This is a genomic window from Amycolatopsis sp. NPDC003731 (assembly GCF_053586895.1).
In genome coordinates this window covers 1-114,092 of the sequence record NZ_JBSFNC010000007.1, presented here as the reverse complement: position 1 = coordinate 114,092, position 114,092 = coordinate 1, and the positions used below count along the sequence as shown (strand labels likewise).

Annotated in this window: 105 protein-coding genes and 1 pseudogene (1 of these 106 running past the window's edge); 64 read left to right on the top strand and 42 right to left on the bottom strand. The window is 72.6% G+C overall.

What is annotated here, in order from left to right; all coding sequences use genetic code 11:
* Positions 1-405, top strand: the final stretch of a protein-coding gene (locus ACWDN5_RS05180) for an ABC transporter ATP-binding protein (RefSeq protein WP_449674624.1). It extends 1,605 nt beyond the left edge of the window; 405 of the gene's 2,010 nt are visible here — the last part of the coding sequence; its start codon lies beyond the left edge, outside the window; the stop codon is at positions 403-405.
* Between the two features lie 239 nt (positions 406-644).
* Positions 645-1,715, top strand: a complete 1,071-nt coding sequence (locus ACWDN5_RS05175) for a DNA polymerase ligase N-terminal domain-containing protein (protein ID WP_449674622.1) — start codon at positions 645-647, stop codon at positions 1,713-1,715.
* Positions 1,716-1,761: 46 nt separating this feature from the next.
* On the opposite strand, the gene ACWDN5_RS05170 is transcribed toward ACWDN5_RS05175, so the two are convergent.
* From ACWDN5_RS05170 to ACWDN5_RS05150, 5 genes are all read right to left on the bottom strand, one after another.
* The gene (locus ACWDN5_RS05170; protein ID WP_310970469.1) at positions 1,762-3,216 is read right to left on the bottom strand and encodes an MFS transporter; all 1,455 of its coding nucleotides are present in this window, start codon (positions 3,214-3,216) and stop codon (positions 1,762-1,764) included.
* Between the two features lie 152 nt (positions 3,217-3,368).
* Positions 3,369-3,746 (bottom strand): SPW repeat protein, encoded by a 378-nt coding sequence (locus ACWDN5_RS05165; protein WP_310970468.1) that lies wholly within the window; start codon positions 3,744-3,746, stop codon positions 3,369-3,371.
* Between the two features lie 79 nt (positions 3,747-3,825).
* Positions 3,826-4,335: a hypothetical protein gene (locus ACWDN5_RS05160; RefSeq protein ID WP_310970466.1), complete on the bottom strand. Its 510-nt coding sequence runs from the start codon at positions 4,333-4,335 to the stop codon at positions 3,826-3,828.
* A gap of 103 nt (positions 4,336-4,438) precedes the next feature.
* Positions 4,439-7,387 (bottom strand): BTAD domain-containing putative transcriptional regulator, encoded by a 2,949-nt coding sequence (locus ACWDN5_RS05155; protein WP_449674619.1) that lies wholly within the window; start codon positions 7,385-7,387, stop codon positions 4,439-4,441.
* Positions 7,388-7,493: 106 nt separating this feature from the next.
* The gene (locus ACWDN5_RS05150; RefSeq protein WP_449674617.1) at positions 7,494-8,198 is read right to left on the bottom strand and encodes a DJ-1/PfpI family protein; all 705 of its coding nucleotides are present in this window, start codon (positions 8,196-8,198) and stop codon (positions 7,494-7,496) included.
* Positions 8,199-8,296: 98 nt separating this feature from the next.
* Here ACWDN5_RS05150 and ACWDN5_RS05145 point away from each other — a divergent pair, with 98 nt between their 5' ends.
* Both ACWDN5_RS05145 and ACWDN5_RS05140 read left to right on the top strand, forming a co-directional pair.
* Positions 8,297-9,274: a GlxA family transcriptional regulator gene (locus ACWDN5_RS05145; protein WP_449674615.1), complete on the top strand. Its 978-nt coding sequence runs from the start codon at positions 8,297-8,299 to the stop codon at positions 9,272-9,274.
* Positions 9,275-9,421: 147 nt separating this feature from the next.
* Entirely contained in the window at positions 9,422-11,032 is a 1,611-nt protein-coding gene (locus tag ACWDN5_RS05140; protein ID WP_449674613.1) for a YibE/F family protein, read from the top strand.
* Here ACWDN5_RS05140 and ACWDN5_RS05135 read toward each other — a convergent pair.
* Both ACWDN5_RS05135 and ACWDN5_RS05130 read right to left on the bottom strand, forming a co-directional pair.
* Positions 11,004-11,633, bottom strand: a complete 630-nt coding sequence (locus ACWDN5_RS05135; RefSeq protein ID WP_310970459.1) for a hypothetical protein — start codon at positions 11,631-11,633, stop codon at positions 11,004-11,006. The two genes, ACWDN5_RS05140 and ACWDN5_RS05135, sit on opposite strands and share 29 nt — an antisense overlap.
* Entirely contained in the window at positions 11,630-12,202 is a 573-nt protein-coding gene (locus tag ACWDN5_RS05130; RefSeq protein WP_310970457.1) for an MBL fold metallo-hydrolase, read from the bottom strand. Before ACWDN5_RS05130 ends, ACWDN5_RS05135 begins: the two co-directional genes overlap by 4 nt.
* Positions 12,203-12,350: 148 nt before the next feature.
* Between ACWDN5_RS05130 and ACWDN5_RS05125 the strand changes: the two genes are divergently transcribed.
* The 4 genes from ACWDN5_RS05125 (at position 12,351) to ACWDN5_RS05110 (ending at position 15,560) form a co-directional block, all read left to right on the top strand.
* The gene (locus ACWDN5_RS05125; protein ID WP_310970455.1) at positions 12,351-13,223 is read left to right on the top strand and encodes a peptidylprolyl isomerase; all 873 of its coding nucleotides are present in this window, start codon (positions 12,351-12,353) and stop codon (positions 13,221-13,223) included.
* Positions 13,223-14,002 (top strand): aminotransferase class IV, encoded by a 780-nt coding sequence (locus ACWDN5_RS05120; RefSeq protein WP_449674610.1) that lies wholly within the window; start codon positions 13,223-13,225, stop codon positions 14,000-14,002. The genes ACWDN5_RS05125 and ACWDN5_RS05120 overlap by 1 nt, the downstream gene beginning before the upstream one ends.
* Positions 14,003-14,076: 74 nt before the next feature.
* Positions 14,077-14,886 carry a LysM peptidoglycan-binding domain-containing protein gene (locus ACWDN5_RS05115; RefSeq protein ID WP_310970452.1) on the top strand — a complete coding sequence of 270 codons (810 nt, stop codon included), beginning with the start codon at positions 14,077-14,079 and terminating at the stop codon, positions 14,884-14,886.
* A 95-nt stretch (positions 14,887-14,981) separates the two neighbouring features.
* Positions 14,982-15,560, top strand: a complete 579-nt coding sequence (locus tag ACWDN5_RS05110; RefSeq protein ID WP_310970451.1) for a DEAD/DEAH box helicase family protein — start codon at positions 14,982-14,984, stop codon at positions 15,558-15,560.
* On the opposite strand, the gene ACWDN5_RS05105 is transcribed toward ACWDN5_RS05110, so the two are convergent.
* A complete protein-coding gene (locus ACWDN5_RS05105; RefSeq protein WP_449674607.1) occupies positions 15,547-16,326 on the bottom strand; it encodes an enoyl-CoA hydratase/isomerase family protein in 780 nt (259 codons plus the stop codon). The genes ACWDN5_RS05110 and ACWDN5_RS05105 overlap by 14 nt on opposite strands.
* A 73-nt stretch (positions 16,327-16,399) precedes the next feature.
* On the opposite strand from ACWDN5_RS05105, the gene ACWDN5_RS05100 reads away from it, so the two are divergent.
* Both ACWDN5_RS05100 and ACWDN5_RS05095 read left to right on the top strand, forming a co-directional pair.
* On the top strand, positions 16,400-17,233 hold the full coding sequence (locus ACWDN5_RS05100; RefSeq protein WP_449674605.1) for an alpha/beta fold hydrolase: 834 nt from the start codon (positions 16,400-16,402) through the stop codon (positions 17,231-17,233).
* 99 nt (positions 17,234-17,332) lie between these two features.
* The gene (locus tag ACWDN5_RS05095) at positions 17,333-18,106 is read left to right on the top strand and encodes a class I SAM-dependent methyltransferase (protein WP_449674603.1); all 774 of its coding nucleotides are present in this window, start codon (positions 17,333-17,335) and stop codon (positions 18,104-18,106) included.
* Between the two features lie 34 nt (positions 18,107-18,140).
* On the opposite strand, the gene ACWDN5_RS05090 is transcribed toward ACWDN5_RS05095, so the two are convergent.
* From ACWDN5_RS05090 to ACWDN5_RS05080, 3 genes are all read right to left on the bottom strand, one after another.
* Positions 18,141-18,482 (bottom strand): hypothetical protein, encoded by a 342-nt coding sequence (locus tag ACWDN5_RS05090; RefSeq protein WP_449674601.1) that lies wholly within the window; start codon positions 18,480-18,482, stop codon positions 18,141-18,143.
* A complete protein-coding gene (locus ACWDN5_RS05085) occupies positions 18,482-20,137 on the bottom strand; it encodes a hypothetical protein (RefSeq protein ID WP_449674599.1) in 1,656 nt (551 codons plus the stop codon). Before ACWDN5_RS05085 ends, ACWDN5_RS05090 begins: the two co-directional genes overlap by 1 nt.
* 121 nt (positions 20,138-20,258) lie before the next feature.
* Entirely contained in the window at positions 20,259-21,017 is a 759-nt protein-coding gene (locus ACWDN5_RS05080) for a helix-turn-helix transcriptional regulator (RefSeq protein ID WP_449674597.1), read from the bottom strand.
* A 413-nt stretch (positions 21,018-21,430) separates the two neighbouring features.
* Here ACWDN5_RS05080 and ACWDN5_RS05075 point away from each other — a divergent pair, with 413 nt between their 5' ends.
* Positions 21,431-21,844, top strand: coding sequence for a cupin domain-containing protein (locus tag ACWDN5_RS05075; protein WP_449674595.1), 414 nt, complete (start codon positions 21,431-21,433; stop codon positions 21,842-21,844).
* 138 nt (positions 21,845-21,982) lie between these two features.
* Positions 21,983-22,171 (top strand): DUF1304 family protein, encoded by a 189-nt coding sequence (locus ACWDN5_RS05070; RefSeq protein ID WP_310970439.1) that lies wholly within the window; start codon positions 21,983-21,985, stop codon positions 22,169-22,171.
* Here ACWDN5_RS05070 and ACWDN5_RS05065 read toward each other — a convergent pair.
* Positions 22,168-22,605, bottom strand: a complete 438-nt coding sequence (locus ACWDN5_RS05065; protein ID WP_449674593.1) for a MarR family winged helix-turn-helix transcriptional regulator — start codon at positions 22,603-22,605, stop codon at positions 22,168-22,170. The two genes, ACWDN5_RS05070 and ACWDN5_RS05065, sit on opposite strands and share 4 nt — an antisense overlap.
* A 49-nt stretch (positions 22,606-22,654) precedes the next feature.
* On the opposite strand from ACWDN5_RS05065, the gene ACWDN5_RS05060 reads away from it, so the two are divergent.
* Positions 22,655-23,941, top strand: coding sequence for an amidohydrolase family protein (locus ACWDN5_RS05060; protein ID WP_449674591.1), 1,287 nt, complete (start codon positions 22,655-22,657; stop codon positions 23,939-23,941).
* Here ACWDN5_RS05060 and ACWDN5_RS05055 read toward each other — a convergent pair.
* Positions 23,917-26,271 (bottom strand): RelA/SpoT family protein, encoded by a 2,355-nt coding sequence (locus tag ACWDN5_RS05055; protein ID WP_176177440.1) that lies wholly within the window; start codon positions 26,269-26,271, stop codon positions 23,917-23,919. The genes ACWDN5_RS05060 and ACWDN5_RS05055 overlap by 25 nt on opposite strands.
* A gap of 330 nt (positions 26,272-26,601) precedes the next feature.
* Between ACWDN5_RS05055 and ACWDN5_RS05050 the strand changes: the two genes are divergently transcribed.
* A complete protein-coding gene (locus ACWDN5_RS05050; protein ID WP_255410490.1) occupies positions 26,602-26,724 on the top strand; it encodes a hypothetical protein in 123 nt (40 codons plus the stop codon).
* Between the two features lie 42 nt (positions 26,725-26,766).
* On the opposite strand, the gene ACWDN5_RS05045 is transcribed toward ACWDN5_RS05050, so the two are convergent.
* Positions 26,767-26,907 (bottom strand): hypothetical protein, encoded by a 141-nt coding sequence (locus tag ACWDN5_RS05045; RefSeq protein ID WP_191306731.1) that lies wholly within the window; start codon positions 26,905-26,907, stop codon positions 26,767-26,769.
* 35 nt (positions 26,908-26,942) lie between these two features.
* Positions 26,943-27,785: a phytanoyl-CoA dioxygenase family protein gene (locus ACWDN5_RS05040; RefSeq protein WP_449674589.1), complete on the bottom strand. Its 843-nt coding sequence runs from the start codon at positions 27,783-27,785 to the stop codon at positions 26,943-26,945.
* A gap of 82 nt (positions 27,786-27,867) precedes the next feature.
* Between ACWDN5_RS05040 and ACWDN5_RS05035 the strand changes: the two genes are divergently transcribed.
* From ACWDN5_RS05035 to ACWDN5_RS05025, 3 genes are read left to right on the top strand one after another with little or no spacing between them, the layout of a single operon-like run.
* Positions 27,868-28,890 carry a LacI family DNA-binding transcriptional regulator gene (locus tag ACWDN5_RS05035; RefSeq protein ID WP_449674587.1) on the top strand — a complete coding sequence of 341 codons (1,023 nt, stop codon included), beginning with the start codon at positions 27,868-27,870 and terminating at the stop codon, positions 28,888-28,890.
* A gap of 28 nt (positions 28,891-28,918) precedes the next feature.
* Positions 28,919-29,185, top strand: coding sequence for a hypothetical protein (locus ACWDN5_RS05030; protein ID WP_310975370.1), 267 nt, complete (start codon positions 28,919-28,921; stop codon positions 29,183-29,185).
* Positions 29,182-29,304 (top strand): hypothetical protein, encoded by a 123-nt coding sequence (locus ACWDN5_RS05025; protein WP_449674585.1) that lies wholly within the window; start codon positions 29,182-29,184, stop codon positions 29,302-29,304. The genes ACWDN5_RS05030 and ACWDN5_RS05025 overlap by 4 nt, the downstream gene beginning before the upstream one ends.
* A gap of 5 nt (positions 29,305-29,309) precedes the next feature.
* Here ACWDN5_RS05025 and ACWDN5_RS05020 read toward each other — a convergent pair whose 3' ends face one another.
* The 5 genes from ACWDN5_RS05020 to ACWDN5_RS05000 form a co-directional block, all read right to left on the bottom strand.
* Complete coding sequence (locus ACWDN5_RS05020; RefSeq protein ID WP_449674583.1) at positions 29,310-30,560, bottom strand: diguanylate cyclase domain-containing protein; 1,251 nt, start codon at positions 30,558-30,560, stop codon at positions 29,310-29,312.
* A 103-nt stretch (positions 30,561-30,663) separates the two neighbouring features.
* Complete coding sequence (locus ACWDN5_RS05015) at positions 30,664-31,611, bottom strand: catechol 2,3-dioxygenase (RefSeq protein WP_449674581.1); 948 nt, start codon at positions 31,609-31,611, stop codon at positions 30,664-30,666.
* A gap of 10 nt (positions 31,612-31,621) precedes the next feature.
* Positions 31,622-32,641: a 4-oxalomesaconate tautomerase gene (locus tag ACWDN5_RS05010; protein WP_449674579.1), complete on the bottom strand. Its 1,020-nt coding sequence runs from the start codon at positions 32,639-32,641 to the stop codon at positions 31,622-31,624.
* On the bottom strand, positions 32,638-33,342 hold the full coding sequence (locus ACWDN5_RS05005) for a 4-carboxy-4-hydroxy-2-oxoadipate aldolase/oxaloacetate decarboxylase (protein ID WP_449674578.1): 705 nt from the start codon (positions 33,340-33,342) through the stop codon (positions 32,638-32,640). The genes ACWDN5_RS05010 and ACWDN5_RS05005 overlap by 4 nt, the downstream gene beginning before the upstream one ends.
* A gap of 51 nt (positions 33,343-33,393) precedes the next feature.
* Entirely contained in the window at positions 33,394-34,068 is a 675-nt protein-coding gene (locus tag ACWDN5_RS05000; RefSeq protein ID WP_449674576.1) for a GntR family transcriptional regulator, read from the bottom strand.
* Between the two features lie 76 nt (positions 34,069-34,144).
* Here ACWDN5_RS05000 and ACWDN5_RS04995 point away from each other — a divergent pair, with 76 nt between their 5' ends.
* From ACWDN5_RS04995 to ACWDN5_RS04985, 3 genes are all read left to right on the top strand, one after another.
* Positions 34,145-34,918: a DUF1932 domain-containing protein gene (locus ACWDN5_RS04995; protein ID WP_449674574.1), complete on the top strand. Its 774-nt coding sequence runs from the start codon at positions 34,145-34,147 to the stop codon at positions 34,916-34,918.
* Positions 34,919-35,531: 613 nt separating this feature from the next.
* A complete protein-coding gene (locus tag ACWDN5_RS04990; protein ID WP_449674572.1) occupies positions 35,532-35,711 on the top strand; it encodes a hypothetical protein in 180 nt (59 codons plus the stop codon).
* Complete coding sequence (locus ACWDN5_RS04985; RefSeq protein WP_449674570.1) at positions 35,708-36,787, top strand: spore photoproduct lyase family protein; 1,080 nt, start codon at positions 35,708-35,710, stop codon at positions 36,785-36,787. The genes ACWDN5_RS04990 and ACWDN5_RS04985 overlap by 4 nt, the downstream gene beginning before the upstream one ends.
* On the opposite strand, the gene ACWDN5_RS04980 is transcribed toward ACWDN5_RS04985, so the two are convergent.
* From ACWDN5_RS04980 to ACWDN5_RS04970, 3 genes are read right to left on the bottom strand one after another with little or no spacing between them, the layout of a single operon-like run.
* The gene (locus tag ACWDN5_RS04980) at positions 36,784-38,133 is read right to left on the bottom strand and encodes an MFS transporter (protein ID WP_449674568.1); all 1,350 of its coding nucleotides are present in this window, start codon (positions 38,131-38,133) and stop codon (positions 36,784-36,786) included. The genes ACWDN5_RS04985 and ACWDN5_RS04980 overlap by 4 nt on opposite strands.
* A gap of 18 nt (positions 38,134-38,151) precedes the next feature.
* Positions 38,152-39,045: an amidohydrolase family protein gene (locus tag ACWDN5_RS04975; protein WP_449674566.1), complete on the bottom strand. Its 894-nt coding sequence runs from the start codon at positions 39,043-39,045 to the stop codon at positions 38,152-38,154.
* Complete coding sequence (locus tag ACWDN5_RS04970; RefSeq protein ID WP_449674564.1) at positions 39,042-40,067, bottom strand: amidohydrolase family protein; 1,026 nt, start codon at positions 40,065-40,067, stop codon at positions 39,042-39,044. The genes ACWDN5_RS04975 and ACWDN5_RS04970 overlap by 4 nt, the downstream gene beginning before the upstream one ends.
* Before the next feature lie 172 nt (positions 40,068-40,239).
* On the opposite strand from ACWDN5_RS04970, the gene ACWDN5_RS04965 reads away from it, so the two are divergent.
* From ACWDN5_RS04965 to ACWDN5_RS04915, 11 genes are all read left to right on the top strand, one after another.
* Positions 40,240-42,534, top strand: coding sequence for an ATP-binding protein (locus tag ACWDN5_RS04965; protein WP_449674562.1), 2,295 nt, complete (start codon positions 40,240-40,242; stop codon positions 42,532-42,534).
* Between the two features lie 86 nt (positions 42,535-42,620).
* A complete protein-coding gene (locus ACWDN5_RS04960) occupies positions 42,621-42,782 on the top strand; it encodes a hypothetical protein (RefSeq protein WP_310975347.1) in 162 nt (53 codons plus the stop codon).
* A gap of 327 nt (positions 42,783-43,109) precedes the next feature.
* A complete protein-coding gene (locus ACWDN5_RS04955; RefSeq protein WP_449674560.1) occupies positions 43,110-43,829 on the top strand; it encodes an arsenate reductase/protein-tyrosine-phosphatase family protein in 720 nt (239 codons plus the stop codon).
* Positions 43,826-44,197: a VOC family protein gene (locus ACWDN5_RS04950; RefSeq protein ID WP_310975343.1), complete on the top strand. Its 372-nt coding sequence runs from the start codon at positions 43,826-43,828 to the stop codon at positions 44,195-44,197. Before ACWDN5_RS04955 ends, ACWDN5_RS04950 begins: the two co-directional genes overlap by 4 nt.
* A 9-nt stretch (positions 44,198-44,206) precedes the next feature.
* Entirely contained in the window at positions 44,207-45,154 is a 948-nt protein-coding gene (locus ACWDN5_RS04945; RefSeq protein ID WP_449674557.1) for a threonine ammonia-lyase, read from the top strand.
* Positions 45,155-45,688: 534 nt separating this feature from the next.
* Positions 45,689-46,900: a carbohydrate-binding protein gene (locus ACWDN5_RS04940; RefSeq protein ID WP_449674555.1), complete on the top strand. Its 1,212-nt coding sequence runs from the start codon at positions 45,689-45,691 to the stop codon at positions 46,898-46,900.
* A gap of 16 nt (positions 46,901-46,916) precedes the next feature.
* Complete coding sequence (locus ACWDN5_RS04935) at positions 46,917-48,191, top strand: extracellular solute-binding protein (RefSeq protein WP_449674553.1); 1,275 nt, start codon at positions 46,917-46,919, stop codon at positions 48,189-48,191.
* 70 nt (positions 48,192-48,261) lie between these two features.
* The gene (locus ACWDN5_RS04930) at positions 48,262-49,185 is read left to right on the top strand and encodes a carbohydrate ABC transporter permease (protein WP_449674551.1); all 924 of its coding nucleotides are present in this window, start codon (positions 48,262-48,264) and stop codon (positions 49,183-49,185) included.
* Positions 49,182-50,000: a carbohydrate ABC transporter permease gene (locus tag ACWDN5_RS04925; protein ID WP_310975335.1), complete on the top strand. Its 819-nt coding sequence runs from the start codon at positions 49,182-49,184 to the stop codon at positions 49,998-50,000. The genes ACWDN5_RS04930 and ACWDN5_RS04925 overlap by 4 nt, the downstream gene beginning before the upstream one ends.
* Positions 50,000-51,490 (top strand): beta-N-acetylhexosaminidase, encoded by a 1,491-nt coding sequence (locus ACWDN5_RS04920; RefSeq protein ID WP_449674549.1) that lies wholly within the window; start codon positions 50,000-50,002, stop codon positions 51,488-51,490. The genes ACWDN5_RS04925 and ACWDN5_RS04920 overlap by 1 nt, the downstream gene beginning before the upstream one ends.
* 35 nt (positions 51,491-51,525) lie before the next feature.
* Positions 51,526-52,224, top strand: a complete 699-nt coding sequence (locus ACWDN5_RS04915) for a GntR family transcriptional regulator (protein ID WP_449674548.1) — start codon at positions 51,526-51,528, stop codon at positions 52,222-52,224.
* On the opposite strand, the gene ACWDN5_RS04910 is transcribed toward ACWDN5_RS04915, so the two are convergent.
* Positions 52,221-53,210 carry an epimerase gene (locus ACWDN5_RS04910; protein ID WP_449674546.1) on the bottom strand — a complete coding sequence of 330 codons (990 nt, stop codon included), beginning with the start codon at positions 53,208-53,210 and terminating at the stop codon, positions 52,221-52,223. The two genes, ACWDN5_RS04915 and ACWDN5_RS04910, sit on opposite strands and share 4 nt — an antisense overlap.
* Before the next feature lie 354 nt (positions 53,211-53,564).
* Between ACWDN5_RS04910 and ACWDN5_RS04905 the strand changes: the two genes are divergently transcribed.
* On the top strand, positions 53,565-55,952 hold the full coding sequence (locus ACWDN5_RS04905) for a DUF7617 domain-containing protein (RefSeq protein WP_449674544.1): 2,388 nt from the start codon (positions 53,565-53,567) through the stop codon (positions 55,950-55,952).
* Here ACWDN5_RS04905 and ACWDN5_RS04900 read toward each other — a convergent pair.
* Genes ACWDN5_RS04900 through ACWDN5_RS04885 form a run of 4 tightly spaced genes read right to left on the bottom strand, consistent with a single transcriptional unit; the run spans position 55,862 to position 60,495 of the window.
* Positions 55,862-56,704: an MHYT domain-containing protein gene (locus ACWDN5_RS04900; protein ID WP_449674542.1), complete on the bottom strand. Its 843-nt coding sequence runs from the start codon at positions 56,702-56,704 to the stop codon at positions 55,862-55,864. The two genes, ACWDN5_RS04905 and ACWDN5_RS04900, sit on opposite strands and share 91 nt — an antisense overlap.
* A 13-nt stretch (positions 56,705-56,717) precedes the next feature.
* On the bottom strand, positions 56,718-57,098 hold the full coding sequence (locus ACWDN5_RS04895; protein WP_310975326.1) for a DUF742 domain-containing protein: 381 nt from the start codon (positions 57,096-57,098) through the stop codon (positions 56,718-56,720).
* Positions 57,095-57,580: a roadblock/LC7 domain-containing protein gene (locus tag ACWDN5_RS04890; protein WP_449674540.1), complete on the bottom strand. Its 486-nt coding sequence runs from the start codon at positions 57,578-57,580 to the stop codon at positions 57,095-57,097. Before ACWDN5_RS04890 ends, ACWDN5_RS04895 begins: the two co-directional genes overlap by 4 nt.
* A complete protein-coding gene (locus ACWDN5_RS04885; protein ID WP_449674538.1) occupies positions 57,577-60,495 on the bottom strand; it encodes an ATP-binding protein in 2,919 nt (972 codons plus the stop codon). Before ACWDN5_RS04885 ends, ACWDN5_RS04890 begins: the two co-directional genes overlap by 4 nt.
* Before the next feature lie 399 nt (positions 60,496-60,894).
* Between ACWDN5_RS04885 and ACWDN5_RS04880 the strand changes: the two genes are divergently transcribed.
* A complete protein-coding gene (locus tag ACWDN5_RS04880; protein WP_310975321.1) occupies positions 60,895-62,136 on the top strand; it encodes a low temperature requirement protein A in 1,242 nt (413 codons plus the stop codon).
* Between the two features lie 154 nt (positions 62,137-62,290).
* Here ACWDN5_RS04880 and ACWDN5_RS04875 read toward each other — a convergent pair whose 3' ends face one another.
* The 3 genes from ACWDN5_RS04875 to ACWDN5_RS04865 all read right to left on the bottom strand — a co-directional run bounded on the left by ACWDN5_RS04875 (position 62,291) and on the right by ACWDN5_RS04865 (position 65,708).
* Complete coding sequence (locus tag ACWDN5_RS04875) at positions 62,291-62,770, bottom strand: hypothetical protein (RefSeq protein WP_449674536.1); 480 nt, start codon at positions 62,768-62,770, stop codon at positions 62,291-62,293.
* A complete protein-coding gene (locus tag ACWDN5_RS04870) occupies positions 62,767-65,154 on the bottom strand; it encodes a molybdopterin oxidoreductase family protein (protein ID WP_449674534.1) in 2,388 nt (795 codons plus the stop codon). The genes ACWDN5_RS04875 and ACWDN5_RS04870 overlap by 4 nt, the downstream gene beginning before the upstream one ends.
* 77 nt (positions 65,155-65,231) lie before the next feature.
* Positions 65,232-65,708: a MarR family winged helix-turn-helix transcriptional regulator gene (locus ACWDN5_RS04865; RefSeq protein ID WP_449674532.1), complete on the bottom strand. Its 477-nt coding sequence runs from the start codon at positions 65,706-65,708 to the stop codon at positions 65,232-65,234.
* A gap of 161 nt (positions 65,709-65,869) precedes the next feature.
* Between ACWDN5_RS04865 and ACWDN5_RS04860 the strand changes: the two genes are divergently transcribed.
* The 5 genes from ACWDN5_RS04860 (at position 65,870) to ACWDN5_RS04840 (ending at position 69,944) form a co-directional block, all read left to right on the top strand.
* Positions 65,870-67,663 carry a thiamine pyrophosphate-requiring protein gene (locus tag ACWDN5_RS04860; protein WP_310975305.1) on the top strand — a complete coding sequence of 598 codons (1,794 nt, stop codon included), beginning with the start codon at positions 65,870-65,872 and terminating at the stop codon, positions 67,661-67,663.
* Entirely contained in the window at positions 67,660-67,884 is a 225-nt protein-coding gene (locus ACWDN5_RS04855; RefSeq protein ID WP_310975303.1) for a hypothetical protein, read from the top strand. The genes ACWDN5_RS04860 and ACWDN5_RS04855 overlap by 4 nt, the downstream gene beginning before the upstream one ends.
* Positions 67,885-67,975: 91 nt before the next feature.
* On the top strand, positions 67,976-68,278 hold the full coding sequence (locus ACWDN5_RS04850; protein ID WP_310975302.1) for a hypothetical protein: 303 nt from the start codon (positions 67,976-67,978) through the stop codon (positions 68,276-68,278).
* A complete protein-coding gene (locus ACWDN5_RS04845; RefSeq protein ID WP_449674529.1) occupies positions 68,275-69,273 on the top strand; it encodes an SDR family oxidoreductase in 999 nt (332 codons plus the stop codon). Before ACWDN5_RS04850 ends, ACWDN5_RS04845 begins: the two co-directional genes overlap by 4 nt.
* Before the next feature lie 239 nt (positions 69,274-69,512).
* Positions 69,513-69,944, top strand: a complete 432-nt coding sequence (locus ACWDN5_RS04840) for a hypothetical protein (RefSeq protein ID WP_449674527.1) — start codon at positions 69,513-69,515, stop codon at positions 69,942-69,944.
* A gap of 4 nt (positions 69,945-69,948) precedes the next feature.
* Here ACWDN5_RS04840 and ACWDN5_RS04835 read toward each other — a convergent pair whose 3' ends face one another.
* The gene (locus ACWDN5_RS04835) at positions 69,949-71,106 is read right to left on the bottom strand and encodes a TetR/AcrR family transcriptional regulator (protein ID WP_449674526.1); all 1,158 of its coding nucleotides are present in this window, start codon (positions 71,104-71,106) and stop codon (positions 69,949-69,951) included.
* Between the two features lie 145 nt (positions 71,107-71,251).
* Here ACWDN5_RS04835 and ACWDN5_RS04830 point away from each other — a divergent pair, with 145 nt between their 5' ends.
* A complete protein-coding gene (locus ACWDN5_RS04830) occupies positions 71,252-72,436 on the top strand; it encodes an oxygenase MpaB family protein (RefSeq protein WP_449674524.1) in 1,185 nt (394 codons plus the stop codon).
* 4 nt (positions 72,437-72,440) lie between these two features.
* On the opposite strand, the gene ACWDN5_RS04825 is transcribed toward ACWDN5_RS04830, so the two are convergent.
* The 5 genes from ACWDN5_RS04825 to ACWDN5_RS04805 all read right to left on the bottom strand — a co-directional run bounded on the left by ACWDN5_RS04825 (position 72,441) and on the right by ACWDN5_RS04805 (position 79,619).
* Positions 72,441-74,285 carry an RICIN domain-containing protein gene (locus ACWDN5_RS04825; RefSeq protein WP_449674522.1) on the bottom strand — a complete coding sequence of 615 codons (1,845 nt, stop codon included), beginning with the start codon at positions 74,283-74,285 and terminating at the stop codon, positions 72,441-72,443.
* Positions 74,286-74,909: 624 nt separating this feature from the next.
* On the bottom strand, positions 74,910-76,352 hold the full coding sequence (locus ACWDN5_RS04820) for an arabinofuranosidase catalytic domain-containing protein (RefSeq protein WP_449674520.1): 1,443 nt from the start codon (positions 76,350-76,352) through the stop codon (positions 74,910-74,912).
* Positions 76,353-76,383: 31 nt separating this feature from the next.
* Positions 76,384-77,415: a LacI family DNA-binding transcriptional regulator gene (locus ACWDN5_RS04815; protein WP_310975753.1), complete on the bottom strand. Its 1,032-nt coding sequence runs from the start codon at positions 77,413-77,415 to the stop codon at positions 76,384-76,386.
* A 4-nt stretch (positions 77,416-77,419) separates the two neighbouring features.
* Positions 77,420-78,778 carry an RICIN domain-containing protein gene (locus ACWDN5_RS04810; RefSeq protein ID WP_396136974.1) on the bottom strand — a complete coding sequence of 453 codons (1,359 nt, stop codon included), beginning with the start codon at positions 78,776-78,778 and terminating at the stop codon, positions 77,420-77,422.
* Between the two features lie 97 nt (positions 78,779-78,875).
* Positions 78,876-79,619, bottom strand: coding sequence for a FadR/GntR family transcriptional regulator (locus ACWDN5_RS04805; protein ID WP_310975289.1), 744 nt, complete (start codon positions 79,617-79,619; stop codon positions 78,876-78,878).
* A gap of 366 nt (positions 79,620-79,985) precedes the next feature.
* Here ACWDN5_RS04805 and ACWDN5_RS04800 point away from each other — a divergent pair, with 366 nt between their 5' ends.
* The 10 genes from ACWDN5_RS04800 to ACWDN5_RS04755 all read left to right on the top strand — a co-directional run bounded on the left by ACWDN5_RS04800 (position 79,986) and on the right by ACWDN5_RS04755 (position 94,926).
* The gene (locus ACWDN5_RS04800) at positions 79,986-82,340 is read left to right on the top strand and encodes a ricin-type beta-trefoil lectin domain protein (protein WP_449674518.1); all 2,355 of its coding nucleotides are present in this window, start codon (positions 79,986-79,988) and stop codon (positions 82,338-82,340) included.
* Between the two features lie 19 nt (positions 82,341-82,359).
* Entirely contained in the window at positions 82,360-83,826 is a 1,467-nt protein-coding gene (locus tag ACWDN5_RS04795; protein WP_449674516.1) for an arabinofuranosidase catalytic domain-containing protein, read from the top strand.
* An 11-nt stretch (positions 83,827-83,837) separates the two neighbouring features.
* Positions 83,838-85,811, top strand: a complete 1,974-nt coding sequence (locus tag ACWDN5_RS04790) for an alpha-L-fucosidase (protein WP_310975286.1) — start codon at positions 83,838-83,840, stop codon at positions 85,809-85,811.
* Between the two features lie 23 nt (positions 85,812-85,834).
* Positions 85,835-86,920 (top strand): ricin-type beta-trefoil lectin domain protein, encoded by a 1,086-nt coding sequence (locus ACWDN5_RS04785; protein WP_449674514.1) that lies wholly within the window; start codon positions 85,835-85,837, stop codon positions 86,918-86,920.
* A gap of 153 nt (positions 86,921-87,073) precedes the next feature.
* The gene (locus ACWDN5_RS04780) at positions 87,074-87,820 is read left to right on the top strand and encodes a GH12 family glycosyl hydrolase domain-containing protein (protein WP_310975283.1); all 747 of its coding nucleotides are present in this window, start codon (positions 87,074-87,076) and stop codon (positions 87,818-87,820) included.
* 167 nt (positions 87,821-87,987) lie between these two features.
* Positions 87,988-88,989 (top strand): cellulose binding domain-containing protein, encoded by a 1,002-nt coding sequence (locus tag ACWDN5_RS04775; RefSeq protein ID WP_449674511.1) that lies wholly within the window; start codon positions 87,988-87,990, stop codon positions 88,987-88,989.
* A 37-nt stretch (positions 88,990-89,026) separates the two neighbouring features.
* Positions 89,027-90,415 carry an endo-1,4-beta-xylanase gene (locus ACWDN5_RS04770; protein ID WP_310975281.1) on the top strand — a complete coding sequence of 463 codons (1,389 nt, stop codon included), beginning with the start codon at positions 89,027-89,029 and terminating at the stop codon, positions 90,413-90,415.
* Positions 90,416-90,470: 55 nt separating this feature from the next.
* Complete coding sequence (locus tag ACWDN5_RS04765) at positions 90,471-91,802, top strand: glycoside hydrolase family 43 protein (RefSeq protein ID WP_310975752.1); 1,332 nt, start codon at positions 90,471-90,473, stop codon at positions 91,800-91,802.
* Between the two features lie 129 nt (positions 91,803-91,931).
* Complete coding sequence (locus ACWDN5_RS04760) at positions 91,932-93,917, top strand: family 43 glycosylhydrolase (RefSeq protein ID WP_449674509.1); 1,986 nt, start codon at positions 91,932-91,934, stop codon at positions 93,915-93,917.
* A gap of 133 nt (positions 93,918-94,050) precedes the next feature.
* Positions 94,051-94,926: a S1 family peptidase gene (locus ACWDN5_RS04755; protein ID WP_449674507.1), complete on the top strand. Its 876-nt coding sequence runs from the start codon at positions 94,051-94,053 to the stop codon at positions 94,924-94,926.
* Between the two features lie 267 nt (positions 94,927-95,193).
* On the opposite strand, the gene ACWDN5_RS04750 is transcribed toward ACWDN5_RS04755, so the two are convergent.
* Positions 95,194-95,799 (bottom strand): DUF998 domain-containing protein, encoded by a 606-nt coding sequence (locus ACWDN5_RS04750; protein ID WP_449674505.1) that lies wholly within the window; start codon positions 95,797-95,799, stop codon positions 95,194-95,196.
* A gap of 20 nt (positions 95,800-95,819) precedes the next feature.
* A complete protein-coding gene (locus tag ACWDN5_RS04745) occupies positions 95,820-96,191 on the bottom strand; it encodes a cupin domain-containing protein (protein WP_310975275.1) in 372 nt (123 codons plus the stop codon).
* A gap of 138 nt (positions 96,192-96,329) precedes the next feature.
* On the opposite strand from ACWDN5_RS04745, the gene ACWDN5_RS04740 reads away from it, so the two are divergent.
* Both ACWDN5_RS04740 and ACWDN5_RS04735 read left to right on the top strand, forming a co-directional pair.
* Positions 96,330-99,134 (top strand): ATP-binding protein, encoded by a 2,805-nt coding sequence (locus ACWDN5_RS04740; protein ID WP_449674503.1) that lies wholly within the window; start codon positions 96,330-96,332, stop codon positions 99,132-99,134.
* A gap of 109 nt (positions 99,135-99,243) precedes the next feature.
* Positions 99,244-100,176, top strand: coding sequence for an anti-sigma factor RsbA family regulatory protein (locus ACWDN5_RS04735; RefSeq protein ID WP_449674501.1), 933 nt, complete (start codon positions 99,244-99,246; stop codon positions 100,174-100,176).
* On the opposite strand, the gene ACWDN5_RS04730 is transcribed toward ACWDN5_RS04735, so the two are convergent.
* Positions 100,100-100,606, bottom strand: coding sequence for a phosphatase PAP2 family protein (locus ACWDN5_RS04730; RefSeq protein WP_449674499.1), 507 nt, complete (start codon positions 100,604-100,606; stop codon positions 100,100-100,102). The two genes, ACWDN5_RS04735 and ACWDN5_RS04730, sit on opposite strands and share 77 nt — an antisense overlap.
* Before the next feature lie 168 nt (positions 100,607-100,774).
* Here ACWDN5_RS04730 and ACWDN5_RS04725 point away from each other — a divergent pair, with 168 nt between their 5' ends.
* The 4 genes and pseudogenes from ACWDN5_RS04725 to ACWDN5_RS04710 all read left to right on the top strand — a co-directional run bounded on the left by ACWDN5_RS04725 (position 100,775) and on the right by ACWDN5_RS04710 (position 103,173).
* On the top strand, positions 100,775-101,197 hold the full coding sequence (locus ACWDN5_RS04725; protein WP_310975268.1) for a hypothetical protein: 423 nt from the start codon (positions 100,775-100,777) through the stop codon (positions 101,195-101,197).
* A pseudogene (locus ACWDN5_RS04720) lies at positions 101,194-102,480 on the top strand (NRAMP family divalent metal transporter). Before ACWDN5_RS04725 ends, ACWDN5_RS04720 begins: the two are co-directional and overlap by 4 nt.
* Positions 102,477-102,860, top strand: coding sequence for a PRC-barrel domain-containing protein (locus tag ACWDN5_RS04715; RefSeq protein WP_310975265.1), 384 nt, complete (start codon positions 102,477-102,479; stop codon positions 102,858-102,860). The pseudogene ACWDN5_RS04720 and the gene ACWDN5_RS04715 overlap by 4 nt, the downstream one beginning before the upstream one ends.
* Positions 102,847-103,173: a hypothetical protein gene (locus tag ACWDN5_RS04710; protein WP_449674496.1), complete on the top strand. Its 327-nt coding sequence runs from the start codon at positions 102,847-102,849 to the stop codon at positions 103,171-103,173. Before ACWDN5_RS04715 ends, ACWDN5_RS04710 begins: the two co-directional genes overlap by 14 nt.
* 116 nt (positions 103,174-103,289) lie before the next feature.
* Here the strand turns inward: ACWDN5_RS04710 and ACWDN5_RS04705 are convergent, their stop codons facing one another.
* The gene (locus ACWDN5_RS04705; RefSeq protein ID WP_310975262.1) at positions 103,290-103,706 is read right to left on the bottom strand and encodes an STAS domain-containing protein; all 417 of its coding nucleotides are present in this window, start codon (positions 103,704-103,706) and stop codon (positions 103,290-103,292) included.
* Positions 103,707-104,097: 391 nt separating this feature from the next.
* Between ACWDN5_RS04705 and ACWDN5_RS04700 the strand changes: the two genes are divergently transcribed.
* The 8 genes from ACWDN5_RS04700 (at position 104,098) to ACWDN5_RS04665 (ending at position 113,090) form a co-directional block, all read left to right on the top strand.
* A complete protein-coding gene (locus ACWDN5_RS04700; RefSeq protein ID WP_449674494.1) occupies positions 104,098-105,978 on the top strand; it encodes an aldehyde dehydrogenase family protein in 1,881 nt (626 codons plus the stop codon).
* A gap of 11 nt (positions 105,979-105,989) precedes the next feature.
* Positions 105,990-107,516 (top strand): acyl-CoA synthetase, encoded by a 1,527-nt coding sequence (locus ACWDN5_RS04695; protein ID WP_449674492.1) that lies wholly within the window; start codon positions 105,990-105,992, stop codon positions 107,514-107,516.
* Positions 107,513-108,289, top strand: coding sequence for a crotonase/enoyl-CoA hydratase family protein (locus tag ACWDN5_RS04690; protein ID WP_449674490.1), 777 nt, complete (start codon positions 107,513-107,515; stop codon positions 108,287-108,289). Before ACWDN5_RS04695 ends, ACWDN5_RS04690 begins: the two co-directional genes overlap by 4 nt.
* The gene (locus tag ACWDN5_RS04685) at positions 108,286-110,205 is read left to right on the top strand and encodes an acetoacetate--CoA ligase (protein ID WP_449674488.1); all 1,920 of its coding nucleotides are present in this window, start codon (positions 108,286-108,288) and stop codon (positions 110,203-110,205) included. Before ACWDN5_RS04690 ends, ACWDN5_RS04685 begins: the two co-directional genes overlap by 4 nt.
* The gene (locus tag ACWDN5_RS04680) at positions 110,202-111,095 is read left to right on the top strand and encodes a 3-hydroxyacyl-CoA dehydrogenase NAD-binding domain-containing protein (protein ID WP_449674486.1); all 894 of its coding nucleotides are present in this window, start codon (positions 110,202-110,204) and stop codon (positions 111,093-111,095) included. Before ACWDN5_RS04685 ends, ACWDN5_RS04680 begins: the two co-directional genes overlap by 4 nt.
* 13 nt (positions 111,096-111,108) lie before the next feature.
* A complete protein-coding gene (couO, locus tag ACWDN5_RS04675; protein WP_449674485.1) occupies positions 111,109-111,975 on the top strand; it encodes a 4-hydroxyphenyl-beta-ketoacyl-CoA hydrolase in 867 nt (288 codons plus the stop codon).
* A gap of 74 nt (positions 111,976-112,049) precedes the next feature.
* Positions 112,050-112,268, top strand: a complete 219-nt coding sequence (locus tag ACWDN5_RS04670) for a DUF2188 domain-containing protein (RefSeq protein WP_310975751.1) — start codon at positions 112,050-112,052, stop codon at positions 112,266-112,268.
* Positions 112,269-112,358: 90 nt separating this feature from the next.
* Positions 112,359-113,090 carry a hypothetical protein gene (locus ACWDN5_RS04665; protein ID WP_449674483.1) on the top strand — a complete coding sequence of 244 codons (732 nt, stop codon included), beginning with the start codon at positions 112,359-112,361 and terminating at the stop codon, positions 113,088-113,090.
* A 60-nt stretch (positions 113,091-113,150) separates the two neighbouring features.
* Here the strand turns inward: ACWDN5_RS04665 and ACWDN5_RS04660 are convergent, their stop codons facing one another.
* Complete coding sequence (locus ACWDN5_RS04660; protein ID WP_310975248.1) at positions 113,151-113,873, bottom strand: ATP-binding protein; 723 nt, start codon at positions 113,871-113,873, stop codon at positions 113,151-113,153.
* Between the two features lie 124 nt (positions 113,874-113,997).
* Between ACWDN5_RS04660 and ACWDN5_RS04655 the strand changes: the two genes are divergently transcribed.
* On the top strand, positions 113,998-114,092 hold a 95-nt coding region (locus ACWDN5_RS04655; protein WP_364528568.1), incomplete at its 3' end, for a manganese catalase family protein.

The following is a 114,092-nucleotide window of genomic DNA, read 5'->3' as shown; positions in this document are numbered from 1 at the left end:
CAGGCGACGTACGTCGACCGCTTCGTGCGGACGTTGCCGGACGGCTACGACACGGTGCTCGACGACGAGGGCGGCACGGTCAGCGCGGGCGAGAAGCAGCTGATCACGGTGGCGCGGGCGTTCCTGGCCAAGCCGGTGATCCTCATCCTCGACGAGGCGACCAGCTCCGTCGACACCCGCACCGAGGTGCTGATCCAGCGGGCGATGAACTCGCTGCGCAGCGGCCGCACCAGCTTCGTCATCGCCCACCGCCTCTCCACGATCCGCGACGCGGACGTGATCCTGGTGATGGAGCACGGGCAGATCGTCGAGCAGGGCGACCACGAAACACTGCTGCACAGCGGCGGCGCGTACGCGCGGCTGTACGCGGCCCAGTTCGCCGAAGCCATGGCGGAGACGGACTGAGTGCGGTGGATGGCTCATTCCCGGCGTTCCGGCGCCGGGGATGAGCCATCCGCGACTGGTCACCGCTGCCGCCAGGCGGTGACGTCGGGGCTGCGCCGGTGCGGTTCGAATGCTCCCTGCGCCGACCGGGATCGGTAGGCGCGGCTCGACGGGTGGCCCAGCCCAACCGGCGGCCGCGCATCACACCCGGACAGCCCGGTACCCTGGAAGCTTCGAGCGGAAGGGGTACTGGGGCGGCCATGGCCGACAAACTCGAGGAATACCGCCGCAAGCGCGCCCGCGAGCGCACGCCCGAACCGTGGCCCGAAGGCCCGCCCGTCGCCGGTGGGAACGACTTGTTCGTCATCCAGGAGCACCACGCCTCGCGGCTGCACTGGGACTTCCGGCTGGAGCGCGACGGCGTGCTCGTGTCGTGGGCGGTGCCGAAGGGCCTTCCCCGCTCCCCCGGCGTCACGCGCCTGGCCGTGCACACCGAAGACCACCCCATGGAGTACCTCGACTTCGAAGGCGAGATCCCGGCCGGCGAGTACGGGGGCGGGTGGATGGCCATCTGGGACACCGGCCGCTACGAAACCCTGCACTGGAACGACCACAAGGTCGAGGTCGTCTTCCACGGCGGGAAGGCGAACGGCAAGTACCTGTTCCTCAACCGGCACAACCCCGAAGACGAAGGCGACTGGACCCTGCGCCGCCTCGATCCGGCCGAGGACGGGCACGAGGACTCCCCCGAATTCCTCGAACCCATGGCCGCGGTGCCGGGCGAGCTGCCGGCCGAGGACGACGATTGGGCCTACGAGTTCGACTGGGGTGGCGCCCGGACGATGCTGTGCGTGTCCGGCGGCCGCATCGCCGCGCACGACGAGACCGGCGCCGACGTCATCGGGCGCTGGCCCGAGCTGCACAAGCTCGGCGAAACCCTCGGTTCGACCGAAGTGCTGCTCGACGGCGAGATGGTCGTGGTCTGCGACGGCCGGCCGGATCCCGCGGGACTCGCCCGCCGCAGCCGGGCCGACGGCAGTGACGCCAAGCGGATGGCCAAGCACTGCCCCGCCTTCTTCTTCGCCTACGACCTGCTGCACTACGACGGCCGGGCGACGCTGGACCTGCCCTACCTCGAACGGCGGGACATGCTCGCCGATCTCGGGCTGTCCGGCGGTGCCTGGCAGGTGCCGCGGTACTTCCGCGGCGGCGGCGAAGCCGTGCTGGCGGCCGCGCGCGAACACGGCCTCGGCGGGGTCTACGCGAAACGCGCCGACGGCGATTACCGGCCCGGCAAGGCCGACGGCGACTGGCTCCGGATCTCCACGTGAAAACGGCCTCCCCGGCGGAACCGGGGAGGCCGTCCGTGTCCGGAACTCAGTGCGTCCGCTGCTCCGGCACCACCTGGACCGGGCTGCCCTGCTTGCGCAGCAGCGCCACGGCCAGCACGAGGCCCACGGCCGCGAAGATCACGCACGCCACGAAGCCCTGCGTGAAGCCCTCCAGGATCGCCGCCGGGTTCGTGGCCGCCTGCGCCATGTGCGCGGCGATCACCGTGGAGACGATCGCGACGCCGATCGCGCCGCCGATCTGGAAGGCCGCGGTGTTGAAGCCGGACGCGATACCCGCGTCGCGCTTGGCGATGCCGTTCAGGGCCGCCGCCGCGAGGGCGACCGGGCCGCCGCCGAGGCCCAGGCCGAACAGGAGCAGGGCCGGGAAGACGTCGGCCCAGTAGCTGCCGGTCGGCGAGATCCCGGTCAGCAGGAAGGAACCGATGCCGAGCAGCACCACGGCGGCGACCGAGACGATGCGGATGCCGAGGCGGTTGAGCAGGGCCTGCGCGAGGTAGGCACCGGCCACCGCCGCGATCGGCATCGCCGACTGGCTGAGGCCGAACTCGAGCGCGGTGTAGTGCAGCACGCCGAGCGAGAACTGGGAAATCGCCATCGACATGCCGAACGCCAGCGCCGCGACGATCGCCGTCACGACGTTGCCGCCGACCAGCGCGGGCGACCGGAACAGCCGCAGCGGCACCAGTGGCGCCGCCGACCGCTTCTCGATCACCAGCGTCAGCGCGACCAGCACCAGGAAGACCACGCCCAGGCCGAGCGTGTGGAAGCTGACCCAGCCCTTCGCGGGCGCCTCGACCAGGATGTAGACCAGGAGGCCCAGCGCGGCCGTGCTGACGACCGCGCCGGCGAGGTCGAACGTCCGCTGCTTGCCCGCGTCCTTGCTCTCCCGCAGCAGCACCGGGCTCAGCACCAGCATCAGCAGCGCGACCGGGACGTTGACGAAGAAGATGGACTGCCAGCCCAGCCAGTCGATGAGCGTGCCGCCGAGCAGCAAGCCGACGGTCGCGCCGATGGAGGCGATCCCGGACCACGCGGCGAACGCCTTGTTGCGTTCGCGGCCTTCGGGGAAGGTGTTGGTCAGGATGGACAACGCGGTCGGCGCCATCAGCGCGGCCGAAACGCCGTGCAGGGCCCGGGCCACCAGCAGGACCTCGGCGTTCCAGGCGAACCCGGACAGCAGCGACACCAGCAGGAACAACGCGGTGCCGGCGATGAACACCTTGCGCCGGCCGAGCAGGTCGGCCGCGCGGCCGCCCAGCAGCAGCAACCCGCCGAAGGTGAGCAGGTTGGCCGAGAGGGCCCACTGCGCCGCGACGGGCGAGAGCTTGAGGTCCGCCGAGATCGACGGCAGGCCCATGATGACGATCTGCGCGTCGAGGATCACCATGAAGTTGGCCGTGCAGAGCAGGATGAGGGCTTTCCAGCGGCGCGGGTCGAGACCCGACGCCATCGATGCGGGTGCTGCCTGGGCGACGTTCACTGCACTCTCCTTCGAGCGGAGAGGGCATTTCCTCCGCGGTCCGTAGGTGTGCGTCGACCGTACGGATCCGGCGGTCCGTGCCCTTCCTCTCGATTGCACAGCGGTTTCTCCCCGCGTGCGGATCCGCGCGGGCGCGTCGCTTCGAAGGGGGCTCAGTTCTTCCGGGCGAGCACCGCGATCCCGGCCACCACGACCACCAGACCGGCCACGACGTTGCCGGCCAGAGCGCCCGCCGACGGCGGGGTCTCCCCGCTGTGCCGGAGCAGCCACGGCGAAACGGCGGCCCACGCGCCGAGGACCGGGATCACCCAGCCGATCAGCGCGAGCCGGCGGGTGGCCGTGCGGGCGATCGCCAGCGCGATCAGGACCAGGCCGACCAGGGTGTCGCTCAGCGCCAGCACGCCCGCGCCGCCGAAGCCGGTCAGCCACGGGGCCAGGACCAGGTAGAGCCCGGCGAGCAGGACCACTCCGGCGGCCGCGCCGAGCACCGCCGTGCGGTGCCGGGGCGCCCGGGTTCGGGGGGATGTCATCTCCCTCACCTCCTCCCGGAGAGGTACCCGCTCGTCGCACCCGGTAACCGGGGCCTGCCCGCGGCAGGCCCCGGCCCGGTCAGCAGCCGCAGGTGTAGTACGTGATGTCCCAGTGGTTGCCCTCGTCGCAGTAGAGGTTGCCGGAGGCCGCCTTCCATTGCGGGTAGCCGTCGCCGCGCAGGCCGGCGTAGCCGAAGCTGTTCTTGATGTAGGCGTCGATGCAGCTGTTGTGCGAGATGTCCACCTTGTAGCCGTTCCAGTGGCTGTAGGTGCCGGACGCGTGCCCGGTCTCGGTGCCCCCGGTGATGTTGATGGCGCAGCCGCTGGCCCGCTTCAGCGTGATGACCCCGCTGACCGTGCTCTGGTTGATCTGCTCGTACGACGTGCACGTCGAGTTGTTGCGGTTGGTGCAGCCGCCGCTCGACGAGTGCGTGACACCGGCGGCGGACAGCTGCGACGCGGCCTGCGCCTGGGTGAGCTTGGTGACCTGCTCGGTCGCCTGCGCGGTGCCGATGGTGGCGAACACCGCCGTCGCGGCGGACGCGGCCAGCCCCAGTGCCACCCGCGCCAGCATCCGTTGTCCCGGCATGACCTGTCTCCCTACCCTGCGATGATCCGGACGGGGGTGAGCCAAATCGGGCCGGCCATAACTTCGCCAAACTGCCGGTGCCGCGCGGCGGGCCGGGACGCCGTCAGGTCCTGATCTTCGCCAAGACTTCACGAGTCCGGTCGCGATCCGGGGAAGTGCTGGTGACGGCGGTGATTTCGTGCAGCGCCCGCAGCTCCCACAGCGGGAACCCGAGCTCGCGGAACAACCCCGCCGAGGAGCGCAGCAGCCGTTCCGCTTCGCCCCGGTCGCCGGCTTCGGCGTGCGTCCGCCCGAGGCTGAGCAGCGCGTACCCGGCGCCGCGGCGGTCGCGCAGTTCCCGGAAGACGTCCAGCGCGAGCAGCAGGTGCCGTCGCGCGCCCGCCGGATCGCCCGCGCGGCGGCGGGCCTCGGCCAGGCTGCGGTGGGTGTAGGCGGCGGCGTGCCGGTGCCCGATCTGCTCGAACAGCGCCAGCGAGCGCGTCAGGAACCGCTGTCCGTCGGCGACTTCCCCGGCGTCGGTGTGCAGGTCGCCGAGGCTGCGCAGGACGTGGGCCTCCCAGTGCCGCTCGCGGGTGCGGACGGCGCCGCCGAGCGCACCGGTGAGCAGGTCTGCTGCCTGGTCCCGGCCGCCGTGGCGGCGCAGGACGTCGGCGTAGCGCTTGGCAGCGTGGTCGTGCCCGCGGCCGTCGTCGCACTCCCGGGCGAGCAGCATGCTCACCTCGAAGCTCTCGACCGCGCGCCGCACGTCCCCGACGTCCTCGGCCAGCGAACCCAGCTGTGCGGCCGCGGCCGCCTGCCCGCGGCGGTCCCCGCACTCGCGCAGCAGCCCCAGCGCCTCCCGCAGCTCGGCCTCGGCCGCCCGCGGGTCACCGCCGTCGAGGTGGACGTCGGCGAGCGCGGCCAGCACCGCGCCGGTGCCCTGCGGGTCGTCCAGGGCGCGGTAGCGCTGCTCGGCCATGACGAAATAGGCCTGCGCCCGGTGCCAGTGGCCGTGCTGCCAGTGCACCGCACCGAGGTTGTGGAGCTTCTCGGCCTCCGCGCGCGGGTCACGACGGCGGCGGGCCGCGGCCAGCCCGAGCACCGAGACCGCGCGGGCGGCGTGGCCCAGCCACGGCGTGCCGGCCAGCGCGGTGCAGGCGTCGGCGAGCTGTTCGGTCAGCTCGGGCGGGCCGTGCACGCCCGCCAGCCGGACGGCGGCGGCGAGCAGGCCGGTCTCCTCGGCCGCCCAGGCCGCCGGGTCGGCGGCGATCCGCCGGGCGATCACCGGGTCCGGCTTCGGCAGCCCGGGTGCTCGACGGCCGCGCGCGTGTTCGGCGTGCGCCAGCGCGGCTTCGCAGGCCCGGCGCAGCGCGGTTTCGTCGGCCGGGGTCTCGCCCAGCACCAGCCGTACGAACGGGGGCACCACCCACCGCGGCCCGGCCGGTTCCAGCAGGTGCGTGGCGGCCAGGTCGTCGAGGCGGTCGCGGGTTCCGCCGAGCGGCCGGTCGAGCAGCGCCGCGGCGCACCAGTCCGGGACGGCGACGCCGAAGGCGGCGAGCAGCCGCAGCAGCGACACCTCGGCGGCGGGCCGTTCGCGCAGCGCCGACGTCACCGCGGCGCGGACGCCGAGGTCGCCGGCGGTCAGCTCGTCGAGGCGGCGGCGGTCGTCGGAGAGCCGTGCGGCGAGGTCGCCGACGCACTGGTTCGGCCGTGTCGCGAGTTTGACGCCGGCGATCCGGACGGCGAGGGCGAGCCCGGCGCAGTGGCCGAGAACCCGTTGGGCTGCTTCGGGTTCCGCCCGGAGGCGGTCCTCCCCCGCGATCGCCGTCAACAGCGCCCAGGCGTCCTCTGTGGACAGTGCCGGGACCGGGATCGCCCGTGCCCCGCACAGTCCCGGCAGTTCGCGGCGGGTGGTGACCAGCGTGGCGCAGCCGGGCCCGCTCGGCAGCAGGGCGCGCACCTGGGCCTCCGACACGGCGTCCTCGAACAGCACGAGCAGCCGGCGGTCGGCGGTGTAGCCGCGCCACAGCCCGGCCAGCCCGGTGCGGTCGGCGAGTTCGGCCGGGGTCGCGCCGAGCCGGCGCAGGAAGCCCGTCAGCACGGCCGCCGGTTCGGCCGGGGTCCCGTCCGGGGCGCGCAGCGACGCGGTCAGCTGGCCGTCGGGGAACCGGCGGCGGGCCCGCCAGGCGGCTTGGACCGCCAGCGCGGACTTGCCCGCCCCGGCGGCACCGTGCAGCACGACCGGGGCCGGTCCGCGCAGTGCGCGGCCGACGTCGGCCAGCTCGGCCGCGCGGCCGGTGAAGTCGGGGACCGCGGGCGGGAGCTGGGCGGGCGGCCCCGGCGTCGTCCACTCGGTGCCGGCGATCCGGCGGTACACCTCGACGAGGTCGGCGCCCGGCCACACGCCCGCCTCGTCCCACAGCGCCCGGCGGGTCCGGCGGAGCACCTCCAGGGCCGATTCGCGGCGGCCGACGGCACCGAGGGCGGCGGCGAGCCGGGCGGCGAACCGCTCGTCGGCGGGCCGGGCCGCGACCACCGGGTCGAGCCGCTCGACGACCGCCCCGCCGTCACCGTCGGCGAGTTCCAGCTCGACCAGCTGCAGCAGCGCGGCCGAGCGCCGGTCGTCCAGCCACAGCTTGTGCGCCTCCAGCAGCGGGCCGCCCGCGACGTCGGCGAACGCGTCGCCCCGCCAGCACGCCAGCGCCCGTTCGAGCGCGCGACGGCGTTGCGCGCGGTCGTCGGCGCCGGAGGCGAGCAGCGCCAGGAACTCGTCCGCGTCCAGCTCCCCCGGCTCGACGGCGAGGGCGTACCCACGCGGCCCCGACCGCAGGCGCTGCCCGGCCTCGGCGGCCCCGAGACCGGGCGAGAGCGTCTTGCGCAGCTTCGACACGGTGACCTGCACGATGGCGGCGGCGCTCGACGGCGCGCCGTCCGGCCACAGCTCGTCGACCAGCGTGTCGCGGCCGACGAACTGGCCGGCGCGGGCGAGCAGGACGGCGAGCAGCCGCCGCGGCTGGGCCGCCGACGGCAGCGGGACGGAGGCCGTCAACGGGCCGAGGACCTGGAACCGCACGGCTACAACACCCCACCCGCGAGATCACCTGATCGAGCGAGCTGAATCTAACCTCCCGGCGCGTCGGGGGAACCCCGCTCACCCGGATGGCCGACGACGTTCGGCCTCAGGCGCGGGCGAGCAGCTTCTCCAGCAGACCCGGGTGCTCCGCCAGGCCTTCGCGCAGCGTGTGCTCCCGCAGCGGCTTGAGGTCGCCGTAGGGCTGGTTCGCCCAATCCAGGGCGCCCTGCGGCGGCTCGGGGTCGTACTCGATGGCGAACTGGATGTTCGTCGCGACCTGCCGTCCGGCCAGCCGTTCCGCCAGGTGCAGCGCCAGGTCGATGCCCGCCGAGACGCCGGCCGCGGTGATCACCGGGCCGTCCTCGACCCACCGCCGGGCGACCGGGGTGGCGCCGAGCGCGGTCAGCAGGTCGCGGAACATCCAGTGCGTCGTCGCCTGCCGGCCGTCCAGGAGCCCGGCCGCGCCGAGGACGAGCGAGCCGGTGCAGACCGACGTCACCAGCTCGGCCGTCTCGGCGGCGCTGCGGAGCCAGGCGAGGAGGCGCTCGTCGGCCATCGCGCGCAGGGTCGGGACGGTGCCGCCGGGCACCAGCACGGCGAAGGGCGACGGCACTTCGTCGAAGGTGTGGCTGGGAGCGATCCGGAGCGGGGTGTCGGTGCCGACGGCGTCCTTGGTGGCGCCGGCCACGACGGTCCGGAAGCGCGGATCGAGCCGGCCGAGCGCGCTGAGCACCTGGAGCGGGCCGACGAGGTCGAGCGGCGTCAGGCCGGGGTACACGACGAAGGCGATGGTCTTCCGGTCATCGGTCATGCCGTTCACCGTGGCTTTCGGGCGATCGGCGGGCGGCGCGGATGTCCGAATTCCTGCGAACCACGTCCGAGCGCCGGTCCGGCTGCTAGCGTTCGGTCATGCCAGGCTCACCCAGACGGGTCGCGATCGTCGGTTACGCCGACGCCGAGCTGCTGGACATCGCCTGCCCCGCCGATGTGTTCGACGCGGCGAACCGGCTCGGCGCGCGGCCGCCGTACGAGCTGCAGCTGGCTTCGGTCGACGGCCACGGCATCACCACCGGCTCCGGGCTGACGCTGCAGCCGCACCTGCGGCTCGACCAGGTCGCCGGCGACCTCGACACGCTGGTCGTCGCGGGCGGTTGGGGCAGCACGGCCGCGGCGGCCGACGAGCGCGTCCTGGCCCACGTCCGGCGGCTCGCCCGCACCAGCCGCCGGGTGGCCTCGGTGTGCACGGGCGCGGAGGTGCTCGCGGCGGCGGGCCTGCTCAACGGCCGCCGCGCGACGACGCACTGGCGCTACGCGGCGCGCCTGGCCAGGGACTACCCGTCGGTGACGGTGGACCCGGTGCCGCTGTACGTCCGCCACGGCAACGTCTACACGGCGGCGGGCGTGACGAGCGGGCTGGACCTGACGCTGTCGCTGGTGGAGGCCGACCACGGCCCGTCGCTGGCCCGCGAGGCGGCCCGCGCGCTGGTGACGTACTTGCAGCGGCCGGGCAACCAGGCCCAGGTGAGCCTCTTCCTGGCCGGCCCGCCGCCGGAGCACCGGGAGGTCCGCGACCTCACGGCGTACATCGCGGAGCACCTGGACGCCGACCTGGGCACGCCCGCGCTGGCGGCCCGGGCGGGGATCAGCACGCGCCAGCTGACCAGGCTGTTCGACGCCCACCTGGGCACGACCCCGGGCCGGTACGTCCGCACGATCCGCACCGAGCACGCGGCCCGGCTCCTGTCCGGAACGGACCTCCCGCTCGCGACGATCGCCCGCCGCTGCGGCTTCGGCTCGACGGAGACGTTGCGCCAAGCCTTCCTGGACCACTTCGACACCCCGCCGTCGGCCTACCGCCGCGTCCACGTCCGCCAGGCCTACGGCTGAACTTCGTGTCGACCCGCCAATCACGCGAGATGACCCTCCAATCACGCGAGATGACCCTCCAATCACGCGGGATCGGCGCTTCGGGACGAACCGGGCCGTCGGCGGCCCCTCGCGCGGGGTGCGGAATCCCGCTGTCAGGATGTGCGGGTGGACCGCCCCGACCTGGACGACGACGCAACCGGCCCGATTCGCCGGATCACGGACGAGGTGTCCCCTTCCCCGGCCCGCGGCACGTCCGGAACGTCGCGGAAACCAGCCCGCCGCACGCCCGCCGAGGGTGCCCGCCGCGCGGCGGATCCGGCGCGCCGCCGCACGGACACGGGACCGCAGCGGGTTCCGGCCGCGGACAAGCGAGCCGACACCGGGCCGCAGCGGGCCACCGGATCGCTGCGGGTGCCGGCCGAAAACGGCCAGGCCGAACCCCGGCGCCGCCGCGGGGACACCGGGCCGCAGCGGGCCACCGGAACCAGCGCCCGTCCCCGGCGCAAAGCCCCCGCCGAAACCGAAGCCGCGCACGCCGGACACGGACACGGACACGGACACGGCCCCGCCGCCCCCGCCTCCCGGCGCGTCAAGCTCCTCCTGATCTGGCTGCTCGCCCCGCTGGCCCTCGCCACCGTCGTCGGCATGGTCGTCCTCTACCCCTGGGGCAAGGCCTCCCCCACCAGCGTCGTCCCGCAGGGCACCCCCGTGCACGCCGACATCCGGACCACCGCCACCGGCCCGTGCCTCGCCCAGGGGCAGGTGCAGGTCGGCGACCAGACCGACCCGAACGCGAAACCCTGCCTGACCGTCGACCTCACCATGACCGACGGCCCCGCCGACGGGAAACCGCTGCGTCTCACCGTCCCGATCGAGCCCAGCACCCCGCGCTTCGCCGCCGGGGACGCCGTCGTCCTCGCCTACAACGGCGGGAACTCGAACGATCCCGCCAGTTTCCAGCTCGTCGACTTCCAGCGCGGCACGCCGCTGCTCGTCCTCGCCGCCCTCTTCGCCGTCGCCGTGCTCGTGCTCGGGCGGTGGCAAGGCGTCGCCGCGCTCGTGGCGCTCGGGCTGTCCTTCGTCGTCATCGCGCTCTTCATCCTCCCGGCCATCCTCGCCGGCGAGAATCCCCTGGTCGTGGCCATCGCCGGGGCCGGGGCCATCATGTTCATCGCGCTCTACCTGACGCACGGCCTCTCCGCGCGGACGTCCGCCGCCGTGCTCGGGACGCTCGTCAGCCTCGCCCTCATCGGTGTGTTGTCCGCCATCTTCTCCGCCGCCGCCTCGCTGACCGGGCTCGACGACAGCACCTCGACGCTCATCGGCTCGCTCGGCCACGGCATCGACGCGCGCGGGCTGCTGCTCGCCGGCGTCGTCATCGGCGCCCTAGGCGTGCTCGACGACGTCACCGTCACCCAGACCAGCGCCGTCTGGGAACTCCGCCGGGCCAACCCGGACCTGACCTGGCGCGAGCTCTACCACTCCGGCCTGCGGATCGGCCGCGACCACGTCGGCTCGGCGGTCAACACCCTCGTGATGGCCTACGCCGGGGCCGCGCTGCCGGTGCTGCTGTACTCGTCGATCTCCGGCGTGGGGCTCGGCGCGCTGCTCGGCAGCGAGGACATCGCGCAGGAGATCATCCGGACGCTCGCCGGCAGCGTGGGCATCGTCGCGGCCGTCCCGGTGACCACCGTCCTGGCCGCGCTGATCGCCTCCCGGGAGCCCGCCGGGCACCTCGGGACGGTGCTCAGTCCAGCGTCGCCACGAAGCGGCTGACGGCTTCCATCGTGAAGCGCTGCACGTACTTGCCCGACGGCGCCACCGACGCCAGCCGGTAGAGCGGGCGCTCCGCCACGCCGGACCCGCGCGCCTCGGCCTTCAGCTCCGCGACCAGCAGCTCGCCGAACACGAGACCGTTGGCCTCGGTGTTGTTCATCAGCGCGTTCGCCAGCTTCCGCAGCGGCACGATGCCCAGCTCGCGCCCGCCCGTCCCGGAGAACACGGCGAGGTCGACCTTCGCCACCTTGCCGCGCTGGCCGGCGTTGACCAGCAGGCTCACCGTGCGGCTGCCCCGGACGTCGCCGACGACGAGGTCGAGCCGGGTCGCGGTCGTCAAGTCGACACGGCGCAAGCCCCACGTGCGCACGATCAGCGTCGAGCCCTCCAGCCAGACGCGGCGCCGGATGCTGACCGCCATCACGTACAGCAGCGGCAGGGCGATCACCAGCGCGACGACCAGGCCGGTCACCGTGCCGCCGATCAGGCCGGCGATCCCGCCGAACGCCGCGGCGACGATCACCACCCCGATCAGGCCCGAGATCCCGCGGCGACGGCGGCCGCGCGGGTCCTCCTCGAACAGCGCGATGCGTTCGGTCACCGTCCCGCCCCCGTCCCGGCGAGGAACGGGTTGCCCGCGCGTTCCCGGCCGATCGTCGTCGCCGGGCCGTGGCCCGGCAGCACCACCGTCTCGTCCGGGAACGCCGCCAGCAGGTCCCGCAGCGCCGTGGTCACGTCCCCGCGGCCGACCGAGCCGGCGAACAGCGTGTCCCCGGTCAGGGCGAGCCGGCCGCCCTCGGGCGTCGCCAGGCCCAGCACCACCGATCCCGGGGTGTGGCCCGGCACGTGGCGGACGTCGACGTCCAGGCCGGCGAACACGCCCGGCGAAAGAGGCACGCTTTCCCCTTCGTACAGCGCGGCGTCCTCCGCGTGCAGGTGCAGCGGGACGCCGTGCTCGGCCGACAGCGCGGCCGCCGAGGCGACGTGGTCCGGGTGCCCGTGGGTGGCCAGCAACGCGGCCGGGACCAGGCCGTGTTCGTCGAGCGCGGCGGCCAGCGGCGCGGCCACCTCCTGGCCCGGATCCACGACCACGCACGGCCCGCCGGCGGCCGCCGCCAGCAGGTAGCAGTTGGCCTGCAGCGGGCCGCTGCCGAACCCGACGACGAGCACCGAACGCCTCCCCGGACTTCCGCGCCGGATGGCGCCGATCACGATCGGGTTGAGACTAGCGGGCCCTGTACATGGTCCTCACAGGCTGTGCCCATACACTGCCGCTACCTCAAACGTGTGAGACGAGCGGAAACCTGGAGGGTACGGGGTGGCGACCAACCAGCAGCGCCGCGAAGCTGCGAAGCGCAAACTCGAGCGGCAGCTCGAGCGCCGATTGGAGCAGCAGAAGCGACGCCGGATGATCGGGGCTGGTGTGGTCGGCGTGGCCGTCCTCGTCGTCGCCGGTGTCGTGGTGTGGATCGTGAGCGCGAACAGCGGCGACAGCACCGACACCGCCGCGTCGTCCTCGGCCGCCCCGCCGCCGACCGAAATCCAGATCCCGACGCAGCGCACCGCGCTGCCGAAGCGGGCGACGCCGCTGCCGAACCCGACGTCGTGCGACTTCAAGGCCGACGCGACGGGCAAGGCGCCGAAGAAGGTGAACCCGCCGGACGGCAAGAACGTCCCGTCGACCGGCACGGTGAACGTGACGCTCAAGAGCACCGCGGGCGACATCCCGCTGACGCTCGACCGCGCGCTCGCCCCCTGCGCGGTGCAGAGCTTCATCAGCCTGGCCAAGCAGAACTTCTACGACGGCACGATGTGCCACCGGCTCGGCACCGAAGGCCTGCAGATGCTGCAGTGCGGTGACCCGGCGGCCACCGGCGACCCGACGACCGACGGCCAGGGCGGCCCGGGCTACACGATGCCGGACGAGGCGTTCCCGGAGATCAAGTACGGCCGCGGCATCCTGGCGATGGCGAAGACGCAGGCCCCGAACTCCGGCGGCAGCCAGTTCTTCATGGTCTACGGCAGCGCCGACGGCCTCCCGGCGGACTACTCGGTGTTCGGCAGCATCAGCGACGAGGGCCTGAAGGTGCTCGACGCGGTGGCGAAGGCCGGCATCGCGAACCCGAACCCGCAGGACGGCACCGGTGCGCCGACCAAGCAGGTGAAGTTCACGGGCGTCACCGTTTCCTAGTGCCGCCCCGCTTCGAGCTGAACGGGGATCCGCTCGGCCCGGACGCCGCACTCGCGGGATCGGTCTCCTACGGCCACTTCACCGCGATGCAGGTCCGGGCCGGGAGGGTCCGCGGGCTCGCGTTCCACCTCGAGCGGCTCGCCGCGAGCACGCGGCTGCTGTTCGGCACCGATCTCGACACCGGCCTGGTGCGCTCCCACGTCCGGCAGGCGATCGCGGACGACCCCGCGCTCTCGGTCCGGGTCGTCGTGCTCACCCGGTCGTTCGACGAGCCGATGACGCCGGACATCCTGGTCCGGACCGGGCCGCCGCACGAGCCCGATCCGGCGCCGCTGCGCCTGCGGACCGTGCGGTACCAACGCGATCTGCCGCAGGTCAAGCACCTCGGCACGTTCGGCCTGATCCACGAAGCCCGGCAAGCCCGCCTGGCGGGCTTCGACGACGCCCTGTTCGTCGACCTCGCGGGGCGGATCAGCGAGGCGTCGATCTGGAACGCGGCGTTCCTCGCCGGCGGCACCGTCGTCTGGCCGGACGCCGCGGTGCTGCCGGGGATCACGATGCTGGTGCAGCGGGAAGCCTTGCGTCGGCTCGGGGTCCCGCAGGAGACGCGCGAAGTCCGGCCCGCCGACCTGCGCGGATTCGACGCGATGGTCCTGACGAACTCCGAGACGCCCGGACGTGCGGTCACGGCCGTCGACGACCTCGTGCTGCCGCCGGCAGACCGCGCCGTGGCCCTGTTCGCCGAGGCGTACGCGACCGTGCCGTGGGACAAGATCTGAACCGCGTCCGCACCCGCCCCGTGTAGAGGGCGACACCGGAGACCCCAGCGGGTCGCCGGGGAGAGGTGCCGACGATGGTCGTAAACCGGGTTCCCGCGGTTCGCCGCGTCCTCGGGCGGGCCGGGCAGGCCGGCTGCGCCGGTGTCCTCTTCGCCGTGCTCGCCGGCGGTCCCGCGCTCGCGCAGGCCGATCCGCCGCCTCCGGTCAAGTACTTCATCGTGCCGCATGCCGACAACCCCGAGGAGATCACGCTGTTCAAGATCGCCGAGCGCGCGCTCGGCGACGGGCGGCGCTTCCCGGAGATCTTCCGGCTGAACCAGGGGCGGCCGCGGCCGGACGGCACGCCGTTCACCGACCCCGCCGCGATCGAGCCCGGTCAGGTGCTCCAGCTGCCCGACGACGCCGCGCCGGAACCGGGCGTGCGGTTCGGCCCGTTGCCGGCGCCCGTGCCCGCCGCACCGGCCGGGCCGCCTGCGGTGGCCGAGGAGCCGTCCGGGCTCGGCGTCGGGCTGGCGTCGGTCGTCAGCGGCACCGGCGGCCTGCTGACCGGCCTGCTCGCCGGGCTCTGGTGGCGGCGCCGACCGCAGCTGCTCCCGCCGGCCCCGTTCGAGCCGCCGGAGCGCGACGAAGAGGACTTCGGCTCCGGCTCGGTCAGCGGCACCCTGCCGCTCCCGATCGTGGTTCCCGAACCGCGTCCGGACGTCGTGTTCCGCCCGGAGCCGAAGACCACCGAGCTCGCCATCATCGTGCTCGACACGGCCGAAACGCAGGTGATCGCCGCCGTCCGGCCCGGCTCGCGGTTCCACTTCCGGATCGGCCCGGAACCGGACTTCGCGGACGCCTCCACCGTGCTCGTCGTCGACGGTGAGGGCGACCGGACCTGACGCCGGGGCGTGCGTGCCGGGTCACCCTGCGCTGAACGGATCAACCGGCGCCGGAACACTGGCCATCGGGCCGCCGGTCCCGCAATAGTCGTCTCATGACCTGGGATCCGTTCGGCACCCTCGGGCAGGCGCTGTGGATCGGCGGCGCTCCGTGGACCGGGAAGTCCACCGTCGCGCGGCTGCTGGCCGAGCGGCACGGCCTGACGACCTACCACCATGACGACCGGGCCCGGCCCGGCGACCCGCTGCCGGACGACCTCCCGGTCGGTGACCAGCTGACCGCGATGATGGCCGAGTTCGGCCACCGCTTCCGCTGCGCCGTCGACGACCTGCGCGCGCTGACCTCGCCGCGGCCGATCGTCGCCGAGGGCCGGGGGCTGCGGCCGGAGCTCGTCGCCCCGCTCGTGGACTCCCCCGGCCGGATGGTGGTGCTGGTGCCGACCGAGCTGTTCCGCCAGCACCAGCTCCGGCACCGGCCCGACGGGCCCGCGATCCCGGAGCAGCGCACCCGGCTGACGCGCGACCGGATGCTCGCCGCGCACGCCGTGCGGGCGGCGCGGGACCTCGGCATCCGCGTCATCGAGATCGACGGCAAGCTCGACCCCGCCGGCGTCACCGACGTCGTCGCCGAGCACTTCCACGCCTACCTGGACTTCGAGGTCAGCGGAAGGTGAACCGCGGCGGGCGCCGCTCGAGGAACGCGGCGACGCCCTCCGCGTAGTCCTCGCCGTGCAGGGCTTCCGACCGGATCTCCTCGACCTCGGCGTCGGAGGTCTCCTGCCCGGCGACGATCTTTTCGATGATCCGGTTCATCCCGCGGACGGACGCCTGGGAGCGCGAGCACAGCGTCTCGGCGAACGCCAGCGTCGAGGCTTCGAGGTCACCGGCCGGGAAGACGTCGTTGAGCAGGCCGATTTCGCGGGCGCGGGCGGCGGTGATCAGCTCGCCGGAGAGGAGGAAGTACTTGGCGTGCGCCGGGCCGACGAGCGAGACGAGCTGGCGGGTCGAGTCGAAGTGGTAGACGATGCCGAGCTTCGCCGGGGTGATGCCGAACCGCGCGCCCTCGGCGGCGAACCGGAAGTCGCAGGCGACCGAGACCTGGCAGCCGCCGCCGATGCAGTTGCCCCGGATCATCGCGATCGACGGCTTGCGCATCGCGGTGAGGGCGGCGACCGCGCCTTCGACGGCCTTGTCGTAGCTCGCCGCACCTTCCGCCGTGGTGCGCAGCTCCCCGAACTCGCTGATGTCGGCGCCGGCCGAGAAGTGCCGGCCGGCCCCGGCGATCACCAGCGCCTTGAGCGCCGGGTCGGCCTCCACCTCGGCGACGACGTCCGGGATCGCCGCCCACATGCCGTAGGTGATGGCGTTCATCTTCTCCGGCCGGGTCAGCGTCAGGCGGGCGACTTCGCCGTCGCGCGTCAGGTCGAATCCGTCGGTCATGCACCGCACCCTAGCTTCTCGCCCTCAGCGAAACCGGCGGTGTGTGACGCGGTCGTGTGGCAGATTCGGGGCCATGGCGACGATCGAGGTGGGCGGGACGGCGTTCGGCTACGACGAAGCGGGAGAGGGGCCCGCCGTCGTGCTGCTGCACGCCGCGATCGGCGACCGCCGGATGTGGGACGCGCAGTTCACCGAGCTCGCCGCCACCCACCGGGTGATCCGCTACGACCGCCGCGGGTTCGGGGAAACCCGCGGCGAGGCCGGCGAGCACGCCCACTACGAGGACCTGCTGGCCCTGCTCGATGCCCGGGGGATCGAGCAGGCCGCGCTGGTCGGGGCCTCGATGGGCGGGGCGTGCGCGTTGGACGCCGCCCTCGCCGCGCCGGAGCGGATCACCCGGCTGGTGCTGCTCGGCTCGGGCCTGACCGGGCACACCTGGCCGGACCACATGCAGGCGGACCTCGCCCGGCTGACCGAGGAGTTCTTCCCGGGCGACCGCCTCGCCCGCTACCAGGCGCGGGACGCCGACGTCGACCCGGCGGACGTCCGGGCCATGGCGGAGGCCAACATCCGCTACATGGTCGCGGGGCCAGGCCGGGACATCTCGGTCCTGCCACCGGAAATGGTGGCGCTGGTGCGGGAAATGTGCGAGCAGGTGTACCGGCACGACTGGACTGCTCCACAGTGGACGGAGCGGATCCCGGACACCCGGCACCGGCTGGCGGAGATCACCACGCCGGCCCTGGTGGTGATCGGGACGTCGGACGCGCCGGGCCTGGTGGAGCTGTCGGCCCACCTGGCGGAGTCGTTGCCCCGGGCGGAGTTGGCCGAGCTGGCGGACACCGGGCACCTGCCGTCGATGGAACGGCCGGACGAGGTCAACGCCCTGCTGCGGAAGTTCCTCTAACGGTTCCACCGCACCCCACACGTCCGCGTTGCCCTCGCGAAAACCATTGGTGACCGGCTTGCTCCGCTGATGTACTGATGGCCACCGTGAGCCTGCCGCGTGACGGAGGTAGTGGTTGTGAGGGGCTATGACGCGCTTGCCGAGGTGTACGAGTGGCTCATCTCAGAGGCGAAGCTGGCTCCGGCCGAGTTCGCCGCGTCGTTCGAGGACGTCCTCGGTCTCCTACCGCCGAACGCTCACGTCCTCGATTGTTCGTGCGGGACCGGGCAGTTGGCGGTCGGCCTCGCCGGTCTCGGCATGCACGTTGTCGCCACTGACGCCAGCGAAGCGATGGTTCGCCGGACTGCGGAATTGTCCGAGGAGTTCAGGGCATCCGTCCGGACCGTGCGGGCGGACTGGCAAGAGTTGCCCGACCATTTCGATGACGACACCTTCGACGTGGTCTTCTGCGTTGGCAACTCGCTGCACCACGCCAAGGGCGCGCGCGGCAGAGTTGCCGCTCTCGAGTCGATGTCACGGCTTCTGCGCCGTGGCGGGCGCCTGGTACTCACCTCCCGCACTTGGGAACTCGTGCGGGCCAGGGGTTCCCGGCTGGACATCGGTGACCGGCTCGTCCGCCGGAACGGGCGCGATGCCGTCGTGGTCTACCGCTGGGACATTGCGCCGAACTGGGAGGACGAGCACCACATCGAGATCGCGATCGCGGAAGTGGATCCGGCTGGGTCGGTTCGCGCCCGCTCGGAACTGCTGTCGAGCTGGCCCTACCGGTACGAAGAACTCGAAGTCGAGTTGCACCGGGTCGGGCTCCGGACGGAACTCAGCACGTTCAGCCTCGATGCCGAGAACTACATGGTGGTGGCGAGAAAGGTATAGCCAGCGGGCTCCCGTCCGGCGAGGGCGGTCTCCGCTAGCCGAAGATCTTCTGCACCTGGTCGGAGATCTTCGCGACCAGCTCCGAAAACTGCGCCACCCCGCCCAACAACCCCTTGACCTTCTCCCACCGGCTGCGCACCACCGCCGGCTCCGCGGCGTCGCCCGCGCGCAGGTCGGCGGCCAGGTCGGTGAGCGTGTCCTCCAGGATCTCCTGCTTGGCCAGCCCGCCGCCGCGCACCTCGGTCGCCAGTCGCTCCACCAGGGAGGCCAGCGACGAGACCGCCTCATCCGCGCCGCCGGCTTCGATGCCGGTCTGGGTGATCTTGCCCGAGTTGTCGCCGCCGATGCTGACCTTGTTCGAAATGCGGTGGCCCATCAGGTCTCCGTCCTGGCCGGGCGGCCGGGGTTCGCGGGCGGGCGGGGGCGCGGGGTGCGCACCCCGGTCTGGGTGATCGGCCCGCGGTTGTCACCGCGGATGGTGATGTCGTTGTTGATCACGACCGAGGCCTGCTCTTCGAACTTCGCCGTCGAGAAGCCCGCGTCCTCGAGGAGCTTGCCGATCGCCGGGAGGAGGCGGCTTTCGATGATCTTCTCGTAGCGCGTGATGTCGACGAGCTGGAAGTAGTCGGCGAACAGGTTCACCGAAGCGAGTTCGCGCAACGAGCTCGCGGCACCGTAGCGGTCCGGGTCCACGACGCCGGGCTCGCGCTTGGGCTGCCGGATCCACGACGCGAGGTTCAGGATCCGGCCCGGCAGGCTCGCCGGCATCTCCAGCCAGGCCAGCAGGCCCTGGCCGAGCGGGCGCAGCGAGTCCGGCCGCATCTTGTCCACCACGCGGTACTCGGCCCGGATCGGCGGCAGCATGTACGGCGTCCACTCGACGTACAGCGTCGTGTCGTCCACCGCGACGTGCAGGAACGTGGTGAGCACCAGGTCCCGGTCCCAGGTCTCCACCTGGAACGACAGGTAGTAGCGCGCCCACTCCTTCGGCTCCGTGCGCAGCCGGGCGACGTCGGCCGCGCCGAGCCGGGTGTGCGGCGGGTGCTCGAGGTCCGGCAGGTAGGCGGCGGCCTCCGGCTCGCCGAGGTGGTCGACGAGCTCGGTGGCCGGGGTGAACACCGCCTCGGTCACCGTCAGCCCGCCGAGCCGGTGGTCCGGCGACAGCGCACTGGCGTGGCGGAGGTCCGCGATCGCCGCGCGGATCCCGTCGTAGAGGGCTTCGGTGGTGAGCTCCGGCCGGCCTTCGGCGTCTTCGACCCGCTCCAGCGGGATCGCCATGGACCACGCGTCACGGCGGAATCCGGCGCCCACGAACGGGTTGTACCCGCGGTAGACCACCAGCGGCGCGCCCGGCGCCCCGTCGGTCCCGGTGCTGCCCTGGTAGCGGGCGAGCTGCCCGCGGAAATCCTCGGTGAGCAGCCCGGTGAGGCTGCCGCCACCGGTGGTTCCGGCGAACCGCTTGAAGCGCGTCGTCAGCAGGTTCCACAGGGACCACCGCTCGATCGTCACCGCCACGCACACGACCACCGCGAGCACGATGCCGATGACGGTCCGGGCGGTGTCGCCGCCGGACGAGTCCCCGAACTCGACGTCCTGGTAGTAACGCGAGGAGTACCGGCTGCTGCCCGAATCGAAGATTTCGTCCGAATAGGACAGCAGCAGCCACGCCACGACGATCGCGACGCCGAGCACGACCAGCGTCTTCGGGTTGAGCGTCTTCTCCAACGCGTAGGCGCTCTTCCCCGCCCGCGCGGCGACGAGCAGCAGCGACAGCACGATCCAGCCGTAGAGCAGCGGGTTGTCCCACAGCAGCCCGATGACCACGATCATCAGCACCACCAGCAGGCCGTCGTAGTTCTTGCGGCGGGCCCGGGCGCGCACCGCCTCGGTGAGCACGCGGCCGGCGTCGAGGCCCGGCGACGGCGGGACCGGGCGGGTGGGCTCGACGAGGAACTCGGTGATGGCCCGCCGGCTGTAGGCGGGATCGAGGTAGGACGCCGCACAGAGATAACGCGTGGTGTCGTCGGCCATGCCGCCCCCTTTGTCCCCACCGCCCGCAATTTGCGGAAGGTATCATGCAGGTGCGGGCGGCGGCACCGCATTTCGGGCACCGATGCCGAAATCGTCGTTCGACGGTTTCCGGCGGGAATGGTCAGGACAGCAGCTTCGCGGTCAGTTCCCCACGGCTGCGGACGCCCACCTTGCCGAACACCGACTTGAGGTGGTCCTGCACCGTGTGGGCCGAGATCGCCAGCCGGGCCGCGATGTCCGTTGTGGACAGTCCGGCCAGCACCTCGCGGCAGACGTCGCGCTCCCGGGCGGTCAGGCCGTACGCGGCGAGCAGCACGCCCAGCAGCTCGGCACCCGAGGCGCGGTCGACGGTCACGACCGTCTCGCCGTCGTCCTCCCCCGCCACCAACCGGCTGGCGTGCACCACGATCCACCCGCCGTGGGCGTCGCGCACCCGGGCGCGGAACGTCCCGGTCGCCGCCGCGCGGGCCCCGGTCACCACCGCGCGCACAAGGACGGCGAACCGGCCTGGGGCGATCTCGTCGAGTTCGGCGCGCCAGGCCGCGGCCGCCGCGGTGGCCGCCCGCTGCCCGCCGTCCGGACCGACGACCACGATCGCCGGTTCGGCCCGCGCCGGCGTCGCGCGGGCGCGCGCGGCCACCCGCGTCGCCGCCGCGAGCGCCGGCGCGACCGACGTCAGGAACTCGACCTCGCGGTCGCTGAACTCGCCGCGCCGCACCAGGCCGGCCGCGCCCCACGACGTGCCGTCGACCCGGAAGACGACGCGCAGTTCGTGACCGAGCCCCAGCGGCCGCCAGACCTCGGCGAGCCGGCCGCTGCGCTCGGCGGCCCGGCGCGGCAGGTCGGATAAGCGCGCCACGGGCACCGGCCGCTGTAACATCCGGGGCTCCGCCCCGGGCCGGGGGCTTCGCCACCCGGAACCCCCGCAAGCAGCCGTGCCAGCTCGGCGAAGGTGTGCGGCTGGGCGCCGTCGTACTCATACGTCGCCAGCAGTGGCTCGTACTCGCCGGGGATGCGGGCCCGGCCGCTGGTCATCGAGCTGATCACCGCGGTGTCCGGATCGAGCGACGCCCAGCACGTCAGCTCGGCGGGCACCACGCGGTCGACCAGCTCGATGGCGGCGGCGTGCAGCTCGGCGACGCCGAGGCCCGCGGAGGCGAGCGCGGCGACGTCCCGCCGCACCGCCTGCGCCCGGCCGTCCCACATGGACGCAGTATGCGCCGCCCGGGACGCGCCGGGTATCCCGCTTTTCCGGGATGGCCCGCCCCGCCGGTGTGTCCCAGCATCTTCGGCATGACCCACTTCAGCGCACCGGGCGAAGGCCCGGAACTCGACACGAAGGACGCGCGGATCACCGTCAAGGTCGGCGCGGAGCACACCGGCGGCACCTACGAGGTGTTCGAGGTCGACGCGCCGCGCGGGCCGTCGGTCCCGCCGCACACCGAGCCCTGGGCGAAGAGCTTCTACGTCCTACACGGGCGCATCACGGTGTACGTGGACGGCGAACTCCACGACCTCGGCCCCGGGGCGTCGATCAGCATCCCGGCGGGCGCGGCCAACACCTTCACGGTGCACACGCCGTCGGCGCAGTTCCTCGCGGTGTGCCCGACCGACGGCCTGGGCCGCTTCTTCCGCGCCGTCGACCGGGCGACGCCGGACCGCATCCCGGAGATCGCCGGGCAGCACGGGATCGAGCTCGTGCCGTGAACGCCGTCGCGCAGGTCTTCGCCGGGCTGGCGGTGCTGGTCCACCTGCTCGCGTTCACCTGGGAGGTGCTGCTGTTCGAGCGGCCGGGCGTGCACGAGGGCATCTTCAGGATCCCGGCGGCGAACCTGCCGGCCACCCGTGCACACCGGGCACGTCGACGCCGGGCGCGCGCTGGTGCTCTACTGCTGCGGGTTCATGCTGCTGGCCGGGGTCGCCCTCGGAGTGTCGGACGTGCTCGCGTTGAGCCGCCCGCGCGGGGCGGGCCGGGGTGGCGCCCTCGCGCAGGCGGTGCCCCCGCTGGGCGCGCTGGTCGCGGCGCTGTTCTAGACCTGCCCGACGCGCTCGATCAGCTCCTCGCTCCAGGACCGGATGGCCGCGGCCTGGTCCGGGGTGAGCCGGTCGAGGACGTGCTGCCGGACGTTCGCGCCGTGGGCCCGGGTGGCGCGGGCAGCCAGGCGGTGGCCCTCGGCGGTCAGCTCGATCCCGGTGCGCCGGCCGCCGGCCCCGGCCTCGGTGCGGGTCACCAGGCCGCGCTTCTCCATGCGGGTCAGCAGGTGCGCCACCCGGCTCTTCTCCCAGGCGAGTTCATCGGCGAGCTCGCCGACGCGCATCGGGTGCCGCAACGTCCTCAGCACGCTGAACTCCGCCTTCGAGATGCCGCAGTCGCGTTGCAGGCCGCGGTCGAGTTCGCCGACCAGCAGGCGGTGCGCGCGCATCCAGGTTTCCCAGAAGGCCCAGTCCTCGGGGCTCATGTCCGCCATGGGTCGAGTCTAAGTTAGAGTTGACGCATCAACTTCTGGGAGGACACTCGTGAAGACACTCGTGCGCGGCGGCCTGGTGGTCAGCATGGATCCGGCGATCGGCGACCTGCCCCGCGGTGACGTGCTCATCGAAGACGGCCGGATCGCCGCGGTCGGCCCGAACCTCGATGCGGCCGGGGCCGAAGTCGTCGACGCCGCGGGCAAGATCGTGCTGCCCGGCTTCGTGGACACCCACCGGCACACCTGGCAGACCGCGTTCCGCGGCATCGGCGCCGGCTGGACGTTCGGCCAGTACCGCGTCGCCATGCACGGCACGCTCGGGCCGCACTACCGCCCCGAAGACGTCCACCTCGGCAACCTGCTCGGCCGGATCGAAGCGCTGAACTCGGGCGTCACGACCCTGCTCGACTGGTTCCACCGCGCCGACCGGCCCGAGAACGCCGACGCCGCGATCCAGGGCCTGCGGGACGCCCCCGGCCGCTCGATCTTCTGCTACGGCGCCGCGGGCCCGGACATCGAGCCGGAGATCCGGCGGGTGCGGGCGCTGCTGCCCGGCGACGAGATGGCGCTGGGGCTGCGCGGACCCGTGATGTCCACGATGGACGAGACCGCCGCGGATGTCGCGCTGGCGCGGGAACTCGGGCTACCGGTGAGCATGCACGTCCACGGCACCGCCGGCTGGCCGCGGGGCGACCGGCCGATCGCCGGGATGCACGCGCGCGGCCTGCTCGACGACCGCACGACCGTCGTGCACGGCAACGGTCTCTCCGACGACCAGCTGGCGATGCTCGCCGACGCGGGTGGCTCGGTGTCGGTCAGCCCGGACGTCGAGCTGAAGATGGGTTTCGCCCCGCCGGTCACCGGCCGGGCGCTGGCCGCCGGGCTCCGCACGTCGCTGTCGATCGACGACTGCCCGTCGGCCGGTGGGGACATGTTCGGCGCCATGCGCACGGCCCTCGCGGTGGACCGGGCGGTCACGCCACGGGATCTCCTCGGCTTCGCCACGGTGGACGGTGCGCGGGCGTGCGGGCTCGGTGCCCGGACCGGCAGCCTCACCGTCGGCAAGGACGCCGACCTGATCCTGCTCGACGCCGAGGACCCCGCGGTCTTCCCCGTCGGCGACGTCGCCGGCACGCTCGTCACCGCCGGCCATCCCGGCCTGGTCGACAGCGTCTTCGTGGCCGGAAAGGCGGTCAAGCGCCACGGCCGGTTGCTCGGCCTGGACCTGCCGGCCCTGCGCACGCGGCTGCTCGAGTCCCGCGACCGCATCGCCGCGGCCGCGGGCATCGCCGTCGACGGGTCGTGGCAGCCTCAGGAAGCCGACGTCACGCGGTAGACGTCGTAGACGCCCTCCACGCCGCGGACCACCTTGAGGACGTGACCGAGGTGCTTGGGGTCGCCCATCTCGAACGAGAAGCGGCTGACCGCGACCCGGTCCCGGGACGTGGTCACCGACGCGGAGAGGATGTTGACCTTCTCGTCGGCCAGCACCTTGGTGACGTCCGACAGCAGGCGGTGCCGGTCGAGCGCCTCGACCTGGATGGCCACCAGGAACACCGACGACGCCGAGGGCGCCCACTCGACCTCGACCAGCCGCTCGGGCTGGGACTGCAGGTCACCCGCGTTCGTGCAGTCGGTGCGGTGCACCGAAACACCGCCGCCGCGGGTCACGAACCCGAGGATCTCGTCGCCCGGCACCGGGGTGCAGCAGCGGGCGAGCTTCGCCCACACGTCGCTGGCGCCCTTGACCACCACGCCGACGTCGTTGGAGCCGCGGCGCCGGGTCACCGTGGACGGCGTCGCGCGCTCGGCGAGCTCCTCCTCCGCCGCGTCGACCCCGCCGATCAGCGCCACCAGCCGCTGGACGACGTGCTTCGCGCTCGTGTGGCCCTCGCCGACCGCCGCGTACAGCGACGAGATGTCGGCGTGGCGCAGCTCGGTGGCCACCGCGCCCATGGACTCGGCGGAGACCAGCCGCTGGATCGGCAGGCCGACCTTGCGGATCTCCTTGGTTATGGCTTCCTTGCCGCCCTCGATCGCCTCGTCGCGGCGTTCCTTGGCGAACCACTGCCGGATCTTGGCGCGGGCCTTCGGCGAGCCGGCGAACTGCAGCCAGTCGCGCGAAGGCCCGGCGTTCTCCGCCTTCGACGTGAAGATCTCGACGACTTCGCCGTTTTCCAGCTTGCGTTCCAGCGCCACCAGGCGGCCGTTGACGCGGGCGCCGATGCAGCGGTGGCCGACCTCGGTGTGCACGGCGTAGGCGAAGTCGACCGGCGTCGAGTCGACCGGCAGCGTGATGACGTCGCCCTTGGGCGTGAAGACGAAGATCTCGCGCGCGGCCAGCTCGTAGCGCAGGGATTCGAGGAAGTCGCCCGGGTCCGCGGCCTCGCGCTGCCAGTCGAGGAGCTGGCGCATCCACGCCATCTCGTCGACGTCCATCGCGTTGCCGGTGTGCGTGCCCTTGGTTTCCTTGTAGCGCCAGTGCGCGGCGATGCCGTACTCCGCCGTGCGGTGCATCTCGTAGGTGCGGATCTGCACCTCGAGGGGCTTGCCGTCCGGGCCGATCACCGTCGTGTGCAGCGACTGGTAGACACCGAACCGGGGCTGCGCGATGTAGTCCTTGAACCGGCCGGGCACCGGCTGCCACAGCGCGTGCACGACACCCATGGCGGCGTAGCAGTCGCGGACGTCCTCGACCAGGATCCGGACGCCGACCAGGTCGTGGATGTCGTCCAGGTCGCGGCCGCGGACGATCATCTTCTGGTGGATCGAGTAGTAGTGCTTCGGCCGGCCCTCGACCTTCGCGGTGATGCGCGACGAGACGAGGTTGCTGGTCAGGTCGGTGATGACCGAGCGCAGGTAGATGTCGCGCGAGGGGGCGCGGTCGGCGACCAGGCGGACGATCTCGTCGTACTTCTTCGGCTGCAGGATGGCGAACGCGAGGTCCTCCAGCTCCCACTTGACCGTGGCCATGCCGAGGCGGTGGGCCAGCGGTGCGAGGACTTCGAGGGTCTCGCGGGCCTTGCGGGCCTGCTTCTCGGGCGGCAGGAAGCGCATGGTGCGCATGTTGTGCAGCCGGTCGGCGAGCTTGATGACCAGCACCCGGGGGTCCTTGGCCATCGCGATGACCATCTTGCGGATGGTCTCGGCCTCGGCGGACGAGCCGAGCTGCACCTTGTCCAGTTTCGTGACGCCGTCGACGAGCTCGGCGACCTTCTCGCCGAAGTCGGCCTTCAGGCTCTCGACGGCGTAGCCGGTGTCCTCGACCGTGTCGTGCAGCAGGGCCGCGACGAGCGTGGTGGTGTCCATGCCCAGCTCGGCGAGGATGGTGGCGACGGCGAGGGGGTGGGTGATGTACGGGTCGCCGGACTTGCGCCGCTGGTTGCGGTGGAGCTCCTCGGCGACGTCGTAGGCGCGCTGGAGCAGGCCGAGGTCGGCGTTGGGGTGCAGCTCGCGGTGGATGACGGCCAGGGGTTCGAGGACCTGCTTGACCGGGGCGGCGCGCTGGGCGGTGATCCGCCGGGCGAGGCGCGCCCGGACCCGCCGGGTGGCGGACGGGTTCGGCGCCGCGCCGTTCGGCTTCGGCGGCGCGGGCTGTGCCGCCGCCTGCCCGTTCTGCTGGGCGCCCTGCTTCGCGGGCACCGCGGCGTCGAGCTCCTGGCTCACCCGCACCTCCTGCTGCTCGTGCGGCCTTCGGACCACCAGGGTAGCCGTTGCGCCTCGCAGCCCTGTCGGGTGCGCCCGTTCAGGGGGACCCCGACGCCGCGACCAGCCCCTTCACCCGCACTCCGACGGCCTGTCCCCGGCGCCGCGAATGACTCATTCGGGACGTCCGAGGTCCCGAATGAGTCATTCGCGACACCGCAGGGCCGCGCCGCCGATCACCGGCTTCGTCCGGCTCCTCGAGCGCTGACCGCGCTGTGGCGCGGGTCACGGAATGCGTGGCGATCTTCGGCGCTACACCCAGGAGAACCCGTTCGTCCACAAGGGAGGGCCATGTCCGCCACCACCACTCCGGAAGAGTCCGTCGCCGTGCCCGAGCTGGAGGACTTCGACTTCCCGCTCACCGATGGCGCCGCCTGCCGCATCGACGACCCGGACTGCGAAGCCTGCCAGTGAAAACCCGGGCTCCGGCCACGCCGCGTGGCCGGAGCCCGGCAGCTAAACGTGCATGGCCAGCCACAACGCCATCCACGCGAGGCACGCCAGCGCACCGCCGACCCCGAAGGCGAGCAGTACGCGGCGCAGGGCCGCGACGACGCCGGCCCGGCCCGTCATTTCGGTGATTCCCGCTTCAGCCATGGCCTGAAGGTGCCCGCCTCCGGGACCGCCAAACCTCAGGCTCCCATCACGAGACCTTCGATCGTGTGCTTCTGGGTGATCGGCGTCAGGACGTCGACGACCGGGCAGTGCAGGTGTGCGCGCACGGATTCCGGCAGGGACGCCCAGAACTGGCGCGTCACCGCCGTGTCGTGCCGCTCGTCGTTGCCCGCCCCCGGTGCGTCGAGGCCCAGCACCAGGACCGGGCGCGCCTTCGCCGACTGGTTCGCGGTGCCGCGGTGGACCGTCAGGGCCGACCGGATCGAAATGTCGCCCATCCGCGGGAACTTGCGCGCCGCGAGCTCCTGGTAGCGCGGGTACGCCTCCCGCGGCGGGAACATGCCGTGCTCGAACGCGCCGCCGTCGTCCCAGTGCGTGCCGGGCGCGATCTCGAACGGCCCCATGTCCGGCTCGGTGTCCACGGCGGTCACGTTCACCGCCAGCGACGTCAGCCGCCGCTCGCGCGCGGTTTCGGCGGGCATCGGGAAGTCCCGGTGCCACGGCTGGTCGACCGCACCGGCCAGGGGGACGTCGAAGCCGACCTCGACGATCCGGTACTCCGGCCCGAGCACCGCCTCGGCGACGGCGGTGATCCACGGGTGGGTGACGAGGTCGGTGAACCCGCGCAGCTGCTCCGGGTGGATTTCGACGTAGAAGCGGTTGGGGCCGCGGCCGACGGCTCCGTCCGGCCGGGCGCGGGCCTCGGCGAACGCCGTGTCGATGTCCTCGCCGAGCTGCCGCACCCAATCGCGCGGGAACGCCTGGGGCAGCCCGATGATGCCGTCGGTGTCCAGGCGCTCGGTCAGCGCCGCGAGTTCGGCCATGGGCAGCGGGGCGGGAGCGGTTCGGTGCGCGGTCATCCGGGGCCTCCTTGGCGGCACGACGGCGTGGCAGCTCAGTTTGCAACGTGGCATGCCACGTTGCAAGAGGTACGATGCGCCGGTGAACCCGAAACTGCGTGACGTGGCCGAGCACGCCGGCGTCTCGGTGCGCACGGTGTCCAACGTGGTCAACGGGTTCCGGTACGTCGCCCCGGCGACCCGCGAACGCGTGCAGGCGAGCATCGACGCCCTCGGCTACCGGCCGAACCTGGCCGCCCGCACCCTGCGGCGCGGCCGGACCGGGCTGGTCGCGCTGGTCATCCCGGAGATCGACTCGCCGTACTTCGCCGAGCTCGCCGCGCGGACCGTCCGGATCGCCGGCGCCCGGGGCATGACCGTGCTCATCGACCAGACCGACGGCGACGCCGAGCGCGAGAAGGAACTGCTGCACGGCCGGCGCAGCCAGCTGGTGGACGGTGTCCTGTTCAGCCCGTGGGCGGTGGCGCCCGCCGAGCTGGCCGCGCGCACCGACACCGTGCCACTGGTGCTGCTCGGCGAGCACGACGGTACGGCCGGCGTCGACCACGTCGCCATCGACAACGTCGCCGCCGCGCGCGAGGCCACCGGGCACCTGCTCGCGTCGGGCCGCCGCCGCGTCGCCGCCCTGGGCATCCAGCCGCGCTCGCTGAACGCGACCGCGCGGCAGCGGCTCGCCGGCTACCGGCAGGCGCTGGCCGAGGCGGGGCTGCCGGCCGAGCCGGAGCTGGAAGTGCCGGTGCGGCGCCTGCACCGCGCCGACGGCCACCAGGCCATGCTGCGGCTGCTCGACCTGGCCCAGCCGCCCGATGCCGTCTTCTGCTTCACCGACGAACTGGCCCTGGGCGCGCTGCGGGCCGCCGCCGACCGGCGGGTCGCGGTGCCGGAAGCCCTGGCCCTGGTGGGGTTCGACGACATCGAAGACGGCCGCTACAGCGTGCCGGCCCTGACGACCGTGTCGCCGGACAAGGACCGCATCGCCGAACTCGCCCTCGACCGCCTCGCGCGGCAGGCGGCGGCGCCGGAACCGCCGCGGTCGATCGTCGCGCCGCACCACCTGGAAGTGCGCGAGACGAGCCGAGCGTGTGGGGCGGCCGCCGCCGGGTAATCGCGCGGAAACGACCCCGGAGGACGCGATGGCACGGGACATCCACTCGGCGGAAGCGACGTCGAGCCGCGGCAGCGTCCGGATCGACGGCCGCGGCGACCTCGCCTACCCCGTCGGCGAACCCAGCGGCAACGGCACGGCCGACGCGCTGAACCCGGAGCGGCTCTACGCCGCCGCCCTGGCGACCTGTCTGCACCAGGCGCTGACCACCGCGACGACAGCGGCTACGAGCTGCGCGCCGCGGTCGGCATCTACCTGCCCGGCGCGGCGACCGACGACGTCTACGACGCGGTGATCCGCGAGGCGCTCCGGCGGTGCCCGCTGGTCGGCACCGAAGTCCCGGTGACCTTCGACCACGACCGGGGGCTCGCGCTCCAGCACAACCGCGGCCCGGCCGACCCCGGCCAGAACTGACGGCTTCAGCGCCCGGCGACCGCCACCCGGTCCCGGCCGGCCTTCTTGCCCGCGTACAGCGCGTCGTCGGCCGCCCGGATCAGCTCGTCCAGCCCGGCTTCGGGCACCGAAGGCTGCAACGCGGCGCCGATCGTCGCCGACAGGGTCACCGGCTCCCCCGCCGGCGTGGTGATGCGCAGCGCCCGGATCCGGACGCGGATCCGCTCGGCGATCGCCCGGACCTCGGCTTCGTCGACGTCGGGCAGCAGCACGGCGAACTCTTCGCCGCCGTACCGGCCGACCGCGTCCCCGCGCCGGACGGTCCGGGTGAGCACCGTGGCCACCTCGGCGAGGACGTCGTCGCCGACCGGGTGGCCGTGGGTGTCGTTGATGCGCTTGAACCAGTCGAGGTCGATCATCAGCACGCCGATCCGGCCGCGGGTCCGCTCGAGCGCCTGCGCGGCCTGTTCGTGCCAGGCGATCGCGTTGAGCAGCCCGGTGCGCTGGTCGGTGCGGGCGGCCAGCTTCAGCTGGTCGAGCTGGACGCACTGGTGCAGCGCGAACGTCGGGACGATCATCAGCAGCGTGGCGGGCGGCCACCACAGCAGCGCGAGCGCGACGAACACGCCGAGCGCCAGCTGGCCCGCCTCCAGCAGGTTGTCCGAGGCGCTGCCCAGCAGCCGGCGGGGGTGCTCGGCGGGGACCGTCCAGGCGATGACCGTGCCGACGAGCACGGTGTTGACCCCCCACTGCACCGCGGCCGCGGCGACCACGGCGACCAGGTCGGCCCAGCCGGGGCGGGCACCGTCGGCGAGGTGCTGCTGGACGCCGCTCGCGCGCAGCACGGTCGCCGCGGCGGCCGCGGCCAGCGCGAGCGTGGCGGCGGTGAACACGATGCGGTGCGGCGGCCGGACCGCGTCGAACCGGGTGACCAGCACCCAGCGGTGGGCGTAGAGCACCGCCACCAGCCCCAGTTCGAGCACCAGGGGCAGCACGATCACCCCGGCGAAGATCCAGACGCTGCACAGGTCGACGTACGGCGTGCCCGCCCGATCGCGGCGACGGCGCTGGATCAGGTGCGACGCGTGCAGGTGCGGCAGTGCGGCCGCGGCGAGCCAGGCCGCCGCCGTCCAGTCCCCCGGCGCCGGAGGCGTCCGGGCCGCGAGCGCCACCAGGCCGAAGACGGCCAGGACCACACCGAGAACGAGCACGCGCACCCGTGCGGGCAACGCCCACAACGGCCATCCCGACGGTGCCCAGCCGGCATTCTCCCCCATCGCAGCGCCTCCCCTTGCGCCGATGACTCCCCGTTGCCCACGGTAGTCGCGCCGCGGCCGGATGTCAGCCGCCGCCGGGGCGGTCGAGCCCCTCGGGCGGGCGTCAGACCGGCGGGGTGCCGTGCGTGTGGAACGACTCGATCGTCTTCAACCCCCACGCCTGGCCCTTGGCCCGCTCCGCCTCGGTCCACGTCACCGGTTCCCAGTCCGGCGCGAAGATCAGCCGTCCGGTGGGGTTGCACAACTCGATCCGGTTGCCGCCCGGCTCGTACACGTACAGGAAGAACGTCTGCTGGATCGCGTGCTTGTGCGGCCCGGTCTCGATGTGGACGCCGTTGTCGAGCGCGATGTCCGCCGCCCGGAGGATGTCCTCGCGCGTGTCCGTCGCGAACGCGATGTGGTGCAGGCGCCCGTGCGAACCCGTCCGGTCGTTCGTGTACACCAGGTCGTACGACTTCTGCGCGAAATGCGTCCACTGCCCGGAAATCACGCCGCTGTCGAGCCGGATCTGCTCCGTGACGCGGCCGCCGAGGACGTCGCAGACGAACCGGCCGTTGGCCTCCGCCTCGCGGGCCAGGTAGTTGACGTGGTCGAGGCGGCGGACGCCGACGCCTCGGCCCGGATACGCCTGGGCCTGGTTCTTCAGCGCCGGCCGCAGGTGGTCCGGCGGGCGATAGCGCTCGGTTTCCCAGTACACCTCGAGTTCGTGGCCGTCGGGGTCGCGGAACAGGTACGTCGGGCCGATCCCGGTGTCGCCGTCGACCCAGCCGATGCCGAGCCCGCACGCTTCCAGGGCCGCCACCCGCCGGTCGAGGGCTTCTTCGCTGGACGCGCGCAACGCCGTCCGCCCGACGCCGGACGTCTTCGCCGCGGTGAGCTTCAGGCTGTGGTGCTCGTAGTCGTCCCAGGTGCGCAGGTACACCGAGTCGCCGTCGGTGCCGTTCTCGGTCAGGCCGAGCACGCGGACGAAGAAGTCCAGGCTCCGCTCCGGCTCGGGGGTGAACAGCTCGACGTGGCCGAGGTGCGCGACCTCGTGACGTGGCGAAGACAAGGCCGGCTCCTCAGGAACGGGGGAAAACGGTGCCGTCGAACAACTTCCGCGCGGTGCGAAGCACCGTCGACCGGCGGACGCGGGATCCTTCGAACTCGATCGCGACCGCGAGCTTCCCGCTCGGGTGCTCGATCTCGATCGGCTCACCCGCCGGCGGCTTGCGGAGGAGCTCGGCCCCGACGGCGCCGTCGAGCAGCAACGCCGTCACGACGCTGACGCCGCCGAGCACCCCGATCGACGGGTGCGGCTTGACCGGGATGAAGGTGCGGGTGGCGATGGCACCGCCGTCGCGCGGCGCGGCGACCAGCGTGGTCTTCGGGACCGACGAGCCGCGGACGTCGCCGAGACCCATCAGCTTCCCGGCCTCGATGCGCAGCGCGTCGATCCGCTCGGGCAGGCCCGGCCCGTCGCCGAGGTCTTCGGCCCGCGCGACGACCACCGGCATCCCGTTGTCCACGCAGGTGACGGCGATGCCGCCGATGTCGTCGCGGACGCTCCCGGTCGGCAGGAGGCTGCCGCACACGGACCCCTCCGTGTCGGTGAAGTCGAGTTCGACCGGGGCGGCGGTGCCGGGCACGCCGGAAATGGCCGTGTCGCCGAGGTAGTCGACTTCGCCGCCGGGGGTGGCGAAGGTCGCGACGGCGATCGAGCCGGTGTTGACCATCCGGATCCGGACGGTGGTGCGCTCCGGCCCGGCGGGCACGAGCCCCCGTTCGACGGCGAACTGGCCCACACCGGCGAGCAGGTTGCCGCAGGTCTGGCGGTCGGAGACGGTGGGTTCCTCCACACCGAGCTGCAGGAACAGGTAGTCGACGTCGTGGCCGGCGTCGGTCGCCTGCGAGACGATGGCGACCTTGCTGGTGACCGGCTGCGCGCCGCCGAGGCCGTCGATCTGGCGCGGGTCGGGGGTGCCCATGATCCGCAGCAGCAGGTCGTCGCGGGCGGCGGGGTCGGCCGGGAGGTCTCCGGCGAGGAAGTAGGCACCCTTCGACGTGCCCCCGCGCATGAGCATGCAGCGCACGCCGGTCATGCCTGCTCCTTCTCGTACTCCTCGGCGGTCAGGTACCGGACGCCCAGGGCTTCGAGCTTTTCGCGCAGGCCGTAGCGGTCCAGGCCGAGCTGGCCGGTGGCGAAGGCCTCCCGGGCGGCGGCTTCCTTCTCCAGCCGGGCCTTCGCCTTTTCGAGTCCACTATGGACATCCTCGCGGCGGACGCACAGGACGCCGTCGTCGTCGGCCACGATGCCGTCGCCCGGGCGGACGAGCTGCCCGCCGACGACGACCGGGACGTTGACCGCCCCCGCGGTCGCCTTGACCGTGCCCTGCGCGCTGATCGCCGCCGACCAGACGGGGAAGCCGAGGGCGCGCAGATCGGCGACGTCGCGGACACCGGTGGTGGTGACCAGCCCGCGCACCCCGCGGCGGCGCAGCGCGGTGGCGAAGAGCTCGCCGAAAAGGCCGTCCTGACAGGGCGAAGTGGTGGTGACGACGAGGAGATCGCCTTCGCGGCACTGCTCGACGGCGGCGTGGATCATCAGGTTGTCCCCGGGCCAGCACAGCGCCGTGACCGCGGTGCCGCCGACGCGGACGCCGTCCTGGATCGGCCGGAGGCCGGCCGCGAGGAGACCGGAGCGGCCGAGAGCCTCGTGCACGGTGGCGACGCCGTAGTCCGCCAGCCGCGAGACCTGGTCGAGGTCGGCGCGGGGCGGATCGGTGACGATGACGGGCTTCATACCGCCACCGTAGAGTCTGGTCGACGAAATTGTCAACAATCTTGGCGGGAATCAGGGATGCAGCGGGGACACCTCGGCGTCGGCGGCCTTCAGGGCCTCGATCACGCTGCCCAGGTGCATCCGCGCGGCGTCGGCCGCCTTCTCGGGCTGGTGCGCGCAGATCGCGTCGATGATCGCCAGGTGCTCCGGGAGCGACACCTGCGGCCGGCCCGGGCGCATCGCCAGCCGGAACTGGTGCCGGACGCTCTGCCCGCGCAGCCGTTCCAGCACCTGCGCCGCCGTCCGCTGCCCGCTGATCTCGCGGATGCGGCGGTGCAGCCGCTGGTTGAGGCCCGAGTACCCGACGACGTCCCCGCCCGCCACGGCCGCCTGCATCCGCTCGCCGAGTTCGCGCAGCTCGCCCACCTCGGCGTCGGAAATCCGCTCCGCCGCCTTCGCCGCGCACAGCGACTCCAGCATCATGCGCACCTCGGAGATCTCGACGGCCTCTTCCAGCGACACCGCCCGCACCCGGGCACCGCGGTTCTGCACGCGCTCGACGAGCCCCTCGTTGGTCAGCTCGATCAGCGCCGCCCGCACCGTCGCCCGGCTCGCCCCGAACTGTGCCGACAAATCGGCTTCCACCAGCCGCTGGTTGGGCACGAACTCGCCGCGGACGATGGCGTCGCGGATGGCCGCCACCGCGGACCGCTCCCCCGGCTGCCGGTCCGGCGCACTCTCCGTCATAGCCTCGGCTCCGTTTGTTGACAATTTTGTCGAGCACATCGTGTACTCGATCGTAGCTGGCGAGGAGGATTCTGCTATGACCGGAACCATCGCGGTACTCGGCCTGGGCGAAGCGGGCGGCGCTCTGGCCCGTGATCTGGTGGCCGCCGGGGTCACCGTGCGGGGCTACGACCCGGCGGTCCCGGCCGCCGACGGGGTCGTCGGCACGCGCTCGGAAGCCGACGCGGCCCGGGGCGCCGACCTCGTCCTGAGCGTCAACAGTGCGTCGGCCGCACTCCGGGCCTTCGAGGCCGGGCTCGCCGGGCTGCCGGGCGTCTGGGCCGACCTGAACACCGCTTCCCCCGGCACCAAACGCGGCCTCGCCGCCCTCGCCGCCGAGCACCGGATCCCGTTCGCCGACGTGGCGATCATGGCGCCCGTCCCCGGCCGGGGCCTGCGGGTACCGATGCTGGCCACCGGGCCCGCGGCCGGCACCGTCGCCGCGACGCTCAACCCGCTCGGCGCGGCGGTGGAGACCATGCCCGGCGAGGCCGGGCTCGCCGCCGAGCGCAAGCTGCTGCGGAGCGTCTTCTTCAAGGGGATGTCCGCCGCGGTGGTCGAAGCACTGCAGGCCGCCCGCGCCGCCGGCTGCGAAGACTGGCTACGGAAGATCATCGTCGGCGAGCTGACCGCCGCGGACGCGTCCACTGTGGACCGGCTGGTCGACGGCTCGTACCGGCACGCCGTCCGCCGCACCGGTGAGATGGCGGCCGCGGCCGAGATGCTCGGCGAGCTCGGCGTGCGGGCCGATGTCGCCGCCGCGGCCCACGCCCAGCTGGCGCACATAGCTGATTCACGGGATTGTCGATAATCTCCGCACCGGAAAACCGCCTCGCCGTCCGTGTCACCGCGTTGTGCTGGGGCCTCGTCCTGCTCGACGGCCTCGACCTGTTCGTCTACGGCGCGACCCTGCCGGGCGTGCTGGCCGACCGGGAATTCGGCCTGACCGCCGTCACCGGCGGCGAGATCGGCAGCCTGACGACGTTCGGCATGCTGCTCGACGCCCTCGGGATGACGCTCGTGCAGTCGCTGGGCCGCCGGTCGGTGTACTGGCTCGGGGCGCTGCTGCTCGTGCCGGTCCTCCCGGCCGCCGTCTTCCTGGTGCCGGAATCGCTCACCTTCCTGCTGGCCAAGGGCCGGACCGAGCGCGCCCAGAGGGCTTTTCGGGGGTCCGGGTGGCGGAGCCCCCGGCCGGGGCGAAGCCCCATATGTCACAGCGATCGCGCGCCAGTTCGCGGTACCGCTCGAGCCCTTCACCCCGGAACCCGCGCGCGGCCGCGGTGGCCTGCGCGGCCAGTTCACCCCCGCGGTCCGGCTGACGACCCTGTTGTTCTGGATCGCCTCCTTCGCCGGTCGTTGCTGGTCATCAACCTGGGCGGGATCGCGGGCATGCTCGTCGCGGGCCGGCCGGCCGCTTCGGCGCGGTGTTCGGCCCCTGGCTGGGCGGTGTCCTGGTCGCGAGTGGACTGTCCACACTGGGCTTCGGCGTGTTCGCGATCGCCGGCCTGCTCGGCGCGGCGATGGTCGCCCTGGTGCGCCGCCCGGCGCCGGTCAGCGCGGGTAGACTGGGCAGCCCCGAGACTGCGCAGGTGAACCTCCCTTGACAGACGCGGACCTCGAGCGGGAGAAGCTCCTCGCGCCGTCGCGCATCTACGTCGAACCCGCCGCGGCCGAGCTCCCCCGCGGACGCCAGGTGCTCGACCGCTTCCCCGACGCGACCGTCGTCGAGGTCGACAGCCACTGGCGCATCCCCGAGCTCCACGGCGACGAGACCAACGTCCGCCGCTGGGTGCGGATCAAGCGCGAAGCCCTGGTCCTGGGGATCAAGAAGTCGCTGACGGCCCGGCCCAACGGGCGCTCCGCCGACTTCATCGCACCCTCGACCTCCAACGGCTGCGCGATGGCGTGCGCCTACTGCTACGTCCCCCGCCGCAAGGGCTACTCCAACCCGATCACCGTCTTCGCCAACATCCAGCAGATCACCGGGTATCTGACCCGCCACATCGCCCGGCAGGGCCCCAAGCCGGAGCCGAACCAGTGCGACGCGGACGCGTGGGTCTACGACATCGGCGAGAACTCCGACTGCTCGGTCGACGCCCTGGTCAGCGACAACGTCGCGGACCTGATCGGCCTGTTCGCCGGGCAGCCGACCGCGAAGGCGTCGTTCGCCACGAAGTACGTCCACCGCGGGCTGCTGGACCTGCACCCGCGCGGCCGCACCCGGGTGCGGTTCTCGTTGATGCCCGAGCGGCCGGCCAAGCTGCTGGACCTGCGGACCAGCCCGATCGCCGACCGGCTGCGCGCGCTGGACGACTTCGTCGCCGCCGGGTACGAGGTGCACGTCAACCTCAGCCCGGTCGTCGTCTACGACGGCTGGCTGGCCGACTGGACCCGCCTGCTGCAGGACCTCGGCGACGCGACGAACGACGGCACCAAGGCCCAGCTGGCCGCCGAGGTGATCATGCTGACCCACAACCGCGCCCTGCACGAGGTCAACCTCGGCTGGCACCCCAAGGCCGAGCAGGTCCTCTGGCGGCCCGACCTGCAGGAGACCAAGCGCAGCGAGGGCGGCGGCGTGAACGTCCGCTACCGCGCCGGCCACAAGCGAGCCCTGCTGGACGAATTGCTCGACCTCATCGCCGTCCACGCGCCCTACCTGCGCGTCCGCTACGCGTTCTAGACGCCGGCCGGCTCGGTGACGCGCGCGAGCCGCGCCTGGCGGGTCCGTGGGCCGAACACCGCGAGCACGACCGCGCCGACCAGCCACGTTCCCGCGATGAAGAAGAAGACGCTCCGGTAGCCGCTGCCGTTGTACAGCCCGGCCACGATCAGCGGGCCCGCCGCGTTCGACAGCCGCCCCAGGCCGTACGACACGCCGGTGCCCAGCGACCGGCCGCGCGTGTCGAACAGCTCCGGCGAGTACGCGTAGCCCAGTGCCGTGTAGCCGCGCTCGAACATGTTGACCAGGAAGCCGAACACCACGATCAGGACCGGGTTGAACGTCAGCCCGTACAACAGCCCGCAGAGCGCGATCACCGTGCCGAAGGCGACCAGGCACCACTTGCGCTCGAAGCGGTCGGTGACCAGGGCGGCCAGGTACGAGCCCAGCGGCGCGCCGACCGTCGTGAGGGCCACGTAGAACACCGACTTCTCGACGCTGAAGCCCTCCTTGGCCAGCAGCGTCGGCGCCCAGCTCGAATAGCCGAAGAACCCGATCGTCTGCGTCACCCACAGCACCGTGAGCAGCAGCGTCGGCAGCAGGTACTTCTTGCGCAGCAGCAGCCGCAGCGGGGCCTTGGCCACCGGCGCCTCCCCGGCCGGCGGCGCGGGCTCCGGCAGCGGGCCCTTCTCCGCCGCGACCTGGGCTTCGATCTCGCGCAGGACCGCGTCCGCCTTGACGTGTTCGCCGCGGCTCTCGTACCACCGGGGCGACTCCTTCAGACGCCGGGTGAACAGCACGAGCAGGACGCCGAGCGCGCCCCACAGGTAGACCAGCCGCCACGCCCAGTCGCCGAGCGGGACGACCACGCTGGCGATCAGGTTCGTCACCGGCGTGCCGCAGATGCCGATCACGATCGCGTACGCCTGGTACTTGCCCCGGTTCGCCGCCGGGTAGAGCTCGTTGACGTAGATCACCGCGACGACGGTCATCGCCGACAGGCCCGCCGAGGTCAGCACGCGAAACACGCCGAGGGACACGATGTCCCAGGAGAACACCGCCGCGAACGAGAAGACGCCGAACCACACGGTCGTCAGCACGAGCGCGTTCTTCCGGCCCCAGCGGTCGGCGATCGTGCTCGCGATGACCGAGCCGAAGAACATGCCGACGAACGACAGCGACGTCACGTACGCGACCTGGTCGACCGTCACGCCCCAGAGCTTGATCAGCTTGGGCGCGGTGGTGGCGAAGCTGTTGATGTCGGCGAACTCGAAGAAGTAGGCGAACGAGACGGCGAGCAGGGTGAACTTGTGGAACCGGGAGATCGGCAGGCGGTTCAGCCGGTTGAGCGCGTTGGCGTGCTGCATTGCATGCCCTTCGGGGTTTCAGGCGGTTTCGCCGGGCCAGTAGAGGCGCATCGGGTTGTCGACGAGCAGCTTGTGCTGCGCTTCGGGGGTGTCCGCGAGGTGGCGGACGTGGTCGACGAGCAGGCCGTCGTCGGGCATGTGGTTCGTGAGGTTCGGGTGCGGCCAGTCGGTGCCCCACAGCACCCGGTCCGGGAACTCCGCGACGGCGCGGCGGGCGAACGGCACGACGTCGGCGTAGGCCGGGGGTCCGGTGACGGTGAGCCGCTCGGGGCAGCTCACCTTCACCCAGACGTCGTTGCGGGCGGCGAACTCCAGGAACCGGGCGAATTCGGGGCCATCGGCCGGTTTCGTGACGTCCGGCCGTCCCATGTGGTCGATCACCAGTGGCACCGGCAGCGTGCCGAAAAAGCCTTCCAGTTCGGGCAGGTCGGCGGCCTCGAAGTAGAGGACGATGTGCCAGCCGAGCGGGGCGATCTTCTTGGCGATCGCGCTGAGGTCTTCCCGCGGTGAGGCGTCGACCAAGCGCTTGACGAAGTTGAACCGCACGCCGCGGACACCCGCCTCGTGCAGCTCCCGCAGCTCGGCGTCACCGATGTCGGGCCGGACCGTGGCGACTCCGCGCGCCCGGCCGCCGGACGCGCGGACGGCGTCGACCATCGCGGAGTTGTCCGCGCCGTGGCAGGTGGCCTGCACGATCACGGTCCGGGAGACGCCGAGGTGGTCGCGCAGCGCGAACAGCTGATCCTTGCTCGCATCGCAGGGCGTGTACTTGCGTTCGGGCGCGAAGGGGAACTGCGCCTGCGGGCCGAAGACGTGGCAGTGGGCGTCGACCGTGCCGGGCGGCAGCCGGAAGTCCGGTGTGGACGGTGCGGGGCACCAGTCCAGCCAGCCCGGTGTCTTGGGTGCGGTCACCGGCCCTGTCCCTTCAGGAGCGCGTCCAGACGGGGGTAGACGGCCCGGGCGTTGTGCTCCCGGATGGCCGCCCAGTCCTCTTCGGACAGATTCGCCGCCTCGGCGTACCGGCGGGTGTCGTCGAAGTGGTGCCCGGTCCGCGGGTCGACGCTGCGGACGGCCCCGATCATCTCCGACGCGAAGAGGATGTTGCGCGCCGGGACGACGTCGAAGAGCAGGTCCGAACCCGGCTGGTGGTAGACGCAGGTGTCGAAGAAGACGTTGTTCAGCACGTGCTCCTCCAGCTCGGGCTTGCCCAGCGCCATCGCCAGGCCGCGGAACCGGCCCCAGTGGTAGGGCACCGCGCCGCCGCCGTGCGGGATGATCAGCCGCAGGGTCGGGAAGTCGGTGAACAGGTCGCCCTGCACGAGCTGCATGAACGCGGTCGTGTCGGCGTTCAAGTAGTGCGCGCCGGTGGTGTGGAACGCCGGGTTGACGCTGGTGCTGACGTGCACCATCGCCGGGATGTCGTACTCGGCCATCTTCTCGTAGATCGGGTACCACGACCGGTCGGTCAGCGGCGGGGCCGTCCAGTGGCCGCCGCTCGGGTCGGGGTTGAGGTTGAGCGCGACGGCGCCGTACTCCTCGACGCAGCGGGTCAGCTCGGGGAGGCAGGTGGCGGGGTCGGCGCCCGGGGACTGCGGGAGCATCGCGGCCGGGGCGAACCGCTCCGGGTAGAGCGTGCTGACGCGGTGGCAGAGCTCGTTGCAGATCGCCGCCCACGCCGCCGACGTCTCGAAACCGCCGACGTGGTGGGCCATGAAGGACGCGCGGGGCGAGAAGATCGTCAGGTCGATGCCGCGGTCGTCCATCAGCCGGAGCTGGTTGCCCTCGATGCTCTCGCGGATTTCGTCGTCGCTGATCCGCAGGTCGGACGCGGTGGGGGCGGCACCGCCGCCGTCCAGGGCGGCGACCTGGCGGTCCCGCCACGCGGCGAGGGCGGGCGGGGCGGTGGTGTAGTGGCCGTGGCAGTCGATGATCAAGGTGGGTCCTCGTCGCTTCGGGTCTCGATACCCGCACCCTAATCGTCGATGAGATTGTTAACAATATCTACGACGAAGTTAGTCGATTGGGGTCATCACCCGTGATCAGAGAGGCATCATGCGTGATTGAAGGGACGACACGGTGATGCGGGGCCCGTCCTAGACTCTGCGCATGGGTGCGCGTTCCCGCCGGAGTGCCGGAAACCTCCCGGCCGAGCTGACCAGCTTCGTCGGGCGGCGCCACGAGCTCGGGGACGCGAAACGCCTGCTGGCCGCGGCCCGGCTCGTCACGCTGACCGGCGCCGGCGGGGTCGGCAAGACGCGGCTGGCCCTGCGGGTCGCCGCCGACGTGCGGCGGGCGTTCCCCGACGGCGTATGGCTGGCCGAGCTGGCCGACGTCGGCGATCCGCACCTGGTGCCGAACACCGTGGCGACGGCGTTCGGCCTGCGCGGCACCAGCGACCAGGCCGCCGGGCTCGCCGAGTACCTCGAGGACAAGCAGCTCCTGCTGGTGCTGGACAACTGCGAGCACGTCGCCGACGAGTGCGCGACGCTGGTCGCGAAACTGCTCGCCGGCTCCGGCGGCCTGCGCGTCCTCGCCACCAGCCGGCACACCCTGCACGTCGAGGGCGAGCACCTCCTGCACGTCGAGCCGCTGCCGGTCGCCGACGACACCGACGGCGGCCCGGTCGAAGCGGTGACGCTGTTCGCCGACCGCGCGGCGGCCGTCTCCCCCGGCTTCGAGCTCACCCCGGACACCCGCGCGACGGTGAGCCGGATCTGCCGCCGGCTCGAGGGCATCCCGCTGGCCATCGAGCTGGCCGCCGTCCGCGTGCGCGTGCTGTCGGTCGACCAGGTCCTCGAGCGGCTCGACGACCGGCTCGGCCTGCTCACTTCGCGGCCGGCCGCCGTGCAGCCCCGCCGCCGGACCCTGGAAGCGGCGATCGACTGGAGCTTCGAGCTGTGCACACCCGCGGAACAGCGGCTGTGGACGCAGGCGTCGGTGTTCCCCGGCGGGTTCGACCTCGACGCCGCCGAGCAGGTCTGCGCGCCCGCGGCGGCCGACGGCGGCAGCGCGCTGGACGTCGTGACCGGCCTGGTGGACAAATCGGTCGTCAGCCGCCAGAACGGCACCTTCGGGCGGCACGCCTGGTACCGGATGCTGGAGACCGTCCGCGAGTACGGCGGCGCCAGGCTGGCCGCGGAAGGCGACGAGGCCGGCGTCCGGGCCCGGCAGGCCGAGTACTACGCGGGCCTCGCGCGGCGCTACCGGGCCGAGGGGTTCGGCCCGCGGCAGTCGGAGTGGCTCGGCCGGCTCCGCCGCGAGCACGCCAACCTCCGGGCCGTGCTGGAACACTGCCTGTCCGGCCCCGGCGAGCCGGGCCGGGCGCTGGACATCGCGGCTTCGCTGTGGAACTTCTGGTACGGCGGCGGGCTCGTCGTCCCGGAAGGCTGCGGGTACCTGCGGCGCGGCCTCGAACTGTGCGGCGAGCGCAGCCTGGTCCGGGCCCGGGGGCTGTACGCGATGGCGTTCCTGGCGATCCAGACCGGCGCGCCGCACGCGGAACTGCTGGCGGAACTGGCCGGACTCGCCGAGGAACTCGACGACGACCGGCTCCGCGCCGGCCACGCGGAATGTGCCGGCATGGCCACGTTCTTCACCGGCGACCTGACCGGCGGGGCCGAACTGCTGGAGCGGGCGCTGGCCGGGTACCGCACCGCCGGGGACGCGCTGCTGGTGTTCGACACGCTGATCCTGCTGGCCGCCGCGCGCTTCTTCCTCGGCGATCCGCGGGGCGCGGCCGCCGCGGAGGAAGCGCTCACCCTCACCGACCGGCACGAGGCGCGCTGGTCCCGGGGGTACGCGCTGTGGGCCGTCGCGATCCATCGCTGGCGCGCGCAGGAACCTCGGAAGGCCGCGGAACTGCTGCACGAGGCCGTCGCCCTGCGGCTGCCCGACCGGACGCTGCTCGCCTTCCTCGTCGAAGCGCTTGCGTGGTGCCACTCCGCCGAAGGCGAGCACGAGCGGGTGGCCCGGCTGCTCGGCGGCGCCGGCGCGGTGTGGCGGCTCAGCGGCGCCCGCGTCGGCGAGATGAGTCCCTACCAGGGTGTCGACGAGCAGTGCGCCGCGCTGGCCCGCAAGGCGCTCGGGGACGACGTCTTCGACGCGGCGTTCGCCGAAGCCGCCGGTTCCGGCCTCGACGAGGTCGTCCGGTACGCGCTGCGGGAGCGGCCGGCCACGCGCGTGACGGGCAAGACGACCGAGCCCGGTGGGTTGACCCGGCGGCAGCGGGAGATCGCCGAGCTGGTGGCGCGCGGGATGAGCAACAAGGAGATCGCGGCCGCGCTGGTCCTCAGCGGACGGACCGTCGAGGGGCACGTCGAAAACATCCTGGTGAAGCTCGGCCTCACCTCGCGCACCCAGGTCGCCTCGTGGCTGGCGGGCCAGTCCGGGCAACCCGCGTAGCCATCCGGGTAATTTCCCCGGTCCGCTCGAGTCCCGTTCGGACGATCGTGTTCTCCGCGACCAGCAACCACTCGGAGGAGGACGAGGTGTCCATCGACTCGGCGCCGCAGACCTGCCCCCGGTGCCGGCGCCCGACGGTCCTCGTGTCCCAGACCTGGGGCCGCCAGTGGGTGCACGTCGGCACCTGGCGGCCGGACTGCGGCAATCCCCCGTGGACCGCCCACGCGACCGGAACCCGGACGCGGTAGGGCATTCCGGACCAGCCGGGCACGCGGCGCCACCTCGCGCGCCCGGCCGAGCGTGGTGGGCCGTGCCATCCCCTCCCCCCAAGACGGCACGGCCCACCACGCTCACTCCACCTCAGCCGAACCGGTGCCGCCGGAGTCGTAGCGGCCCGTGAGTCCGAAAAGGACAATTCGCAGCTCTCCACCCCCTGTAGCCCAGCTTCGGCAGGCCGCGGGAAACGGCCCGTCGCGGCGGGCGGTGGTGCACGGGGCCGGCAGGTCGGAGCCGCCTCCGGGTCTGCTCGCGGATGACGGCTTTTCCATCAAACCCATTTGATGTACTGTCCGGGCATGGCCGTCCAGCCACCCGAGTTCATCCGCCTGGGCGCCCACCCGGTGCGGTGGTCGCTGCTGACCGCGCTCGCCGGCGGCGACCTGCGGGTCCGGGAACTGGTGGCGCGCGTCGGTGAGCCGCAGAACCTGGTCTCCTACCACCTGCGGCTGCTGCGCGGCGGCGGCCTGGTCACCGCCTCGCGCAGCAGCTTCGACGGCCGGGACAGCTACTACCACCTCGATCTCGACCGCTGCGCGGGCGCGTTGGCCGAAACCGGCGCGGCCCTGCACCCCGCCCTGCGGCCGGAAGTCCCGCCGCCCGGGCGGGTCGCGGTGCTGTTCCTGTGCACCGGAAACAGCGCCCGTTCCCCGATCGCCGAAGCCCTGCTGCGCCGGCGAACCGCCGGGGTGGTCACGGTGACCAGCGCGGGCAGCCACCCGAAGGCCGCCCTGCACCCCGCCGCGGTCCGGGTGCTGGGCGAGGAGTTCGGCATCGACGTCACCGGGCAGCGGCCGCGGCACCTGGACACGGTCGCCGGGCGGCGGTTCGACCACGTCGTCACGCTGTGCGACAAGGTCCGCGAAGTCTGCCCGGAGTTCCCGCACCGCCCGCGGCGCCGGCACTGGAGCATCCCCGAGCCGGGCTCCTTTTCCGGGACGGCCGCGGAGCTCGACCGGCGGATCCGCTACTTGCTGCCGGAACTCGTTGCGTCACAAGAGAAGGAGGCCCGGCCATGACCGAGCACGCCAGCGTCCGGTACGTCGTCGACGACGTCCCGGCGGCCATCGACTTCTACACCACCCACCTGGGTTTCACGGTGCGGATGAGCGCGGCTCCGGCGTTCGCCGACGTCGTCCGCGGACCGCTGCGGCTGCTGCTCTCCGGCCCGGCGAGCTCGGGCGCCCGCGCCACCCCTGCGGATTCCGCCGCCGCCGGGCGCAACCGCATCCACCTGATCGTCGCCGACCTCGACGCCGAGATCGCGCGGCTGGCCGACGCCGGGGTCGCCTTCCGCACCGACGTGGTGTCCGGCCCGGGCGGGCGGCAGATCCTCCTGGCGGACCCGGCCGGAAACCTCGTGGAGCTGTTCCAGCCCGCGCACTAGGCTTCGGCCGTGCCGGAAACGCGCCTCGACCTCGGCCGGATCCAAGCGGCTCGCCAGGTGATCGACCCCGTCTTCCTCGACACGCCGCTGTACCGCTGCGAGGCCCTGGAGCCGGCGCTCGGGTGTGCGGTGAGCATCAAGCTCGAGACGGCGAACCCGGTGCGGAGCTTCAAGGGCCGCGGCACCGAAGTGGTGGCGAGCGCGCTCGGCGGGGCGGTGGTGTGCGCCAGCGCGGGCAACCTCGGTCAGGCGCTCGCGCGGTCCGGGCGCAACCGGGGACTGGACGTCACCGTCGTGGCTTCGCGGCACGCGACGGCGGCCAAGCTCGAGCGCATCCGCGCGCTGGGCGCCCGCCTGGAACTGGTGGACGGCGACCACGAACTGGCCCGCGAGCGCGCGTCGGCCATCGCCCGCCGCGACGGCATCCGGCTGCTCGAAGACAGCCTGGACCTCGAAACGTGCGAAGGGGCGGCGACGATCGGCCTGGAGCTGGTGGCCGCCGGGCCGTCGTTCGACGCGGTCTTGATCGCCCTCGGCGGCGGGGCTCTCGCGACCGGGGTGGGGCACGTGCTGCGGACCTGTGCTCCCGGCACCGAGGTGATCGGCATCCAGCCGGAGGGCGCCCCGGCGATGACGCGCTCGTGGCACGCCGGGCGCGTGATCACGACGGGCCCGACCAACACGATCGCCGACGGCGTCGCCGGCCGGCGCCCGATCCCGGAGGTCCTGGCCGACCTCCTTCTCGTCGCGGACGACGCGGTCCTGGTCTCGGAGGCCTCGATCATCGCGGGGATGCGGCTGCTGCTGGAGCACGCCGGCCTGGTGGTCGAACCGTCGGCGGCGCTGGGCATCGCGGCGGTTTTGGAGAACCGCGACCGCTTCGCCGGCCGCCACGTGGCGACCATCGTGTGCGGCGGGAATGTGGACCTGGCCGCCTACCGCCGCTGGGTCGGCTGACGCGGTCTGGTTTTCGCGGGCGGTCAAGGCTGGGGGTACCGCCGCCGCACGGCCATCGGCCGCTCGCCCGCAGGCCGGTCGCCCGAGGGGGTGCGGGGCGCCAGGCGCGGGGCGCGGGCCGCCGGCTGCGGTCGCCGGCCGCGGATCGTGGGGCGCCAGCCGCGGGTCAACGGCCGCCGGGCGCGGGTCGCGGGTCGTCGCCGCCAACGGCCGCCGATCGCGGGCCGCGGGCAGTTCGCCCGCCAGCCGCGGATCGCCCGCCGCGGGTCGCGGGGCGCCGGTCTCGGCCGGGGGTCGCGGGTCGCGAACAACCGCCGGCGACCCGACCCGCGCATCGCCGGCCCGCGCTCGACGCGGGCGATCAACGCTCCTCCCGCGAGCCGCCCACCACCAGCGAGCCGCCGCCGGAAATTACCAAAGGTAAGTTCTGTCGCCTTCTTGACTTTACCAATGGTCAGGGAGGAAGGTACTGGCCACCTGATTCGTCTAGACCAATCGGCGCTCCCCGCGGACGGCATCCCCAGGAGGAGACCCATGTCCCGCACCACCCGGACCACCACCGCAGCCTTGACGAGCCTCGCGACCGCGGCCGCGACCGCCCTGATCCTCTCCGGCGGGGCCGACGCCAGCCCGGCCACCACCAGCCCGGCCACCGCAAGCCCTGCCACCGCAAGCCCTGCCGCAGCCGCCTGCGGCGGTGTGCTTTTCGACGACTTCCACTACGCCTCACCCACCGATGGCGCCTTCACCCAAGCCGGCTGGACCACGCGCAACGACGTCGGCAGCCCCGGGGTGCCCGGCGCGCGGTGGCTCACCAGCAACGTCAGCTTCCCGACGGTGAACGGCGAGCGCGTCGCCCAGCTCGCCGCGAGCACCGACGGCAGCGCGGCCGGCACCACGCACTCCGAGCTCTACCAGAACCAGCTGCGGTTCCTCGAAGGCACGTACGCCAGCCGTGTCCGCTTCACCGATGCGCCGGACAGCGGCCCCGATGGCGACCACGTCAACGAAACCTACTTCACGATCTCCCCGCTGCGGTACGACCGCGATCCGCTCTACAGCGAGCTCGACTTCTCCGAGTACCTGCCCAACGGCGGCTGGGGCGGCCCGCAGGCGAACTACCAGACCAGCTGGTACACCTACTGGAACAACCCGACCTGGGACGGCCTGCGCACGTCCACCGCGCAGAACCGCAGCTTCGCCGGCTGGCACGACATCGTCACGCAGGTCTCCGGCGGGCACGTGAAGTACTACCTCGACGGCGTCCTCACCGCGGACCACACCACCGACGCCCAGGGCAATCCGGTGTACCCGCGCACGCCGATGTCGATCAACTACAACATGTGGTTCATCGACACCGCCGGCCACACGAGCGGGAACAGCGTCTACACCGAACAGGTCGACTGGACCTACTACGCGGGCAACCAGGTCGTCTCCCCGGCCGACGCCGTCGCGCGGGCCGGGCAGTACCGCTCGGCCGGAACGTCCCATGTGGACACCGTCGCCGGCTGCACGACGCCGACCACCCCGCCGCAGACGACCACCACCCCGCCCACCACGCCGACGACGCCCACCACACCCTCCCAGCCCGCGAACTGTTCCGCGGCGGCGGAATGGGACTGGGGCACGGTGTACCTGGAGGGCCAGCGCGTGAAGCACAACGCCCACCTCTGGCAGGCGAACTGGTGGACCCAGGGTTCGGAGCCCGGCCTCACCGCCCAGTGGCGCGACCTCGGCCACTGCTGACCGCTCAGGAGCTCCCATGCGCAGACGCATCCTCGCCGCCGCACTGGCCGTCGCCGCCGTGACCGCCACCGCCTGCGGTACCGACACCCCCGCTCCGGCCGCCGGTGGTGGCACCCTCACCGTCTGGCTCATGAACGGCGACCTCAGCGACAAGGCCACCGCGGCGATCAACGCCGCGTTCGAGAAGGCCACCGGCGCGCACGTCACCGTGCAGATCCAGGAATGGGACAACATCAACACGAAGATCAGCACCGCGCTGGCCCAGGACACCACGCCGGACGTCATCGAGATCGGCAACACGAACGTCCCGCTGTTCGCCGCCAACGGGGCGCTGACCGACCTGACGCCGCACCGCGACGAGCTCGCCGCGGGCCAGACCTGGCTGCCCGGCCTGGCCGGACCGGCCACTGTGGATGGACAGCTGTACGGCGCGCCGTTGTTCGCCGGCAACCGCGCGGTGATCTACGACAAGCAGCTGTGGGCCGACGCCGGCGTCACCGCCCCGCCGAAGACCCTGCCGGAGCTCACCGCGGCCCTGGACAAGATCAAGGCGAAACACCCGGCGCCGGACTTCTCGGCCTTCCACTTCCCCGGCCGGTACTGGTTCGGCGCGCTGCAGTTCGTCTGGGACGCCGGCGGGCAGATCGCCACGCAGCGGGACGGGAAGTGGACCGGTGCCCTCGAAAGCCCCGAGGCGCTGAAGGGACTGCAGGCCTGGAAGGATTTCCAGAACGCCTACTCCTCCCCCGCGTCCCGCAACGTCGACACGAAGGCCCCGGACCAGGCCGCCATCTTCTCCTCCGGCGGCGCCGCGGCCATCCTCGACACGAGCGTCAACACCGTGCTCAAGAACAAGCCGGAGCTGAAGGACCGGCTGGGCACCTTCCCGTTCCCGAGCGCCACGCCCGGGAAGACGCAGCCGGTGTTCCTCGGCGGCTCGGACCTCGCCGTCGCGGCCAAGAGCCGCCACCAGGACCTGGCGCTGGCCTACCTCAAGGCGGCGACGGACCCGGCCGTGCAGCGTGACGCCATCGCCGGCATCGACGGCTGGACGCCGATCTCGACCGAGCTGATCGACCGGATCACGCCCACGCTGCCGCCGGTGAACGCGGCCTTCGCCACCGCGGCGAAGACCAGCGTCGCCACCCCGGCCGCCCCCGGCTGGGCGACCATCGAGAGCGACAAGTCCGTCAACACGTTCTTCGCCGACATCGCCACCGGGCGACGGCCGATCGCCGACGCGGCCCGGGAGTTCGACGCCCACCTGACCGAGGCGCTGGGCGCCCGCTGACCGGCGGGGTGGCCCGGCCGACCGCCGTCCCCGCCGGGCCGCCCCGCCCCTGTTCCGCGAAGGAGTCCCCGTGCTGCTCGAAAAGGCCCGCGTCCGGGAAAGAACGCGACGCCCTTCCCTGCTCCCCTACGGCCTGCTCCTGCCCGCCGCCGCCCTGCTCGGGCTGGTGCTCGGCTACCCGCTCGTCCGGCTGGTCGTCATTTCGCTGCAGGACTACGGCCTGCGGTCGCTGTTCACCGGCAAGACCGGCTTCGCCGGCGGGGACAACTACGCCGCCGTCCTCGCCGACCCGCAGCTGCTGCCGGTCCTCGCCCGCACCGTCGGGTTCTGCACCGCGCTGGTGCTCGGGACGCTGGTGATCGCGTCCGGCGTCGCCCTGCTGCTGCAACGCCTGGGCCGGCGGATGCGCACGGCGGTCACACTCTGCCTGATCGCGGCGTGGGCGCTGCCGAACGTGGCCTCCACCCTGGTCTGGCAGTGGCTCTTCCAGCCCGGCTACGGCGTGGTGAACTGGCTGCTGACCCGGCTCGGCTTCGGGGACCTCACCCAGCACGACTGGACGACGAGCCCGGCGTCGGCGTTCGCCCTCGTCTGGCTGCTGGTGGTGTGGCAGTCGGTCCCGTTCGCCGCGCTCACCCTGCACGCCGGCCTGGCGCAGATCCCGCGGTCCTACTACGAAGCCGCGGCGCTGGACGGCGCCGGGCCGTGGCGGGTGCACCGCACGATCACCGTCCCCTTCCTGCAGCCGATCCTCGGACTGGTCACCATCCTCTCGGTCATCTGGGACTTCACCGTGTTCAACCAGATCTGGATCCTCACCCAGGGCGGCCCGGCCGGCGGCACGACGACGCTGGGCATCTGGACGTTCACCCGGGCCTTCAGCCGCAACGACTTCGGCCAGGGCGCGGCGATCGCCGTGGTCTCGGTCGCGCTGCTCGTCGGCCTGACCGCCGTGTACGTGCGGCGGCTCGTCCGCTCCGGGGAGGACCTGTGATCCGCCGGATCGGCCGGAACCTGACCGCGGCCGTGTTCTGCCTCGTGTGGATCTTCCCGGTCTACTGGATGGTGCTCACGGCCTTCAAGCCCGCGGGCAAGATCCTCCAGCCCACGCCCGAGTTCCTGCCCGTCGACGTCACTCTGGACAACTTCGCCGGCGCGCTCGCCAAGCCCGGGTTCGTCCAGGACCTGCTCAACAGTGCCGTGGTCGTCGTCGCGGTGGTCGTGCTGTCCATCGTGGTCGCCTTCCTCGCGGCGACGGCGTTGACCCGCTTCCGGTTCTTCGGGCGCCGCAGCTTCCTCATCGGCGTGCTGGTGCTGCAGATGGTGCCGGTGCCCGCTCTGGTCATCCCGCTGTTCCTCGGCCTCAAGAGCGCGCACCTGCTCGACACGCTGCCCGGGCTGGTCCTGACCTACGTCGCGCTCGTGCTGCCGTTCACGATCTGGACGTTGCGCGGCTTCCTGCACGGGATCCCGGTCGAACTGGAGGAAGCCGCGATGGTCGACGGCGCGACACGCGGCCGGGTCATGCGCTCGGTCCTGCTGCCGCTGGTCCTGCCCGGGCTGATCGCGACCAGCGTGTTCGCCTTCATCACCGCGTGGAACGACTTCCTGTTCGCCTACGTGATCATGAAGGACAGCTCCGGCTACACGCTGCCGGTCTGGCTGGTGTCGTTCAGCACCAGCACGGGCACCGACTACGGCGGCCTCATCGCCGCGTCGACGCTGTTCGCGCTGCCCGTCGTCGTCTTCTTCGCGCTGGTGCAGCGCCACCTGGTCGAGGGCATGACCGCGGGCGCGGTGAAGGGCTGATGCTCATCCCCCGCCCCGCGTGGCTGACCCGCCACGCCGGATCCTGCGTGCCCACCGGCATCCTGGCGGGCCCCGGCACCCACGGCCCGGCCCGGCTGCTGGCCGCCTACACCGGGCTGCCGTTGGTCCACAACGGACCGGTGATCCGGCTCGCCCGGAAACCGGGGCTCGGGCCGGAGGAGTACACCCTGGAGATCGACCCCGGGCGCGCGCTGCTCACCGCGTCCACCGAAGCCGGCCTCCTCGCCGGGGTGCAGACGATCCGCCAGCTGTTCCCGCGGCTGCCGTGCCTGACCATCCGCGACGCGCCCCGGCTGCCCTGGCGCGGCGTGCTGCTCGACGTCGCCCGCCACTTCATGCCGCCGGAGTTCCTGCACGAGTTCGTCGACCTGCTCGCGCTGCACAAGTACAACGTCCTGCACCTGCACCTCACCGACGACCAGGGCTGGCGGATCGAGATCACCGGACGGCCCCGGCTCACCGAAGTCGGGGCGTGGCGCGCGGAGTCGATGGTCGGGCCCGCCGGCAGCGGAGTCTTCGACGGCGTGCCGCACGGCGGTTTCTACACCCAGCGGGAGCTGCGCGAACTGGTCGCCTTCGCCGCCGAACGCGGGGTCCGGATCGTTCCGGAGATCGATCTGCCGGGCCACGTGCGCGCGGCGCTGGCCGCCTACCCTTCTCTGGGCAACCGGCCTTCGGTGCCGCTGCCGGTGTGGACGGAATGGGGCATCAGCCCGGACATCCTCGGCGTCCACGACGAAGCCTTCGCCTTCTGCCGGGACGTGCTCGAGCAGGTCGCCGACGTGTTCCCGTCGCCGTACCTGCACATCGGCGGCGACGAGTGCCCGACCACGCAGTGGGAGACCGACCCGGTCGCGCGGGCCACGGCGGCCCGGCTCGGGGTGCGCCCGGCCGAGCTCCACCCGTGGTTCCTCGGCCGGCTGCACGACGTCGTCGCGAGCCTGGGCCGCCGGGCCGTGTGCTGGGACGAAACCGGCCACGCCGCGGGACGGCTGCCCGCGGACCTGGTCGTGACGGCCTGGCGCGAGGCGGCGCACGGCGCACTCGCCATCGCCCGCGGCCACCAGGTCGTGATGGCACCGCACACCTCGACGTACTTCGACTACCCGCAGAGCGAGGAACCCGGCGAGCCACCGCGCGGGCCGGTGACGACGCTGGAGGACGTCTACCGCTTCGACCCCCTGGAAGGCGGGCTCCCGGTGGCGACCGGCACCGCGCCGGGGGTGCTGGGCACCCAGGCCCAGCTGTGGACCGAGCACGCGCCGACCCCCGACCACGTGCGGCACCTGGCGTTCCCCCGGCTGTGCGCGCTGGCCGAACGGGCGTGGTCGCCGCCGGGCCGCGGTTATGCTGACTTCCACCAGCGCCTGGCCGGCCACCTCGGCCGGCTGCGGGCGCTGGGTGCCCTGCCGAAGGAGCGCGTCCGGTTCGCCGGCGCGCTCGGAGTACCCGGGAAGACAGTGCGTTGACCGTTGCCGACGAGCCTTTAGACCGGCCGACAACCGTGAAGCGCGACCGCGTCCGGCGGCACCTGCTGAAGGTGATCGAGAACGCCGGGCCGGGCACCGGGCTCGCCTCCGAGCGGGACCTGGCCGCGGAGCTGGGCGTCTCGCGCCCGACCGTCCGGGCGGCCATCGACGAGCTGACCCGCACCGGGCTGCTGGTGCGCCAGCGCGGTCGCGGGACGTTCACCAGCCCGCAGAAGGTCACCCAGGAACTGGCGACCGGCCTCGCGGTGCCGCCCGCGGAAGGCCACTGGACCAGCCGGGTGGTGGCGTTCGCGGTGTCCCCGGCCCCGCGGTCCCTGGCCGGGGAGCTGGAGCTGGAGCCGGGCGCGCCGGTGCTGCGCGTGACCCGGGTCCGGCACGTCGACGACGAGCCGATCGCGATCGAGCACCTGGCGCTGCCCGCGGCGCTGGTCCCCGGCCTGCGCCCGGCCGACCTGGAGACGGGCAACTTCTACCGGCTGCTGCGCGAACGCTTCGGGATCGCGGTGGCGGACGCGGTGCAGACGATCGAGCCCGCGGTGACCAACCCGGACCAGGCGGACCTGCTGGAAATCGCGGTGTACGCGCCGATCCTCCACATCGAGCGGCTCACCAGGGACGGCGAGGGCCGCATCGTGGAACTGACCCGCTCGGCCTACCGCGGCGACCGCTACCGCATCACGTCGAAACTCCGCTTCGACGCCGAATCCGGCTAGGAGCCGAGGGCGTCGAGCAACTCGCGCTCCCGCCGCGCACTGAGGCCCGCCCGCCGCTCGCGGTCCAGGCCTTGTTCGCGTTCCCAGCGCACCGTGTCCGCCAGCAACTCCGCCCGGGGCCGGTGCCGCAGCCCCGCGGCCTGCGCCGCCGACCCGTCCCGGGCCGACCAGCCTTCCCAGCCCGGCTCGACCAGCCACATCGCCAGCGACTCCGGCCCCATGTACTCGGCCACGCCCTGGGCGAGCAGCCAGTCCGCTCCGGCGGTCACCACCGGGCCGGTGTGCCCGCCGGCGGCGCGGGACAGCTCGATCCACTCCCCGAACGGCACGACCGGGCCGACCGCGTTGTACGTGCCGGTGGTGCCCGCCTCCGCGCAGTCGAGCAGCCAGGCCGTCAGGTCCCGCACGTCGATCACCTGCGTGGGCACCGACGGCGTGTCCGGGACCAGCATCCGCCCCCGCGGATCGCGGGCCGCGCGGGCGGCCCAGTAGCCGGAGCGGCCGGTGTGATCTCCCGGCCCGCCGATGAGCCCGGCCCGCGCGATGAGCAGGCGGTCGCCCACCGCCGCCGTCGAGGCCTGCTCGCAGGCGACCTTCGCTTCGCCGTAGGACGCGCGGTCGGCTTCGCTCCGGTCGGTCGGGGCGAGCAGGGGCGCGGACTCGTCCGCCCCCGGGGTGGCGTGGGAGGCGTAGGCGTTGCCGGACGAGACGTACACCCAGTGCCCGGCCTTGCCGCCCAGTGCGCCGAGCGCTCCGCGGACGAACCCCGGCTGCCACGACACCTCGACGACCGCGTCCCACACCCGGTCGCGCAGGGGCTCGTACGCCGACGGGTCGCGCCGGTCGGCCGCGACCAGGGTCGCGCCCTCGGCGACGGCTCCGCTTTCGCCGCGCGCGAGGCAGGTCACCCGGTGGCCGCGGCCGATCGCCTGCCGGGACAGCTCCCGGGCCACCCACGCCGTCCCGCCCAGCACCAAGATCTCCATCCCGGCAGCCAAGCACCAAGATCACCGCCTGGCCAGCGAATTCGCTCACAGCGGAGCGACGACGCATCCGGTGAATAAATCTTCACGCCATTCGGAAACGCGATTTCTTAGCCTGCCCTCGTTACCCGATCGAGTGAACGTCATCAGCGTACGGGTGACGCCGCAATCGGAACCTCCTCGTCACAGCAGGTGCCCGCGACGGCGACCGACCCCCGAATTGCGCTGTTCGCATCGCCTTTTCGGCGCCCGGGTGAGAGCACTTCAACCACAACGCCGATGCGGCATAGGATTTTCCTTCGGCCAGGAAACGATTCCTGGACAAATTCTGTCCATTTCCAGAATCGAGGACCAACCATGCGAAGACGCATGCTGGGGGCGGTCCTGCCCCTGGTGCTCACGGCGGTCACCGCCGTTCCGCTGCCCGCGGCCGCCGACCCCGCCCCGCCGGTCTCGGCCCTGACGAAGTCCGTGCAGGGCACCGGTTCCCCGGCCGCGCACGGCGCGACCGCGAACTGGGTCGTCGGCTACGAGGACCACGCGACCACGACCGGCGCCGCCACGATCACCGACGCCGTCGGCGCCGGGCAGGCCTACCAGTCCGGCTCCCTGCACGTCCCGCCCGGCTGGACGCCGGAGTGGTCCACCGACGGCAGCACGTTCACCGGCACCGAACCGGCGTCCGGCGTCACCGCGGTCCGCGGGACGAATCCCGCCGCCGGCCCCGACGCGACCCAGCTGACCGGCGCCCTCACCCCGCCCGTGCAGGCGGCGACCACCGCGACCGGAGGCGACGGCTTCTCGCCGATCCTGTACCGCACCCCGGGCGGGGTGCTGCAGGCCTGGAACATCTACCACCACCTGGGGGCCACGTCACCGAAGGTCGTCTGCACCGAGCTCGCCACCGGTGCGCGGTGCCCGGGCGGCCCGTGGCCGAAGGTGCTCAACACCGCACCCGGCCCGCTCGGGACCCTGGGGGCCGGCGACATCACCACTACCATGGTCGAGCAGTACGTCCGCGATCCCGCGGCGCCCGCGAAGGTCTACTACCCCGCCGTCACGGCGGCGTCCGTCGGGGTCGCCTGCCTCGACATGGCCGCCGCGGCCAACTGCGGGTACTGGCCGTTGGCCGCCACCGGCGGTTCGCCCGCGGTCAACGGCCTCACCGGGTTCGTGGAGACCGGCGGCAACCTGTACGGCCTGGTCACCAGCGGCACGGTGGTCTGCTGGACCATCGCGACCCAGAGCGCCTGCGGCGGCCAGCCGTACGCGCCGATCGCACCGGCCATTCCCAGCAACCCGTACGTCTACGGCGCGCTGGACGTGGTGGCGGGGAAGGTCTTCGCGTCGTCCTCGGACCCCAACACCGGGCAGCAGCCTTCGCTGGGCTGCTTCGACCCCGCCACGGCCACGGCGTGCGCCGGCTGGGCGTCCTGGCGGCCGACGGCACCGGCGGGCAACTTCACCTTCAGCGCCTACACGGCGTTCGACACGGCCGGCACCCCGGTGGGCGTGTGCTCGTCGACGACCGGCGGCACGAAGTGCTTCGCGCTCGACGGGTCGGCCCTTCCCGCACCGCCGGGTCCGGCCGCGCTGCCGGCCGGGGCGTACGTCTTCAACCCGGAAGTCGTCACCGATCCGGGTGGCCACGTGCGCAGCTACCTCCCGGTGTGGAACGCCGGTATCGCCGGTGCGGCGGTCTGTCACGACTGGACGACGGGCGCGCCGTGCGCCGGGCTCCCCGCCCGGGTCACGCACCCGGCGGTGAACGGCGGTGCCACCCGGGACTACGGGTACGCCTACGATCCGCCGTCGGGCTGCCTGATCGGCCTCGGTGACGCGGGCGTGCTGTTCTCGATGGACCCGGCCACCGGGGCGACACCGTGTGTCCGCTCCGGCGGGCAGGTGACCCTGCGTCCGGGCGACTTCTACTGTGACGGCGGAAGTCACGTCCAGGGCTACACGTCGGCGCGGCTGACGGGCGTCGACCTGGCGAACGTCGACCTCGCGGCGTCGCGGGTCACGGTCGTCGACCAGGACAACGCGGTGGTGCCGACCCCGGGCTTCGCGCCGGACGGCTCGGTCGACCTGACCGGCGTTTCGGTGGCGGCCCACCCGTCGATCACCGTGACGACAACGCTGGTCCTGCACAGCGCGGCGGGCTTCAGCGGGTCGCTGGTGGTCGACTTCGCGGGTGACGCACCCCAGCTGTGCTTCCGGACGACGATCTCGGCGGACTGCCTGGTGACGTCGGTGGCGAACACGGCGACGGGCACGGACTCGACGGGCTCGTTCACGTCCAACACGGTGACGCTGCCGGTCGCCCCGGGCGCGTCGTGCACCCCGAAGGTGACCGTGAACAAGGAGATCTGCACCGCGGTCCACCCGGCCCAGTGCGGCCCGGGCGGTGCCGGACCGTGGGCGAAGCAGGCCCCGGTGGGCTTGCTCGGCGTGCTGGCGGCGTCGGCGTACTGGCGGATCACGGTGACGAACGAGGGTCCGGTGGGAATCACGTCCGCGCAGGTGGTGGACACCGTGGAGCCGTCGTGCCAGACGGGTCCGTTCACCTTGGCGGCGGGCCAGTCGAAGCAGGTGTACTGCGCCACGTACGCCCTGCTGAACCTGTTCCCGATCACCAACAAGGCGAAGGTGACCTACCTGCCGGTGAACGTCCCGCCGGGAACGCCACCGTCCACAACGGACTGGTCGGCGGCCAAGGCGTGTTCGCTGCTGTGCAGCCTGTAGGGAGGTGAGATCGCCGGCTCGCGGGGAACTTCCCCGCGGGCCGGCGCCATCAGGACCGCGCACAGCGGCACCGCCATCGCGATCGCGCCCAGCACGAACACCGGGAACAGGAAGGAGAACACCTCCGCGCCCGCCGGGTCCGGCGCGTTCATGTCCATCGTCATCCGGACCGCCGCCATGCCCGTGTAGTGCATGCCGGTCACGGCCGCGCCCATCACGAACCCCGCCAGCAGCCGCAGCAGGAGGCGGTCGAGGAAGACCGCGAACCACAGTGCCGCGGTCGCCGCCACCACCGCGATCACCACCGACAGCGCCACCAGGCCGCCGTCGTAGCCGAAGTCGCCCTTCACCCGCAGCGCCGACATCCCGGTGTAGTGCATGACATTCACCGCCAAGCCGGTGATGACGCCACCGAGGGCCAGCCGCCACCAGCCGAACTTCGCGCGGCCGCCCACCACCAGCAGGCCCGCGAACACCGCCGTCACCGACAGGATCGCCGACAGGACCGTGCGGAAGATGTCGTAGCGGACCGGCATGCCCGGGGTGCTGAAGCCGAGCATGGCGACGAAGTGCATCAGCCAGATGCCGACGCCGCCGATCGAGATCGCCGCCAGCACCAGCCACCGCAGGCGGTGCCGGGGATCGGCGGCATGGCGGGCCTGGACCGCGCACGCGAGGCCGAGCGCGCAGCCGACCACCGACGTCAGGTAGGCGAGCACGAGCAGCCAGTGCCCGAGCGCGAAGTGCTCCATGGCGAAGTCCTCTCTACAGGTCGCGCAGCCCGTGCAGCACGCGTTCCATCAGGTCGTGGCGCTCGTCCCAGGTGGCGTTGTCCGACAACGTGTCGCGGACGATCACCAGGTAGTCCTGCATCAGGTCCGACACGAGCACGCGGACCACGCCGAGCGGCAGCGCCAGCAGTGCGGCGATCTCCATCAGCGACCGCGGCCGCACGCACAGCTCGAGGACTTCCGCCAGCGCGCTCGACGTCTGGTAACCGGCTTCGGCCCGGCCGTCGGCGGTGGTCTCGACCAGCGCTTCGACGGCGATTTCGACCGTCGGCGCGGTCCGGCCTTCGGTCCACGCGTAGGGGCGGGCCAGCGCCGGGCTGCGGCGAGGCTCGTCCCCGTGCGGGTCGTCGATCACCGGTGGTCCTGGGCCACCGGTATCTCGCGCGCGGGCACGTCGACCTTCTGCCCCACCCGCTCGACCAGCATCGTCATCTCGTAGCCGACCAGCCCGATGTCGCAGCCGGTCGAGGCGAGCACGACGAGGTTCGAGCCGTCGCCCACGCTCATCAGCAACAGGAACCCCTGCTCCATTTCGATGACCGACTGCACCACCCGCCCGGCGGTGAACAGTTCGGCGGTGCCGAGGGAGAGGCTGGACAGGCCGGCCGCGATGGCCGAGAGCTGGTCGCCGCGTTCCCGTGGCAGGTTTTCGTCGGCGGCCACGAGCAGCCCGTCGGCGGAGACGAGCACGGCGTGCGCGACCCCGGTGACGTCCTGGACGAACCCGTTGACCAGCCAGTTCAGCGTCGCGGACCGGGCGGGCGGCGCGGGGAGCGTCCCGCTGAGGGACCGGGCCGCCGGCTCGGTGGCGGAGCGCCGGGGGTGCAGTTCCGTCATCGCGGATCCACTTCGTCCTTTCCGGATCGTTCGGCACGCGCGGCGGTCTCCATCCGGGCGGCGCGCATGCCCTGGTAGTGCCGCGACAGACTGCTGCGCACGGCGGCGGCGTCGCGGAAGGAGCCGCCGGTCTGGTCGCGGACGCGGGGAACGACGGCACCGGGGGCGAGCTGCGCGCCGGGCCGCCGGGTGGGCAACCCGGCCCCGGTGAGGTTCTGCGCGGCCGGGGGCTGGAGGGCGGTCTCGGCGGCTTGCCGGGTGCGGTCGGCGGGCGTGTCCCAATCACCCACGGGGGTGAGCTCGGGACGGGTGCCGGAGTCGGTGGCGGGCGGCGTATCCGAGGCGGGTTCCGCCGGCACTACCCGGTGAGCTCCGGAACTCTCGCTCGCCCGCTCGGCCTCGGCGACCCGCTCCACCGGAACCGCGGAGACCTCCGCCGGCTCGGCCACCGATGCTCGGTACGCGGCGGCCGACTCGAGCTCCCCCTCCACCGCGGAAGTCGCGGGCAGCCCGGCCGCCGATGCCCGGCGCGCGACCGGAGACTCGAGATCCCGGTCCGCCGCAGAAGCCACAGGCAGCTCCGCCGCCGATGCCCGGCGCGCGACCGGAGACCCAAGATCCCCCTCCACCGCCGAAGCCGCAGGCAGCTCCGCCGCCGAGGCACGACGCGCGACCGGAGACCCAAGATCCCCCTCCACCGCCGAAGCCGCAGCCAACTCAGCCGCCGATGCCCGGCGCGCCACCGGAGACCCAAGATCCCCCTCCACCGCCGAAGCCACAGGCAGCTCCGCCGCCGATGCCCGGCGCGCGACCGGAGACCCAAGCTCCCCCTCCACCGCCGAAGCCGCAGGCAGCTCCGCCGCCGACCCCACGGCCGGCCACTCCACCGGCCCGGGCTTCCCGTTCCGGCGGGCCACCGGCTTGGCCGGTGGCTCGGTGAACCAGCTCGTCACCACCTGCTCGAAGATCGGCGTCGAAGCCTGGGCCGGGACCACCGGCGGGCGCGGGTGGCCGTTGCGGCCCGCCGGGACCAGGCGGCCCGCGCCGATCGGGCGGGCCAGGTCCGCGATCACCAGCGCGCCCGGGACGTGGACGCTCGCCGTCACCCCGGCGTGGCGGGCCGCCGTTCCGGTCGACCTCAGCCGCACCGTCACCCCGTGCAGGGCCGCCAGCCGGCCCACCACGAACAGCCCCATGCGGCGGGTCGTCTCCGGGCCGACCGTGCCGGCCGCCGCCAGGCGGTCGTTCACCGTGGCCAGCTCCTCCGGGGTCATGCCCAGGCCCTGGTCGACCACCTCGATGAGCAGGCCGCCGTCGGCGCCGCGGTCGGCCGTCAGCGCCACCTTGTGCTCCGGCGGCGAGAAGCGCGTCGCGTTCTCCAGCAGCTCCGCCAGGATGTGCACCACGTCCGCCGCCGCCTCGGGCTGGACCGAGCTGCGCGGCGCGTTGCCCAGTGCCACCCTGCGGTAGTCCTTGACCTCCGACGTCGCCGCGCGCAGGAGGTCGCGGGTCGGCACCGGTTCGCGGCCGTGGCGGACCGGCCGCCCGCCCGCCAGGACGTGCAGGTTCTCGCCGTTGCGGCGCAGGCGGGTCGCGATGTGGTCGATCCGGAACAGCTCGTCGAGCCGCCGGGGGTTCTGCTCCCCGGCCTCGAGGTCTTCGATGATCGACAGCTGCTGCTCCACCAGCGACTGGCTCCGCCGCGACAGCGTCATGAACATCTCGCTGACCTGCTGGCGCAGCTCGGCCTGCTCGACGGCGAGGCGGACCGCCTGGCGGTGCATGTCGTCGAACGCCCGGGCCAGCTGCCCGATCTCCTCGTCGGTCCGGACGCCGGAATCGGGCACCGCGCGCCAGTCGACTTCCTGACCCTCGCGGATCTGCCGGACGGTCTCCGGGAGCTGGTCGTTCGCCGCGCGCAGGGCCGCCGCGCGCAGCCGCCGCACCGGCGTGACCAGCGACCGCACCACCAGCAGCGCGATCGCGAGCGCGCCGAGCAGCGCCCCGAGCACCAAGGCCGTGTCGCGCAGCGAGTCCGCGCGGGCGTCGTCGGCGGCCTCCGACACGTTCGTCGCCAGCTGCGCCGCGACGTCGTTGAGCACGCCGGTCACCGTGGCGGCCTCGGCGGTGATCGAGGGCAGCAGCGCCGCGAGCGGGCGGTCGCCGGGCTCCTGCAGGGCGTCGAGCCTGCCGTCGGCGGCGTCGGTGGCCGCGGTGAACTTGGCCAGCCGGTCGCCGGTCAGCTGGTGCTCCGCCTGTTCGGCGAGGACTTCCTGCTCGGCGGCGGTCTGGATGACGGCCGGGCGCAGCGAAGCGTCGTCCGGGCTGTTCTGCGCGGCCCGCCGGTAGGTCTCTTCGGTGGCCAGCTCGCCGCGCAGGTGCACCAGCAGCCGGGTGGTCTCCGCGCTGGCGGCGTCGGCCGGGACGATCGCGGGCACCAGGTCGCCGAGGGTGGCGATGATGTCGTTGTAGCCGGCGGCTTTCGTGCGGACGTCGCCCCCACCGGCGCCGGCCGCGCGGATCCCGGCGAGCTTGCCCAGCGCGGTGTTCAGCGCGCGGCCGGTGTCCCCGGGCAGCGGCGCGTAGCCGGCGTCGCGCTGGACCGCCGCCACCTTCGCGTCGACGTTCGCGGTCAGCGAGTCCGGCGCGCCGGCCGGGACCGCGACCGCGGCGACCATCTCCTCGCCCAGCGACGCCGTCAGGTCGATCGTGTCGCGCAGCACGGGCAGCCGGTCGCGGGCCGCGGTGAGCTCGGTGGCCCGGTCGAGTTCGCCCTGGATCCGGATTTCCGCGAGCGCCACCGCGACCAGGACCGGCAGCAGCAGCACGACGCTGATCTTGGTGCGGACGCTCCAGTGCGCCGGCCACCACGCGGCGTCCGCCGGAAGGCGGGGCGTGGCTCTGCTTTCGTGCATGGCGGAACCGCTCGATTCCCAGCCGCGGCACGGCTGATGTCGAACTCGGACAGGACGGAGAACCCCAGGGAGGAGGTGGCGTTGATCAGGCCGACCAGCAGAAGACATCACGGCCGACGCCCTTGTCAACCCTCGAAGCGGCGTTTCGGAACGCGGCGCTCGAATTGTTTCCGCGGCTCACGGATCGTGTTCCGACGGTCGCTGCTTGCACACCGTTCAAGCACATTCGCGCAGCTCCGAGGCCTACCGATCAGTAAACAACGTGTACTTTCCCGCTGACGGCAGAATTACCCACAGCAGTCGCCGCGATCAATTCGATCTCTGCCGGAATGGTGTGTTATTAATTCCCGCCGCGCCCGGCCGGGAGCCGCGGCCGCGGGGTGCGGCAGAATCCCGGCCGTGACCGATGTGGACGAGGGGGCCGGCGCCGCCACCGCGCACGGCAAGCGGGTCGGCTGGGTGGAGCTGTACTTCGACCTGGTCTTCGTGTTCGCGGTGGGCCAGGTGGCGCACAGCATCGTGGCCGACCCGCACTGGGCGCGCATCGCCGGCGCGCTGGGGCTGTTCGCCACGCTGTGGTGGACCTGGATCGGCTTCGCCGTGCTCTACAACCGCCGCGGGGACGACAGCCGCGCGGCCGACCGGCTGTTCGTGCTCGCCGGGACCATCCCGTGCGCGATCGCCGCCACCCAGGTGCACCACGTCTTCGACGGGCATCCCGCGATCTTCGTCGCGGCGATGGCCGGCGTCCGCGTGATCCTCGCGGCCGCCCACCGGTGGCCGGTCCGGCCCGGGCTCGACCAGCGCCGGATCAGCACGGGCTACGCGGTGTCCGCGGTCCTGTTCGCGGCCTCGGCGGTGGTGCCCAACGGCTGGGGGCTGTGGGCGTTCGCGCTGATCCAGGAGGCCGGCTTCCTGCTCCTGGGCGGCCGGCGCCGGCACCGCGGGGAGCGGACGACCGCCCGGCAGCGGCGGCAGGCGATGTTCGACGGGCCCCGCGACCCGAACCTGGCCGTCGACTCCGCCCACCTCGCCGAACGCTTCGGGCTGTTCATGATCCTGCTGCTCGGCGAGCTGGTGATCACCGTCGGCACCGCCGCGCTCGAACGCCCCGCCGACGACTTCGCCTACTGGGCCGCCATGGTCGGCGGTCTGGTGCTCGCCGGCGCGTTGTGGTGGCTGTACTTCACCTCGGCCGCAGAGCTGTCCGAGAAGATGCTCGGCCTCTCCGGCGGCAATCCCATGCTCGCCTATTCGCTGTACGCGGGCGGCCACCTGACCCCGGCCTTCGCGCTGCTGCTCGTCGCGGCGGGGCTGAACCTGTCGCTGCACGAGTCCCCGCCGGCCGCGGCGGCCTGGCTGCTCACCTCGGGCCTGACGGTCTACATCGCCGGCACCCGCGTGTTCTCCGCCGAGCCCGGCCGCTGGTACCAGCGGGCGGGGCGGATCGCGGCCCTCGTGGTGACGGTGAACCTCGCCCAGCTCACCCGGATCCTGCCGGCGCCCGCGGTGGTCGTCGTGGTCGCGGTCTGGGGCGTCGGGATGACGGCGGTCAGCACGGTCATCCGCCGGCGCGCCATCGAAAGCCTGGGTGACAACCCGCTGGCGTTCCTGCGGGAACGCCGGGCCAAGGCGGGGTGACGGGTCACCCCGCCTTCACCCTGCTCGTGCACCAGCCGCCGCGCCTCCCACAGCGCCCACGGCCGCATCCCCGTGGAGCTCCGGGCCGCGGGGCCGGCGCAGGTGCAGGTCGTCGCCGTCTTCCTCGACGAGCCCCGCCCGGCGAGCGGCTGATCTAGCTGGTCAGGATCTGCGGCGAGAGCACCTTCAGCATCGCGTTCGTCCACTTCAGCTGCCGCAGTGTCTGCGGGTGGCACCGGGTGGCCAGCTCCAGCAGCTCGGCGTCCTTCGCCGCCTGGGCGCTCTGGGCGAGCAGCTCCCAATCCAGCGACACGCCCGCCGCGCGGCGGTGGAGGCGGCGCAGGTCGGCCAGCAGGAGCAAGCCCGGCTCCGGACGGCGGCCGCCCAGCTCGGCCAGTGCCGTCCGCAGCGGCTGCAGCGGGCCCGGGCCGGGGACGTCCTCCCCCAGGTCCAGGTCGTGCGCGCGGCCGGCGCGGGCGATGTCGCGGACGTGCGCCGCCGACCAGGCCGCCAGGTCGCGGGCGACGTGGTGGACCTCGTGTTCCGCGTGGTGCCGGTCCGACGTCTTCAGCAGGTCCTTGGCCAGGTGCGTCTCCGCGCGGTGCAGTTCGCGCAGCACCAGTCCGAATTTCATCCGGCGACCTCCTCGTCCACCGCCGCGGGCACCGGCTCCGGCCGCGGGGCCGCGACGGCGGACATCTTGCGCAGTGCGGCCGCGGCCGTCTTGAACAGCGGCTGCTTGGACACCGGGTCCCAGTCGGTGAAGGTCAGCTCGTTGGCCGCGCGGTCACCGTCCTTGCCCGCCGGGTGCTCGACGTCCCAGTAGCCGTAGTGGAACGGCAGGAACAGCACGCCGTCGCGGATGCCGCCGACCCGGACCCGGGCGCGGACCGCCCCTCGGGGTGTCGAAACCTCGGCGAGGTCGCCTTCGGCCAGCCCGGCGGCTTCGGCGTCCCGCGCGGACACCTCGAGCCACACCTCCGGTGCCGCCGCGCGCAGCTCCGGGGCCCGGCCGGTCTTCGTGCGGGTGTGGAAGTGGACGATCGTCCGGCCGTTGACCAGGAAGAACGGGTGGTCCTCGTCCGGCGTTTCGTGCGGCGGGACGTACTCGGCGGCCTTGAACATGGCCTTCCCGTCCGGGTTCATCGCCCGGTACTCGGCAGGCTCCATCGGCGCCCCGGTGACGAGGTCGCGGCCGTAGCTCTCGCAGTAATCAGGCTGGGCGAAGAACTTTCCGCCGGCATAGAGCCGTTCAGTCCCCTCAGGACTGTCCGAAGTGCACGGCCACTGGATGCCGCTGACCGAACGCAGCTTCGCGTAGCTCAAGCCGCTGTAGTCACACGGCCGTCCCGCGGACGCGCGCTTCCACGCCTCGAACGCCGTTTCGGCGTCGTGCCACTGCGGGAACGGCTCGCCGTCGTTGCCCCGGAAGTCCATCCGCCGCGCGTAGTCGAGGAAGATGTCCAGGTCGGGACGCGCCTGCCCGGGTGGGTCGACCGCCTTGTCCGACAGGTGCACCGTGCGGTCGGCGTTGGTGAACGTGCCGGTCTTCTCGCCCCAGATCGCCGCGGGCAGCACGACGTCGGCGAACTCCGTGGTCTCGGTGCGGAACGCGTCCTGCACGACCAGGAACAGCCGCGAAGAGTCCAGAATGGACCGGATGCGGTGCAGCTCCGGCAGCGACACCGCCGGGTTGGTGGCCGAAACCCACAGAAACCGCAGGGTGCCGGTCTCGGCGTAGCGCAGCATCTGCATGAGGTGCGTCGGCGGCCCGTAGTGCGGGATCTTGCCGGTGTCGACGTTCCACAGCGTCGCCAGCTCGGCCACGTGCGCGTCGTTGGCCCAATTGCGGAACCCGGTCAGGTCACCGTCGGCGCCGCATTCGCGGGTGTTCTCGGCGGTGGGCTGGCCGTTCATCTGCAGCACCCCGGCGCCGGGCTTGCCCAGCATGCCGCGCAGCAGCACGAGGTTGTTGACCTGCACGGCGGCCGCGGAAGCCTGGTGCGACTGGTAGAACCCCTGCAGCACCGTGCACAGCAGCCGCTCCGCCGAGCCGAGCAGCCGGGCGGCTTCGCGGATCTGCCGGGCGTCGACACCGCTGATCTCGGCGGCGCGCTCGGGCGGGTAGTCCGCGACCATCGCCGCGAGGTCGTCGTAGCCGACCGTGCAACGGTCGACGTACTCCCGATCGACCCAGCCGTGCTCGATGATCTCGTGCAGCAGCCCGTTCATCAGGGCGACGTTGGTCCCGGGCAGCGGCGCCAGGTGCAGCGTCGCGGCCCGGGCGACCGGGGTGTCGCGCGGGTCGACGCACAGCACCGCGGGCGGGTTCGGCCCGGCGAGCCGGTCGAGCACGCGCGACCACAGGACGGCCTGCGTTTCGGCCATGTTGTGCCCGAAGAGGGCGATGACGTCGGCGTGGTCGACGTCCGCGTAGGACGCCGGCTGGCCGTCGCAGCCGAAGGACTCCTTCAGCGCCGCGGCCGCGGTCGCCGTGCAGAGCCGGGTGTTGCCGTCGAGGTGGTTGGTGCCGAGGCCGCCGCGGGCGATCGCGGCGAGCGTGTAGTACTCCTCGGCGAACAGCTGGCCGCTGGTGTAGAAGCCGAGCGCGCCCGGGCCCTGGTCGTCCAGGAGTTCCTTGCTGCGCGAGACGACCAGGTCCATCGCTTCGTCCCAAGAAGCCTCGACGAGCTCGCCGTTCCTGCGCACCAGTGGCGTCGTCAGCCGGTCCGGCGACGAGTTCGCCTGCCAGCCGAAGAGGTCCTTCGGGTCGAGGCGGCCGTGGTTGACGCGGTCGTCCGCGCGGCCGCGGACGCCGGCGATCCGGCCGTCCTTCACCGCGATGTCGAGGCCGTCGCCGTTGGAGTGCAGCACCGCGGCGCTGCGGACCCAGCGGTCGACGTCCGCCGGCCGCACCCCGTCGGCGAGGTGGCTGTCCACCCGCACCGGCCACGGCTCCCCCGGCCCGTACGGCGTTCTGGTCCCCCAGGGCTCGGTGATCCCGTCACGCTTTCCCACCGCAAGAACCTCCGATCACGACCTGGTGGCCGCCCGGGTACCCGCGAACACCACGGACAAACACCGTCCAGGCATATTTAATTTGCGCGACGCAATAATGAACGCGAATCCGATTCGTCCGCTTCGACCGCTCTGGCAAACCTCTCGAACGCGGCGATCGCGGCCGCGCGCGCCGGCGGGTCGAGCCGGTGCAGGACGTCCGCCAGCACCCGGCGGCGGTCGCGGTCGACGCGGTCGACCAGGTGGCGTCCCGGCCCGGCCGGGGCGAGCAGCGTCTCGCGCCGGTTCAACGGGTTGGGGGCCTTTTCCAGCAGGTTCAGCGCGACCAGCCGGTCACACGCCCGGGTGATCGAAGACGGGTTCATGGCCAGTTCACGCGCCACCCGGCCCAGGGTGACCGGGGTCCGGTCGACCACCACCCGCAGCACGCGGAACTGGGTCAGCGTCAGCTGTTCGGTGTTCCGCTCGACGGTCAAGTCGGCGATCAGCACCATCGCCCGCAGCGCCGCCAAGGCCGCGTCGGTCCCGTCCTGCTCCACCCACGTTTGCGTCACGCAAGTATGATAGACGGCGAAAGCGGGTACAGCGATTCGTGAGCGCCGACGGCGAGCACGAAAGAAGGCGTCCGCGCCGGCGAGGCCGTCGCCGAGCTGCGGCGGGTGGTGCCCGGCCGAGGCGCTCGCCGAAGCGGCACCGCACGCCAAAGGGAGTACTCATGAGCCAGACAGTCGGTGACTACCTGCTCCAGCGCCTGCGTGAGTGGGGCGTGGACCAGGTCTTCGCCTATCCGGGCGACGGCATCAACGGGCTCGTCGCCTCGTTCGGCAAGGCGGACGACCAGCCCCGCTTCGTGCAGGCCCGGCACGAGGAGATGGCGGCCTTCGCGGCCGTCGGCTACGCGAAGTTCAGCGGGAAGGTCGGCGTCTGCATGGCCACCTCGGGCCCGGGCGCGATCCACCTGCTCAACGGCCTCTACGACGCCAAGCTCGACCACGTCCCGGTGGTCGCGATCGTCGGGCAGACCGCGCGCAGCGCGATGGGCGGGTCCTACCAGCAGGAGGTCGACCTGCAGGCGCTCTACAAGGACGTCGCGAGCGAATACCTCGTCGAGGTCAACGTGGCCGAGCAGCTGCCGAACGCCCTCGACCGGGCGATCCGGACGGCCCAGTCGTCCCGCTGCCCGACCGCCCTGATCATCCCCGCGGACCTGCAGGAGGAGGCGTACTCTCCGCCGCAGCACGCGTTCAAGCAGGTGCCCTCCAGCCCGCCGAGCACGGCGTGGTCGCGGCCGGTGCCCGCGGAGCCGGACATCGACGCCGCCGCCGAGGTGCTGAACGCCGGGGAGAAGGTCGCCATCCTGGTCGGGCAGGGCGCGCGCGGCGCGGCCGAGGAGGTCCGCCAGGTCGCCGAGGTCACCGGCGCCGGCGTCGCGAAGGCGTTGCTGGGCAAGGACGTCCTCCCCGACGACCTGCCGTGGGTGACCGGCTCGATCGGGCTGCTCGGCACCCGGCCGAGCTACGAGATGATGCGGGACTGCGACACGCTGCTGATCGTCGGCTCGAACTTCCCGTACAGCCAGTTCCTGCCGGACTTCGGGCAGGCGCGCGCGGTGCAGATCGACCTCGACGGCCGGCTCATCGGGATGCGCTACCCGACCGAGGTCAACCTCGTCGGCGACAGCGCGGCCACGCTGCGCGCGCTGCTGCCGAAGCTGGCGAGCAAGCCGGACCGCTCGTGGCGCGAGACGATCGAGAAGAACGTCGCCTCCTGGTGGGACACGGTCGAGAAGGAAGCCGCCGTCGACGCCGACCCGGTCAACCCGATGGCCATCGTCTCCGAGCTGTCGAAGCGGATCCCCGAGAACGCCATCGTCACCGCGGACTCCGGCTCGTCCACCAACTGGTACGCCCGCAACCTGCGCATCCGCGGCGACATCCGCGGCTCGCTGTCCGGGACACTGGCGACGATGGGCCCCGGCGTGCCGTACGCCATCGGGGCCAAGTTCGCCCACCCCGACCGGCCGGTGATCGCCCTCGTCGGCGACGGCGCCATGCAGATGAACGGCCTCGCCGAGCTGATCACCATCGCGCGCTACCAGCACCTCTGGAGCGACCCGCGCTGCGTGATCTGCGTGTTCCACAACAACGACCTCAACCAGGTCACTTGGGAGCTGCGCGCGATGGGCGGCGCCCCGAAGTTCGAGGAGTCCCAGACCCTGCCGGACGTCGACTACGCCGGCTTCGCCCTGTCCCTCGGGCTCACGGCCGTCACGGTCGACAAGCCGGACCAGCTCGCCTCGGCCTGGGACACCGCGCTCAGCGCCGGCAAGCCGGCCGTGCTGGACGTCCGCTGCGACCCGGACGTCCCGCCGATCCCGCCGCACGCCACCTTCGAGCAGGTGAAGTCGGCCGCCCAGGCCGTCCTCAAGGGCGACCCCGACGCGCTGCACCTGGTCGCCCAGGGCGTCAAGACGAAGCTCCAGGAGTTCCTGCCCGGGAAGAACCGGTGACCACGATCGAGCGGGTCGGCGCCCGGGCCTACCGGGTGCCGACCCCCGCGCCCGAGGCCGACGGCACCCCGGCCTGGGACGCCACCACGATCGTCGTCGTGCCCGCCGAAGCCGGCGGGATCCACGGGCGCCCGGGGTCGCGGGCGGCGCGACCGGCGCAGCCCCGCGGCGGAAGCGGCCGGCGGTGGCCGCGGCGACCGGAATCGCGGTGGGCCCGATGACACGCGAGGGCGCGGTGGCTGGGCACGCCGGTGGACGCAAGGGCTGGTGGCAGCGGCTCGGCGCCGCCGCGACCGGAATCGCGGTGGGCCGGTGACTCGCCGGGTCGCGGTGGCCCGCGCTGTGTGGGGCGGCGGGCTCGTGGTGCTGTCACGCTCCCTGCCGGTCCCGCGGAAAGTCGCACTGGCGCTGGGCATCCGGCACCTCGCCCAGGCCGCGGCCGTCCTGCGGCGGCCCGGCGGGCTCGTCGCCCGCCGAGGCTGGGCGGTCGATGTCGCGCACGGGGTGAGCATGCTCGGCTTGGCCGTCGTCGCCCCGCGGTGGCGGGCTGCGGCGCTCGCCAGCGCGGCCGGCGCGGCCGTCTGGGCTCGTACCGGGAAACGGAGGACATCATGAACCAGGTCGTCGTCGTGACCGGAGCCAGCGGCGGGATCGGCCGTGCGGTCGCGCGGGCGTTCGGCGCCCGCCGCGCCCGGGTCGCCCTGCTGGCCCGCGGTGAGCAGGGGCTCGAAGCCGCCGCGGAAGACGTCACCAAGGCCGGCGGGACGGCCCTGGCGATCCCCACCGACGTCGCCGACTTCGGCCGGGTCGATGCCGCGGCCACGCGGGCCGAGCGGGAGCTGGGGCCGATCGATGTGTGGGTCAACGTGGCCTTCACGTCGGTGTTCGCGCCGTTCGGCGAGATCGGACCGGACGAATTCCGCCGCGTCACCGAAGTGAGCTACCTCGGCTACGTCCACGGCACGATGGCCGCCCTGCACCGGATGAAGCCGCGCGACCACGGCACGATCGTGCAGGTCGGCTCGGCGCTGGCGTACCGCGGGATCCCCCTGCAGAGCGCGTATTGCGGCGCGAAGCACGCGATCCAGGGCTTCAACGAAGCCCTGCGCTGCGAGCTCCTGCACGACGGCAGCCACGTCCGCACGACGATGGTGCAGCTGCCGGCGGTCAACACGCCGCAGTTCTCGTGGGTCCGGTCCAAGCTGCCGCACCAGGCCCAGCCGGTGCCGCCGATCTATCAGCCGGAGGTCGCCGCCCGCGCGGTGCTGCACGCCGCCGACCACCCGCGCCGCCGGGAGTACTGGGTCGGCGGGAGCACGGTCGGCACGCTGATCGCGAACGCCGTCGCGCCGGGTGTCCTCGACCGGTACCTCGCCCGGACCGGCTACCGGTCCCAGCAGACGGGCGCGAAGAAGCCGCCGGACCAGCCGGAGAACCTGTGGTCGCCGGCCGACCGCGGGCGGGATTTCGGTGCGCACGGCCAGTTCGACGGCCAGGCGACGCCGAGGAGCGCGCAGCTGTGGGCGAGCCGGCACCACGGCGTGGTCGCCGCCGCGGGAGGCGCTCTGGCCGCGACAGCGCTCGCGGTGTGGCGGCGAGCGCGGTCGTGACGCGGCTCAGGCCGCCCGGGCGCGCCGGGACGAACCCGTAGCCCCCTCGAGAGCCGCCCGAGCACCGCGGCTTCGCCGATCCGGTCGGCGAACTCGAAGTACCGGCGGCCTGCCCTGAGGTGCTGCACGCCGAACATCGGCCGAAAGGACGAGGCACCCACCCCCGAACCGCCCCTTCGGACGAGGCGACCAGCGCGTTCCCTCCCCTAGCTTGATCACCAGGCGGGGAGGAGGGGCCCATGAAGTTCACCGCCAAGCGCATCGTCGTCGCCGCGGCCGTGGCCGGGGTGGCGGTGGTCGGGGTCGGAGCCACCGTCATCGCCACCGCCGCGGATCCCGTCTCGCCCGAAATCACCGGTGCCACGCCCGCCGACGCCGGGCACGAAGGCGAAGGCAAGTACACCACCGGGGACTACGTGCTCAACGTGCACGAAGTGGACGACGACGGCGACGGCATCAGCACCGCCATCGGACCGCACACGACGTACTACTCGAAGACGTTGCACGGCAACGGGAACCGGCAGCACACGGTCGTCAAGTTCTCGGCCGGCGCGGACGGCGACGGGCCGATCTTCTTCGGCTACCCCGTGCCCGGGCCCGGCCGGGTCGTCGACTGCGTGGCGTCCGGGACCGAGGCCGCGCCGCAGGTGCGGTGCGAGACCAAGGCCTGAGGCGTCACCGGCCGAGCGCGCGCACCAGCAACGCGGCCACCGCGGCCCGGTGCTCCGGGCGGTCTGCCCACCGCAGCCGGCGGCCGGCTTCGACCACCACGCCGAACCCGGCGTGCACCAGCACCCGGGCCTGACGCGGGTCGAGGTCCGGGCGGGCCGCGCACAACTGCTGCTCCCACACCGCGATGTGCTCGCGCTGCGCCGCGACCAGAGGCCGGCGCAGCGCGTCCGGCAAGCCGGCGATTTCCGCGTTGGCCACGCTGTTGAGGGCGCTGTGCTCGAAGCTGTACGCCACGTACGTTGCCGTCAGGGCGTTCAGGGCCTCGTGCGGGCCGGTCACCCCGCGCAGGTTGTGCTCGACCGCCTGGGCCAGCAGGGCCGCGGCCTGCAGGCACGCCGCCGCCAGGATGTCGGCCTTGCCCGGGAAGTAGCGGTACAACGCCGACGGCACCAGCCCGACCGCTTCGGCGATCCGGCCGTTGGTCACGGTGGCGAACCCGTCGCGTTCGAACAGCGGGACGGCGGCCGCGAGGATCTCCGAACGCCGTGTCCGGGGCACCGGCGGAGCGGGGATCTCCACCGCCGGCGCGGGCGTCGCGGCGGGGTCGGTGGCAGCCACGCGCAGGGCGGCCGCCTGCAGCAGCTCCCCCACCCGGCGCCGGCCGATCGCGTTGTGGTGCGTCGTGACCGACCCGATGGCCCCCAGCGCCCCCACGGCCCGCAGGTGCTCGCCCGGCCACGGGTGCTCGCGCCGCACGGCCGCCGCGACGCGCTCGACGACGTGCGCGAACTTGGCCGCGAGCAGCCGGCGGTCGTCGCGCTCGAGGTACCGGGCCTCCCAGCGGTACACGCCGCCGGTCTCCCGGTGGGCGACGGTGACCCGGGTGACGGCGGCGAAGATCTCGGCCGCCGACGCGTCCGGGGGCACGTCGGCGAGGGCCTCCACGAGCCGGTCCGCCATCACGTTCGCGCACTCGGCGAACAGCGCGTACTTGTTCGGGAAGTGCCGGTACAGCGCCGCCGCGGTGATGCCCACGCGCGCCGCGATCTCCTCCATCGACGCCGCGTGGTAGCCGCGCTCGCTGAACACCGCCGCGCCCGCCTCGACGATGAGCTGCCTGCGGTTGCGGGGCCGGACGGCCGCGGCCGGCTCGGCGGTCACCGGGCTGGGGTCTGCGGAAGTCGGGCCATACGTGCCAGTCAACCACAGGCCGGCCGGGTCTTGCCGACCCGCGAGTCACCTTCTATGTTAATCAGGAATCTCCTCTCGAAGAGCCCATTACCTATCAAGGAAGCTAGGTAAGTGAATGAGCAATCTCAGCAGGAGGAACGTTCTCTCCCTCGGTGTCGCGCTGGGTCTGGCGAGCGCGGCGAGCGCCGTCCCGGCCTGGGGCTCGACCACGGCGGGCGCCGATCCCTGGTGGGTGTGGGACGACGAGGTCGACACCCTGATGGCGGGGCTCGTCGACGGCGGCCGGGTGCCCGCGGTCAACACCGCGCTGCGGTCGTGGGTGGACAACGACGACCCGCTGCCCGCCGGCCTGCCCGCCGACCTCGCGGCCTGGCTCCAGCGGGTCAACCGGCTGCCTTCCTGGGCCGACCCCACCAAGCTGCGCCGCGCCGCCGACTTCAACCGGCGCAAGGACACCTATCTCTTCATGCTCTACGGCCTGGGCAGCGGCATCATGAGCACGGTCATCCCGCGGGAGGCCCGGTCGGTCTACTGGTCCGCGGGGGGCGCCGACATGCAGGACCGCGCGGCGAAGACGTTCACCTTCGGCTACGACCTGAGCGAAGCCGGCGCGTTCGAGCCCTCGGGCCAGTTCGTCGTCACGGCCAACAAGACGCGCATGGTGCACGCCGCGGTGCGCCACCTGCTGCCGCAGTCGGCGCACTGGCGGGCCGTCGCCGACGAGCGGGTCCCGATCAGCAACGGCGACATCCTGGTCACCTTCCACAGCCTCGGCACCTTCGTGCACCGGAAGCTGCGCGAGTGGCACGTCCCGATGTCGGCCGCGGACGAGGACGCCTTCCTGCACCAGTGGCAGGTCGCCATCCACCTGCTCGGCGTGCGGGACGAGTTCATCCCGCAGACCTGGGCCGCGGCGGACGCGCAGTCGGCCCAGGTGCTGACCCCGTTGCTCGCTCCGACGCCCGAAGGCAAGGAGCTCGCCGCGGACCTGCTCGGGCTGACCGCCCAGATCGACCTCGGCGTCACCCGCGGCTTCCTGAACGAGTTCGTGCGGTACGTGCTCAGCAACGAGGTCGGCGACTGGCTCGGCCTGCCGCGCGACTACGCGGCGGCCACCCTGATCCGCACCGGGTGGCCCGCGTACATCGCCTTCCGGGAGGGCCTCCTGCCCATCGCCCCGGCCGGGTTCTTCCTCTTCGACCAGTTCATCCGCGCGCTCGCCATGCTGTTCCTCAATAAGGGCACGTCGCCGACGAGCACGCCCATCACGATCCCGACCGGCAACCGGCCCGGGGCCTGAAGTGTCAGGCCGGTCCCCGGCCCCACAGCCGCCAGGTCTGGTTGAGCGGGCTGTTCTGGGTGACCGGCTTGCACGTCCACTGGATCACCGCGCCGCGGGCGGCCGTGGACACCCCGCTGACGTCGACGCACTTGCCGCTGTGCCGGGCGACGAGCTGGTAGTCGTGGGCGTCGTTGCCGCCGTAGGTGACCCGGCGCGGTGAGAACTGCTGGTTGGTGGCGCCGTCGGTGCAGGTCCGCTGCTGGACGGCGGCACCGTCGTCGGCCGAGGCTCCGGCGACCTCGAGGCACTTGCCGCTCTGCCGGTTGACGACGGTGTAGGTACCCGCCACCCCGGAAACCGGGCGGAAGGTCCACTGCTGCTGGTCGCCGCCCTCGCAGAAGTCCTGCTGCTGCCGGTTGCCGTCCGCGGTGCCGAGGTCGGTGTTGTCCAGGCACTGCTGGGAGTGCTGGGCTACGGCGACGGTCTGGAAGCTGCCGTCCGACGGCGGCAGCAGGGTGATGCTGAGGGCGTCGTCGACGGTCGTGTGCGGAATGCCGACGGTCACGGTGTTGCCGGAAACCGTGGCCACGGAATCCCGGATGGTCACCGGGCTCTGCACCGCGGCGCCGCCGGTGAACGGGATCTGCTGGACGACGACTCGCACCTGGTTGTTCTGGACGATGCCGGAGGTGGTGTCCAGGCGCTGCAGGGCGACCGAGACGTTCCCGGTCGTGCCACCGCCGCCGACGAGGACCTTCGCCACCCCGGCCGTCTTCGTGGCGAACGGGTCGTAGGCCTGGCTCGGCTTCGAGGCCACGATTTGGCCGGTCTGCGAGCCGTAGAAGCGGTAGGCCCACCATTCGCCCTTGGGCAGGTACCGGCCCGCGGAGTTGCGGACGAGCAGGTTCGCGAGGTCGTTGTGCAGGTTCCCGCCGCCGGCCCAGTTGGCGCGCAGCCCGTCGGCGCCGGCCCGCTCGAGCCGGGCGATGTACCAGGCGCCGTCACCGGGGTTCTGCTCGTTGGAAGCCCCGTATTCGTTGATCTGGTAGGGCCGCGGGTGCGGGATGCCCCGCGAGCCGAGTGACGCGTCGGCGGCGGCGACGTTCGCCACCGGATCCCCCGGCAGGGAGTGCCAGCTGATGATGTCGGGCACCGTGTTCGAGCCGCGCACGAAGTCGAGGTACTGCGTCCACCAGCTTGCCGAGGTGGACGGAACCCCGGCGAGGCTGGGCCCGACGATGGCGTGTGCCGGGAAGGCCGCCCGGATGCGCTGGTACGCGCGCTGCCACATGGCGAAGTACTGGCTCTGCGGGCGGTTCCAGAACAGCGTGATGTTGGGTTCGTTCCAGAGGTCCCACTCGACCGGGGCGCCGGTCGCGCGCACGTCGTTGATCAGGCGGGTGAGGAAGGCGTCGTAGTCGGACCAGTCGCCGTTGTCGCCGGGGAACCGTGAGATCGGGTAGCCGTCGGCGCCCCAGAGGTCGTGCACCAGCAGGACGAACTGGCCGCCGAGCGAGCGGGTGCGCAGGAGCTGGGCGCGGGTGGCGTTCCACCGCCGGTCGTACTTGCCCGACACCCACCCGCCCGGGCTGTCGAGCTGGGCGCCGCCGGCCCGCATCGCCTGGAAGCGCACGTCCCGGAAGAAGTGGTCGGGCGGCGCCGACGCGTTCTCGGTCATGCCGTAGATCCAGCCGGAAGCCCGGTAGGTGGGTGCCGCGCCGACGGCGGAGAAGTCGACGGAGACCGACTCGTCCGCGGCGTGCGCCGGTGCGGGAAGGGCCACGGCGGAGGCACCGGTCAGAGCGCCGGTGACGAACAGGGCGGCCAAGCCACGGCGGACGCGCGGCCGCTGACGCGAGAGGTCCACAGTCGACTCCTTTGGCGGTGGACGTGCGGGAGGGGTCGAAGGTCATCGAACCGGTTCGACCACCAGGGACGGTACGCTGCGGGCAATTCACCGACAATCGGCCGAATGGAGGCGAACCGGTTCGGCGCTCGGACCGCGCGCTCGCCGCCGGCCGGGCCGCGGGGCGCGGCGGGCGCTCGAGGCAAGGGGCGTTCGGCTGCGGGCAGCGGCGCCCGCCTCATGAGCGCAGGGTGCGGCCGACGGGCGGGCGGCTCGGCCGGCCAACGCACGAGGCGGCGGGCCGCGGCGGCCGCCCGGCGTGGAGGGTGCAGCCGGCGGGCATCGACTCCGGTCGGCGAGCACAGGGTGCGGCCGACGAGCGCGCGGGTCGGCCGGCCAACGTACGAGGCGGCGGGCGAGCACACAGTGGACAGGCGCGCGCAGGACGCGGCGGCGGGCACCAAACCCACCGGCGAGCGCCGATCCTGGCCCGCGAGCCCAAGGCACGGCCCACCCGCACCGACCCAGCGCCCACCCGGCCAGCGAGCGCAGAACACAGCCGGCCAATGCCGAACCCCACCCGCACCAAAAGGGGCTTCCCCCGCGTCGCCCGCGGGGGAAGCCCCTTCCGTCCGCCCCAGCGGCTCAGCGGTAGCCGGCGGCGACCACGTTCGCCTGTACCGCGTTCTCCGTTGCGTCCGTCGGATACCCCGCGACCATTGCTCCCTCGTAGAACGTGCCCGCGCTCAGGTTGGCCCCGCCGCCGGGCTTGCAGCAGTCCCCTCCGCTGCCCAGGATGATCGCGCCCTGCTTCTTCATCGGGCTGTAGCCGCCCGGGAGGCCTCCGTCCCACATGGTCGTGAGGTTGCCCGACTGGGCGTTGCTGCCCTTGAGCGCGAAGCGGGACGTGCCGTTGTTCTTCAGCATCGCCGTCACGAACTTGCTCGGCAGCGCCCGCTGGTTCGGGTTCCACTGCTGGCTACCACCCGGGTACAGGCCCCACTCGAGGTCGGCCTGCACCCACGGGCCCGAACCCTGGCACCCGCCGAACCAGCACTGCGTCCCGAAGTTGATCGCGTCCATCGCGCCGGCCGCGTCGGCCTTCCGGGTCGTTTCGCTGTTGCCGTAGTCGAAGCAGCAGCCGCTGTTGACGTGCGTTCCGCTGGTCACCATGTACATGCCCTCGGGCGCGCTGCCGGTCGGCACCCCCGTCGCGTGCCCGTCCCGCCAATAACTGTTGCCCGGGTTGATGTACAGCGAGTACGCCTTCGCGCCGCCGACCGTGAGCGACTCCGACGTCGCCTTCGCCGGGCTGCTCTGGCTCGAGCCCGGGACCACGGTCGAGCCCTGGTACCACAGGTCGTTCCCGCGCCCGGACTGGTCGTAGACCACCGTGATCACACACGTCGTCCCGGAGCAGAAGGAATCCTGGACGCTCGCGTCGGCGGTGCCACCCGCCGCCCGGACGGCGATGTTCCTGGTCGTGTTGTCCGACGAACGCCGGACCTGGTACAGGTTGCCCGCGTAGGTGCCGTAGAGCGCCCGGACCGTGCTGTGCGCCGCGATGCACGGCGTGCCCCCGGACGCGTAGATGTCACAGGGCGCCGTACCGGACGGCGTCGGCGGGGTCGTCCCGCCGCTCCAGCGCTGGTTCGCCTGGCCGTGGCAGGTCCACAGGACGACCGCCGTGCCGTTGGCCGTTCCCGCGCCGGTCACGTCCAGGCACAGTCCTGATTGGACACCGCTGATCGTCCCGTCGGCGTTCTGCCGCCACTGCTGGTTCGCCCCGCCGTGGCACGACCAGATGATGGCGGCCGTGCCGGGGGACGTCCCGTTGCCGGAAGCGTCGACGCAGCGCGTACCGTTCAGCGTCCGCAGCTCCCCCGCCGCGGTGAACTCGTACGCCTGCCCGGCCTGGCCGCCGCAGTCCTGGATCTCCAGCACCGTCCCGGGCGCGTCACTGCCGCCCCGGACGTTCAGGCACCGTCCCGACGCCGCGCCCACCAGGGGCGCCGCCGCCGCCGAAGCCGGTGCGGCGACGGACAGCGCCGTCAGCAGCATCGCGGCCACCACCACGAACACGCGCACGATTCCTCCTCAGTCCCGAATGGACATCGACTCAGGCCGACTTCCGCGGCACCAGCTCGGTGTCGAGCACGGTGCACCGGCGCGGGGCCGCGCCGTCGATCATCGCCAGCAGCTCGGCGGTCATCCGGGCGCCCATCTCCTCCACCGGCTGGCGCACGGTGGTGAGCGGCGGGTCGGTCCAGCTGCTGATCGGCAGGTCGTCGAACCCGACGAGGGCGACGTCGTCGGGCACCCGCCGGCCCGCGCGGCGAAGCGCGCGCAGCGCCCCGACCGCCATCATGTCCGAGGCCGCGAAGATGCCGTCGACGTCGGGACGGCGGGTGAGCAGCCGGGACGTCGCGTACTCGCCGGACGCCTGGCCGAAGTCGCCGCACACCACCAGCGTCTCGTCGTACCGGCCGGCCCGCATCATCGCCTGCCGGTAGCCGAGCAGCCGGTCCACTCCCGCGGTCATGTCCTGCGGCCCGGTCACGGTCGCCACCGTCTGGCGGCCGCCGTCGAGCAGCCGCTGGGTCGCCAGCCGGGCGCCGCCCTGGTTGTCGGCGTCCACGTACGGCAGCCGGCCCGCCCGGCCCGCCGCCTGGACCGGCCGCCCGCCGAACACCACCGGGATGCCGAGCCAGTCCAGGTCGAGCGGACGGCGGCCGTGCATGCCGACGACGAGCGCGCCGTCGACGTGCCCGCCGTCGAGGTACCGGACCACCGGCGACTGGTAGTCGTCGGTCGCCGGCACGGTGAGCAGCACCAGCTGCACCCCCACCGCGGTCAGCTCCCGGCCGACCCCCGCGGCGATCCGCGGGAAGTACGGGTCGGTGAACAACCGCGGCACTTCCTCGCACACCACCAGGGCGATCGAGCCGGTGTGCCGCGCGCTGCTCGCCTTCGCCGCCCGCTGCCGGGCGTAGCCCAGCGCCAGCATCGCGGACTCCACCTGCTTGCGACGTTCCGGGCTCACCCGCGGGAAGCCGTTGAGCACGCGGGAGGCCGTGGCGATGGACACCCCGGCCGCCCGCGCGACATCGGCCAGCGTGGGCCGGAACCCGGACGGTTCGGCGACGGTCACGGGCTCAGGCACGCTGGAGCTGGAACCGCTGGTTGGGGTTCCCGGTGAACGTCCACTGGGAAATCCGGGCGCCGTCGGCGGTCGACACGCCCCAGACGTCCAGCGCCAGGCCGCTCAGCCGGTTGACCAGGCTCACCGCGCCGCTGCCCTGGTCGACGACCCGCCACTGCTGCGCGGTGGCGTTGGTGTCGGCCTGCTGGCTGATGTCCGCGCCACTGTTGGCGTTCGCCGCCTGGAGCACCAGCCCGCTGTGGCGGGCCCGGACCCGGTAGTAGCCGTCACCGGAGTCGACGAAGTCGAACTGCTGGCTGAGCCCGCCGTTGGCCGACTCCTGCTCGATGAGCGCGCCGGCCGCCGTCGAGGCGCCGGTGATCCCGACGAGCTTGCTGCTGTGCTGGGCCGTCAGCTTGTAGTTCACGCCGGTCTGGACCGGCGGCGTCGGCGGGGTGCTGGTGCCGAACTGCGTGATGAACTTCCACACCTCGCCCGAGGTCCACGTCTGCCAGCCGCTGCCGCCGCCGTCCTTCGGACCCGGGTCGTGCCCGCCGTCGAAGGCGCCCCAGACGACCGGGTACCCGGCCCGGCAACCGGAGTAGGCGGTGACGATGTGGGTCCGGCTGCCGGCGGCGGGCTCCGGCGGGTTCTGCGGGGTGCAGCCGTTGTTGCGCACGAACTGGTCGCGCAGCGAGCGCCCGGAGGCGATGGGCAGGACGTTGTCGGCGATGCCGTGCATCCCGATGTAGGCGACCGGCTGGGTACCGCCGCTGCAGCCGCTGAGGTTCGCCCCGGAGTACACGGCGACCGCGCGGAACACCGTGGGCCGGGCGCAGGCGAGGGCGTAGCTCATGGCGCCGCCGTAGCTGAAGCCGCCGGCGAAGACCTGCGTGGTGTCGACGCACAACGCGGCCTCGACCTGCCGCAGCAGATCGTCGATGAAGGTGACGTCCTGGCCGCCCGGGTTGGCCCAGCCGTTGCCGTTGCCCTGCGGTGCCACGAAAATCGTGTTGTTGCCGGAGCTGTCGGCCAGGCGGCGCAGCCCGTAGTAGGACCAGTTGTAGCCGTCGGTGCCGCCCGAGTCGACGTCGTTCATCGTGCCGCCCCGCCAGTGGAGGCCCACGAACAGCCGGTAGGAGTGGTTGTTGTCGTAGTTGGCCGGCACCCGCAGGATGTAGCTGCGGTTCTGGCCGCCGCTGGAGATCGTGTGGTTGCCGCTCGCCAGCCCGGGTGCTTTCCCGCAGCCCGCGGTGCCGGCGGCCGCGGTGGCCGGGGCCGCGGCGGCCGGGGCGGCCTGCGCGGTTCCGCTCACCCCCAGCGCGAGCACGGCTCCGATCACGGCGGAGGCGAACAGGGCTCTCTTCAGCATCACACGGCTCCCTCTGTCTACGGACGTCGTCGTCCTCCCGGGCCGGGGAAGATCCCGGGAGCAGTAAGGTCCACAATGGAATGTCTGACGGGTGCGGTCACCGGCCGAAGAGCCGGCGCTGGATCTCCCGGCGGTAGTCCTCCAGGGTGTTGTCCAGGTGGACGCCGGCGGCGTGGGCCGCCGCGTCCGGATCGCCGTCCCGGATCGCCCGGAAGATCGCGGCGTGCTCGTCGACCGCGCCCGCCGCGTGCCCGCCGATCGCGCCGGACATCCCGATGATGTTCGACTGGCGTTGCAGGCGGCGGGCCTCGCCCACGGCCGCGACGAGGAACTGGTTGTGCGACGCGGCGGCGATCCCGGCGTGGAAGTCGTCGTCGCCCCGGTCGAACAGCGAGTACTGCCCGGTCAGGTGGCCGTGCCGGCAGGTCTCGGCGGCGGCCTCGATCGAGCGCAGCTCGGCGGGGGTGGCGTTGGCCGCGGCCAGGCGGCTGGCCGCGGTCTCCTGGATCCGGCGGAATTCGAAGAGCATGTAGACGTGGTCGAGATCGGCGGGCAGGAAGAACGCGCCCCAGCGGGACCCGCCGAGCATGCCCTCGTCGTCGGAGACATACAGCCCACGTCCTTTGTGCGCTCGCACCCGGCCGATGGCCGAGAGGATCTTGACGGCCTCCCGCACCATGGTCCGGCTCGTTCCCATCCGCGCCGCCAGCTCGTTCTCGGTCGGCATCCGGTCACCGGGCCGCAGTTCCAGTTCGGCGATCAGCCGCAGGATCTGCTCCGCCACCACTTCGTAGCCGGGGCGGTACGGGACAGGCGGTGCTACTTCCTCGTCACGGGTCACGCAATGAGTATGACTCAGCAACTCCGGACAGCACCTTACCTCGCTCACCCGCCACCCGGTCAATCTTTGTCAGGGCGGCCTGAAAATTACATCACCGGCACCGGGACGGAGCAATGGGCCTGATCCTTGCTTGACGCCAGGCAGGCGCGCTGTTCTCATGGATCACCGACACCACAACGGAAAACCCGCCGAGCACCCTCGAAACTTTCGAAAACCGGCGGACCTCCGCAGTGTCGGATGAGTCGTACACATCCTGCCCGGTTCGCCGTCGACCGGGGGCCGGCCGGCCCCGGGCCCGGCCCGCCGGACACTGGTTCCAGTACACAGTGGACGGTTGGGCCCAGCCCCGTCCCGGAGAGGCCCGTCATGCCGTCGCGCACCGCCGCCGCGCTCCTCACCGCCCTCGTGGTGACCGCGCTCGCCACCCCGTCCGCCCACGCGGCGACCGTCACCATCGCCGTCGCCCCAGACGGCAACGACACGAATCCCGGCACGCCCGCTCAGCCGGTGGCCACCCCGGCGAAGGCCCAGGAGCTGGCGCGCACCCAGGCGGCGGCCGGCAACGACGTCGTGGTGCAGCTCGCCGGCGGCACCTACCGGCTCTCCGCGCCGCTGCGGTTCACCAGCGCCGACTCGGCGCAGAACGGCCACACCGTCACCTGGCAGGCCGCCGCCGGCCAGAAGCCGGTCCTCTCCGGCGGCACGCAGGTCACCGGCTGGTCGGTGCAGGACGCCGGCCAGAACATCTGGGTGGCGTCCGTGCCGCAGGGCGCCGATTCCCGGCAGCTGTTCGTCGACGGCGCCCTGGCCCCGCGCGCCGGGATCACCATCTCCCGCAACGACCTGCAGTTCACCACGAGCGGGATGACCATCACCAACCCGGCGCTGAACTACCTGGCCACGCTGCCGCAGCAGAACCGGATCGAGGTGGAGAGCCAGAACTCCTTCACCGACCGGTACTCCCCCGTCGACCGGATCAGCGGGACGTCGATCGTCATGCAGCAGCCCGCGTGGAACAACAACAACTGGGGCTACGACACCCTCGCGAAGCCGTTCGGCGGCGGTCAGCTGTTCCTCGAGAACTCCTACTCGTTCCTGAAGAACACCGGCCAGTGGTACCTCGACCCGTCGGCCGGGAAGCTCTACTACAAGGCACCCGGCGGCTGGGTCCCCGGCAGCCACGACGTCGAGCTCCCGCGGCTGCAGTCGCTGCTGCAGATCGGCGGCAGCTACGACAACCCGGTGCGCGGCCTCGCCTTCAAGGGCCTGAACTTCGAGCACACCACCTGGCTCACGCCCAGCACGTCGGTCGGGTACGCGAACCAGCAGACCGGCACGTTCCTCCCGGCCGCCGCGTCGATGCCGGCCGACTTCCTGACCTCCTGCCAGTCGGGCTGCCGCCAGTTCGAAGGCGCCCGCAACAGCTGGGCCCAGGCGCCGGCCGCGGTCCAGGTCTCCGCCGCCACCGGGATCACCTTCAGCGGCAACACCTTCACCCACCTCGGCCAGGTGGCCCTCGGCATCGGCAACGACGCGAACGCGCACGCCTCCGGCGTCGGCCTGGGAGCGTCGTCGATCACCGTGGACCACAACACCTTCACCGAGAACTCCGGCGGCGGCGTGATCGTCGGCGGCGTGCGCCCCGACGCCCACCACCCGTCGAACCCCGCGATGCTCAACAAGGACGTCACCATCTCGTACAACACGGTGAGCCGGGTCGCCCTGGACTACCGCGAGATGGCCGGCATCCTCTCGACCTACGCGACGCACACCGTGATCACGCACAACGACGTCTCGAACCTGACCTACGACGGCATCGACGTCGGCTGGGGCTGGGGTGCCAACGACCAGGGCGGCAGCCAGGACTACCGCAACCGCGGCCTGTACGACTACCAGCCCGTCTACAGCACCCCGACCACGCTGCGGGACACCGTCGTCAGCTACAACCGGGTGCACGGCACGAAGAAGCTGATGCACGACGGCGGCAGCATCTACAACCTGTCCGCCAACCCGGGCAGCTCGATCGACCACAACTACATCTACGACAACAACCGCACGGTCGGCCTGTACCTCGACGAAGGCTCCCGGTACGTGAGCGTCTCGGCCAACGTGATCCAGGACTCCGGCGTCTGGGCCTTCACCAACGCCAACGGCAGCAACAACACCAACGACAGCACCTTCAGCGGGAACTGGTACAACGGCGGTGCGACCCAGGTGGCCACCGGTTCGCCGCACAACAACGTCCTGACCGGGAACGTCCAGGTCAGCGGCACGAACTGGCCGTCGGGCGCCCAGCAGGTGATCGCCGCCGCCGGCACCGGCGACGGCACCACGCCGGCCGCGAGCCCGGTCCGCGCGCTCGGCAAGTGCCTGGACGTCAGCGGCGTCTCCACCACGCCCGGCGCCGCGGTCCAGCTCTGGGACTGCAACGGCGGTACCAACCAGGCCTGGACCCGCAGCGGCACCGGTGAGCTGACCGTCTACACCGGCACGCGGTGCCTCGACGCCAGCGGCCAGGGAACCAGCCCCGGCACCAAGATCGTCATCTGGAACTGCAACGGCCAGGGCAACCAGCGGTGGCAGGTCAACGCGAACGGCAGCATCACCGGCGTGCAGTCCGGGCTGTGCCTCGACGTGACCGGGTCCTCGACCGCGAACGGCACGCTGATCCAGCTGGCCACCTGCACCGGCGCGACCAACCAGAAGTGGACTCTCGGCTGACGAACAGAGGAGTTCGGCCATGGTCTCCCGCAAGCTGCTCAGAACCCTCCAGGCCGCGGTGGCGGCCGCCGTCCTGGCGACCGGCGCGGTGGCCGCGACGGGCGCCGCGGCCCACGCCGCCACGCAGGAAGCGTGCGACCTCTACGCCGCCGGCGGCACCCCGTGCGTCACGGCGCACAGCACCACCCGCGCCCTGTTCGGGGCGTACAACGGCCCGCTGTACCAGCTCCAGCGGGCCTCGGACCAGCGGTTCCTCGACGTCGGCCTGCTGACGGCGGGCGGGGTCGCGGACTCGGCCCCGCAGGTGTCGTTCTGCGCCGGCACCCGGTGCACGGTCACGAAGATCTACGACCAGACCGCCAACCACAACGACCTGCCGATCTCGTGGGGCGGGTTCTGGAAGGGCCCCGGCCCGAACGGGTCGGACATCGGCGCGGACGCGATGGCCCTGCCGGCCACCGTCGGCGGGCACCCGGTGTTCGGGATCAAGGTCACCCAGGGTGTCGGCTACCGGATCGACAACGCCAAGGGCGCGCCGGTCGGGGCCCAGCCGGAGGGGATCTACATGATCACCTCGTCGAACTACGTCAACCAGTGGTGCTGCTTCGACTACGGCAGCGGCGAGGTCTCCCACAACGACACCGGCAACGCCACCATGAACGCCATCTACTGGGGCACCGCCTGCTGGTTCAACGGCTGCACCGGCACCGGCCCGTGGGTCGAGGCCGACCTGGAGAACGGCATGTACCACACCGGGTCCGGCTCCAACAAGGATCCGAACAACCCCGGGGTGCACCACCCGTTCGTCAGCGCGTGGCTGAAGAACAACGGCACCACGAACTTCACCCTGAAGTACGGCGACGCGACCAGCGGCAGCCTCACCACGCCGTACTCGGGCGGCCTGCCGCGCGGCTACTCGCCGATGAAGCTGGAGCCGTCGATCCTGCTGGGCACCGGTGGCGACAACAGCGTCTCCGGCGTCGGCGAATTCTTCGAAGGGGCCGTGACCAGCGGTTTCCCGACCGACGCCACCGAGAACGCGGTGCAGGCCAGCGTGATCGCGGCCGGGTACGGCAACGGCGGCAGCACGAACACCGGCGCCGTGCACGCGGTCGGCGCGAACAAGTGCCTGGACGTCAACGGCGTCTCCACCACGCCCGGCACCGCGGTCCAGATCTGGGACTGCAACGGCGGCACGAACCAGACGTGGACGCGCACCGGCGCCGGTGAGCTGAACGTCTACAGCGGCGGCAACCTCCGCTGCCTCGACGCCTCCGGCAAGGGCACCACGCCCGGCACCAAGGTCATCATCTGGAACTGCAACGGGCAGAACAACCAGCAGTGGACGTTCAACGCGAACGGGACGGTCACCGGGGTCCAATCCGGACTCTGCCTCGACGTCACCGGCGCCGGGACCGCGAACGGCACGCCGGTCCAGCTGGCCGGCTGCACCGGCGCGAACAACCAGAAGTGGTCCCTGAGCTGAAAGGTCGCCTCATGTCCTCGTTCGAGCTGTCGCGGCGCCGGCTGATCGTGGTGGCCGGGGCCGCCGCGGCCGCCGGTGTGGTCCGCGTCCCCGCCGGGTGGGCCACCGAAGGCCCGAGCAGCTACACGCCGAGCTGGTCGTCGGTCGACCAGCACCCGCCCGCGCCGGAGTGGTTCCAGGACGCCAAGTTCGGCATCTACTACCACTGGGGCGTCTTCAGCGTCCCGGCGTTCGGCAACGAGTGGTACCCGCGCAACATGTACATCGGCGGGTCCAACGAGAACAACCACCACAAGCAGGTGTTCGGCGACCCGTCGGCGTGGCCGTACCAGAACTTCATCAACGGCGCCCGCGACAAGGCCGGCAACTGGGTCCAGTTCGCGCCGAAGCTCAAGTCGGCGGGCGGCAGCTTCGACCCGGCCGAGTGGGCCCAGCTCTTCGCCGACGCCGGCGCGAAGTTCGCCGGCCCGGTCGCCGAGCACCACGACGGCTACTCGATGTGGAACAGCAGCGCCAACGAGTGGAACTCGGTCAAGACCGGGCCCAAGCTCGACCTGCTGCGGCTGCACGCGGACGCCATCCGCGCGAAGGGCCTGAAGCTGCTGACCGCGCTGCACCACGCGTACCACTTCACCGGCTACTACGACCACGTGCCGGCCCAGTCCACCGACTCGCTGCGCCGCCTCTTCGGCCAGAACGGCACGCAGGCGGAGAACCAGCTCTGGTTCGACAAGCTCCGGGAGGTCGTCGACGGCTACCAGCCCGACCTCGTGTACCAGGACTTCAACCTGACCCAGGTCGCCGAGGCGCAGCGGCTGAACTTCCTGTCGCGGTACTACAACCAGGCGGTGGCCTGGAACAAGGACGTCGTCGCCACCTACAAGGACGGGTTCAACAACCGCGGGGAGGTCTTCGACTTCGAACGCGGCGGGCCCGGCGACCTGCTGAGCCCCTACTGGATGACCGACGACAGCATCTCCAGCTCCAGCTGGTGCTACACCAGCGGCATCGGCTACTACTCGATGAAGGCCATCCTGCACTCGCTGCTGGACCGGGTCAGCAAGAACGGCACCATGCTGCTGAACATCGCCCCGATGGCCGACGGCACCATCCCGTCCGGGCAGCGCACGATCCTGCTCGGCATCGGCAACTACCTCAAGCGCTTCGGCGAATCCGTCTACGGCACCCGCGCGTGGGCGGTCTACGGCGAGGGGCCGACGAAGATGGGCGGCGGCTCGTTCACCACGCCGGTGGAGGGAACCCGGACCGACGTCCGGTTCACCCGCAGCAAGGACAACACGGTGCTGTACGCGACCGTGCTGGGCTGGCCCGGGAGCACCTTCCCGATCACGACGCTGAGTTCGAGCCGGATCAACCTGAGCAACCTCGTGTCGGCCCAGCTGCTGGGTCCGGACGCCGGGGCCGCCACCACCCTGCCCGCCCCCGTCCAGGACGCTTCCGCGTTGCGCGTCCAGCTGCCCTCGGCCAACCCGCCGTTCGACGCGCCGGCGTACGTGGTGAAACTGACCTTCTCCGGCCAGATCCCCACCCCCGGCTCCGGTCCCCTGCCGACCGGCTGGGCCCGGATCGCCAACGTCACCACCGGTCTCGTGCTGGACAGCGGCGGCACCGTCGCCGCCGGGTCCCCGCTCAAGCAGTGGAACTGGGACGGCAGCACGAACTTGCAGTGGCAACTGACCGACGCGGGCGGCGGGTACGTCCGGATCGTCAACCGCACCAACGGGATGGTCGCCGACAGCCGGGGCAACACCGCCAACGGCGCCACCTGCGCGCAGACGGCGTGGACCGGCGCCACCAGCCAGCAGTGGAAGCTGACCGGCCTGGGCAACGGCCGGTACCAGATCGTCAACCGCGCCACCGGCACCGCGCTCGACGGCATGGGCAGCACGGCCGCCGGCTCGAGCGTGGGCCTCTGGACGCCCAACAGCAGCACGAACAACCAGTGGACCATCACCGGCGTGTGACGGCCGACCAGCGAGGAGACGAGATGCGAACACGGCTCAGGTGGCTCGCCGCGGCGGTGGCGGTCCTGGCCGGCACCCTGCTGCCGGGCACCGCCGCCGCCGAATCGAACGGCGGGATCCGGGTGATGCCCTTGGGCGATTCCATCACCGAAGGCACGCAGGTGCCCGGCGGGTACCGGATCGGGCTCTGGCAGCGGGTCACCGCGGGCGGGTACCAGGTGGACTTCGTCGGCTCGCAGTTCAACGGGCCGGCGTCCCTCGGCGACCACGACCACGAAGGCCACCCGGGCTGGCGCATCGACCAGATCGACGCGAACATCACCGGCTGGCTGCGCACCAGCAGCCCGCACACGGTCCTGTTGCACATCGGCACGAACGACATCCTGCAGAACTACAACGTCTCGGGCGCACCGGGCCGCCTGTCCGCCCTGGTCGACCACATCACGGGGGCGGTGCCGGACGCCGAGGTCTTCGTCGCGACGATCATCCCGATCGCCAACAGCGGGCAGGAGGCGGCGGCCCGCACGTTCAACGCCACGATCCCCGGAATGGTGCAGAGCAAGCAGAACTCCGGTAAGCACGTGCACCTGGTGGACATGCACGCCGCGCTGACCGCCGCCGACCTGATCGACGGCGTCCACCCGACGGCCACCGGCTACGACAAGATGGCCGCGGTCTGGTACGCGGCCCTGCAGGCGGTCCCGGGCAGCATCGGCACCCCCGGGCAATCCTCGGCGAAGCAGCTCGTCGGCACGCAGTCGGGCCGGTGCGCGGACGTCCCGAGCACCGCGGACGGCACCCCGGTGCAGCTGGCCGACTGTGCCGGAGCGCCGTGGACGCCCACCGGCAAGCAGCTGACGACCGCGGGGAACAAGTGCCTGGACGCGTCCGGGCAGGGCACCGCCGACGGGACCCCGGTGATCATCTGGACCTGCTCCGGTCAGGCCAACCAGCAGTGGAACGTCAACGCCGACGGCACGATCACCGGGGTGCAGTCCGGCCGGTGCCTCGACGCGACCGGACAGGGCACCACGGCCGGGACCAAGCTGATCCTGTGGTCCTGCCACGGGCAGGCGAACCAGAAATGGACGCTGCGGGCGGGCGGCTGACCGGCCCGTTTTCCGGTGCCCGTGGGCCCGGAAAACGCATTCGGTCAATCGATCACGGCCATCCTCTTTGCTCCGGCCGCCCGCTGTGGTTATATCAAAGGCGATTACGCTGAGAGCGCTCCCAGAAAACGCCACGACGACGTGGAGGAGATCATGAAACTGAGGAACGCCCTGTCCGCGGCTCTGCTCGCCGCGGCGAGCGTGGCGGCACCCGTCGCCGTCGCCCCGGCCGCGCACGCGGACACCCTGATCTGCGACCAGTACGGCACGACCACCATCGGCGGCCGGTACGTCGTGATGAACAACCGGTGGGGCAGCAGCGCGCAGCAGTGCATCAACGTCACCGGCAGCGGGTTCCGGATCCAGACCCAGCAGGGATCCACCAGCGGCGGCGCGCCGCTGTCCTACCCGGCGGTCTACCTCGGGTGCCACTACGCGAACTGCTCCCCCGGCTCGCCCCTTCCCCGGCAGCTCAGCCGGATCGGCAGCGTGCCGTCGTCGATCTCCTACACCTACGCCGGCGGCGTCTTCGACGCCTCCTACGACATCTGGCTCGACCCGACGCCGAAGACCAACGGGGTCAACCAGATGGAGATCATGATCTGGTTCAACCGCACCGGCGGGGTCCAGCCGGTCGGCGGCCGGGTCGGCACCACCAGCATCGGCGGGCGCGGCTGGGAAGTGTGGCAGGGCAACAACGGCGGCAACGACGTGGTGTCCTACGTGGCCCAGTCCACCCTCTCGGGCTGGTCGTTCAACGTGCTGGACTTCGTCAACGACGTCGACAACCGCACCCGCGTCGACCGGTCCTGGTACCTCACCAGCATCCAGGCCGGGTTCGAGCCGTGGAGCGGCGGTGTCGGCCTCGCGGTCAACTCGTTCTCCGCGAGCGTGAACTAGGCGAACCGGTGGCCGGGCGCCCGGAGGCGCCCGGCCACCCCGGGATTTCGGCCGCCGATTGTTAGCGCTAACGCCCGCCGGGGAATTCCGGAACCCGGCGGCACGGAAAGTTTCGGAAACCAGCCGAAATGTCAATCACCGCGATCCGTGGCCACGAAGGATCACCGATGAAACTCGCCCACTTCTTCGCCGGCGTGCTGGCGGCCTGTGCCGCGTTGATCGTCGTTCCCGGCACCGCGGCGGCCGCCACGGTGCCGATCATGCCGCTCGGGGATTCGATCACCCAGGGCGGCTCGATCGGCGGCTACCGCCTCGACCTCGGCGCGAAACTGCGGGCCGACGGGCGCTCGATCGACTTCGTCGGCTCGCTGGCCGACGGGCCGTCGAGCATGCCCGACCGCAACCACGAGGGCCACCCGGGCTGGACCATCGCGCAGGTCGACGCGAACGTCACCGGCTGGCTCAACACCTACCGGCCGCGCACGATCCTGCTGCACATCGGCACCAACGACATGTACGGCAGCGACCCGGCCGGCGCGCCGCGGCGGCTGTCGGCCCTGGTCGACCGGATCACGAACCTGGTCCCGAACGCCGACGTCTTCGTCGCCACCATCATCCCGATCCGGTTCGCCGATCAGACCGTCCGCACCTTCAACGCGGCGATCGCCCCGGACATGCGGGCCAAGGCCGCCGCCGGCAAGCGCGTGCACCTGGTCGACATGTACCCCTCGGTCGCCATCGCGGACCTGCCCGACGGCATCCACCCCAACGCGGCCGGCTACAGCAAGATGGCCACCACCTGGTACAACGCGCTCAAAGCGGTCCCGGGCAGCATCGGCGGGGACGACCCGCCGCCCCCGACCGGCGACGGCGCGTGCACCGCGACCCCGCGGGTCGTGGGCAGCTGGAACGGTGGCTTCCAGGGCGAAGTGACCGTCGCCAACACCGGCACCGCGGCCTTCACGGGCTGGACCGCGAAGTTCGCCCTGCCCGCCGGTCAGAGCATCACCCAGATCTGGGGCGGCACGGCGACCGGCACCGGTGCGGTGACCGTGCAGAACGTCTCCTACAACGGCGCGCTCGGCGCCGGTGCCTCGACGACCTTCGGGTTCCTCGTGTCCGGTCCCGGCACCGCGAGCCTCGGCCCGGCCACGTGCACCAGCCCGTGACCCGAACTCCCGCAGCCCACGAATGAAGGTGTGAAAGATGAAGATGACATCGCGGTCATTCTCCCGAGCCGCGCTGGCCTCGGCGTTCCTGGCGACGTCGCTCGGGGTCTCGCTGGTGCTCGCCAACGCCGCCGACGGCGCGGCCTCCACGCTCGGCGCGGCGGCGGCCCAGTCCGGCCGGTACTTCGGCGCCGCCGTCGCGGCCGGCAAGCTCGGCGACTCGACCTACGTGAACATCCTGAACCGCGAGTTCAACATGGTCACCGCCGAGAACGAGATGAAGTGGGACGCCACCGAGCCCAACCGCGGGCAGTTCAGCTACGGCAACGGCGACCGGATCCTCAACCAGGCGACCGGCAACGGCAAGCGGATGCGCGGGCACGCGCTGCTGTGGTACCAGCAGGAACCGGGCTGGGCGCAGCGCATGGAAGGCTCCGATCTGCGCTCGGCCATGATGAACCACGTCACCCAGGTCGCCACCCACTACAAGGGCAAGATCTACGCCTGGGACGTCGTCAACGAGGCGTTCGCCGACGGCGGCAGCGGCGGGCGCCGCGACTCGAACCTGCAGCGCACCGGCAACGACTGGATCGAAGCGGCATTCCGCGCCGCGCGGGCCGCCGACCCGGGCGCGAAGCTCTGCTACAACGACTACAACACCGACGGCGTCAACGCCAAGAGCACCGGCATCTACAACATGGTGAAGGACTTCAAGGCCCGCGGCGTCCCGATCGACTGCGTCGGCTTCCAGTCCCACCTCTCCGGCAACCCGCCCGGTGACTACCAGGCCAACCTGCAGCGGTTCGCCGACCTCGGTGTCGAAGTCCAGATCACCGAGCTCGACATCTCCGGTTCGAACCAGGCCAACGCCTACGCCGCGGTCACCCGCGCCTGCATGGCCGTCGCCCGCTGCGCCGGCATCACGACCTGGGGCATCCGCGACACCGACTCCTGGCGCACCGGGGAGAACCCGCTGCTGTTCGACGGCAACGGCAACAAGAAGGCCGCCTACAACAGCGTCCTCGACGCGCTGAACGCGGCCACCCCGACCACGCCCACCACCCCGACGACGCCGACCACCCCCACCACGCCGACGACCCCGACCACGCCCACGACGCCGACCACGCCGAACCCGGGCGGCTGCACCGCCTCGGTGTCGCTGAACTCCTGGAACGGCGGCTTCGTGGCCACGGTCAAGGTCACCGCGGGCGGCTCCGGGCTCACCGGCTGGCGGGTGACGACGAACCTGCCCGGCGGCGCGGCCGTGACCAACGGCTGGAGCGCCACCAACACCGGCACGAGCGGCAGTGTCACCTGGGCCAACGTCTCCTACAACGGCAGTGTCGCGGCCGGGCAGTCGACCGAGTTCGGCTTCCAGGGCACCGGCAGCGCCGAAGGCATCACCACCACCTGCTCCGCGAGCTGATCCCCCGCGACGAACGGAGACCATCGTGCACCACCGAAAGCGCGTACTCGCCTGGATGACCGCGGCCCTGTGCGCGATGGCGCTCCTGCCCGGCACCGCGCACGCCGACAACCCGATCGTGCAGCACATCTACACCGCCGACCCGGCCCCGCTGGTGCACAACGGCCGCGTCTACCTCTACACCGGGCACGACGAGGACGGCTCGACCTACTTCACCATGAAGGACTGGCGGGTCTGGTCGTCGGCGGACATGGTCAACTGGACCGACCACGGCTCGCCGATGAGCCTCGCGACGTTCAGCTGGGCCAAGCAGGACGCGTGGGCCGGGCAAGCCGTCGAACGCAACGGCAAGTTCTACTGGTACGTCCCGGTGGTCAACCGGGCGACCGGCCGGATGGCCATCGGCGTCGGCGTCGCGGACAGCCCCACCGGGCCGTTCCGCGACGCCATCGGCCGCCCGCTCGTCGAAAACGGCGAGATCGACCCGACCGTCTTCATCGACGACAACGGCCAGGCGTACCTGTACTGGGGCAACCCGAACCTGTCGTACGTGCGGCTCAACACCGACATGACGTCGTACTCGGGCGGGATCAACCAGATCCCGCTCACCACGGCCGGGTTCGGTACTCGCCCGAACGGCGGCAACCGCCCGACGCTGTACGAAGAAGGCCCCTGGGTCTACAAGCGCAACGGCACGTACTACAACGTGTTCGCGGCCAAGTGCTGCTCGGAGTTCATCGCCTACTCCACCGCGCCCGGCCCGACCGGCCCGTGGACCTACCGCGGCACGGTGATGCCCACGCAGGGCAGCAGTTTCACCAACCACCCGGGGATCATCGACTACAAGGGCAGCTCGTACTTCTTCTACCACAACGGCGCTCTGCCGGGCGGGGGCGGCTACACCCGCTCGGTCTCGGTGGAGAAGTTCGCCTACAACGCCGACGGCAGCATCCCCACCATCACCATGACCACGAACGGGCCGCCGCCGGCCGACACGCTCGACCCCTACACCCGGCAGGAAGCGGAAACCATCAACCGGGAAGCGGGGATCGAGACCGAGCCGGCGTCCGAAGGCGGCATGAACATCGGCTGGATCGAGAACGGCGACAACGTCAAGGTCCGCAACGTCGCCTTCGGTGCGGGCGCCAAGACGTTCACCGCCCGGGTCGCCTCGGCGGGCTCCGGCGGCACGATCGAGGTCCGGCTGGGCAGTGCCACCGGCACGGTGGTGGGCCGCTGCACGGTGCCCGCCACCGGCGGCTGGCAGACGTGGACGTCGGTGTCCTGCCCGGTCAGCGGCGTCACCGGCACGCAGGACCTGGTCCTGCGTTTCACCGGCGGCAGCGGTTACCTCTTCAACGTCAACTGGTGGCAGTTCACCGCCTGATCCCCCACCGCGAAGGGAACCGATGTCCACACCCGCTCGGCCCTGGCGGCGGCGACCGCGGTCGTCGCCGGCGCCAGGCCGGGCTGCTCACCCCGATGAATTCCCCCTGCTGATGCGGAAAGGACAGACGTGGTGTCACGCCGACGATCCCGGGCGGCCGTCTCGGCCCTGCTCGCCGCGACAGGCCTCGCCGGCGCGGTCCTGGTGGCCACCCCGGCCGCGCACGCCGCGGCCGGGTGCTCGGTCACCTACACGAAGACGTCCGAATGGCAGGGCGGCTTCGGCGCGTCCGTGTCGATCACCAACCTCGGTGACGCGGTCGACGGGTGGACGCTGACCTGGTTGTTCACCTCCGGCCAGCAGGTCGGCCAGCACTGGAACGCGACGATCACCCAGTCCGGGGCCACCGTCAGCGCGAAGAACGTCTCCTACAACGCGGCCATCCCCACCGGCGGCAAGGCGGAGTTCGGCTTCAACGGCTCGTTCACCTCGGCCAACGCGACTCCGTCGGAGTTCCGGCTCAACGGCACCCTCTGCACCGGCGGGGTCGAGCCCACGGCCCCGTCCACGCCGACGACGCCGACCACGCCCACCACCACGACCACCCCGAACCAGCCCACCACCTTCACGAACCCGGTGCTGTGGCAGGACTTCGCCGACGTCGACATCATCCGCGTCGGCAACGCCTACTACTACTCCGCCTCGACGATGCACTACTCCCCCGGCGCGCCGATCCTGCGGTCCTACGACCTGGTGAACTGGGAGTTCGCCGGTCACTCCGTGCCCAAGCTGGACTTCGGCGCGAAGTACGACATGAGCGGCGGGCGCGGGTACGTCCGCGGCATCTGGGCGTCGTTCTTCAACCACCGCGCCAGCAACGACACGTACTACTGGGGCGGCTGCATCGACTTCGCCAAGACCTACATCTACACCGCCACCGCGGTGGACGGGCAGTGGTCGAAGCACACCACGATCGACAAGTGCTACTACGACGCGGGCATGCTCGTGGACGACGACGACACGATGTACGTCGCCTACGGCAACACCACCCTCAGCGTCGCCCAGCTCTCCAAGGACGGGAAGACCGAAGTCCGCTCGCAGCAGGTCTTCCAGACGCCGTCGAACATCGGCACGCTCGAAGGCTCCCGGTTCTACAAGCGCAACGGCAGCTACTACATCTTCGTGACCCGCCCGGCCAACGGCCAGTACATCCTCAAGGCGAGCAGCCCCTGGGGGCCGTACACCATCCAGCAGGTGCTGCTGGACCTGCCGGGCCCGATCTCCGGCGGCGGCGTCCCGCACCAGGGCGGCCTGGTGCAGACGCAGAACGGCGACTGGTACTACCTGGCCTTCGTCGACGCCTACCCCGGCGGCCGCGTCCCCGCGCTCGCCCCGGTCACCTGGACGGCCGACGGCTGGCCGAAGCTCCAGACGGTCAACGGCCGGTGGGGCACGACCTACCCGAAGCCGAACCTGCCACCGCCGCCGCGGCAGGTCGAGCCGATGACCGGCACCGACATCTTCCCCGGCCCCGGGCTGAGCCCGCAGTGGGAGTGGAACCACAACCCCGACACCACGAAGTTCTCGGTGAGCAACGGCCTCAAGCTGTCGACGGCGACGGTGGCGAACGACCTGTACTCCGCCCGCAACACCGTGACCCGGCGGATCCAGGGGCCCACCTCCACCGGCACCGCCACGCTCGATCTGACGTCGATGCGCGACGGCGACCGGACCGGGCTGGCGATGCTGCGCGACTCCTCGGCGTGGATCGGCGTCAAACGCGACGGCGGCCGCAACCGGGTGGTGATGGTCAACGGCCTGACCATGGACGGCAACTGGAACACCACCGGCACCGGGACGGAGGTGGCGAGCGCCGCCCTCTCGGGCAGCAAGATCTGGTTGCGCGCCAACGCCGACATCCGTCCCGGCACCGGCCGCCAGGCCCGGTTCTCCTACAGCACCGACGGGGTGAACTTCACGCCGCTGGGCACGGCGTTCACCTTGAACAACGCCTGGCAGTTCTTCATGGGTTACCGGTTCGCCGTCTTCAACCACGCCACCCAGGCGCTCGGCGGCTCGGTCACCCTCCAGCGGTTCGACCTGACGGCGCCATAGCGGACGCACTTCGCCGGCCCGGCCGCTCGCCGGGCCGGCGAAGGTCCGGTCGACCTGGCCGGGTGAACCGGACGCCCGGCGGGGCCGTGAACCACTACAGGAAGTGGATCAACGGCTACGGAGGTCATCCGCCATGCGCTCCCGACACAGGAAGATCAGCCGAGGCAAGATCCTGGCCGCGGCCGCCGCCGTCCTGGCCGCCGGCACCGCGGCCATCGCGCTCCCCCAGGCGAACGCCGCGGGCGGCGACGCGTCGGCGATGGCTTCGGCGTCCGCCATCACCGGCACGGCCTGGGCGGTCGACGAGCGGACCGGCGAAACGGTCGTCACCGCCGACAGCACGGTCCAGGGCGCCAAGTGGGACAGCCTGCTGGTGGCGACCCGCGGCAAGGCGGTCCGCGTCGAACGGACGCCCGGGGTCCTCAGCCTGTTCGCCGAAGGCGGCGACGCGATCTTCGCCGGCGGGGCGCGCTGCTCGCTCGGCTTCAACGTGACGACGAACAGCGGTCCCGGCATCCTCACGGCCGGCCACTGCGCCGCCGCCGGCCGGCGGTGGTCGCTCACCCAGGGCGGGCGGCCGGTGGCCACGCTCAAGCAGTCGACGTTCCCGGGCAACGGCGACTTCGCGCTGCTGACCTACGACAACGCCGCCACGAACGCCCCCAGCGTCGTCGACACCGGCGGCGGCCGGACGGTGGCGATCGCCCGTGCGGCCGCGGCCGCGGTCAACCAGCAGGTGTCCCGGATGGGCAGCACGACGGGCCTGCACAGCGGCCGCGTGACGGCCCTCGACGCCACGGTCAACTACCCCGAGGGCCGCGTCACCGGCCTGATCCAGACGACGGTGTGCGCGGAGCCCGGCGACAGCGGCGGTTCCCTGTTCTCCACCGACGGCAGCGCCATCGGCATCACCTCGGGCGGCAGCGGCAACTGCCGCACGGGCGGCGTGACGTTCTTTCAGCCGGTGACCACGGCACTGGCCGCGGTCGGCGCCCGCATCGGCGGCTGAGCCCGGCTCCCGCGGCGGCGGCCCGGGTTTCCGGCCGGGCGCGAGTGAGCCATGGGGACCTCCGGCGTCCGGGACGACTCATTCGCGACACTGGAAGCCCCGGCTACCCACGCCGGCCGCGAAGGCGAGCAGGTGCGGAAGTGTCGCCCGGGCCGTGCGCCAGGTGTGGCCTGACGATCACGGTCACCTGCGTGCCGGGCAGCGTGGTACTGCACGGCGCCGGAGCGGAACCGGCGAAACGCTTCCAGCGCGCCCCGGCCGCAGCGGTCACCGAGACCGGGCGGCCACGGCAGAAATCCACAGCATCGCGGTGATCACCCCGACGGCGAGGGTCAGGGTGCCGGCCCGGCCGCCGGTCATCGCCCACAGGTTGCCCAGCAGCAGGGCCGTCCCCGCGACGGCGGACAGCACGGCGTCCCGGCGGTTCCCGGCGCGGGCGAACCTGCGGCCGAGCACGAAACAGGCCACCATGAGGGCGAGGAAGGCGATGCTGCCGGCCGCCAGGTGCCCGGCGCCGTGCCACGACAGCACCGAGGGCGGACCGGCGGGCGTGCCGGCCGGGAAGCCGTCCCCCGGGTCCGGGACGAGGAGCCCGGCCGCGATCATCCCGGCGCCGTAGCCGCCCAGCAGCCACGCGACCGCACCACCGAGGCCGGGAGCGCCGATCAGGACGAGCACGCCGGCGACGATGAAGTTCGTGATCTGCACCCAGCCGAGCCCGCCGGTGCCGAGCGCGCTGAGCGGGTGCCGGGTCAGGTCGAAGCCGTCCCGGGTGGCGGCCTGGGCCAGCGCCACCGTGGTCCACAGGGGCGCGGCGAGGGCGAGGCAGGTCAGGCGCGTGGAGACGGCCGGGCGGGTAAGGGTGAGGTTCATGACGGAGTCCTTTCGGGGTTTCAGAAGGTGACGCCGGCTTCCGCGGCCGCGTCGTCGTCGAGGAAGTCCTGCTCGATGCGCGGGGAGGCGTGGATGCACATCATCCGCAGTGGCTCGGGGCCGACGGCCCGGAACGCGTGCGCGGTACCGGCGCCGACCACCACGACGTCGCCCTGGTCGGCCAGGCCTTCGCCGTCGGCGGTGCGGAACAGCGCGCGCCCGGCGAGCACCACCCAGGTTTCGGAGTACGGGTGGACGTGGGCGCCGGGTCCCTGGCCTTCGGTGTTGTGGACGTGGAAGAAGGAGACGCCGGAGCCGTACGCCTCGCCTTCGAACCGGGCGGTCCGCCCGCTGCCGATGCGCAGGTCGTCTTCCTTCGCGATGACCACCATGGTGGGTTCCTCCCGGGTCGGTTTTCGTTCTGTGGTGATCTTCGGGCCGGACCGGGTGCGGGGGCATCCGTGGTGACCACGGAACCCACCACGGAGATCCACCACGGAGCTCCACGACGGTGCGGCATACTCGGGGCCATGCCCACCGCGCCGACGATCTCGCCGCGCGAGCGCGAGGTCCTGCTGGCCGTCGCGGACCGGCTGACCAACGCGGAGATCGCCGACCGGCTCTACGTGTCGGTGCGGACCGTCGAGAGCCACGTGTCGGCGCTCCTGCGGAAGCTGGACGCCCGTGACCGCCGGGAACTGGCCGCACGGGCTCCCGGGCCGGCCGGCCCGGTGGGCCTGGTCGTGGGAACGCCGCGGCCGCCGACGAGCTTCGTCGGCCGGGTGGCCGAGCGCGACGCCGTGGTGCGCCTGGTGGCCGAAAGCCGGGTGACGACGGTGCTCGGCCCGGGCGGCATGGGCAAGACCCGGCTGGCGGTGGCCGCGACCGAAGCGGCGTCACCGCAGTTCCCGGACGGGGCGACGTTCGTCAACCTCGTCCCCAGCCGGCCGGGTTCGGTGCTCGAGTCGGTCGCGGCCGGGCTCGGCGTGCTCCCCCACCCGCAACAGCCGCTGGCCGACGCGGTCGCCGCGCGGCTGGCCGGCCGGGCCCTGCTGGTGCTGGACAACTGCGAGCACGTGGCCGACGACGTCGCCGAGGTGATCACGGCCTTGACGTCGGCGAACCCGAGGTTGAGCGTGCTCACGACCAGCCGGGAACGCCTGGGCGTGCCCGGCGAGACGGTGCTGCAGCTCGGCCCGCTGCCCGCCGCGGCGGAGCTCTTCACCGAGCGGGCGAAGGCGGTCGATCCCGCGTTCGACGCCGATCCGGCCGCGATCGCCGCGCTCTGCCGCGAGCTGGGCGGCTCACCGCTGAACATCGAGCTGGCCGCCGCCCGCGTGGCGTCGCTGGGTGTCGACGCCTTGCGCACGGGCCTGGCCGACGACCCGCTGCGCGTGCTGGCGACCGGCCGCGGCCCGGAGCGGCACCGGTCGCTGCGGTCGGTGCTCGAGTGGAGCCACCGGCTGCTGAGTGCGGAGGAACGCACGGTCCTGGCCCGGATTTCACGGTTCCGCAACGCCTTCGCACTGGACGACGCGGCGGCCCTGTCGCCGGAGCTGTCGGTCGGCGCGGTGTCCGACCTGCTCGGGCGGTTGGTGGACAAGTCGTTGGTCACGGCTCATGGGGAGGCGAGCGCCTGGACGCTCTTCGACGGAGTCGCCCGCTTCGCCCGCGAACGGCTGGCGGCTTCGGAGGAGGCGCCGGAGGTCGAGGTTCGCTACCACGCCTGGGCTGCCCGCCGAGCCCGAGAACTGGTCGCCCGCCTCGGCGGCGACTGGCGCGACGAGTTCGACCGGATAGCCGACGACCTGCGCGCCTGCGTCGCGGAGGGCATATCGACGCCCGGCGGCCTCGCGAGCGTGGACCAGCCCGGCCACCACCAGCCTGGCCACCTCGCAACCCCGCACCAGCCCGGCCACCACCAGCCTGGCCACCTCGCAACCCCGCACCAGCCGAGCCACCACCAGCCCAGCCACCTCGCAACCCCGCACCAGCCCGGCCACCACCAGCCTGGCCACCACAGGCCCGGCGGCCTCGCGGGCGTTCACGCGACCCCGGACCACGACCTGGCTGCGGATCTCGCCCGCCTGGCCTACGCGCGCGGCTTCCTCGCCGAAGCGGTGGCCCACTGGCGCGCGGCCGCGGACCGGGCCCCCTCCCCCGCGGCCGCGGCCGCCCACCTGGCGCGGGCCGGCAGCTGCACCCACCTGCTCACCCACGCGCGTGACCACTTCGACCTGCTGCTCGTCGCCGCCGAGCGTGCCGAGGGCGATCCCGGCACGCGGGCCGCCTGCCTGGCCGGTGCCGTCGTCCTGGCCGAGCGGTTCCGCGGTGCCGGCTTCGTCACCGACCCCGTCCCCGACGCCGAACTGGACCGGATGCTCGCCGGCGCGGCCGGAGCACCGGCGGCCGACGTCGCCGTGGCGCGCGCCTGGCGGTCCGGGAGCGGCCCGCAGTCGGTCGACCCCGAGGCGGCCGAGCGGGCCGTGGCGGCGGCGGCCGGCGACCCGCTGCTGCTCAGCGCGGCCCTGGACGCCCGGTGCACCGCACAGGCACTGGCCGGCCGTCCGGATCAGGCGTACCGCACGACCCAGGAACGCCTCGCCCTCGTCACGGCACTGGACCGCACCGACCCGCACGCCGCGGTCGAGGTCCTGGACGCGTTCCGGGCCGCGATCACCTACGCCGTCGCCACCGGCGCGCTGTCCGACGCGCTGGCCTCGAGCAGGCGCGCGGCCGGCGACCCGGCGCTGGCCGGCCACCCGTACTGGGGCACCAGCGGCCTGGTCACCACCCTCGCCCTGACCGGCCGGTTCGCCGAAGCGAGCGAGGCCGCCGAAGAGCTGTGGCGCACCCGGCTCCCGCGCAACGCGACCCTGGGTGTTCCGCTGCTCGCGGCGGCGCTGGCGGCCGGCCTGTCCGGCGACGAGCCGTCGATGGCCCGCTGGCGCACCCGCGCGGCGGACGTCGCGGGCGTCGCCACGCCGGCGGATTCGGCCAACCTGGCCCCGCTGGACGCGTTCGTCCGCGCCAGGGTCGCCCTGCACACGGGCACCGGCCGGGCGGAACGACTCGCCGAAGCCGGCGCCGAATTCACTCCCGGCCGCTTCAACGGCTACGCGGCCGGCGTGGCCGCGGAACTGGCCGTGCTCCTCGACACCCCGGACGCGCCACACCACCTCGCCCGCGCCGAGCACCACGCGGCCCGCAACCGCTGGACGGCAGCGGCCCTGGCCCGCGCCCGAGCCCGCCGCGACGGCGACGCCGCCCTGCTGGCGGCCGCCGCGAAACAGTTCGCCGAGCTCGGCGCGACCTTCGAAGCGGAGACGACGTGAGCGGCAGCCGGCTCCTGCCGGCGCGAGCGGCCGCCCGGTGACCGGGGTTCGCCCGACCCGGTGAGGGTTTCACGCATACTGGTGACGTCCCGGCGGAAGGAGAGGCGGCTTGAGCGCAACCGCGGAGACGGGCACCGGCACGTTCGGGCACCCCGCGTTGTTCTACCGCGGGCCGGCCGAATACCTGGCCGGCACCGTGCCGTTCGTCCGGGGCGGCCTCGAGGCAGGCGAGCCGGTGGCGGTCGCCGTCCCCGGGGACAACCTCGCGCTGCTCACCCGCGAACTCGGCGCCGATGCCGGGCGCGTCCTGCTGCTGGACATGACCGAGGCCGGGCGCAACCCCGGGCGGATCATCCCCGGCGTGCTGCGCGCCTTCGCCGACCGCCACCCCGGCCGGCCGGTGCGGATCATCGGCGAACCGATCTGGGCGGCGCGCTCCGCCGTCGAATACCCCGCCTGCGCCCAGCACGAAGCCCTCATCAACCTCGCCTTCGCCGGCCGGGACGCGACCATCCTCTGTCCCTACGACGCCGACGCACTCGCCCCGGACGTCCTCGCCGACGCCGAGGTCACGCACCCGGTCCTGCTCGACCGCACCGGGCACCGCCCCAGCCCCGCCTACGACCCGCTCGAACTGATCGCCCGGTACGACCGGCCGCTGCCCGTGCCGGACGGGGCCGTCGAACTCGCGGACACCACCGACCTCGCGGCCGCCCGCGCGCTGGCCCACGTCCGCGCGGCCGCCTGCGGGCTGAGCGACGACCAGGTGGCCGACGTCGAGGTCGTCGTCACCGAACTGCTGTCGAACAGCGTCGAGCACGGCAGCGGCTCCGGCACCGTCCGGTTCTGGGGCGGCGACGGCGAGTTCGTCTGCCAGGTGCACGACCACGGCCGGCTCACCGATCCCCTGGCCGGGCGCCACCCCGCGAGCCCGTACCAGCCGCGCGGACGCGGGCTGCTGCTCGTCAACCACCTCGCCGACCTCGTCCGCCTGCACACCGGCGACGACGGCACCACCTTCCGGGCGTACTTCCGCGCCTGAGCCGGCGGTGCACGAGGCCGCCCACGACGGCGCCGATCGCGACGCCGCCGTCCACGTCGGTCGGCCAGTGCGCCCGCGTGCGAAGCCTGCTGTAACACACCGCGGCGGCCAGCGGTGCGATCGCGGCTCCCGTCGCGGGCGCGGTCAGCGAGACGGCGACCGTGAACGGGGCCGCCGTCGTCGCGTGCGTGGACGGGAAGGCCGACGACTTCGGTTGTTCGACCAGCGCGCGGCGAGCCGGCAGGTTCTGCGCCGACGGCCGCGGGCGGCGCACCACGGCTTTCACGCCGTGCCCGGCCGCCATGCCGGCCGCGCCCGCCACGAGCCCGCGGCCCGCCGCCCGACGGCGCCGACCCGGCTGCCACGCCAGCACGCAGGCCACGAAGATCCAGAGCAGGCCGCCCTGCGCCACCGCGCTGAGCGCCGTCACCGGCCACGCCGGCCGAAAGGTCGTTTTCGTCCGGTCCGTCCGCGGCCGGAGACGACAGTTCGCTCGGCATGGCCCCGAATTCCCGCCCGTGCCCTGGTCCGACCACTCGTCTGTCCACGGTGGAGCATCCCGGCGTTTGCCCACGCCGCGAGCGGGTACCCCCTCCGCGTGATTGCGCTGCGGCGAACCCGGCTCTGCGCGACAGTCGTCGTCGCGATCGCGGCACTGACGGCGGCCTGCGCTACCGACCCGCAGGCCGAGACCGTGCACGCCGGGCGGGAGATCCGCGGCCAGCTCGAACTCCTGCGGCTCGTGGTGACCGCCGACCGCGACCGGGTGCCGCCCGTGCCCAGCCTGTCGGTCACCGTCCGCGACGCCGCCGACGAACTCGGCGCGGCGGGCCAGGACGTCGGCAAGCTGACCGACGACCGGGCGCGCGCGGCACTGGCGTCGATCACCGACCGCGCCGTCGCGGTGGCCCACCGGCTCGACGACGGCCTCGGCGACGGCACCGACGAAGGGCTGGACCGGATCGACGCCGAACTGCAGGGCCTCATCGGCGAACTCGCCCGCTGGGGCGTCACCTCGTGAGCAAGAAGTTCCTCGCCGTCACCCTCGGCATCCTCACCGCGGTCGGCGGTTTCGTCGACATCGGCGACCTCGTCGAAAGCGGCGTCGTCGGCGCCCGCTACGGGATGGCGATGGTCTGGGTGACCGCCCTGGGCGTGCTCGGGATCTGCGTCTACGCCGACATGTCCGGGCGGATCGTGGCGGTGTCGGGGCGCCCGGTGTTCGACCTGATCCGCGAACGCCTCGGCCCGCGGATGGCGCTGCTCAACCTCGCCGGCTCGTTCCTCATCACGCTGCTGACGGTGTGCGCGGAGATCGGCGGCGTCGCGCTCGTCATCGAACTGGCCTCCGGGGTCGACCGGCTGGTCTGGGTGCTGCCGATCGGCGTGCTCGTCTGGCTGGTGATCTGGCGGGTCGTCCATCCATGCCCCCGCCACCCCCCTCAACGGAGACGCTTCGCGCCGCGGTGCTGATTCGAGCGGATGGAAACCGGCTTCGGCCTCGGCGGGCTGGCGATCGGCGTGTTCGCCGTCGCGGTGTTCTTCCTGCACCCGGACTGGTCGTCGCTCGGCGCGCAGGTCGCCGGGCTCGCCCCGCCGCCCGACCAGGCGCTGCCGACCTACGCTTACCACGCGGTCGCGCTGTTCGCGTCGGCGATGACGCCGTACGAGGTGTTCTTCTTCTCCTCCGGCGGCGTCGAAGAGGGCTGGAAGGTCAAGGACCTGCCGGTCCAGCGCGCCAACGTGCTGCTCGGGTTCCCCCTCGGCGGCCTGCTCGCCATCGCCGTGATGGCGTGCGCGGCGACGGTGCTGTTCCCGGCGGGCGTCGACGTCAGCCAGCTCAGCCAGATCGTGCTGCCGGTGACGCTGGCGCTCGGCACCGCGGGCCTGGTGATCGTGCTGATCGGCATCTTCGCGGCCACCTTCGGCGCGGCACTGGAGACCGGGCTGTCGTCGGGGTACATGCTGGCGCAGTACTTCGGCTGGGACTGGGGCAAGCGCCGGGCGCCGCGCAACGCCGCCCGGTTCCACCTGACCGTCGGCGCCGGCCTGCTGGTCGCGGTGCTGGTGGTGCAGACGGGGCTCGATCCGGTCGGCCTGACCGAGATCTCGCTGATCTTCTCGGCGGTGGCGCTGCCGCTGACCTACCTGCCGGTGCTCATCGTCGCCAACGACCGCGAGTACCTCGGCAAGCACGCCAACGGCCACTTCAGCAACACCGTCGGCGTCGTCATGCTCGCCGTCATCGCCGTCGCGGCGCTGGTGGCAATCCCGCTGATGATCTTCACCGGAGCAGGCCAGTGAACCCCGACCTCGGCCCCATCGACCTCGGCGACGCGCTGCTCGACCGGCAGATCGTCGGCGAGGACGGCACGGTGGTCGGCAAGGTGGACGACCTCGAGCTGCGCGCCGAAGGCGGGACGTACGTGGTCGACGCGCTGCTGGTCGGCCCGGAGGCCTTGGCCGACCGCGTGGGCGGCCCGATCGGCAAGCTCCTGCACCGCATCGGCCGCGGCTTCCGCGCCCAGGCACCCCAGCGCATCCCGCTGAACGCCGTCCGCCGCATCGAGCCGACGATCGTCGTGACGACGGCGATCGCCCACGCCACGGACAGCCCGTCGGAGGACTGGCTGCGCCGCCGCGTCATCGGCCGGATCCCGGGAGCGGGCCGTGCGAGCCGGTGAGCTGATCGGCCGCCCGGCCCGCGACACGACCGGCCGCGACCTCGGAGCGATCCGCGAAATCCGCGCGGAGGCGACACCGCGCGCGGACGGCGTGCCGGAGCTGGTGGTGCGCGGGGTGATCGTCGGGCGCACGCGCATCCGGCTGTTCGGGTACCAGCGCCACGACCAGCGCGGGCCGGCCCCGCTGGTGGCGCTGATCCGCTGGCTGCACCGCCACAGCCGGTACGTGGCCTGGGAGGACGTGGACACGTCGGGCCCGGAGGTCCTCGTGCGGCGGCCGTTCGCCGAGCTCGACCCGCTCGACCGGCCTTAGTTCCGCGGAGGGGCAGCGTTGTCTGCCCGTGCGGCGCCGAAACTGCCCCTGGGCGTTGCTGACCACCAGGTTCAGGGTGCGGGTGACCTGGTCGTCGCGGGACACCCGCGGGCCGATCAGCTCTGGCTGTGGATCTCCGTCGCGCGTTCCCACCCGGACGGCAGCCGGCTGACGTTGAGGGCGTGGTCGAGCCCGCTGGCCGACAACGCCCGGCGCACCACCCGGTTGTCGCCGGTGACGACGCGCAGGGTCGCGTTCTCGCGGGCCACCCGCGCCTGGATGCCGCCCAGGGCCGCGAGGCCCGCTCCGTCGAGGAAGTCGACCTCGGACAGGTCCAGCACCAGAACCGGGAACCGGCGGTGCGCCCACGTGCTCAGTGCCGAGCGCACCTGGGGTGCGCTGTCGGCGTCGAGGGCACCGCGGATGCGGACCATGACCGCGCCGAAGTACGGGCGGATGACCTGGATGTCGAACTGTTCGCGCTTCGACGGCGCTACGGGGATCGCCGTCGCTGGGGGCTGGACGACTAACATTCCACGCCTCATTCGCAGATGACGTGCCGGACGGGTCTCGCCGACCCGATCGGTCGCGGGCAAATCGGGGGACGGAAGCTGTTGCTGAACCGCACTTCGCAGCGTAGTCCTTGATCCGAACGGCGCAACCCCGCCAACGGCCGAACCCGGCACCTCCGCACGCGACCCGCATGCGCGCAACTCAAACCACCCATCCGGGTGAATCAGCGCGTGACTGCGGCCGGCTCGCCGAATACCCATCCGTCCACACCGGACTCGGCCGGCGGACGTCGAGGAATCACGTCCCGGCCGGCCCGGCACCCGCCCCCTTGACAGGGACGGCCTCCGCGCCGCATCCTGACTTCGATCTCAGGGTTCCTGATATACGGGCCACTCAGTGAGGAGCCGGACGATGACCGCAGTGGAGGAGCGGCCGGGCACCCGCCCGGACGTCGCCTCGGGCCGGCTGTTCATCGGCGGCCGGTGGGCGGAGACCGCGGACCGCTTCGACGCCGTGGCCCCGGCCACCGGCAAGACCCTCACGACCCTCGCCCGCGCGACGGCCGCCGACGTCGACACCGCGGTGGCCGCGGCCCGGCAGGCGTTCGAGGGCTGGGCCGCGACGCCGGGCCGGCAGCGGGCCCGGGTGCTGCACCGGGTCGCGGACCTGGTGCGGGCCCGCGCCGACGAAATCGCCGCTCTCGAAAGCGCCGATGTCGGCAAGCCGATCTCGCTGTGCCGGGCGGTCGACGTCGAGACCGTCGCCGAGCAGTACGAGTACTACTCGGCCCTCGCGCAAGGCGTGGACGGCGCGACCCGGCAGATCCCGATCCCTTCGCACGCCTACCCCCGCCGCGAACCGCTCGGCGGGGTCGCCGCGATCACGCCGTTCAACTTCCCGCTGATCCTTTCCACCGCCAAGATCGCGCCCGCGCCGGCCGCCGGGAACACCGTGGTGCACAAGCCGGCCGAGGACACCTCGCCCAGCGCACTACTGATGGCCGAGCTGCTCACCGAAGCGGGCGTGCCCGAGGGCGTGCTCAACGTGGTCACCGGCTCCACCGCGGTCGGCCGGCACGCGGCGAGCGTGGCCGGGGCGCACCTCAAGCCGGTCACCCTGGAACTCGGCGGGAACACGGCGGGAAGTCGGCGACCACCGTCGGCTGGAAGAGCCCGCCTTCGATGTCCGACCGGCCGCCGCCGGCGCGGGCCTGCCCGACGTACTGCTCGACCTTCACCCGGTGCCGCTCGGGCCGGCTCCCGCGTGATCCGGGAGGAGATCTTCGGTCCCGTACTGACCGTGGGCGTCACCGCTTTCGGCCGCGAATACGGTCCCGAATCCCTCGACGCCCTCCGCCCGGACGAGGTCCGGGTCCGGATCGTCGCCACCGGCGTCTGCCACACCGACCTCGGCGTCGCCGCGGGCGCGCTGCCGTTCCCGCTGCCCGGCGTGCTCGGCCACGAAGGTGCCGGGATCGCCGAGGAAACCGGCGCCACGGTCACGCGCGTGCAGCCCGGCGACCGCGTCCTGCTCAGCTACACCTCCTGCGGCGGCTGCCCGAACTGCCGCGACGGCACCCCGATAGGCGGGCACTTCTTCGGCCAGTCCAGCTTCGCCGGGCACGCCGTCGCCGACGAGCGCAGCGTCGTCAAGGTCGCCGCCGACGCGCCGCTGGACCTCCTGACGCCGCTCGGCTGCGGCATCATGACCGGCGCCGGCGCGGTGTGGAACGTCCTCGCCCCGCTCCCGGGCGCCACGCTGCTGGTCACCGGCGCGGGCGCGGTCGGCCTCTCGGCGGTCATGGCCGCCCACCTGACGCCGGCGACCCGGATCATCGCCGTCGACCGCGTCCCCGGTCGCCTGGAGCTCGCCCGCGAGCTCGGCGCCACCGACACGATCGACACCAGCGGCGAGGACCTCGCCGAGACGGTCGGCGAGCTGACCGGCGGCCGCGGCGTCGACGGCGTCGTCGAGACCACCGGCAACGCGGGCGTCCTCGGAACGGCCATCGGCACCCTGGCTCCCCGCGGCACGGCGGTCGTCGTCGGCGCGCCCGCGTTCGGCACCCAGGTCCCGGTGGACGTCAACTTCCTGCTCCCCGGACGGCACGTCGTCGGCCTCACCGTGGGCGACGCGGACACCCGGGCACTGGTGCCGACCCTGGCCGAGCTCGTCGCCGCCGGCCGGTTCCCGCTCGGAAAGCTGGTCACGCACTACGAGTTCGGGCAGATTCAACGGGCAGTGGACGACATGCTCGCGGGCACGACGATCAAGCCGGTCCTGCGGTGGTGAAGGAGGCAGCCGTGAACCGCCCCGATTTCGGCCTGGGCAGCTGGCCCGCGCGGCGGGCGCGGATCAACCCGGACCGCACCGCGCTGGTGGAGGCCGGCCGGTCGCTGACCTACGCCGGGCTCGCCGAGAGGGTGCACCGCCTCTCCGGCGCTTTGATCCGGCGCGGCGTGCGGCCGGGCGACCGCGTGGCCTACCTCGGCGTCAACGCCATCACGGTGTTCGAGACGCTGTTCGCCACCGCCCGCTGCGGCGCGATCTTCGTCCCGCTCAACTACCGGCTCGCCCCGGCCGAGATCCGGTACATGCTCGACGACAGCGGCGCCTCGGTCCTCGTGCACAGCCCGGACACCGCCGGCCTCGTGGCGGCGGCCGGCGGGCTCCCGGACGGCGCGGTCATCGCGACCGAAGGGGACTTCGAGGCGGAGATCGCCGAGGCCGGCCCGGCGCCGGACACCGAGGTGCGGCTCGAAGACCCGTGCCTGCTGCTCTACACCTCCGGCACCACCGGACGGCCGAAGGCGGCGGTCCTCACCCACGGCAACCTCACCTGGAACACCGTCAACCAGCTCGCGCACCTCGACGTCCTGGGCACCGACAAGGCGCTGTGCATCGCGCCGCTGTTCCACTGCGTCGGGCTCGGCCAGATCACGCTGCCGACGCTGTTCAAAGGTGGCAGTGTGGAGCCGGTGGCCAAGTTCGATCCGGGCACCATCCTCGCCCGGATCGGCGAAGCCGGGATCACGAGTTTCTCCGCGGTCCCCACGATGCTGGAGATGATGTGCCGGCACGAGGACTGGGACCGCACCGACCTGAGCTCGCTGACCTGCGTGCTCTACGGCGGGTCGCCGGTGGCCGAGCGCGTCGCCCGCGCGTGGCTCGACCGCGGCGTCAAACTCCTGCAGGGCTACGGGATGACCGAAGCCGCGCCGGGCGTCTCGATGGCCACCCACGAGGGCACGCTCGACCACCCGGTCGCCGCCGGCGTGCCGCACTTCTTCACCGACGTGGCCGCCCTCGGTCCCGACCTCACGCCGCAGCCGCTCGACGGGAACCCGGCCGAGCTGCTCGTGCGCGGCCCGCACGTCTTCGGCGGCTACTGGCACCGGCCCGAGGAGTCGAAGGCGAGCTTCGTCGAGGGCGGCTGGTTCCGCACCGGGGACGTCGTCCGCGTCGACGACGACGGCTGGGCGCACGTCGTCGACCGGGTCAAGGACATGATCATCTCCGGCGGGGAAAACGTGTACCCGGCCGAGATCGAAGCGGTCGCCGTCCGGCTCGACGCGGTCGACGCCTGCGCCGTGGTCGGGGTGCCCGACGAGCGCTGGGGCGAGGCCGGCGCGGCCTTCGTCGTGCTCCGGCCCGGCGCCGAGCTGGACGAGCCGCGGTTCCGCGCCCACCTCGAACAGCACCTGGCGCGCTACAAGGTCCCCAAGCACGTGCAGTTCACCGACACGCTCCCCCGCAACGCCACCGGCAAGATCCGCCGCGTCGAACTGCGCACGCTGGCCGCCGAAACCTTCACGAACGGAACCGCATGACCGCCCCCCTCCTGCCCCCGTCGCTGCGCCTGGAACTGCGAGACGACATCGCCGTGCTGTGGCTGGCCCGTCCCGAGAAGCGCAACGCCCTCGACGACACGACGGTGCTCGGCCTCGAGACGTTCTTCGGTTCCCCGCCGCCGGGGATCAAGGCGGTCGTGCTCGACGCCGTCGGCGACCACTTCTCCGCCGGGCTGGACCTGTCCGAGCTCACCGAGCGGGACGCGTTCGAGGGCCTGGAGCATTCGATGATGTGGCACCGCGCCTTCGAGCGGCTCGAACGCGGGCGGGTCCCGGTGATCGCCGTGCTCAAGGGCGCGGTCGTCGGTGGCGGGCTGGAACTGGCGGCCGCCGCGCACATCCGCGTCGCCGAGCCCTCGGCGTTCTACGCGCTGCCGGAAGGGCAACGCGGGCTGTTCGTCGGCGGCGGGGCGTCGGTGCGGGTGCCGCGGCTGATCGGGGCGCACCGGATGGCCGACATGATGCTCACCGGCCGCGTGCTCGACGCCGACGAAGGCCACGCCGCCGGGTTGTCGCACTACCGCGTCGAAAACGGCCTGGAGCACGCGCTCGGCTTGGCCCGCAAGATCGCGGACAACTCGCCGATCACGAACTTCGCCGTGCTGCAGGCCCTCCCCCGCATCGCCGAGGCGAACCCGGCCGAGGGCTACCTGATGGAGGCGCTGATGGCCGCGATCGCCGGTGGCAGCGCCGAGGCGAAGGAGCGCATGCAGGCGTTCCTCGACAAGCGCGCCGGGAAGGTGGGCCGATGATCCTGCGCCCGGTCGCCCCCGACGTCCGCGAGACCACCGAGATCGGCCGGTACCTGCGCTGGCTGGAGGCCCGCGGGCACTTCTTCGACGACTACGCGGCCCTGCACCGGTGGTCGGTGACCGACCTCGACGGCTTCTGGTCCTCGATCAAGGACTTCTTCGGCGTCCGCTTCCCCTCGCCGGCCACCGCGGTGGTGCCCGACCGGACCATGCCCGGCACGGAGTGGTTCCCCGGCGCGACCCTGAACTACGCCGAGCACGCCCTCGGCCACGGGCCCGGCGACGCGGCCGCGATCATCGCCTACTCGCAGACGCGGGACCGCACCGAGCTCTCCTGGGACCAGCTGCGCGACCAGGTCGCGCGCGCCCGCGCGGGGCTGGCCCGGCTCGGGGTGGGCCGCGGCGACCGCGTCGCCGCGTACCTGCCGAACATCCCGGAAGCCGTGGTCGCCTACCTCGCCGTCGCGAGCCTGGGCGCGGTCTGGGCCTCCTGCGCGCCCGAGTTCGGCGCCCGGTCGGTGGTCGACCGGTTCGGCCAGATCGAGCCGCGGGTGCTGCTGACGGTGTCCGGCTACCGCTACGGCGCCAAGGATGTCGACCGCCGCGCCGAGGTCGCCGAAATCCGCGCGGGCCTGCCGACCGCCGAGCACGTCGTGCACGTGCCCTACGGCGAGCACGACCTGCCCGGCACGCTCGCCTGGGCCGACCTGCTGACCGGAAGTTCCCCCGGATTCGAGCCGGTCGGCTTCGCGCACCCGCTGTGCGTGCTGTTCTCCTCCGGCACCACCGGCAAGCCGAAGGCGATCGTGCACGGCCACGGCGGCATCCTCCTGGAGCACCTCAAGAACCACGGCCTCAGCTGGGACCTGCGCCCGGGCGACCGGATCCTGTGGTTCTCCACCACCGCCTGGATGATGTGGAACGCGCTGGTGTCGGGGCTGCTCACCGGTGCGTCGATCGTGCTGGTCGACGGCAATCCGCTGCACCCGGACCTGGCCTGGCAGTGGCGGCTGGCGGCGGAAACCCGGGCGACGCTGATGGGCGCGAGCCCGGGATTCCTGATGGCGTGCCGGAAAGCGGGCCTCGACCCGGCCGCCGAGCACGACCTGTCCGCGCTGCGGCAGCTCGGCGCGGCCGGCAGCCCGCTGCCCGCCGAAGGCTTCCACTGGGTGCACGAGAAGTTCCCGGGCGTCCTGCTCAACGTCGGCAGCGGCGGCACCGACGTCTGCAGCGGGATCGTCCAGGGCAGCCCGCTGCAGCCGGTCCGCGCGGGCGAGATCTCCGGCCCCTGCCTCGGGGTCGACGCGCAGGCGTTCGACGAGCACGGCGCCGCGGTGGTCGGGGAACTGGGCGAGCTGGTGATCACCGCGCCGATGCCGTCGATGCCGGTCGGGTTCTGGGGTGACGACTCCGGCGAGCGCTACCGCGAGACGTACTTCTCGACCTACCCCGGGATCTGGCGGCACGGCGACTGGATCCGGTTCACCCCCGAGGGCAGCTGTGTCATCGCCGGCCGCTCGGACGCCACCCTCAACCGCGGCGGCGTCCGGCTGGGCACCGCCGAGTTCTACGCCGTCGTGGAGGAACTCCCGGAGATCGACGACTCCCTGGTCGTGCACCTGGAAGATCCCGCGGGCGGCAACGGCGACCTCCGGCTGTTCGTGGCGCTGCGGTCCGGCGCCGAACTCGACGACGCCCTGCGCGGCCGGATCACCTCGGCGTTGCGCAGCGCGCTCTCCCCGCGGCACGTGCCGGACGCGATCACCGCCGTGCCGTCGATCCCCCGCAACCGCACCGGGAAGAAACTGGAGCTGCCGGTGAAGAAACTCCTGCTCGGCGCCGCGATCGACGAGGTCGTCGGCCGGGACGTGCTGGCCGATCCGACCGCGCTGGACCACTTCGGGGCGCCGGCATGAGCACCGTCGCGGTCGTCGGCACCGGCGTGATCGGCGCGAGCTGGGCCGCCCTCTTCCTGGACCACGGTTTCGACGTCGTCGCCAGCGATCCGGCGCCCGGCGCCGAGGAGCGGCTGCGGAGTGCGCTCGAGGGCACGCCGACGGACCGGCTCCGGTTCGTCGGCGACGCCGGCGCCGCCGCGGCGGAAGCCGATTTCGTCCAGGAGAACGGGCCGGAGCGCGAGGACGTCAAGCACGCGGTGTTCGCGGTCCTCGACGAAGCCGCGCGGCCGGACGTGATCCTGGCGAGCAGCTCGTCCGGGCTGCTGCCCAGCGTCATCGCGCGGGGCTGCCCGAAGCACCCCGAGCGCGTGGTCGTCGGGCACCCGTTCAACCCGCCGCACCTGATCCCGCTCGTCGAGGTGGTACCGGGCCGCGAGACCGCGCCCGAGGTCGTCGACCGGGCCATGGCGTTCTACACCTCGGTCGGGAAGCGGCCGATCCGGCTCGCCCGGGAGGTGCCCGGCCACGTCGCGAACCGGCTGCAGGCCGCGCTGTGGCAGGAGGCGTACTCCCTCGTCGAACGCGGGGTCGCGACCGTCGCCGACATCGACGCCGCCATCGCCTACGGGCCCGGCCTGCGCTGGGCCGTGCTCGGCCCGTTCGTCAACCAGCACCTCTCCGGCGGCGCGGGCGGGCTCGCGCACGTCCTGCGCCACCTCGGCCCGCCCACCGAAGAGTGGTGGCGCGACCTCGGCCGCGTCCACCTGACCCCGGAACTCGCCGAAACCCTCGTCGCAGGCGTCGACGCGGAACTGGCCGGCACCGACCACGACCGGCTAGTCGCCGCCCGCGACGCCGTCCTCGACCGCCTGCTGGCCGCCAAGGCCGCGCAGCCCGACCTGCCCTGACCTGGAGCTCTTCGTGGATCTTTCCTCCCTGACCGCCATCGACGTCCACACCCACGTCGAGCAGGACGGTCACGGCTGTTTCGCCCTCGACCAGGAACTGCTCGACGCGTCCGAGAAGTACTTCCGCGCCGGCCAGGACCGCACACCGACGGTGGCCTCGATCGCCGAGCACTACCGCGCCCGGAACATGGCCGCCGTCGTGTTCACCGTCGACGCGCCCGCGGCGACCGGGCACCCGGCGCTGTCGAGCGAGGAGATCGCCGACGCCGCGGCCGAGCACGCCGACGTGCTCATCCCGTTCGGCTCGGTCGACCCGCACGCCGGCAAGGCGGCCGTGCTGCGCGCGCGGCGGCTGGTGGGCGAGCACGGCGTGCGCGGGTTCAAGTTCCACCCGAGCCTGCAGGCGTTCGAGCCCAACGACGTCCGGTACTACCCGCTCTACGAAGCGATCGCGGAGCTGGGCGTCCCGGCGCTGTTCCACACCGGGCAGACCGGCATCGGCGCCGGCCTGCCGGGCGGGCACGGCATCAAGCTGCGCTACTCGAACCCGATGCTGCTCGACGACGTCGCCGCCGACTTCCCGGACCTCACGGTGATCCTGGCGCACCCGTCGGTGCCGTGGCAGGACGAAGCGATCTCGGTCGCGACGCACAAGGCGAACGTGTTCATCGACCTGTCGGGCTGGTCGCCGAAGTACTTCCCGCCGCAACTGGTGCGCGCGGCGAACACGTTGCTGAAGCGGAAAGTCCTGTTCGGTTCGGACTTCCCGGTGATCACCCCGGACCGCTGGCTCGCCGACTTCGCCGAACTGGAGATCAAGGACGAGGTGCGTCCGCTGATCCTCAAGGACAACGCCATCGGCGTACTCGGACTGGCTTGACCGCCGGTTGACGTTTGTCCGCTACGTCCCCGGGCATCCGCCACCTTCCAGGTCTCACGATGGGAGGCGGCGTCGTGGCGGAGGGTGACGTACACACCTACTACGAAGACGGGCTGTGGAAGAACCGCGTCGAAGGCGGCCGCCGGGCGTCCAACACCTCCCCCCGCCGCGTCGACGCGGTGCTGGCGGGGCGGCAGATCGCGCGGAAGCGCCGGGTCGGGCACTTCGTCCACACGCCGGAGGGCGAGGTCGAGACCGAGCGCGACTTCCGGCCCCGCGGCACGGCCCGATGACCTCCGTCACACCGGCGGTAACGGAACACCCGTTCGGACGATAGCCCGTTCGTGTCCGGGGACGCCCCGGCCTTCACGAACGGACTCCGCATGTCTCGCCTCCGCCTGGTCGCGCTCGTCGCGGCCGGATCCCTTGCCCTCGCCGGCTGCTCCGGCGCCCAGGACACGCCCGTCCCGGCCGCGGCCGCCGCGACGACGTCCCCGGCCTCCTCGGCTCCGGCGGCCCCGGCCCTCGACGCCGCCGAAGTGGGCACGGCGATCTCCGACGCCGCCAAGCAGGCGTCCGCCGTGCACGTCAAGGGCACGATGACCCAGGAAGGCAGCGCGCTCAACCTGGACCTGCAGCTCAACCCGGACAGCGCGAGCGGCACGGTCGTGAAGGACGGTCTCGAGATCCCGGTGCTGCGGATCGGCGACAAGTACTACTTCAAGTTCACCGAGTCCCTGGTGAAGCAGGCCGGTGCCCCCGCCGCGGCGGCCAAGCAGCTCACCGGCAAGTGGGTGTCCTCGACGGCCAAGATCGGCCAGGGCATCGGCGCGGCGTTCAAGACGTTCCTCGACTACAAGTCGTTCACCCAGGGCACGCTGGGCGAGCTGGAGAAGACGACGTTCAAGCCGGGCGAGCAGACGACGCTCGCCGGCGCGCCGGCGCTGACCTTCACCAGCTCGGACGGGACGGCCACGGTCGCGGCGACGGCACCGCACTACCTGCTGCGCATGTCGGACCCGAAGAACGGCGCCATGGAGTTCAGCGACTGGAACAAGCCGACCACCGTCTCCGAGCCGCCGGCCGCGGAGATCTACTCCGGCCCGGGCTCCTGACGCGTCTCGGGTGACGGCCGCTGCCGGGGGTGTTCGCCCCCGGCAGCGGCCGTTCCGGCTTCAGCGGGCCAGCAGCGCCCACACCGTCTTCCCGCCGGAACGCGACCGGCTGCTCCCCCACCGCTTCGCGACCTTGGTGATCATCCGCAGGCCCAGCCCCGCGGCCGCCAGGTCCAGCCCTTCCCGCAGCACCGCCGGCCGCCGGCTCTCGTCCGAGACTTCCACCGACAGCGTCCGCCGGCGCAGCTCGAGCCGCAGCCGGGGCGCCGAATCGGTGTGGCGCAACGTGTTCTCGACCAGCTCGGTCGCGATCAGCTCGGCGTCCTCGGCCAGCTCCGGCACCATCCACTCCGCGCAGACCCCGCGGACGAACCCGCGAGCGCGCGCCGACGTGCGCGGCGAGCGGTCGAGCAGCCGGCCGGCCCGGCGCCGGGCCGGGCTGATCAGTGCCGCCTCCGCGGTGGCGGCGTCCGGGTACACCGGCACGCCGCAGCCGGCGAGCGCGGCCCGCTGTTCCGGGCGGCCCGTCACCAGGGCGAACGGGATCGCCGGCCATTCGCCGACGCGCAGCGCCACCAGGGCGAACACCCTGATCAACGTCCGGTCGCGCAGGTCCAGGCGCTCGACGTCGATCAGCACGCCGTCCTCGGCGTCCGCGGCGAACTCGAGCAGCCGGTCGCGCAGCTGCGGGTACGTCGCGCGGTCGAGCACGCCGACGACCGAAGCTTTCGCCGGTGCGCCGTACCGGGGTACCAGCCACACGGCATTGTGCCGAGCGAGCACTGGCGACCACCTCCTCCACGACGATCACCCGTTCGAATAACCCGTCCGGAACCCGTCAAACCCCGCGATTCGCCGGTTGGCGCGGCCGATCGGGGGAACTCCGCGGGCTCAGAAGGGAGACGATGTGTTCCGTCACACGAAGCTGCTGCAGTTCGAAGCCAAGCCCGAAAAGCCCGACCCCGTGTACGCCCACAAGCTCCAGGAACTCATCGGCGGCGC

Excerpts from the sequence above, each read along its gene's own strand:
- ACWDN5_RS05175 (WP_449674622.1), top strand. The coding sequence starts at position 645 with ATGGCCGACAAACTCGAGGAATACCGCCGCAAGCGCGCCCGCGAGCGC.
- ACWDN5_RS05165 (WP_310970468.1), bottom strand. The coding sequence starts at position 3,746 with ATGACATCCCCCCGAACCCGGGCGCCCCGGCACCGCACGGCGGTGCTC.
- ACWDN5_RS05160 (WP_310970466.1), bottom strand. The coding sequence starts at position 4,335 with ATGCCGGGACAACGGATGCTGGCGCGGGTGGCACTGGGGCTGGCCGCG.
- ACWDN5_RS05150 (WP_449674617.1), bottom strand. The coding sequence starts at position 8,198 with ATGACCGATGACCGGAAGACCATCGCCTTCGTCGTGTACCCCGGCCTG.
- ACWDN5_RS05145 (WP_449674615.1), top strand. The coding sequence starts at position 8,297 with ATGCCAGGCTCACCCAGACGGGTCGCGATCGTCGGTTACGCCGACGCC.
- ACWDN5_RS05115 (WP_310970452.1), top strand. The coding sequence starts at position 14,077 with ATGGTCGTAAACCGGGTTCCCGCGGTTCGCCGCGTCCTCGGGCGGGCC.
- ACWDN5_RS05110 (WP_310970451.1), top strand. The coding sequence starts at position 14,982 with ATGACCTGGGATCCGTTCGGCACCCTCGGGCAGGCGCTGTGGATCGGC.
- ACWDN5_RS05105 (WP_449674607.1), bottom strand. The coding sequence starts at position 16,326 with ATGACCGACGGATTCGACCTGACGCGCGACGGCGAAGTCGCCCGCCTG.
- ACWDN5_RS05100 (WP_449674605.1), top strand. The coding sequence starts at position 16,400 with ATGGCGACGATCGAGGTGGGCGGGACGGCGTTCGGCTACGACGAAGCG.
- ACWDN5_RS05090 (WP_449674601.1), bottom strand. The coding sequence starts at position 18,482 with ATGGGCCACCGCATTTCGAACAAGGTCAGCATCGGCGGCGACAACTCG.
- ACWDN5_RS05085 (WP_449674599.1), bottom strand. The coding sequence starts at position 20,137 with ATGGCCGACGACACCACGCGTTATCTCTGTGCGGCGTCCTACCTCGAT.
- ACWDN5_RS05080 (WP_449674597.1), bottom strand. The coding sequence starts at position 21,017 with ATGTTACAGCGGCCGGTGCCCGTGGCGCGCTTATCCGACCTGCCGCGC.
- ACWDN5_RS05075 (WP_449674595.1), top strand. The coding sequence starts at position 21,431 with ATGACCCACTTCAGCGCACCGGGCGAAGGCCCGGAACTCGACACGAAG.
- ACWDN5_RS05065 (WP_449674593.1), bottom strand. The coding sequence starts at position 22,605 with ATGGCGGACATGAGCCCCGAGGACTGGGCCTTCTGGGAAACCTGGATG.
- ACWDN5_RS05050 (WP_255410490.1), top strand. The coding sequence starts at position 26,602 with ATGTCCGCCACCACCACTCCGGAAGAGTCCGTCGCCGTGCCCGAGCTG.
- ACWDN5_RS05045 (WP_191306731.1), bottom strand. The coding sequence starts at position 26,907 with ATGGCTGAAGCGGGAATCACCGAAATGACGGGCCGGGCCGGCGTCGTC.
- ACWDN5_RS05040 (WP_449674589.1), bottom strand. The coding sequence starts at position 27,785 with ATGACCGCGCACCGAACCGCTCCCGCCCCGCTGCCCATGGCCGAACTC.
- ACWDN5_RS05030 (WP_310975370.1), top strand. The coding sequence starts at position 28,919 with ATGGCACGGGACATCCACTCGGCGGAAGCGACGTCGAGCCGCGGCAGC.
- ACWDN5_RS05020 (WP_449674583.1), bottom strand. The coding sequence starts at position 30,560 with ATGGGGGAGAATGCCGGCTGGGCACCGTCGGGATGGCCGTTGTGGGCG.
- ACWDN5_RS05010 (WP_449674579.1), bottom strand. The coding sequence starts at position 32,641 with ATGACCGGCGTGCGCTGCATGCTCATGCGCGGGGGCACGTCGAAGGGT.
- ACWDN5_RS05005 (WP_449674578.1), bottom strand. The coding sequence starts at position 33,342 with ATGAAGCCCGTCATCGTCACCGATCCGCCCCGCGCCGACCTCGACCAG.
- ACWDN5_RS05000 (WP_449674576.1), bottom strand. The coding sequence starts at position 34,068 with ATGACGGAGAGTGCGCCGGACCGGCAGCCGGGGGAGCGGTCCGCGGTG.
- ACWDN5_RS04995 (WP_449674574.1), top strand. The coding sequence starts at position 34,145 with ATGACCGGAACCATCGCGGTACTCGGCCTGGGCGAAGCGGGCGGCGCT.
- ACWDN5_RS04980 (WP_449674568.1), bottom strand. The coding sequence starts at position 38,133 with ATGCAGCACGCCAACGCGCTCAACCGGCTGAACCGCCTGCCGATCTCC.
- ACWDN5_RS04965 (WP_449674562.1), top strand. The coding sequence starts at position 40,240 with ATGGGTGCGCGTTCCCGCCGGAGTGCCGGAAACCTCCCGGCCGAGCTG.
- ACWDN5_RS04955 (WP_449674560.1), top strand. The coding sequence starts at position 43,110 with ATGGCCGTCCAGCCACCCGAGTTCATCCGCCTGGGCGCCCACCCGGTG.
- ACWDN5_RS04950 (WP_310975343.1), top strand. The coding sequence starts at position 43,826 with ATGACCGAGCACGCCAGCGTCCGGTACGTCGTCGACGACGTCCCGGCG.
- ACWDN5_RS04940 (WP_449674555.1), top strand. The coding sequence starts at position 45,689 with ATGTCCCGCACCACCCGGACCACCACCGCAGCCTTGACGAGCCTCGCG.
- ACWDN5_RS04935 (WP_449674553.1), top strand. The coding sequence starts at position 46,917 with ATGCGCAGACGCATCCTCGCCGCCGCACTGGCCGTCGCCGCCGTGACC.
- ACWDN5_RS04920 (WP_449674549.1), top strand. The coding sequence starts at position 50,000 with ATGCTCATCCCCCGCCCCGCGTGGCTGACCCGCCACGCCGGATCCTGC.
- ACWDN5_RS04910 (WP_449674546.1), bottom strand. The coding sequence starts at position 53,210 with ATGGAGATCTTGGTGCTGGGCGGGACGGCGTGGGTGGCCCGGGAGCTG.
- ACWDN5_RS04905 (WP_449674544.1), top strand. The coding sequence starts at position 53,565 with ATGCGAAGACGCATGCTGGGGGCGGTCCTGCCCCTGGTGCTCACGGCG.
- ACWDN5_RS04900 (WP_449674542.1), bottom strand. The coding sequence starts at position 56,704 with ATGGAGCACTTCGCGCTCGGGCACTGGCTGCTCGTGCTCGCCTACCTG.
- ACWDN5_RS04890 (WP_449674540.1), bottom strand. The coding sequence starts at position 57,580 with ATGACGGAACTGCACCCCCGGCGCTCCGCCACCGAGCCGGCGGCCCGG.
- ACWDN5_RS04885 (WP_449674538.1), bottom strand. The coding sequence starts at position 60,495 with ATGCACGAAAGCAGAGCCACGCCCCGCCTTCCGGCGGACGCCGCGTGG.
- ACWDN5_RS04875 (WP_449674536.1), bottom strand. The coding sequence starts at position 62,770 with ATGAAATTCGGACTGGTGCTGCGCGAACTGCACCGCGCGGAGACGCAC.
- ACWDN5_RS04860 (WP_310975305.1), top strand. The coding sequence starts at position 65,870 with ATGAGCCAGACAGTCGGTGACTACCTGCTCCAGCGCCTGCGTGAGTGG.
- ACWDN5_RS04845 (WP_449674529.1), top strand. The coding sequence starts at position 68,275 with ATGAACCAGGTCGTCGTCGTGACCGGAGCCAGCGGCGGGATCGGCCGT.
- ACWDN5_RS04840 (WP_449674527.1), top strand. The coding sequence starts at position 69,513 with ATGAAGTTCACCGCCAAGCGCATCGTCGTCGCCGCGGCCGTGGCCGGG.
- ACWDN5_RS04830 (WP_449674524.1), top strand. The coding sequence starts at position 71,252 with ATGAGCAATCTCAGCAGGAGGAACGTTCTCTCCCTCGGTGTCGCGCTG.
- ACWDN5_RS04810 (WP_396136974.1), bottom strand. The coding sequence starts at position 78,778 with ATGCTGAAGAGAGCCCTGTTCGCCTCCGCCGTGATCGGAGCCGTGCTC.
- ACWDN5_RS04800 (WP_449674518.1), top strand. The coding sequence starts at position 79,986 with ATGCCGTCGCGCACCGCCGCCGCGCTCCTCACCGCCCTCGTGGTGACC.
- ACWDN5_RS04795 (WP_449674516.1), top strand. The coding sequence starts at position 82,360 with ATGGTCTCCCGCAAGCTGCTCAGAACCCTCCAGGCCGCGGTGGCGGCC.
- ACWDN5_RS04790 (WP_310975286.1), top strand. The coding sequence starts at position 83,838 with ATGTCCTCGTTCGAGCTGTCGCGGCGCCGGCTGATCGTGGTGGCCGGG.
- ACWDN5_RS04785 (WP_449674514.1), top strand. The coding sequence starts at position 85,835 with ATGCGAACACGGCTCAGGTGGCTCGCCGCGGCGGTGGCGGTCCTGGCC.
- ACWDN5_RS04780 (WP_310975283.1), top strand. The coding sequence starts at position 87,074 with ATGAAACTGAGGAACGCCCTGTCCGCGGCTCTGCTCGCCGCGGCGAGC.
- ACWDN5_RS04775 (WP_449674511.1), top strand. The coding sequence starts at position 87,988 with ATGAAACTCGCCCACTTCTTCGCCGGCGTGCTGGCGGCCTGTGCCGCG.
- ACWDN5_RS04770 (WP_310975281.1), top strand. The coding sequence starts at position 89,027 with ATGAAGATGACATCGCGGTCATTCTCCCGAGCCGCGCTGGCCTCGGCG.
- ACWDN5_RS04765 (WP_310975752.1), top strand. The coding sequence starts at position 90,471 with ATGACCGCGGCCCTGTGCGCGATGGCGCTCCTGCCCGGCACCGCGCAC.
- ACWDN5_RS04755 (WP_449674507.1), top strand. The coding sequence starts at position 94,051 with ATGCGCTCCCGACACAGGAAGATCAGCCGAGGCAAGATCCTGGCCGCG.
- ACWDN5_RS04750 (WP_449674505.1), bottom strand. The coding sequence starts at position 95,799 with ATGAACCTCACCCTTACCCGCCCGGCCGTCTCCACGCGCCTGACCTGC.
- ACWDN5_RS04745 (WP_310975275.1), bottom strand. The coding sequence starts at position 96,191 with ATGGTGGTCATCGCGAAGGAAGACGACCTGCGCATCGGCAGCGGGCGG.
- ACWDN5_RS04740 (WP_449674503.1), top strand. The coding sequence starts at position 96,330 with ATGCCCACCGCGCCGACGATCTCGCCGCGCGAGCGCGAGGTCCTGCTG.
- ACWDN5_RS04705 (WP_310975262.1), bottom strand. The coding sequence starts at position 103,706 with ATGTTAGTCGTCCAGCCCCCAGCGACGGCGATCCCCGTAGCGCCGTCG.
- ACWDN5_RS04700 (WP_449674494.1), top strand. The coding sequence starts at position 104,098 with ATGACCGCAGTGGAGGAGCGGCCGGGCACCCGCCCGGACGTCGCCTCG.
- ACWDN5_RS04690 (WP_449674490.1), top strand. The coding sequence starts at position 107,513 with ATGACCGCCCCCCTCCTGCCCCCGTCGCTGCGCCTGGAACTGCGAGAC.
- ACWDN5_RS04685 (WP_449674488.1), top strand. The coding sequence starts at position 108,286 with ATGATCCTGCGCCCGGTCGCCCCCGACGTCCGCGAGACCACCGAGATC.
- ACWDN5_RS04680 (WP_449674486.1), top strand. The coding sequence starts at position 110,202 with ATGAGCACCGTCGCGGTCGTCGGCACCGGCGTGATCGGCGCGAGCTGG.
- ACWDN5_RS04665 (WP_449674483.1), top strand. The coding sequence starts at position 112,359 with ATGTCTCGCCTCCGCCTGGTCGCGCTCGTCGCGGCCGGATCCCTTGCC.